This window comes from Flavobacterium album (assembly GCF_003096035.1).
In the GTDB taxonomy this organism is placed as follows: domain Bacteria; phylum Bacteroidota; class Bacteroidia; order Flavobacteriales; family Flavobacteriaceae; genus Flavobacterium; species Flavobacterium album.
Window position 1 is genome coordinate 173015 of record NZ_CP029186.1, and the last position, 115343, is coordinate 288357.

A 115343-nucleotide genomic window follows, 5' to 3' on the forward strand; every position below is an offset into this window, starting at 1 on the left:
CTTCAGGTAGGCAAAAAGGTTCCTGCGCAGTGCGTTCTTCCTGAAATTATCAATATGGCTGAAAGGCTCATCCAAAAGCAGCACCTCGGGTTCGAGAGCCAGTACTTTCGCCAGGGCTATGCGTTGCTGCTGCCCTCCGCTCAGGTACTTGGCATTTACATTGGCAAACTCGCCCATCTCTACAATATCAAGGAGCTCGGCAATGCGCTTTTGCTTTTCACCCAGATAAAAGTTGGAAAGAAAACTGCCCACATTTTCGGCAGCGGTAACAAAAGGCATCAGGTCGAAATCCTGTGCCAGGTATTTCATGTACGGCATTCCGGGAATAAGGTTGTGCTTTGGCCCTGTAACAACTTCCCCTTTATAAGTGATCTCCCCCTCATTGAGGTCGTACAGCCCGTAAATAACTTTAAGCAATGTACTTTTTCCACAGCCACTCTCGCCTATTACGGCGATATTCTGCCCTTTTTTGACTGTAAAACTGAGGTTGTGCAATATGGTTTTGTCGGTATAACCAAAGGAGATGTTCTTAACTGCAAGCATTTGCCGGTGACTGTGTTTATTTTTTTTATGCAAAAATATTCAATTCATTTCATAAGATTGCCGGGTTAACAAAATAATAAGGGCGCATAATAGTATGCGCCCTCACCAATCTAACCAATAAAAATAAACAAACTCTATATCAGCGACTTATCTTTTTCATAACAATTAATCCCTTATCGCTGTATTCTTTATAATATATTTACGCAAAATTTACAATTAGGGTTTTTGTTCCCGACCGTGTTTTACAACTATATTATATACGAACGCATGAAAAAGCTACTTTCTTTATCAGCACTTTTACTATCTTTATCCGCCTGGTGCCAAAAACCGCATGACCAATATTCCCTGGAAGCGGGTTACGGCATGGGCATTTCCGGACATCCAACTACTGTTGGCTTTGCACATTATGAAGTGGGTTTCCGTTATATGGTCGATGAATTCTGGGGGATAAAATTCGATTTTGGGTCAGACAGTTTCCGTATGGACGATAACCCGGAGCTTGGATCCGACTATAAAAGATATTCCTTCCAGGGGGTGCATAACCTGGGACGTACGCTAAATATCGCAAATACTGCAGGCAGTAACATTAACCTGCTGGCGCACGGAGGACTGGGTTATTCTTCGTTGACATCGGTTACGCGCGGGGGAACTGACAATATCGGGAACGTGATCATCGGGCTTACGCCGCAGCTCCGTCTGGGCAAATCGCTGGCTCTTACCCTCGATACTTCTTACATCCTGAATTTTACCCAGCACTATAATTTTGACGGCCAACACCCGGCCAGGCCTGAGCATACCAGCCTCAAATCATTTACCGGCCACCTCTTCACAGCATCCGTGGGGTTTACTTTTTATTTTGGAAAGAACGGGTCCGATGCGGACTGGAGATAAAAAAAGCCATCCAGGAGGACGGCTTCTTTAGAATATATTTCGACTGCTTATTTTGCAAGCAGCAGGTTTGTAAGCTTGATATTACCTGTATTTACAAGGTCTACTATATAAACGCCAAGGCCAAAACGCGATCCATCAACACTGGTACAGAACTTTGCCGGTGTTTCTTTCGGCTGCTTTACATTTACCTTTACCTTCTCTGTCCTTGCAACGGGTATTTTTTTTGAGGCCACAGTTACATTCGATGCCTTCTCGATATTAGGCGGCGCTATGTGGTCTGCAGTATTAGCCAATGCCGTCGCTCCGCAGGCCAGGATAAAAAAGGTAAATAAAAGCTTTTTCATAGTTCAGTTGTTTTGGTTGGTAATAGTAATCGGTTTGTTTTCAGCCCTAAAGATAATAAAAACATATTATCCTTTTAGCCATGCTTCCCTTATTTTTGCTTTAGAGGCATCGGTTGCGTGGTAGCCTTCCATCTCTTCCATAGGCATTTTCACAGCCCCTTTGAGTACCTGCTCCTTGCCATCGCGCTTAATTTTAACGTTTATCGGGTCGCCATCTTTCCAACCCATGCTGATCTCGATCATGTCGTAGATATTGTCAAGATTGTAAGGCTTATCGTTAACGGCCAGGATCACATCGCCACCTTTTATTCCCAGCGTATTCATAAAGTCGTTAAGCTCTATATTCGGGATAACCACAATCTCCTTAGCGGCATTTACTGTGATGTAAGGCGTTTCCATATTCTTAAGGAACGGTATGCCCGGCTTTTTCACCATGGTTTTGGTAACGCCCACCTTGGCAAAATAATCGTCATAGTTGATAGGTGTAGTACCTGCCACATAGGTTTGAAGAAACTTACCTACTTCAGGATAAGTCAGTTCTGTGATCTTTGCAAACAGGTCGGCATCGTTAAACGGCTTACTGCTTCCGTACACTTTAGAAAGGTCCCTCATCAGGCTCAGGATACCCCTTTCGCCATTGCTGCTCTCCCGCATTTGGATATCGATGCACATTGCGATAAGCGCACCTTTAAGGTATACATTGTAATAGGCATCTTTGTACGGCTTCTGCAATATGTTCTTACTCATATTGGTGAAGTTCATCGTATCGTCAAAATTTTTCGACTGGGCTATTTTTTCGGCAATTCTTGTAAAAAAGTCGTCTTCGGTGATAAGCCCCTGGTTTACCTGGAACAGGTTCGCAAAATATTCGGTAACACCTTCATACATCCAAAGGTGCTCGCTCATTTTTGGCGTGTTATAATTGAAGAAGTGTATCTCTTTGGAGTGTACGCTCAATGGCGTAACGATGTGGAAGAACTCGTGCGAAACCACATCCTTCAATGTAGATTCCAGCTGCTCCATTGGCATAGCTTCGGGCATTACCACAGTGGTTGAAGTCGTGTGCTCCAATGCGCCATAGCCATGGGCATCGGTTCCCGAGCCATCAGTAAGATATAAGAGCACGCTGTATTTTTTAGTACTGTTTATCGGGCCGAGGAATTTCTTTTGGGCACGCATCATCTTTTCCATTTCCGGGGTGATGGCTTTTGCAGTTACTGCACCGGTTGGCGAATATACCGCGATAAGTATCTCCATACCATCAACGGTAAACGTAGTATAATCCGGTTTCGAGTACATGATCGGGTGGTCAACCAGGTCAGGGTAGCGTGGCGAGTTGAACACATCAACTTCATTGCTTGCATTGGTATCTACCAAAGACGTTGCTCCCCACAATGTCGCAGGGTGCGTCACGGTAAGCTGGTAAGGGAGTTCGCCTTTATCGGCAAAGTAGCCTATGAACCCGTGTATGTTCAGTACAAAATTTTCATTGGCTTTGATATTGGTACCTGCCGGCGAAAAGATCTCGTGTGTGCCTTCAATGTCGTAGGTATCGTTTACAAGGTAGGTCACCTTTGCCAGTTTTTTCGCGCCTTGTATCGTCCAGGAATTATCGTCGGCTTTAGCTACGGTAAGCTCTTTTCCTTTGCTGTCGTAGGCCTTAAAATTTTCTATGTACTTGCCATAATTGTCTTCCGAATAGGTTCCCGGAACGATCTTAGGGATAAAGAAAGTAGTGGTTTCGGTGTCAAAGGCAGGCGGGGTCACGGTCACCATAACCTTGTCGTCTTTTACATCTTTAAGGTCTATAGCAACCTTTATATCCTTGGCTTTCTGGGCAAAAGCAGCAGTGCTTAGCGTTAGTGCCAAAGCAAGCATACCTGTGAATTTTCTCATTTTTTAGATTTTGATATACCAGTAAGTCGATAAAACCTGTGTTTTGTTACAGTATAATGTGGATTTTAATAAAAACTTTTTTGACAATTATAATTCTGTACACATTTTGAAGATGTCATTTATGAATAATTCCTCACCCCCGACCCCTCTCCCAAGGAGAGGGGAGCGAGACGTGCCGATAGTACGTTTAAAATAATGCCTGCTCGCTCGTGGAGTCTATGGCTTTGCGGAGCAGAAAAGTAATTATTTCACCTGCTTCAATATCCATGTGGCTATTTCATTCAGTGCCAGAGGTGAGAACGTTTGTTCTATCTCGCCATATTCTGATGGCGATCCGGTTTTACTTTCCTGGAACAGGTGGTTGAGGCCGGGCAGCAGTTTGGTAGTCACTTTCTTGTTGCCGCTTTTCTGCGCAGCCCTTTTTATGGCATCAAGGTTGGCTGTAGGGGCCACCTGAAGGTCTTTTTCGCCATTAATCGCTAATATAGGGCATTGCACTTTTTCGAGTGCAGGCCCCGGATTGTAGCGCACAAAATTACTGTACCACGCCGATGCCAGCTCGTTTACCTGCACATCGATGTATTGAGCCACCTGGTCTTTTGGTACGCCCTTCGATATAAAAAGCGGTTTCAGTTCTTTATCAAAAATGGTCTGCAGCCTCGCTTTTAAGGTATTGGTATCGGCTTCTTCCTTAATGGCATTATACAGCTGCTTGTTGATTGCGCCCAGTTTTGTAAGTTCTTCCTCGGGCATGCCATTGGCTTTGCCCATCATGTAATTTTGCAGCAGCATAAGCTCATCGCCCGGAATCGCCGTACCGGCCATTAGCACTATAAACGCCACATCGGGATTTTTGGAAGCTACCATTGGAGCTATCGTTCCGCCTTCACTATGCCCGGCCAGCCCAATTTTATTTTTATTTATCTCTTTTCTCGTTTTCATGTATCGGAATGCGGCTTCGGCATCAGTGGCAAAATCTTCGGAAGTCGCCCTGGCAAAAGTACCCTGCGAACTTCCGGTGCCTCTGTCGTCATAACGCAAAACAGCAATGCCATGTTTGGTGAGGTAATCTGCCAGCACCAGAAACGGTTTGTGGCCCAGTAGTTCCTCATCGCGGTTTTGCTGTCCGCTTCCGGTTATGAGCACAACCACCGGATAGGTTCCCTCTTTTTTCGGAAGTGTCAGTGTGCCGGCCAGTGTGATGCCTGCTTTTTCATTTTTAAAAACCACATCTTCAGTATAATACGGATATGGTTTTGCAGGCTCCTGCGGGCGCACTTTTGCCTTTACCTTTACTTCCTCACGGCCCAAGTCGAGCGGGATCGGGTAGCTGTTTTGTGTAAACGTGCCTTTAAAAACATTGTTTTCCAGTGTACCCTTATAATCTATTCCTGCGGCGGGAATGCCAAATGCCAGGATATTACTTTCAAAGAAAATGTCTGTTACCGGTATGGGCTTTGGGCTTTGCTCGGGCACAAGCATGGTAGCCGTATAGGTACCTGTTTCAGTTTTACTTATATCGATAGTTACGCGAAGCTCCCCACCGGGAAAGGTAAGCAGTCCATGCCACGGACCGGTGATATCCTGTGCAAAAAGAGTTACAGAAAGGAATAACAGCAGTAGAGCTAATGCTTTTTTCATTGAGGTAAATTTTGATAAAGGTAACAATATGAATGTAGAAGTTTTGCCATGAACCGTACAAATTTCACGATTGATTTATGATCCACCGGTATTGCCTATAATAAAAAACTCCCATTACGGGAGCTATATATCAAAATTTATTCCTGATGTAGTATTTGGAATCCAGGTCATCGTCTTCAATAACATTGATCTGCGGCATCGGTTTTGGTTTTTTGGCTGCGGTCTTTTTTTTCCACAATTCAAAATTATCATTCGATAACTGCTTTCGCATTATCTCGGTCACTTCTTTTTCAGCCAGCCCGAAAATTTTCTTTATTTCCTCGAAAGGCTTTCTTTCTTCCTGGGCAAGCGTTACTATCCTTGCTATCGCTTCCCTGTCCAGATCCGGACGGTTACTCTTTTTCATCAGATGAAAACATTAAATCAGGTAATTAAGTAAATGTTTAAGATTCGTTACTCAATATTACTAAAAAAACTGATTGAATCGTAAAACTCAATGTTATTTTTAAATTTTTTGAAAAGTAGAAAATTTACAATAGCTTAAAGAGCATTATTTTGAAAAACATTCAATAATGAATATAGTTTATACCGAAAGTACAAGGTTTTTGGATTTTCAGATTTAGCAAAATCAAGGTGATTCTTTGGTAACAACCCAGACAGATTTTAAAAACACAATTGTTCGGAAGACTATCTGTGAGCGAAAAGCAACAGGTTCTTCCATTTCGAACGGAGCTTGCGGAGAGAGAAATCTCAGGAATTACCGTAAATACGTTGAGATTTCTCCTTCGTCGAAATGGAAGATCACACCTTAATGCCATCCTATTTAAACTCTTCCGAACAATTGTATTTTAAAAACCTGACAAGCCTGGAAAGCTGGGGCTTCGGATCGGATTACGTATACAGCCACGCCCAGTAAATAAGCGCTAATTGCAGCGGAAGCCTTAACAACAGCAACCATTTCGGCAGGCCCATACCGGCCTTGTCATTAGTATACATATAAATATTCGCCGGAAAAACGGCAACTAACAGCAGTATCAGCCCCCATGCAGCAATGTGTGAAAGTTGGGGGAAACAAAGCAATATTCCCAAAATAACCTCAGCCGCTCCGCTTATTATGTTCAACAGTTTCGGTGCAGGCAGTGTTGGAGGTATCATTCGTACATAGAGGCGCGGCACCCTGAAGTGGTTCAGGCCGGCGAGAATATACAGGGATGCCATCAGGTAAAGGTGCCAGGCTAAAGCCATACGTGTTGTTTACCCAAAGTTAGGGATTATACCGTCTTGGGTTGGAATTTACTGCAATAAAATGTTCTTTTTTCCTTTCTTCTTCAAAATAAAAATAAACCGTAGCCCAGCTATGCTTGATTTTTCTTTTTTGAAGAAAGAAAAAAATTTTAATTTTCTTTTACAGCGAATTCCAATCCAAAACGGTATTATTTCTGTCCCGGCATTTTTATGTTCATCAGTACGATAGCGCCGAGTATAAGCGCTATGCCCAGCCATTGCAGGAGGTTTACCTGTTCGTGCAATATTACATAGGCCATAGTTACCGAAACAGGAAGCTCGAGCGACGAAACGATGCTGCCAAGCCCAAGCCCCGTACGCGGGAAACCCGCATTCAGGAGTATCGGTGGGATGATGGTACCAAAAAGTGCCAGCACCAGCCCCCAGGTGAGGAATATTTCAAAATTGAATGTGCCCGGCCAGGTAAAAGCGGTAAAGCCCAGCACGATCACCGCCCCGCCCATCAGCATAAACAGGCTTCGCTGTGCCGATGATACATGAGTAGCTATAGTATTGCTCGTAAACATGGTCGCCGTAAACGATGCCGCCGCCAAAAGTCCGAAAAATATTCCTGTTATATTCAGCGCTTTTGTGTTATAAATGAGGTTAGCTGCTAAAACTGTACCAACGAGAACTATGCCGACTGACGCTAATTTTATTGCCGAAGGGAATTTCTTAGCTATGATAGCTTCCAGTAACACACTCATCCAAACGGTCTGCATTAGCAATACGATACAGATCGAAACAGGGATTTTAAAAAAAACAGCCAAATAATAAAATACGCTGGTAAAGCCCATAGAGGTTCCCGCCACAATAAGCTGGAGCCTGTTTTTAGGGGATGCCTTAACGACCGTATCGCCTTTTTTGGCCTTTTGGAATATATTGATAAGCAGCATTCCCGCTATCCCGAGCAATATCTGCGATGCCGTAACTTCGGCAGTAGTATAGCCTGCAATATAAGCCTTCTTTACAAACGTGGCCAGCATCCCATAGCTGGATGCACCCATGCCTACCAGTACAACTCCCTTTAAAACATTATTTTTTACCATTTTGCGAAAATTAAAAAGCGGGCAAAGATATTACTTAGGATTTAATCGCCGGTTAAAATCGGGTATTCTTTTTATTTATATTTGGCAGGAATACTATTATCACTAAATGAAAAATATAATTGCTTTACTCGTTCTGGCTCTCAGCTTATCTGCAAATGCCCAGCAAAAAAAATATTTTGATAAAGACTGGAAGGAAACAACCCAGGCTTCGGCATCTTATTACCGGATTTCAAAAAAAGAGAACGGGCTTTACCTTATAAAAGATTATTTCATAGACGGCCACCCGCAGTTTTCAGGGTATTCATCTATTGAGAACGACCCGCTGAATTTGCAGGGCAAAGCCACATGGTATTACGATAATGGTGCTGTTGAGCGTGAAGGCTTTTATAAAGAGAACAATCCGGACGGTAAGGTTACCTCCTACTACCCTAACGGCAGCAAGATGGACGAAACGGAATATGCCAACGGAAAGCGCAACGGCTATTTCAAATCTTATTTCCCTACCGGCGAAATTTATTTTGAGGCATTTTTTGCTGACGATAAATATGAAGGAAAGTATGTAATATATGAATCGCCGTCGGTAAAAAAGGAAGAGTATCATTTTAAGAACAATGTACCCGATGGCCCGTATGAAGAATACAATAACGGAAAGCTGTTTGCAAAAGGAAACGCTTCCCGGGGCTTTCAGGATGGCGTGTGCATTGAGAACTTTTACCGGAATGAAGACAAGTTGCGCAGGAAATATACCGTGGTAAATAAATTGCTTGACGGTACTTATACTGAATACAATCTGGACGGAACCGTAGCTTCGACAGGTGAATTCAAAAATGGCAGGGCAGTGTCTTTTGAAGGCAAGTCGCTTGGCGTTGTGAACGGCAGCCTGGTCAGCTCTAAAATGGAACTGAAAAAAGGAATAGAGAACTGGAAAATTTACCGGGACGGGAAACTTATACTGGAAGCCTTTTATGACGAAGGCTTTAAGACCGGCCTGTGGAAAGTATACACTTTTGACGGAAGCCGACTATACCAGACACGCGACTATACCAACGCCAATTGTTTTGTACAATACCTACAGGGCGCAAAGGAAAATCATACCACATCCCTTCCGCTGGAAAAGAGGTTTATGGGAGATGCCGACATGATAAGGGATCATGAATGTGATAGCATAATAATAAAAGATATGGTGAAAAGATCGGAAGATGAAAACGACGACCTCCACCCGTTTTACCACCAAAAACCCTATGAGCGCCCTGCTAAAAAAGGCACTGCAGACGAATCGACTTACCTGCGTCCCGGCAGGCTAAAAGACAACATTGATTATAAAGAGCCTGCGCGGGCAAAAGATTTCCTTTCAAAAAATAACTGTACCGATAATTTTGATGAAAAATTTCCGGATGTCACCAAATGCGAAAGGAAATTTGACGGCACGACTTTTAAAGTTTTCACTTCCAATGATAAAGACACCCTTACCAAACTGAAAGGACAACTGAAGCCTGCGGAAAACGAGGTGCTGTTCTTTTACCAGACCTTTGAGGAAAGGTTATATAAAAAAGGGGAAACTGCAGAACGAAGGTATATGGGCTTTAGTACTACCGAAACGATAAAAGTGGCTGTCAGGAACCAGATAATCAAACCCTGGTACATCATAAAAATATTGGAGCATGAATTTTTCACTATCGAAGACTTTTCAGGTTCCGATGCCCATAGTGTTCTTGTTAAAGAAATAGGTGAATAAGCATACTAAGACTTTCTCTTTAGAGTTATCAGGTAATACAACCTTACCTATATGACCCGATTTATTTCCATCCTGTTCTTCGGGCTGATCAGCTGCATCAACGCCACAGAGACCGAGCCCGCAAAAGACTATACTTCAAAGCATACCGAAGCGCTGGCTTACTGCAAGAAGCAAAAATTCAATGAAGATTATTACTTCCTGATCGACATGAGCGTGCACTCGGGCAGGAACCGCTTTTATGTGTACGACTTTAAGCAGAAAAAGATAACCGACAGCAACCTCGTGACCCACGGTAGCTGCGACATGCTTGCCGATAATGACGAGAAATACGACAAAGTGAAATTCAGCAATGTTGACGGAAGCCATTGCACTTCATCCGGCAAGTATAAAATAGGCAAGCGCGACTATAGCTCGTGGGGCATCAAGATAAAATACTGGCTCAAGGGGCTGGAAAAAACAAACAGCAATGCCGAGGCGCGGGTTGTGGTGCTACACTCGTGGACAGCAGTTCCCGACACGGAAGTCTATCCGCACTATGCGCCTTTAAGCTGGGGTTGCCCCGCAGTGTCGGATAACTTCATGAAAAAACTTGACGCAAAGCTCCAGAAAACAGAAAAGCCTGTTTTACTTTGGATTATTGACTGACACTATCTGTCTGCACTCCTTCCATTTCGAACGGAGCCTGCGTAGAGAGAAATCTCAGGGATAATTTGAGATTTCTCCCCGCGGTCGAAATGGAAAACCGTACAATATGAGATATGCACATTCCATTTCGAACGAAGCTAGCGGAGAGAGAAATCTCAATTTAAATACTTAAAACAACCCTTTCAGTGCCGGGTTCTTTATACCTATCTGCGAAGGGTCAAAACTGAATTTATCTTTTAAAAGGCTGGCATACACACTACGGAAATCGGTTTCATACCTCAAGTCGCCGTTGTCAAGGTCTTTAAGGTTGGGGTTGCTGCCGAGTATCTTGCCTTTGTTCTTCCCGCCAATGACGAACATTGGGGCGGCTGTACCGTGGTCGGTGCCTTTACCGTTGTCTGCCACGCGCCTGCCGAATTCTGAAAATATGACCAATGTTACCTCATCGAGCTTTTTAGCATGCTTAAGGTCGTTATAGAAGGCAAAAACCGCATCGTTCACTACCGCGAGTTTAGAGGCCTGCCCTTCCAGCTGGGCATGGTGGGTATCAAAGCCATTCAGTGATGTATAGTATACTTTGGAATTGAGCCCGCCTTTTACCAGCTTGGCTATCCATTCCATATTTCTTGCAAGTTCTGTTTTCGGATAGGCCACATCGGATGGTGCGGCTTTTTTCAAAGCGGTCTGTATCGCATCCGACCCTCCGGCAATAGACCCTGCGATCTTCCGGACAAAATCAAGCTGTGGGTTATCAGACAGCTTAATGCTTTTCTCCTCGCTTTTCGACTTCAGGTCGTTGCGGTAGGTAACTGTAAGCGTGTTTGGCTCAATTCCCCTTAATGCAAGATTGTCTATGCTGTCTGCATTTATGGCTGCTGTAGGATGGTGTTCTTTATAGTGGGCATCGAGAAACCGCCCCAGCCAGCCTTCGGTAAGGTGCTTGTTAGCATCCGAAGCGGTCTGCCATATTTCCTGGCTCCTGAAGTGGGAATGGTCGGGCTCGGGGTAGCCCACATTTTGGATTACCGACAAATGTCCCTGCTGCTGTATGGCCGCAAAGCTTTTCAGTGACGGGTGAAACGCCATACCGCCACCGACATTCAGCACCTCGTTTTTGGAAAGTGCAATATTGGGCCTGTAGTGGTAATACAGGTCGTCCTGGTAGGGAACAAATGTGTTAAGCCCGTCATTGCCGCCGTTAAGCTGGATAAACACCAGGCAGCTGTCACCAGCGCTAAGGTTTTCCTGCGTGGCGAATGAATACAGGAAATCGGGAAGCAAAAGTACGCCTCCGCTAAATGTCCCTGTCAGTTTGAAAAAATTCCTCCTGTTCATAACCTTCAATTTATATTAATTGGAATTCCGGTGTCTTTACCATAAAGTTGAACAAACGAAGCACCCCGTTCTCGGCGCCTTCCGCATTGGGATTAAAATCGTACCTCAGCATGGTTTCAAAATCATCCTGGAGGCTTGGATCCACCTGGAAAAGCAGCCTGTTCTTCAGTCCGGCTATTATTTGCTTATTATCGCCCTTTTTGTCCCAGTCCAGCTTTATATTGAATTTTTTAGGCGCTGCACCTGCGTCCAGCCCAAAAACGCTAAGCAGCCTTTTGTCTATAATAGTATTTTTGCAAAGCAGGTCGGCAACATTCTGGCGCTGAAGGTAGATCTGGGTGGCAAGCCAGTAGGTCCCGCCATTCCAGCCTTTTACATTAGGCTGGTTAAAAAGGTCCATCCCCTGCCCTTTAGCAAACTGTGCGACCATTTTGCTGTCTATTTCTTTAATATCCAGCTCATCGAGAAGTTGTAAAACGAATACCAAGGGGTCTTTTATTTTTGAGCCGGCTGTTGGCTTATCAAATTCCTCTGTGAATATCTTCAGCAGGAAAGGCTTTATCTCATAATCCTGTTCCCTGAGGTAATCGCCATAATATTTTACAAGGTTTTGGGGCGGATTATCGTAAATGAACCACTTCAGTACTTTTTCCGTGATATGGTACGGGGCATTTTTTTGTTGGAAGATAATGTCAACCATTTCATCTGCCTTAAAGTTCCCTTTTTTTCCAAAATATTCAAAGGGCTCATTATTTTCAGACGCAGGACGGTAAGCTGCCTTCGTGTCCCCTATCGTGAGGCCGGCAAGTCCCATTGCCCCGTTCTTAATATCCTGTTCGGTGTAATTACCTATCCCGATGGTAAACAACTCCAGCAGCTCGCGGCTAAGGTTCTCATTGTATTTACCTTTAATGTTGCTGCTGTTGTCAAGGTACTTGATCATCATGTTGGTATATAGCACTTTTTTAGTAAGTTCCCGGAAGTTCCCGAAAGCATTTTCCCGTAATACCATATTGTGTGTGTACACCCAGTAATTCACCCGTATCTTGCCAAAAGTGGCTACAAAATGATTGTGCCAGAAAAGCACCATTTTTTCAAGCAACGGAAATTCATCCTTCCGCATTTTATCTATCCACCAGGCTTTGAGTTCCAGATTGACCCGCGTTTCCTCCAGGCGGGCTTTTTTTCCTGCCTCAGCATTCCCCTTCAATTTCTTTCCGGCGGTCTTGATCTCGTCCGGGGTTTTAGGCAGATTTGCAATGAAAGCAGGGACTGTCTTATCCGGCTTTTGGGCAAAGGACTGCTCCACAAAATGCTTTATACCGTCGTTCTTTATTTTGGCAGCATGCCTGCCGTTGAATCCGAGGCGTAGTGACCAGAGTGTCTGAGTATCCATAGTATTTCGTTTTATGGCTAACCGTTTGGGATTAGACTGTCAAAAAGTAAAAAAGTTTACAGCAGTTATTTATTTTTTTCTGCTTCGTCCAAAAGGTCGCTTAAATGTACCCGGAGCGCTTTCACCGAAATGCTGATTTCCCAGAAAGAAACCGCCAGCGAAGTGAGGAGCAGCAAAAGGCTTAGCCCGAATATGTAGGCGCCCCAGTCCATGATCCCTCCAAAGAGCAACGCCATGGCAAAAACCGAGAAGAACAGGCTCAGCACACCATACATCTGCATGTGGCGGATAAGCGTAAGGCGCAGATTTAGGTTTTTTATCTCCACCAAAATACTTTTATTACGGTTTTGCTCATAGCTTGATTTAAGTCCGCGAACGATAGTCGCAATGGTCAGGAACCGGTTAGTGTAAGCAAGCAATATGAGTGATGTAGCTGAGAATAACAGTGCTGGGGTTTCTATGGGGAGGGTCATATAGCATTAATTCTTTTTTGTTATTAGGAGCTCGATAATTATTCGTTCAAAGATTTCTATTATTTTTAGCAGCGAATTTTCTTTTTGAATTAAAATTCTATAATTATGGGTAATTAAATTTCTCAAGGCGTATATCTTATCAGAAAAATTATTTTTTTTAGTACAATTTTTAAGTCATTAAGCAAAAAATCGCATTCTTCACTAAATTCTTGTTTCAATTTATTATCAATATCACAATTAGTAAAAATTGAATTTATTAATTCTCTTTCTGTGGATATAGTTGACATACTTTCCTTTAAATCATTTTTAGATATTTCTTTTTTCGTATAATTATCGAGAAGTTGATCAAACTGTTTATTAAACTCTTCTTCTATAAATCCTTCAATAATTTGATAAAGCAAAATAAATCTTACAACCACATTATCTGTCTGTAAAAGGTGGTCTCTAAATAATGAATATATAAAACTATTAGATTCAATCTTAAAATTAGAAGGCCTTAAGGTTAACCTACTTTGCTTAATACGCATTTTTTTTACTAAATGTGCTTTGTCATATACCGGTTTAGATTGATTTTCTCTCAAGATATATCCAAAATTATAAAGTGATAATATTGAGCTAGAAATATCAAAACCAGATTGTTCTACAGTAGGATTGTGGAGGATACAAATTGAATTACAGTTAAAAATTTCTGACAATCTAAATATATTTTCACCATTATTTGAATATAAAATCTCCTTATCTAATTCTAACAATTTATAATAAGCCATCGTTTTATATTCTCTTAGATGTCTATAACTTTCTTCATCGTAATTAATATCAGAAGTTTCTAAAATTGAAAGAGGTATCATATATCCTAATCGCTCATCAAAGTCTTTCTTGTAGATTGGGAATATATCTAGTTCTGCATTTAAGTAGGGGTTTTCAAAAAGATAAATAGAAAACTTCGTTTGATCCCATTGCGAAAAATAATCAGGATAATATGGAACAGAAATTTTAAAATCACTTTTTGTTTTTAATAAAAAATGATTTTGTTCCTGAATATAATGTAAACTCTCGATTATTTCTTTTATTCCTATTTCATTTCTTAAAGTTATTGGCATCGTAATAACTATTGAGTTTTTCTTTCATACTGTTTATATGCCTCATTTATTGAAACTTCAATATTAGTATAGCCATCTGATTTTCTATCAAATAATTCTCTAAAGAAAAAATGGAAAAACATTCTTTGATCATTACCAATTTTTTTTGCAATTACCCTTATATTATCTAGTTTGGACATAAAATTATAAAAATCATCATAAATGTTCGGACTTGATAAATTTTCAATTAGGTCGTTAACATCACTAACTTTTTCTATTGATTTAAAATCAAGCAATTTGCCTAATGCTGACCCAAAGCCAGTCATCACTTGTGATTTATTAAAAATTTTCACAGCATTTTTTGCGAAAGGTTGTCCTGATAATTTTGTCTCTATATCCTCTTCATTAAAATTCCAATCTTTTGATATTTCAACCATCTTCTTCACAAATAAATGATATGTATTTAAAAACTCCAAGAATAAATCAGTACCTTGATTTTCTACGGCTAACTTTTCTAAACTTTTTATATTATCTAATATATCCACTCTGTCAATTGTCAAATAATCTCTTTCAAGATAGGACGTAAAGCCATCGATTACGTCTTTAAACTTATATTCTCCTAATTTATTCGGAGTGTCTCCATCAACTTCTTTTAATAACTTAATATCTTCCAGCCCTCCCTTGATGTAATCGGAATATATAATTTCAATCTGATGCCTACTTGACATTGGAGTTTGGCCTGTATTAAGTGTAAGCATTCTGTATAGAATGCCTAGTTTGTTAATACCCATATATATTTCAATTCTAAGTTTATTATTTAGAATTGTTTCTTTATCAGGATCACCTTTATCATTAAGCTCGTTCACCAAGTCTCTAATTGTGTATGTTCTTTGCAGACCATCTAATATTATGAGACTCTCCTTATTTTCATTAATTTTATTTAGAAGCTCTTCATCTTTATCATCATTAGTTGATTTAGCATCTACTGCTAATGCTAATACTAATGGTGGAATTACACATCCATGGCGCAAATCAGTTTTTAAAAGTTCATAAATTGATGACGATGATTTTACGCGTCTTCTCTGAAATTCATTTTTATCAAGAATATCTTTTGCTAAATTATAATATTCCGATATTGTAGTTTCAATTAAAATATTTAGAGAATCTATTCTCTTATCTAAAATTCTACCTAGGACTTTCATAATTATTATTTTTAACAATACTACAACTTTTCTTTCAATTCTTAATAAAAAAAACCTGTAGCTCTCACTACAGGTTCAATCTAATAATCTAACGATCTAAAAATCTAATAGTCTTACTTTATCAGTTCAAAGCTTCTTTTTACAAAAGCTGTAAGCTCTTCTCCCTTCAATAGGTTTTGGCTTAACCTGGCCAAGTCGAGCGCCTGTTTTACCAACGCTTCCTGGTGGGTTTTATCTTCAGTGTTGAGGATGTTGGACGACAATTCGCTATTGGTGTTCACTACAAGGTTGTACATGTCCGGGAATTTGCCCATCCCGAACATACCGCCACCGCCGCTCTGGCTCATTTCCTTCATACGGCGCATGAATTCCGGCTGTGTGATCATGAACGGTGCATCACTGCTGTCCATCGCCTCAAGCTGTACGGAGTAGCCCGATTTCGGCACAAATTCCTCGATCGTGGTTTTCAGCTTTTCTTTTTCCTCATCACTAAGCTTCGATATCTGCTCTTCGTCTTTTTTGATAAGCTTATCGATATGGTCGGCATCCACACGGGCGAACGTAAGGTTCTCGTTATCGGCTTCAAGCTTCTGGATAAGGTGCGATACGATAGGCGAATCCAATAGCATTACCTCATAGCCTTTGGCCTGTGCTGCCTCGATATAGCTGTGCTGCGCATCTTTGTTGGATGCATAAAGCACTACCAGCTTGCCGTCTTTGTCGGTTTGCGTTGCTGCCAGTTTTTCTTTCAATTCCTCAAGCGTGAAGAATTTGCCATCAACCGTTGGGTACAATACGAATGCGCCTGCTTTTTCGTAGAATTTCGGCTCGCTCAGCATACCGTATTCCAGCACGATCTTGATGTCGTTCCATTTTTGCTCGAAATCCTCACGGTTTTCTGTAAACAATGATTTCAATTTATCGGCAACCTTACGGGTAATGTAGTTGGATATTTTCTTCACTGCGCCATCGGCCTGTAAGTACGAACGCGATACGTTCAGCGGGATATCCGGGCTGTCGATCACACCGCGAAGCATGGTAAGGAATTCCGGCACGATACCCTCTACATTATCGGTAACAAATACCTGGTTCTGGTACAGCTGTATCTTATCTTTCTGCACCTGAAGGTCAGATGACAGTTTAGGGAAATACAGGATACCGGTCAGGTTGAACGGATAATCCACATTCAGGTGGATGTTGAACAGCGGCTCCTCGAACTGCATCGGGTACAGCTCGTGGTAAAACTCTTTATAATCTTCTTCCTTAAGGTCGGCAGGCTGTTTTGTCCAGGCCGGGTTAGGATTATTGATGATGTTATCTACCTCAACCTCTTCGGCTTTATAATCTTCAGGAGCATCTTCCGGGGTTGGAAGCGTTTCTGTTTTGGTGCCGAATTTAATAGGCACCGGCATAAACTTATTGTATTTTTTCAGCAATTCGCGGATACGGCCTTCTTCAAGGAACTCCAGCGAATCTTCGGCTATGTGCAGGATAATTTCAGATCCCCTCTCAATCTTGTCTGATGGCTCAAGTGTAAATTCAGGGCTGCCATCGCACGTCCAGTGTACTGCTGGCTCATCTTTGTAAGACTTAGTGATGATCTCTACTTTTTCGGCTACCATAAAAGCGGAATAGAACCCAAGCCCGAAATGCCCGATGATACCTGAATCTTTGGCAGAGTCCTTATATTTTTCAAGGAACTCTTCAGCTCCCGAAAAGGCAACCTGGTTGATGTATTTCTCAACTTCTTCGCCTGTCATACCAATACCCTGGTCGGTAATATGGATCTTTTTGCCTTCCTTATCGATCCTTACCTCAATGATCGGGTTACCGTACTCTACTTTGGCCTCGCCGATGCCGGTAAGGTGCTTTAGCTTAAGGGTTGCATCGGTTGCATTGGATACCAGCTCACGCAAAAATATCTCGTGGTCGCTGTATAGGAATTTTTTGATTAAGGGAAATATGTTCTCTACCGAAACATTGATTTTTCCTGTTGTCATAAATTAATTGTTTTAAATGTTTGCAAACAATACCGTTCAAATAAGATACCAATACTTTTTTGGCGACAAATTGTCATTTTGAAGCTTGTATTATGACATGTAATATGCCTTCAGGAACTGTTAAAGAAAATAATTTTAAGAAAAGATTAATACCGCGGGCATCCTGACATGAAAATTACATAATGCCTTTAATTTAAACAATTTTACTACAGGGCTGCCATTAAAAAAATATCTGATAAAAAAATTCCTGTTAAAAAAGCGGCACAACTTTTGTAAAGTAGCCAATAATCTCATTAACTTTATTGATCAAAACAAGAAAATCTAAACTTAAAACCTGATTAACGATTATGAAAAAATTTCTTTTTTTAAGCATGTTTGTGCTGGCACTGGCATCATGCGGCTCGCTTGATACCAAATCCCAATCGGGCCTTAAAGGCAACTGGACCATTACCAGTGTTACCTATCCAAGCTCGGATTATATTAAGGTGACGTCGTTTGACATTGCCGACTCAAAATGCTTTGAGGGCAGCACATGGAACTTTGTGTCCATGAGCAACAAAGGTACTATGAGCCTTACAAAAGCAGGATGCCCGGCCTTTAGCAGCCCTATTGTATGGACAATAACTAAAGACGGTACATTTACCCTTAAGATTACCGAAGGCGAAAAAGCCAAAAGGGTTACCGAGGGCTATTTCCTTAAAGTAAGGAATCAAACCGAGAGTTCGTTCGAGCTTGTGGACAATGTGAGCGTAGGCGGTAAGAATACAGAAGTGGTGTACCAGTTCTCTAAAATGTAATCAGTAAAACAGTAAATAAGACCATTATGAAAACAATGAAAATCTATGCTTTGGCAGCTGCTTTTATGCTAAGCATTGGCTTTACTTCGTGTGAGGCAGTTAAAAACACAAACAATACACAAAAAGGTGTAGCAATAGGCGCAGCATCGGGCGCGGTTATAGGCGGTGTGCTTGGTAATAACGTAGGCAAAGGCGGAAATACTGCCCTAGGCGCCATCATTGGTGGTGTAGTAGGCGGTGCAGCCGGTGGCCTTATAGGAAACAGGATGGACAAGCAAGCCCAGAAAATAGACCAGGCGCTTCCTGGTGCTGAGGTTGAAAGGGTGGGCGAAGGTATTAAGATCACACTTGGTGAAAACTCTGTGAATTTTGACCTGAACAAATCTACACTTACACCTACAGCCAAAGCCAACCTTGACAGGCTGGTACCTGTATTCAATGAATATCCGGATACCAATATCCAGATATTCGGGTATACCGACAGTACCGGTGCAGACGATTATAACCTGAAACTTTCTGAACAAAGGGCGCTTTCCGTAAAACAATATTTGTCAACCAAAGGCATCAGCTCTTCAAGGATAACAACTATCGGACGCGGTGAAGCCGACCCTATTGCCGACAATGCTACCAAAGACGGACAGGGAAAAAACAGGCGCGTTGAATTTGCCATTACAGCAAACGAAAAAATGGTTAATGATGCCAAAAAAGAGGCAGGCCAGTAAGCCATATAAAATCGATATTGAAAAGGCTGCCGTTTGGCGGCCTTTTTATTTGCCTAATACCTGCCTGCAACTATAATTTTTTCTTACTTTGCATAAAAATTAACGTTTGTCCTTTTATGAAAAGATTTGCCCTTATACTTTCTGCCTTTGTTTTGCTTACTGCCTGTAAAAAAGAAGCCCATGGAGATGCCAACCTCCACATTACCGGCAACATAAAAGGATTAAGCCAGGGTAAATTATACATCCAAAAAATAGTAGATACTTCCCTCGTTGCCATAGATACCATTGTAATTGACGGCAAAAAAGGCTTTGAAAGCCACCTGAAAATCGATTCTCCACAGATGCTTTACCTTTTTCTTGACAGGGGGCAAACGAACTCTGTAGATAATAACCTTCCTTTCTTTGCCGAGCCCGGCAACATGACGATAGAAAGCAGCAACGAAGAATTCTTTGCAAGGGCAAAGATCACCGGGTCTAAGAACCAAAAGATCTATGAAGATTATGTTACTATTAAAAACCGTTTCAACAATGATAACCTCGACCTGGTTAAGAAGAACCTTGAGGCTACAAGAAGCGGCAATGTAAAGCAGCTTGACAGCGTAATGGCAAAATCCGACCAGCTCCTGAAGCGCAGGTACCTTTACACCGTAAACTTTGCACTTAAGAATGCCGACCATGAAGTAGGCCCTTACATCGCGCTTTCCGAAATATATGATGCCAACATAAAATACCTTGATACCATCCGCAAAAGCATGTCGCCAAAGGTAGCCCAATCGCATTACGGGAAAATGCTGACCAAATTTGTGGCCGACAGGAAGAAGGCGGAGACTACAGAGTAAGCACCTTAACCAATACAATAAGCAATGAGAAAAAGAAGCAAAACATACCTCTACTTTTTTGTTGCAGCGCTGCTCCTGCAGCTTATCGCCGTATTAAAGTTAGTATTCGTGCCGGAAACGATTGACACATCGTTTGACATGAATATATATGACACGTACTATGTAATCGACGAATTTACCCTAATTGAGAGTGTTACCGGTATCTATTTTTTACTGGGCCTGGGATATTGGATACTTTACAGGCTTAAAAGGAGGCCAAGCATTATGCTTTCTAACATTCATGCCCTCGTTACAGTTGGCGGGCTTGCCTTCTACCTCATAGCCTCCACGGTTGCAAGTTTTATCGAAGATAATTCTTACGGCAGCTATTACCGCAATAACGATACACTATTGATACTGCTCCTTCCGCTTGTTGCCCTTGCACAGCTGTTGTACGTTATCAATATCGTTATCGGGATACAAACGCCCTACCACAGGCACAGGCGCAGAAAAACAGAATACTGATATGAAAAAGCTATTGCCCATATGCTTCCTGTTTGTTGCGATCTGTTGCCGCGCACAGGATGTGCAAAGGCAAAATGCCACCTACACGCCGCTTGAGACCATTATTACCGACCTGAATGCCGACACTGTAAACGATACCATAAGGCTTTATGAGACTCCCGTTGCAGGCGACCCGGGAAAATTCAGGAAGATGAATGTATCCGTAAACGGCCGGCGGATGACATTCTTTGCCAAAGATGCCTGGGATGTTATAGACGATTCTTTTGCCAAAGAAAACAATAACGCTGTAAAATCAAAATTCGCTTTCGTATATAAAGAGGCAGGACAATCGTTTATAACGTTGTTCGGTTATCCGTATCCCGCATCACGGGAGGAAGTTTTTATCTTACGGATAAAAGACCGGAATATGGAGGTTATTTTCCACAACAAGATTGAGGAACCTCTAAAGATGGCCGACATCAACAATGACGGCAGTGCCGAGCTTATCACACAAGCCACACCGGTATTCTCAAACACTACTGCAAATGGCCTTACAGGCAGCTACAGCCCATATCTTGTTTATTCCCTCTCACCTGTTTTTGGCATTGATAAAACGCTTACTGAAAAATACAACCGCGAATACTATGTATGGGCAGGTATGCGTTATAGTGATGCCATCAGGGTGTTTTACCCTAACGATGGGAGCAAACCTAAATTAATCAAAACCAACTAATATGAAAAAAGCACTGTTACTACTATTATTGTTTCCCGCCTTTACATTCGCGCAAAGCCTTACCGGCAAATGGGCCAGCAAAGAAGACAAAGCAAGGATGGTACAGTTTAACGCCGATGGCACTATGATGTTCATCGATCCTGAAACTCCCGAAGACTTGGAGGGTGTTGTGATAAAGTATATCCTGACTACAGAGGCCGGCGTTAAATACATGACCTGCGAAATTTTTATGGCCGGAGAGAAAATGGATAGCCAGAAAAACGTTTACAAGCTGGAAGGTGACACACTGACGATCATCGAGAATGCCGAGGATATAGAGCCCGGAAAAAGCCCGGATAATGTGTTTTACAGGATGAAGTGATAATGAAAAGGGTATTACTACTGCTGGTATTCCTGCCTGTGATCTCTTTTTCGCAAGAACTGGCAGGAAAATGGTCGGAAGCCCGATCACCAAATAAAACAATTGAATTCAGGGGTGATGGGGTCTTGGAACTTGGCGAAATTGGGCAGCCAAGGCGAACCACAGGCAGATCATTTACAAAATACAGTACAACCACAGTGAATGGTATCTCATATATACTATTTGAATATCACTTAGAAGGCCATTCACCAGATTCCGAAAGATGCAGATATATCATCAATGGCGATAAGCTTACTATCTTTTGTAGCGTATTGAATTATCAGAACATAAGAACAAGCCCATACCGCTACAAGATCGTAGAATGTACTTATACAAGGATCAAATGACAATACCAGGTATAATAAAAACCAAAAAACCGCCTCATTCCTGAAGCGGTTTTTTTTATTGAGCCGATAGAGGGACTCGAACCCACGACCTGCTGATTACAAATCAGCTGCTCTAGCCAGCTGAGCTACACCGGCATCTCAATACGGGTGCAAATATAATAGTGGAAATCAAATTTCCAAAATAAAATCCACACTTTTTTATTGATTTTTTTGCTTACAGCGCGTTGATCTTCGCAACAAGCTGACCGGCAGTTTCTTCCAATTCTTTGTTGATTTGCTTAAAGTATGATTTTTTATTTTCCACCTTTTTAGCATTTACTTTCTTGATCAGGCTGTCAAAAGCAACAATTGCCTCATCTATAATAGCTTCCGATTTTTCAGTCGGCCTTCCACCTGCTGAAAGCTCGGTAAGGTATACTGCCTCAATAATGTCTCCCAATACGTAATTGATATCTTTCTTTAAATTTCTAACGTTTGCCATTTCTATTTTTCTTTATTGTTCTGCTGCAAAATTACATTATTCTGTTCTAAATCCTGTTAAGAAATACTTATTTCCAAAAGAGTGGCCTTCCCATTTAAGAGATAGGATTGCATTGCTGCAGGAATAAGCACGGTATCGCCTTTTTTGAAGTCGTATTTTTTCCCATCGAGTTCTACCGAAAATGCCCCATCGGTACAGATATATACCGTAAAGCTCTCACCGTTGCCGCTCTTGCCGGCACTGCCATCCAGCGGAAGGTAGCTTGTGGTAAAATAAGGGCAGTCTACCATCACATTGCTTTGGTTCGGCTCCTGTGTGTAGTTCTTTTGGGTGTCGGTTGTATTATAATTCATGGCATCCAGCGCGAGGTCAACGTGGAGCTCGCGTCCTTTGCCATTGGCATCTACCCTGTCCCAATCGTAAATACGGTAGGTAATGTCGCTTGTCTGCTGTATCTCTGCGATTACGATCCCTGCTCCTATGGCATGTATCGTCCCTGTTTCCAGAAAGAAGGTTTGCCCTTTTTCGGCGGGCACCTCATTCAGTATTTCGATAAGGTTCTTATCTTCTAAATGCTTCAGGTATTCCTCCGGATTGGATTTGTGCTTAAAGCCAACAATGATGCGCGAACCCTCATCGGCCTGCATCACATACCACATTTCGGTTTTCCCGAAGGAGTTGTGGCGTTTTTTGGCCAGCTCATCATTTGGGTGTACCTGGATGGAAAGGTCTTCCCTCGCATCGAGGAATTTGAAGAGCAGCGGAAACTGTGTACCAAATTGCTCATGCACTTTAGTCCCTAATATTTCCGCGGGGTACTTCTCCAATAATTCTGTAAGCGGCTTTCCGGCATAAGCGCCATCTTTCACAACGCTAACGTCGCCATTAACCGCAGAAAGCTCCCAGCTTTCGCCGGTGGTTTTTGTAGGCAGGTTGGTTTTTCCAAGGTCGGTTTCCAGCTTGGTACCGCCCCAAATCCTGTCTTTCAGTATCGGTTCAAAAATCAATGGATACATTTCCATGCTCATATTATTCTCCTTTATAGGTTACAAAATTTCTTGGGGTTTCATACAGCACCACTTCCAGTGCCATAGCAGGTTCGATGCGCTTCCTTATCCTGTTCCATATCACCACTGCAATGTTCTCGGCGGTGGGATTCAGGTCGGCAAACTCTGGCACATCAAGGTTGAGGTTCTTATGGTCGAAAGGCGTTTCCACCTCATCAGCAATAATATCCTTCAGTATTTTCATATCCATCACATAACCGGTCTGCGGGTCGATCTCGCCTGTAACGCTCACGGTAAGCTCATAGTTGTGCCCGTGGAAGTTGTGGTTGTTGCATTTCCCGAAAACAGCCTCGTTCTGCGCATCGTCCCAATCCTTTCGGTACAGGCGGTGTGCGGCATTGAAATGGGCATTTCGGCTAACGGTGACTTTCATTGGTTGTCAGTTGTTGGTAGTTGGAAGTGCCGGCAACCGGCAACTATATTAATAATAATCTTATGCATGTCAGTACTGTAGAGCTACCGACAACCGGCAACCAACAACTGACAACTATATCTTGTGTTCTTCCAGATAATGATAAAACTCATCAAAAATGATCCTGAACCATACGGTATACTGCTCCGGATGGACCTGCATGTCTTCCTTTACGGCATCAATGCCCATCCATTTCCAGCTTTCGGCTTCCTCCCTGTTGATTTGCGGGGCATCGTTATAGTAGCCAATCATCACATGGTCGAGTTCGTGCTCGGTAAGGCCGTTATCAAATGGCGCTTTGTAAATGAAAGAGAAAAGTTCCTTTAGCTCAGTGGTAAAACCCATCTCCTCGCGCAGCCTGCGGGTACCGGCCCCGATGTTGCTCTCGCCTTCGCGCTGGTGGCTGCAGGTGGTATTGGTCCATAACAATGGCGAATGGTATTTTTGCGCCGCACGTTGCTGGAGCATGATCTCATTCTTGTCGTTGAGCACAAAAACAGAGAACGCCCGGTGCAGTACCGCTTTTTCATGAGCCTCCATTTTCGGCATCAGGCCTATCTGCTCGTCGTTCTCGTTTACCAGTATTACTTTTTCTTCTTCCATAAGTATTATAGCTTTCAAAAATAAGAAAAACTTTGCAGAAAGAGCGGGGTTTAACTAATGTTTAAAAGCCCCCTGACCCCCAAAGGGGGGAACTGGCGGTCGAATGAAAACGGAGACCGGGCACTGTCATTCTGAACGGAGCCTGCGGAGTGAAGAATCTCCTATGAATTACGAAGAGATTCTTCCTTCGTCAGAATGGCAAATACGACAAAAAAGACCCCAAAGATTTTGAAAATCTTTGGGGTCTGGTAACGTAATTACATCTGATTAAACATAACTCTCAAAATCATTGATCCGAATTTTGACTTTCAGGTCAGACAACAAATTATACAGGCCGAAGAAGGTGCGGTTGATGTAAATAAAGTGCCTTGAGCCACGGTTACCGTTCATTTTTCGGAGTGCTTTATCATTAGCAAGCTGCTGGCTGAGGCGGGCAACATCGTCCATGAAGGCGGGATCGGAAAAATCGAACTCCTTATGCTGCAGCGGGCGGGTGAATACCAACAGCAATTCGTGGAACAGTTCTGAGAAAAAGGCAACATCCGCAGGCGAATCGGTTAGCCTGAGCATTTCGAGCTCATACATTTTTTCAATATAAATACTCTCATTGGCAAGGCTCTCGGGTTTTACAAGTTCAAAATACGGCTCGTAAAAACTGTCGGGTATTTTTTTCATGCAGCCGAAGTCGATCGCAATAAGGCTGCCGGCTTCGTCCACAAGGAAATTTCCGGGGTGCGGGTCGGCATGGAAATACCGCAGCTTGTGGATCTGGAACATGTAAAAATCGAACAGTGTCTGCCCTATCTTATTCCTTTGCTCCTGTGACGGATTGGATTTTATGAATTCAGAAAGGTGTATACCCTCCATCCAGTCCATGGTTATGATCTTCTCGCACGAATATTCATGGTAGTATTGCGGGAATTTAAGGTTGGGGATGCCGCTGCATGCCTGCCTTACAAATTCACTCTGCTCCATTTCAAGAGCATAATCGGTCTCCTCCATCAGCTTGCCTTCGATTTCATCGAAGTATTCGTCTGAAGTGCCCTGAAGGTTGAACATGCGGATGGCTATGGGCTTAACGATAGCAATATCGGTGCCGATGCTTTCCCTGACACCCGGATACTGTATTTTCACAGCGAGTTCCTTACCGTCCTTCTTTGCCCTGTGTACCTGCCCGATGCTTGCGGCATTTACAGAGTCGGCAGAAAATTCATCAAACATCTCTTCAGGGTATACCCCAAAGTATTTTTTAAATGTTTTCCTTACCAATGGTGCTGAAAGCGGCGGTACCGAAAACTGACTCAGCGAAAATTTATCCGTATACGATTGCGGCAGCAGGTTCTTTTCCATACTCAGCATCTGCGCCACTTTGAGCGCGCTGCCTTTCAGTTCTTTAAGGCCGTCATAAATATCAGAGGCATTATCCAGGTGCAGTTCTTCTTTGGTTAGGTCGGGGTTCACCATTTTCTTACCGTAATATTTCAGGTAATTTCCCCCTACCTTCACTCCGGTGCTAACCAGCTTGGTAACCCTCTCAATTTTATTGGTGGGGATAGAATCCAGTCGTTTCATTATGCAGTGAATTTTTCTTTCCAGATGAATTTGCCGAGGTCAAAAAGGCTTTGCAATGGCGAATTGTACACCAGGTCGGCCGAGGCCTTAACCGACTTCTCGATAAATATATCGGTCTTCTCAAACCCCGGTGAACTATCCTGCATCCAGAATTTAAATATCGACAGCAATTGCAGCCACGCAGCTTCGCGCAAAGCGGTATCCTGTATTTTACCTGCGCGCTGATGATTCATCGTATCAAAAGGCTTTTCAAGTACCGTTTCAGCATAGGCAGTAAATGCCTTGCGGAGCTCTTTCAGCTTTACAAGGTTGCGAAGGCGGCGGCCTCCTTCTTCAAGTATGAAAATGATAAAGCTCCTGTTGGCGGTTGCAAGCTCGAAAAACGTAAAGTAAAATGCAGAGATCTTTTCGGTCCCTGAGTATTCTTCATAAGCAGGAGATTTTTGAAGGATCTCCAGGGTATGGGTAAACATCTCTAAAAAATAGTGGTGCTCTAATATCTCAAATGAGGTAAAATATTGGTAAAAGTGCGACTCATCAAAGCCGTTTTCTTTGGCAAATTTGTAAACCGAATCAGGGCGCTTGCCGTGCATCAGGCAATAATCAGAATATTTACTAATAATTCCTGACTTTCCGATAATTATATTTTTTTTCGTAGCCATAAAAATAGTTTTATACTATCAAAATTACGCATTACAGCCCAACAATAACATGAACAACTGTTAATTGTCTTTCAAATATTTTGAAAGTTCTGAAAGTTGAATTATTTCAGATTTCAGAGGGTAGATTTCAGATTGCCCGCCGCCTGAAAAATTATAGAATTGAGATTCCTGCTACATTTGATTCACGCAAAGGAGATCGTAATATTTTTTGGACAATAAAAAAGAGCGATATATTGCAATCGCCCTTTCTATAATAATTAAAACCTGTTATCGCCATCCAGCAGGTTGCCGAGACCGCCCAAAATGCTGCCCTCACCTCTTTGCTGCCCGCCGCCCTGTGGCGCCGAGGCATATATCCTGCCTGCGAGCCTGCTGAACGGAAGCGACTGGATGAATACGGTACCCGGACCTGTGAGCGTTGCATAGAACAGCCCTTCGCCGCCAAAAAAAGTATTCTTTATACCACCGATGAATTCGATATCATAATTAACGGTCTGAGAAAAGCCCACGATGCATCCCGTATCTACCCTGAGCACTTCTCCGGGGCCAAGCTCTTTTTGTGCCAGTGTACCGCCCGCATGCACAAAAGCCAGGCCGTCGCCTTCGAGCTTCTGCATAATAAAGCCTTCACCGCCAAACAATCCCCTGCCCAGCTTTTTCGAAAATTCGATGCCTACCGTAACCCCTTTAGCCGCGCACAAAAAGCATCCTTCTGGCAAATGAATCGCCCTTTGTACTGCGTCAGGTCGATAGGGATAATCTTGCCCGGGTAGGGCGATGCAAAGCTTACCTTACGCTTGCCATTATTCTGGTTAAGGAATACGGTCATGAACAGGCTCTCTCCTGTAAGGAGCCTTTTCCCTGCGGAGAAAAGCTTGCCCATGATACCTTCATTCTGGTTGGAGCCATCGCCAAAGATGGTTTCCATCTGTATACCGCTATCCATCATCATAAAGCTGCCTGCTTCGGCCACTACGGCTTCCTGCGGATCGAGCTCAATCTCTACATATTGCATTTCTTCACCATATATGCGGTAGTCAATTTCGTGTGCTGTCATCGGATTGTTTAATTTAATTGATTATTATGTATTAGATGAAGGTAACAGAATTTTGTTACACGCTAAAGGGCATCCGCAACTATTTTTATACTTTTGATCCAGTTATCAATTTATGGAAAATAAACTCTTTACAGTACTGGCCTTTCTTTTTGTATTTGCAGCGAATGCCCAAAAGATTACCGAAAAAGACCTTTTGGGTAAATGGAATATTATTTCGTTGACTATCTCAGGCGATAAGATGGATTTCAAAACAGGGACAATAACCGTTTCTGAAGACTGGCAGAAGGACGGCCTGCAAATCGCAAAAAGTGAACGTGAGGTGCTTCTTAAAGAAAGTTTACCTTATTTCAGGACTACAAATGTTACATTTTTTGAAAACCGGTTTCTTTCTTTCAGATTAGGGCCGGAAGACTATTCAGGAAATTATGCAATTGTAGAGGAAGGCGGAATAACTTACATACAGGCCGAAAATAGTGCTGTTGACAGAGTCCCTGTTATGCTAAAAGAGGGATTGCTTTATTGGGAATTAGCCATAGAAGAAGATATTTTTTATTTTGTGTTTGAAAAAGCTGTAAAATAAAAAACATGATCATGATACCAACTTTCTTGACAGAACACTAAACACTAGGATTCGGCCTTACAAAGGTTGATTTGTCACTTCAGCTGATTGTTCCAAATCAAAACCAAGCATAAAAGATGACTTGTAAAATAACTGAACGACAACCGAAAGCTAATATTCGCCGTCAAAATAATACCATCGCCCTCCATCATTTACAAAAGCCGACATTTCATGGTGTACCTGCGCCTGCAGCCTTTCATCCAGATAATATGCTTTAAATTCGACTGTGCTGCCTGATGCGCTGATGACTTCCAGCTTTACCCAGTGATTGGCTTTCGCCCATTGCAGGATGGCACTTTTGCTATGGTATTTCCTTATTTTTGGCGCTGTAGTTTCCCATAAGTAGTCCGCGTTATGAAGCGCATACGCAGAGTACCGCGACCGCATAAGTGCCTCTGCTGTAGGAGCATTATTTTTGCCTGAAATATACGTTTCGCAGCAGTCGGAAAATTCAAGGCCTGAGCCGCAGTAGCAATTGGTACCTGCCATAATAGATCTTTATTGTGTAGTAAATATACAAAACAGGTACATCCTGAAACAAAAAAAGAGCCTTACGGCTCTCTTTTGGTATTGTATTCAGCAATTATTTGTTTGCTGTAATCACTGTAGATGTTTTGGTATCGTTCTTGGTCTTGATTTTCATCTGCATTCCCTGTGCTTCAAATGCCATATCCATATTTACGGTTGCATCGTTGCTGGTAGGATAATTCTGATCCATGTCGTATATCATAACGCCTGAGCCTGTTCCTGAGCCTTTCATGTCCTGGCCTTCGATATTGGCTTCCATTGTCATTACGTGGTTTACATCAAAAAAGGCTTTGCGTCCTTCAACTTTCTTAAGTTTAAAAGTAGCGATATCTTTCATCTTCATCGTTACAGGCCCAAGAGGGATATCCATTGGCGTTTCCTGTACAAAGCTCTCGCCTACTTTTACCTTTCTCTCCGGCATAAATATTTGCGAAAGGCCTTTTTGCATCATGCCCATAATCATATCTTTTAACTGGTCCTGCATGCCCGGAGCCTCGATCTTATCAAATGTTGGCATTGCTCCCGGTTTGGCCTTGCCATATATTTTTGCACCGTTCATCTGGTCGGCACCTTGCTGGCCTGCCTCCATAGAAATCTCCATAACGATAGGCATTTCGTTATTAGCCAGCTTGCCTACTGTTGTTTTGGTTATAATGGTATTTCCCGATTCCTGCTCCATAGGCTCATCAGCCCCTTCATAGGTTATGCCAACCTGCGTTTTTTGGGTTACCGTCTGTGTGTACGTACTGTTTGGCTTGTAACCTACTTTAAAGTTTACTTCCTGTGCCTGGATGCCCATCGTAAATAGAAGCGCTACTACCAGAGTTGTGATTTTTTTCATGTAAATTTGGTTTAATGGCTCAAATATACTTATTCCGCAATAAATAAGAACGTTCCCCGTCTATTTACTTGATCTTTTTATTGTATTTCTTTACCATATCCAGTGTTGATGCATCAGTACTGAATACCGAGTTGAGCCCCTGGGGTTCCTGCGGAGGGTCGGCCGTAAAGTCGTCGCCCTTTGCCCATTTACCGTTAGCGGGGTTGTTTTTTCCGCTTCCGCCAAAGCCCCAGAAGTTGAGCGCCGCAAAGGCTTCCTTGTTTTTTATGCTAAGAACAAGCCTTTCGAAAATAGCTTTGTAAAATGTATCCCGTGCCGAAACTGATGATGTTCTGTCAAGGCTCTCTCCTTCCCTTGGCAGGCCGAACTCTTCCAGAACAATGGGCTTGTTAAGCCTTTTTGCTACCGCAATATGCTCATCAATGTAAGCAATGGTTTTGGTAATGGCTGGCTGTAGTGTTTCGGCAGATCTCGTATGGTCGTACCAGCTCCAATTCTTAGGCCAGATGTGCATGGTCAGGTAGTCGATCTTCGGGTTGTTATGGGTACGCTCATATATGGCTATATCATCTGCCGAGCCCGCCTTGCCCTCGCTCCCTGTACAGATCAGGTGGTTTTTGTCCAGGCTGTCGATAAGGTCCACCACACCATTGAGCCATTGGGTGAACGCGGCTTCATTATCTGCGGTAAATACGCGCGGCTCATTAGCCACCTGCCACGCCATGATGGTAGTATCGTCGATATATTTTTTATTTGAATAGGCATTTGTGCGCCCCAGTATGAACTTTATGTGATCGTTGAATGCCTTTATGCACGGTTCGCACTTGTGGAACTGCTTGGTGTATTCCATGAACTGCGGCCAGGTGTTGGGCTTAATATTCGGGTTTGGGAGCTTGCCGTAGCCATTCCACTCCAGGTACTGCGCCATACCGCCGCTCCATTCCCAGTTGTTGTTCAGGTACAGCACTGCGTACATACCGCGTTTGTTCATTTCATTGATAAGATAATCCAGCCCGTCGAGCAGGTTGTCGTCATATACACCCTGATGCGGCTGTAAGGCAGGGGTTACGGTAAAGTCCTGCGTACCGGCTTCGGCACCCACGAGTATACGCAGGTTGTCAATGCCTTTGGACTTCAGCAAGTCGAGTTCTTCGCCAAGTCGCCTGCGGTCCCCGCCCTCTTTCGCGGCAAGCAGGGCGCCATACCAGTAATTAGTACCGATGTAATGATAGGTTTTATCGCCTTTGTAGAACTGCGTGCCTTTTACTGTAATGCGGGGCTGTTGGGCGGCGCAGGAAAATGTAAATGGCAGGATAAAAAATAGGAATATTTTCGAAATTTTGTTCATGTTATTAATTTTAAATGTTCTCACCTCCTCCCGATAGCTATCTGGACTCTCCCAAGGAGAGAGGATCCAGGATGCACCGCTCAAGTGGTAATTTGCGCCGGTATGAGTGCAGTTCAATCCGAAATAATTAAGGGAGCGTATACATATCCGGCACCGTATTCTGCAGTACCGATTCCGCTTTGTTGGCAAATTGTACAAAGTCCTGCGTATTGCTTTGCCCAGCCGGGGGAACATAGTAGCCGGACTGGTCGTTGTTCCAGAACATCACGAAAGCCAACTCCACATTGTTGGAGGTCATAGCTGTATAAATATTATTTGTAAAGAACCCTGTGATCGGGCTCGTGCCCGATGTTACCCTGAAACCTGTTTCGGTCAGGGCAGCGATCTTTACCTTCTCTCTTGCAAGGTCGGATAACATTTTGAGCTTGTTGTTGGCAGTAGTTACGCCGGTGCTGCTTCCGTTAGCGAAGTCGCCATAATTGTCCATACCCAGTATATCAATATAATCATCGCCAGGGTAGCGGCTCAGGTAATTGTTAGATGTTGTGTAGCTGTTATCGGGTGCAAAGGCATAAAGCACATTATGCACGTTTTTTGTATCACGAAGGTATTCCACGGTGAACTGCCAGGCCTGTTGGTACTGTGCAGGCGTACAATAGGCCGTACCCCACCAGAACCAGTTGCCGTCAAATTCGTGGAACGGACGGAAGATCACCGGGATCAGTTTGTTGTTGTTATCCTTTAGGTTATTCAGCACACTGGCTACTTTATCGAGCTTTGCTTTGTAATAGTCATGGTTTACACCGCCGGGCAATATGCTTGCAAAAGCTTCCTGCTTCTGCTGGTCGGTCATATCGCTTGTATAAAAGGTTTCACCTTCAAAAGGTTCGCGAAGGTGCCAGCTAAAAATGTTAACCATACCTTTGTTATAGGCCTCTTTTACGTTGTTGATGATCATTTGCTCCTGCTGGTAAAACCAGTTGGCTGGTGTACCGTCATTCTGGTCATCGGTAATGAACATGAAGTCGGAGCCCAACAGTGCCGGATCGCTGCCGGTCGCCTTCTTTATATCTGAATCGCCGCCTGCATTGTTATAGAACGATGCAAAGGCATCCTGCTGCCCTATCAGGTATTTTGTTTTCGAAAGCTTCTTCAGGTTATAGAACAAAGCTACGGTCTCGGCGGTAGCACTGGCATCCACCATGTAAGAGCGGGCATTTTCAGGAGTAAGAACATCCGGTTGTTCGTTTATTGGGCCGTCATCGCTCATGCCTGAATAGCGGTCGTCTTTAGAGCAGGATGTGATGGCGAATACTATAAGTGCTAATGCTGCGGTGAGAATATTTTTTTTCATGATTCTATATATTTAATATGCCGCTCCTCCGGAGCTTATATGTGGGTAGGTAATGATTTGCTATAAATATGCCGTCCCTCCGGGACTCACACTCAAACCCCGGAGGGGTGATATGTTTATAGAAATTAATAACGAGAACAATAATGAGCTCCGGAGGAGCGGCATGTGAATTATCTTTAAACTTTACCGTAAGGTAATCACAACCTGCCTATCAACTCCATGCATGCCCTCGAGTTGTGGTACGGGCATTTCCAAAAACCGGCTTTATCCTTTTCAATTTTGGAATAATCGGCGTTGATGCCCCATATCCATTCGCCGTTCTTTTTATCTAAAATGTATTGCTGTACAAATTGCCAGTTCTTTTCAACAGCTTTCAGGTATTTCACATCACCGGTTATCTGCCATGCGTTTACCATGCCTATCCACAGTTCGCTTTGCGGCCACCAGTGCTTTTCAGCGATAAGCCTTTCTTCCTGCGGGTCGTATTCGTACCAAAGCCCGCCATCTTTATCCAGCCCTTCAAAGGTGGCATCAGCCATTTGCACCGCGTGTGTTTTATATGCATTGATAAGGCTTTCGTCCTGGATCACTTCGGCGCACCATTGCAGCAGCCAGGCCGCCTCAATATCGTGACCATAGGAAATGACATCCGGTTTCTCTATCCAGTCTTCACTGAAGAACAGGCGTAGATGCCCAGTTGTTTCATTGATGAAATGCTTATTGATGGTATGCAGTAATTCTGCGATCTTATTCTTTAATTCCTTATCGGGCCACACTTTGTAAAGATTTGCATATCCCTCTACAATGTGCAGATGAGTGTTCATGGTCTTCTTTTCATTGGCATCCTTATCGCTAAGTCGAAGGTCGTCAATGGGGTGCCAGTCGCGGGTAAAGGCTTCCAAATAGCCTTTGTAAACCGGGTCATAGCTATGTTTTTCTATTTGTTCGTAAAGTTTTTTGGCCAAGGCCAATGCTTCCTCATTTTGACTGACAGCATAATATTCCGATAGCCCGTAAACGGTAAATGCCAGTGCATAGATTTGGTTCTTCGTATCTTTATGGTTGCCCTGATGATCGACACTCCAAAAAATACCGCCGTGCTCCTTGTCATAAAAATGTCTGGCGATATAATCGTAGGCACGTTGGGCTAATTGCAGGTGCTTTTCATTTTTAGTTACTGGGTAGGCTGCCGAGAACGCCCACAATATCCGCGCGTTCAGTACGGAGCCTTTGTCGGCAGTGTAATCTTTATTTTCAGAAAAATCGATGGTGCCGATGAACCCGCCGTTGGTTTCGTCAACGGTGTTCTCTGTCCAGTAATTGAGTATGGACAGCAGCTCATCTTGCATTTCCTGCTTCAGTTTTTCCATTACAGGAATTTGCTATTGTTATCTACCATTTTGATGATGGTGGCTACCGAACCTGCCGAGGTAAAGGTATCTTCCGGGGTGTTCATCGCATAGTCCACCAGCTTATCGATGGTAGAAACCGCTACATGCATACGGGTATCTGACGATGCGTAGTAAATGTACACCGTACCATCTTCATCAGCGATCCAGCCATTGCAGAACAACACATTCGATACATCGCCTACCCTTTCCTCATTTTCAGGCGCCATGAAGTAGCCTGCCGGTACGTGGGTCACCTTTCCAATATCATTTAAGTCGGTCATGAAAACATAAGAGGTATAACGAAGCCCTGCCGCGGTATTGCGAACGCCATGCGCCATATGCAGCCAGCCTTTATCCGTTTTTATCGGCGCCGGGCCAAGGCCGTTCTTCAACTCATATATAGTATGGTACACTTTGCCAAAAATGATCTTCTCGTCCTGCACCACAGGGTTGGCCATATCGTCTATAAAGCCAAGGCCGATGCCGCCACCGCTTCCCACATCGATAAAACCATCCTGCGGACGGGTGTATAAAGCGTATTTTCCATCTACAAATTCAGGGTGCAGCACCACATTACGCTGCTGCCCGGTATTCGACACCAGGTCGGGAAGGCGCTCCCAGTTAATTAGGTCTTTGGTACGCACGATGCCCGCATTCGCAACCGCCGCACTGGTATCGCCTGCAGGGGCATTCGGGTCTTTTCTTTCGGTACAGAAGATGCCGTATATCCAGCCGTCCTCGTGGGCTATCAGGCGCATGTCATACACATTGGTATCCGCATCATCCAACTGCGGTATCACACATGGCTTATCCCAAAAACGGAAATTATCTATACCATTAGGGCTTTCGGCAATGGCAAAGAACGATTTCCTGTCCACGCCTTCTACCCTTACCGCCATCACATACTTATCGTCCCACTTCATTGCGCCCGCATTGAACGCCGCGTTGATGCCGATACGCTCCATACCGTGCGGGTTGGTTGCCGCATTCAGGTCATACCGCCATTCTATCGGGGTATGGGCAGCCGTTATCACGGGGTTTTTATAGCGTGTATAGATGCCGTTGGTTTCAGCCACCGGGGTGTTTTTTTGTTCAATAAGCTGTTGGTGGGCTTTTGCAAGCGCATCATAGTTAGGTATTTTTACCAGCCTGTCAGTAACCATGTCATTACCCATTTCAATATATTCTTTAATTTGTATTATATTTTTTTACCACAAGGGCACAAAGATTTTTCACAAAGGGCACTAATGCCTGGCTCATCTTTAAAGTACACAAGGCTTTGACCATATAGCTTGTATCCCTTCGTATAATTTCTTCATTAAAAATCTTTCAGCCTGTTCCACCACGTGCTCTTCATCGTTATGAATATCACTGCCAAAAGTGCCAGTACGATGCCAAAGCCTGTCCACTTCGACAGGATAAAGTACATTGGCAGCAGCGTGAGCAATATCTGGCCCGCGATGCCCATAGCGACATTAGCCATGTTGATGCCGAAATTCCTGTTCTTTTGTATGCCCGGGTCTTCCGATGCTTGTATCTTCATGCGTACCGGTTTCCAGAAGCCCCACGGCCTTACGGTCTTGTAGAATTCTTTAAGCGTTTCTTCGTTTGTTGGCGGCGCGGCATAGGAGCCGATGATGCAGGCAATGAGCTGTATTACGATGAAAACCGGGAAATAGTACAGCATGCGGGTGCCGTCAAAGTAGGTTGTAATGCCGCTTACCGATAGTGCCGGTGGAATAGCGCTGGCAATGATACCGGCAAACATCCCCCAGAAGTAGCCATTGGCATTGAAGCGCCACCAATACCATTTTAGTACATTGGCACAAACAAACCCGCCATACAACCCCGCTGTAATTATATTGAATATCATATTCACATCCCTGATGAGCAGCCCAAGGCCAACCCCCAGCACTACCATTACCGTTCCCGAAAGGTAACTCATGGTGATTACCTGCTTCCTTTCGGCTTCCGGCTTTATATATTTTAAGTAAATGTCGTTCACTATATAGGCCTGGCCTGCGTTGAGCGTACCCGAGAAGTTGCTCATAAAAGCACCTAGGAACCCGGCAAGCACCAGCCCTACCAACCCAACCGGGAGGTATTTGCTGATAACCGCGGGCATGATGCTTTCAAAATTTACTCCGTCTGCCGTCTGGCTAAGTGCAAGGTCTTTAAAGTACAGCACGCCTAGGATGCACAATCCCATGGTCATAAAGTAGCGTATCGGCAATAAAATGATGGAGATGAAACCGCTCATCTTGCTGGCTTCTTCCGGCGATTTAGTACTTAATATCTTCTGACAATCGTAATTAGGCGCAGGCCCGGCAAGGCTTTTCAACACGCCCGAAAAGAACATCATGCCTACCACAGCCGAGAATAGTTTATAACCGTCCTTTTCCAGCTTCACCTGGGCATCCGCCAAAATGTTTTGCCAGTCAAGGCCAAGCTCTGCCCCGAATAGCGGACTGTCCCAGCCTATCGGCATTTTGTCTGTAAATACGATTCCGGAGTCCGCAAGGTGGATCATAGCTATCGTTCCCACGAAAATGGAGCATACGATCATGATCATGTATTTAATAAAATCGGCCAGTACAATTCCGTGCATACCGCCCACGATACTGTAGAAAGTCGCCACAAGGCAAATGCTCACGCCATAAAACTGTGCGGTGATATTTTTGGCTTCGTATAATTCGGTGGCATAATCCGGTGCGCCTGCAATAAGGTGCTGGTCAAGGAATGGCACTACTTCCTTAATGGTTTCATACGGGATGAATATTTCAAGGAACTCTCCCACACCCACAAAGGCATAGGCCATATAGCCAATGCACAGCATGAGTGCGAAAACCACCACTATGGCATGGCTTTGCCGAACGCCTTTATCCGTAAGGCCAAAGCGTGTACCCAGCCACTCGGCCCCTGTTGTTGCGTTGCTGCGCCTGAGCCATTTACTCAGGAACACCATGAGGAATACCTGGTTGAAGACCGGCCACATCCAGGGGATCCATACGCTCTTGAAGCCATACAGGAAGGCCATGCTCACGAGCAGCATCGTACCGCTAATATCGAACATATCGCTGGCATCGCTTAGGCCCAGCATATACCAAGGGAGCTTTTTGCCTCCCATCAGGTAGCTGTCTTTGCTGCGCTTGGCGCGGTTTTTCATGACGATCCCTATAATGATCATCATTATAAAATACAGGGCGATTATTGTGAGGTCAATGGCTGTTAATGTCATCTGTTTATTGGCTTATACACCTATCGGTATAATTTTTCTTTAGTTACATCGCTTTGGAACAATGTATTATCTTTTTTATAAAAATCTGTAAAATCCTTTGCGGAAACCTGCCCTTTGTAAGGCGCATAGTAGTGCATGCGCGGTGGCTTCATCCACTCGTTCCAACCGTGGTTGCGCCACACCAGCACATAGGATATTTTGTAATCCCCTATAGCTTCTGCCAGTGTGCCTGTCCACCATTTGGCATCCGGTATGGCTTCGTAGCCTGTCTCGGCAATGGCACACAGCTTGTTGTGTTCGCGGGCTACTTTATCCATTATGCCCACAATATTTTTTGTCTCTTTCAGGAATTTTTCGCGCTTTTCGCCCTCACCGCCCTGGTATACATCGAAGCTCACCATATCAACCCACTCGTCACCTGGATAATATGCCATAAAGTCGGCTTCGGTAGCCACATTTTCATTCGAAGTATTGTACACATAAATGAGGTTGTGCACACCTTTGCTCTGGAAATACGTCACGGTAAATTTCCACAATTCCTTAAACTGCTCTGGTGTAGTCGTATTTTTGCACCACCAAAACCAGTCGCCCGTAAACTCGTGGTAGGGACGGTACAATATCGGGATCGCTTTGCCATCGCTGCCTTTTAAAGACAGCAGGAATTCGGCGGCGTTGTCCATCCAGCTTTTATATTTTTCGTGTTGGGAACCTCCGGGAAGTATCGAAGCCACGGTGCCGGGAGCATTGTCCCAGGCATCCTTGCCGCTCAACGGGTTGTTCACATGCCAGCTAACGGTATTCACGCCGCCCCGGTCGTACACCTGCTTCATGAATTCGCGCATCCTGTTAAAAGGGACACCATCGAGGTCTTTGTCTGACTTATCCTCAATGCGGCCTAAGTCCCAACCGTATACCGCAGGGTAGTCGCCCGTTACATCTTTGATATCACTCCTGCCTTCTTCGTATTTCCACTCCACACCATAAGCCAATGCATCCTGGTGGCCGAACATATACCCTTTTTCTTTCAGGCTGAAAAGGTTTTTGTATAATGCAATAGTTTCTTTTGTTGCCTTTTTATCGACAGGAACAGGGAGCAAAGCTGCCGTCTGGGAAACACTTTTGCAGGAAATTGCCAGTAAAAAGGTTGGTAAAAGGATAAATATGTTTCGCATCGGGTTTTGCATCTGCTTCAGGGTTAGCCGGATAGTATTATGAAATTCTCAAATAATTAATTCTATAATTCAGAACCGTGTAATTTTCAGGACAGTTTTTTGATAATGCCAAAGATAATTTGAGTCATAAATTTAAGTTAATATTATTTTATCAAATTTATATCATATAATTGCATCAAAATTTCCAAATATGGACAACCGCAAATTCCACCGCGAGATCCCGCCGCTGACCAAAGGCGACAGTTTCCTTGTTTTTGACCGCACTAAAGACACTTTCGACTTCCCTATCCATTACCATGAGGAGTTCGAGATCAACTTTATACTGAATGGCAAAGGGGTGAAACGCATTGTGGGCGACCATATCGAGGAAATCGACGATGTGGAATTAGTATTGGTAGGCCCCAACCTGTATCACGGTTGGGAACTGCACAAATGCAAAAACAAAAAAATACACGAGATCACCATACAATTCCACAACGACCTCTTTTCCGACTCGCTGCTGCAACGCAGGATCATGATGCCGATAAAGGATATGTTCAACCGCGCCAACCACGGCATCCTCTTTTCTAAAAAAACGGGGAAAGAGCTTGCCGACCGGCTGATACAGATATCGAAACTGGATGGCATGGATTATTTCCTGGAGATCATTTCGATACTGCACGACATGGCCAACTCCCGCAACCAGCGATTGCTTTCTACCTTCACTGTTGATTATGACACTTTTGAAGACGACGACAAGATGAAGCTGGTGTATGAATATGTTCAGAAAAACTTTTCGAACAAGATCACGCTCGATGATGTTTCCGATACGGCCAACATGAGCGCGGTATCGTTCAACCGCTTTATAAAGAAGCGCACAGGGAAAACTTTCGTTAACTACCTCAACGACATCCGTGTGGGTTATGCGGCACGCTGGCTGGTGGAAAAAGACCTGAGCATTTCGGAGATAGCATTCAAGTCGGGCTTTAATAACATTGCCAATTTCAACCGCATTTTCAAAAGCATAAAAAATACTACACCAAGCCAGTACCGCGAAGAATTCTACGGTATGAAACGCTTTTTATAGCCACCAACTGACTAAAAAATACAGGTGGCATTTCCCATATAAGTACAGAACACTAAAAACATTAATTATTGATTATCAATGTTTTAAATTAAATTCTGTTTTTAACTATACCTTATACTATTACATTTACGCAATCGTTAGAGAAAATATTATCATTAAATGATAAAATAATATTAACAAACGCTTAACAAGTCCCATAAATTTGTTTTTATCAATAATCCATCCTTAAAATTATTGATAGCAAAAAGAATTTGTTATTTATTTTAAGATTTAGTAACTAACCAAACACAAATTACTATGGGTAATACTCTACTACATGATCTTATTAAATGGTGCACCGGGGGCAGGAACCTGGCCTACCTCATCCTGTTATGCTGTGCGGGCACCCTCCAGGCCCAAAACACAGTAACAGGCGTGGTGTCAGACGGCAACGGCATGACCATACCGGGGGTAAATGTAACCGTTAAAGGCACCGGCGCCGGGGTGGCTACAAATGTTGACGGGCAATATTCTATCGATGTCCCTGCTGATGGTGTACTTGTGTATAGCTTTATAGGCTTTGCAACACAGGAAATCAAGGTGAACGGCAGGAAGGAAATCAACATTACCCTTGCTGAGAACACACAGCAACTGGACGAAGTAGTAGTAATAGGCTACGGTACGCAGAAAAAAGACGACGTAAACAGCGCTGTTTCGTCTATCCGCTCCAAGGACATCGAGAACCTGAAGCAAACCACTGTAGACCAGATGATACAGGGAAAAGCAGCGGGTGTATCGGTAACCAACAACTCAGGACAGCCGGGCAGCGCGGTATCCATCCGTGTGCGCGGTACCACTTCTATATCAGGAACTAACGAACCGCTTTATGTTATCGACGGTGTGCCTGTTTCGGGCGATGCTACAGGTAAGTCCATGAGCGGAAGGCCTATATCGGGCAACGATTTCTCATCGAGCGGCGGCTCAGGCAACAACGCCGTTAGCCCGCTATCAATGCTAAATCCTAACGACATCCAGTCGATAGACATCCTTAAGGATGCATCGGCAACAGCTATTTACGGGTCCAGGGGCGCCAATGGCGTTATCATCATCACGACCAAATCGGGAAGGAAAGGCACCGGAAAACTGACGTATGAAGGTTATACTTCCAGTGCAAGCATCTATAAAAAGCTTGATGTAATGAACCTGCGCCAGTATGCTACACACCAAAACGCTCTGTCGCTGCTTTTCGGCACTGCACCGGACCAGCTTCGCCCGGAATTTGCACACCCTGAGCTATTGGGCAGCGGTACCGACTGGCAGGATGCCGTGTACCAGACAGCTGTTTCTCAAAGCCACCAGCTCGCCTTCTCGGGCGGAAGTGAATCTACCTCCTACTATCTTTCCGGCGGTTTCCTTGACCAGCAGGGAACACTTTTGGGCTCCGGCTACAAAAGGTACACCATGAGGCTGAACATTGACTCTAAAGTAAAGGACTGGCTACGGGTTGGCGCTAATATGAATACAGGTATTACCAACGAGATACTTACAATTAACCAGAGTTACGGCGGTATCATCAGCAACACCTTATTACAGGCACCGGACATACCGGTACGCAATCCGGACGGGTCGTTCGCCGGGCCTTTGGACAACGCACTGAACTCAACCTACTTTAACCCTGTAGCTGAGGCGCTTTCTAAAGACAACAAGCTCATCAGGAAAAACTTTTTAGGCAACTTTTATGCCGAAGCTGAAATTATCAAAGGGCTTAAGTACAGGGTAGAACTGGGCGCGAACACCGAGTTCTCCGAAAATACTGAGTTCACTCCCTCTTACAACTGGGGCGTACAGGTGAACCAAAGCGCCGACCTTTTTGACAGGAGGCAAAACTGGTACTCTGTCAACCTTAAGAACTTGCTTACGTATGATAAAGCCATCGGAAAACATAAGTTTACCGTACTGGCAGGACAGGAAGCGAATGACAGCCACTGGTCGGGCATTTCAGCTTATGGAACAGGTTTCCAGAGCAACTCGCCTTACGGGCTAAACCTTGCCGACCCGGCACAAAACACAGTAACGAGCTATAAAGGCAGTGCGGCGCTTTATTCGTTCTTTGGCCGTGTTATCTATGATTTCGACAATAAATACGGCATTTCTGCTTCCTACAGGGCTGATAAATCGTCTAAATTCGACCCTACTACCAACAACCAGTGGGGATATTTCCCAGCGGTATCGGGTTCATGGAAATTGTCGAATGAAAGCTTTATGGAAAGCACCCGCAAGTATATTGACAATATCAAATTCAGGCTGGGCTATGGCGAGACCGGTAACCAACAGATAGCCAACAACCGCTATACCGCTTTGCTTAACCAGCAAAACTCAGGGCTTGGCTCAGGGTTCCTTGTGGCCAACATACCCAACCCGAACCTTACCTGGGAATCGATGCAGCAGACCAACTTTGGTATCGACTTTACCCTGCTTGATTCGAGGATAGGCGCAAGCGTTGACTTTTACAAAAAGACCTCGGACGGGTTCCTGTTCCAGGTTCCGCTGCCGGACTACCTGACAGGTGGCGGTGCGCAGTATGGCGGTATCGACTCTCCAATATCCAACCTTGGCGAGATGCAGAACAAAGGTATCGACATAACGCTTACCTATACTACTAAGGGCAATACCGACTTCGGCTGGAACTCTACCTTAGTGTTTTCCCGCTACAGGAACAAGCTTACTTCTATACAGGACGGGCTTCCGCTTACGCAGGAAGTAAACACAAACGGGTATATCCCTGTGGTGGCGACCAATACAGAAGTGAATCATCCAATAGGAATGTTCTACGGCTATGTGGCAGAAGGACTTTTCACTACACAGGAACAACTTGACAACGCTCCCCTGCAATTTGGGCAAAGCGTTGGTACGGGGGCCGGGCAAACTTCGCTGGGAGACGTGAAATATAAGGACGTTGACGGCAACGGTGTAATCGATGCTAATGACAAAACCTTCATTGGTAACCCACACCCAGATTTCACCTTTGGTTTTACCAATAACTTTACTTACAAGAATTTCGACCTTTCGGTATTCGTGCAGGGGTCTGTGGGCAATGATATCATGAACCTTACGTACAGGAACGGCACATCGAACGCGCAGCTTTACCAGAATGCGCTTGTGGATGCCGCCAACTACTGGACACCGACCAACACTAACACCAGTATCCCGAGGCCTATTGGCTCTACGAGCAACCCTAACAACCAGATATCCAGCCGCTATATAGAGGACGGGTCGTATGCAAGGATACAGAACGTAACTCTGGGCTACAACCTGCCAAGCGACCTCATCGGCAAAATAAAGCTGACAAGGCTGAGGATATACGGCACGGTACAAAACCTTCACACCTTTACGAAATACAGTGGCTATGACCCTGAGATAGGTTCCTTTAACCAAAACCAGCTCCTTACCGGAATTGACAATGGAAGGTACCCGACACCGAGAACGTGGTCTTTGGGAGTAAATGTAGAATTTTAAAAAACAGAAAAAGAAAATGAATAGATTCCGCAACACATACAAATTGTTCCGTTTAGCAATTGTATTTACACTATTGTCTTCCTGTGCCGAGGATTTTACCAACAGGCCGCCGGAAGATGCCATAAGCCTCGACACTTATTACAGCACCAATGCACAGGTTGAGTCAGCCACCAACGGTATGTACTCCAGGACCTGGTTCCAGTTCCATAACAAATTCTTCTTTGCTGTGGCCGAAGTAGGATCGGGCAATATGTACTCGGGTTCAAGCGACGTAAGCGCAATGCGCAACTTCTCGCTTAACGGAAGCGACCCTGAGCTTAACCAGGGCTGGAGGTCGCTTTGGGCCAATATCGCACAGGCCAACGCCATCATTAATTTTCTTGCCGACCGTGTGGGCCCGGGGGTAGATGATGCAGTGCTTCAAAACACTATCGGCGAGGCCTATTTTATGAGGGCTACCGCTTACTTTTATTTAGTAAGGCTTTGGGGTCCGGTGCCTATTATCGAGAACAACCTTGACTATGTTAGCAGGCCGGCTATAAATACCAACAGGATCGAGGATGTATATACCCTTATTGAAAGTGATTACAACACAGCTATAGAAAAACTGTATGAAAAAGTGAGGACCTCGAACTATGCCAACAACGGCCACGTATCGAAAGGTTCTGCGAAAGCGATGCTTGCAAAAGTGCACCTCTACCAGGGCGAATATGCCGAAGCAAGGCAGCTTGCCGAAGAGGTGATCAACAGCAATGAGTTCAAGCTCCTTGGCGGGCCGCAGGTTCCGAACAAATCTTTTGGCGACCTGTTCACCTACCCGAACAACAATAATGAAGAGTCGATATTTGCATTGCAGTGGGTAACTGACGGTAACTACGGTTCTGCAAGCAACTGCAACACGCAGTTCGGCATCAGCACCGCTGCGCTTACCACTTCAAACGCTTCGTATGGCGGTGTATTCGCACCTTCGCAGGATGTGCTTGACCTGTATGAGGACGGTGACATCAGGAAACATGAAACGATAATGTTCCCCGGCGACAGCTACCCTAATATGAAAGTTATTGTGAACGGTACCACGGAACAGGTAGGCTTTACCGTACCAGCTGCCGACCAAATAGGCGGACAGGGCGCGGGCGCTGCCATCAAAAAATACTGCCAGGGTATTGTGAACGGCAATGCCACAGGGCCAGTAGACAACTGGGCAATGATGGAGAACAACACCTACATCATGCGCTATGCCGAACTGTTGCTGATACATGCCGAGGCAGTGCTTGCCGGTGGCAGCAGCACATCGGATGCCGGGGCGCTTGCTTCGTTCAATGCTGTTAGGGTAAGATCCAACCAGCCTGCGCTTGCCAGCATTACCTTTAATGATATCTTCCTGGAAAGAAGGCGCGAGCTTTGCTTTGAAGGCGATTTCTGGTTTGACCTGGGCAGGATACCAAGGGCACAGGCGACCGCTATTATAGCCGCACAAAACAGGGGCAATATGTTCCTGGAAGAGCACTTTACACCAGACGAGTCTGACTTTTACCTGGACTACCCGGATAATGATGTGGCCAAGAACCCATTATTGCTGGCCGACCCGGTACCTTATGAATTCAATTAAAAAAATACGATATGAAAAATTTAAATTTTAAACATCTGTTGGGTTTGCTTGCCGTATTTACGATCGCTTTATTTTCGGCATGCAGCAATGATGACAGCGCAGGAGGCGGACAGCCGGTGATCGAGAGCGTTAGCCTTGCCAAAAACGATTCGCTGGTAGACAAAGGCTATGCCGATAATATGTACATCATCAGGGGTAAAGGGTTTACCGGCACACAGAAGATCTATTTCAATGAAACGGATACCTATTTCAACTCCACTTTCGTGACGGATGATGTGATACTCGTGACCATTGACAGGAACACGCCGTATGAGAATGCTCCGGACGAGCTGAAAGTAGTTACCCGTGACGGCACCGCTGTTTACCATTTTGTGGTAGCGCCGCCTGCACCTAACGTAAGGAGTTTCCAGCCGGTAAATGCTGCCGATGGCGAGCAGATCACGATCTACGGTTCGTTCTTCCTTAATCCTGTAGTAACCGTTGGCGGTGTGCAGGCAGAGGTGGTTTCTAATACACTGACCGAAATCGTGGCAATACTGCCTCCCGGTTCGCAGCTTAAAAAAGTGATGGTAACTACCATTTCGGGTGAGTCGGAATGGGGAACTGCCGTGGGCACTGCGATCTACGATGATGCATTTTATGCTCCGTGGGATATCGAGCCATGGAACAACCACACCTATGTAACTGATGCGGCAAAGGCATACCAAGGGGTAAAATTCATCAAGAAAACCATTGCCGGCTGGGACAACATCCAAGGCAACTGGGCATGGAACGACCAGCTTTCGCAATATACCGGCATCCATTTCTGGGTACGTTCTGATGATGCTGGCAAGCTTGTACCGATTATCAACGGCAACGGCTGGGGCGATGCGTCCAAAGCAGTGAATACAGGTACCGAATGGAAAGAATACCGCTATACATGGGAACAGCTTGGCAATCCTGCTGCACTACAGAACATAACATTCCAGGAATTTACCGGTGCATCGCATAACTATTACTTTGATAATTTCGGGTTTACTGTTGATTAACATCATATATAAGTTGTTTTTGTGTACATTCCCTGATTGAAAAGTCGGGGAATGTTTTTAAGCACAAAATCCAGACATTGTAAGACGTTGCAGTAAACCCTGTCCAAGATCATTAAACAATGAAAAAAATACTCTGTTCAATTTTTACACTGGCAAGCCTTTACGCAACAGCGCAGGGCAATAATTATGTGCAGGACTACACCAAGTACCAAGACCTTGCCATGACACCGCCGATGGGCTGGAACAGCTGGAACAAATTTGCCTGCAATGTAGATGAGGACATGATAAAGCAAATGGCCGATGCCATGGTGAGCAGCGGCATGAAGGATGCGGGGTATACCTACATCAATATTGATGACTGCTGGCATGGCGACCGGGATGCGCAGGGATTCATCCATCCCGACCCAAAACGTTTTCCGAACGGGATGAAAGCCCTTGCCGACTATGTGCACAGTAAAGGACTGAAGCTGGGTATTTACAGCGATGCCGGAAGCCAGACCTGTGGCGGAAGGCCGGGCAGCCGCGGGTATGAATTTCAGGATGCGATGACCTATGCTTCGTGGGGTATTGACTACCTGAAATACGACTGGTGCAACTCTGAAGGGCTGAAAGCAGAAGGCGCTTATAAAACCATTACCGCTGCGCTGAAGCATGCCGGCCGGCCAATAGTATTGAGCATTTGCGAATGGGGCACCGATGAGCCCTGGATCTGGGGCCAGAATGTAGGGCACCTGTGGAGGACTACAGGCGACATCTATAATTGCTTCGACTGTATTAAAGACCACGGCTCCTGGAAGGCATTCGGCGTAATGCAGATATTAGATAAGCAGGATGGCCTTCGCCGTTTCGCAGGGCCCGGCCACTGGAACGACCCGGACATGCTGGAGATTGGCAACGGGGCGCTTACTGCAGGCGAAGACAGGGCACATTTTACCATGTGGGCTATGCTTGCAGCTCCGCTTATTGCCGGCAACGACCTGAGAACAATGAATAAGGAAACTGCAGAAGTGTTGACTAACAAAGAAGTCATCGCAGTCAACCAGGACAAGCTGGGCATACAGGGATTTAAGGCGATTGCGGAGGACGGGCTGGAGATATGGGCAAAACCATTGCAGGGCGGCGACTGGGCTATTGTGTTCCTGAACCGTACGACTTCTGCAAAAAAGATTGACTACGACTGGTCTATACAAAGTATTTATGACGATATCAACAAGCTGGCTGCTTCGTTTAAAGCTACTACCTATAAAATTAAAAACCTTTGGGATAAAAAAGACAAGGGAACGGCAACAACCAAAAAGGCTTTTAAAGCCGACCTGCCTGCCCACGATGTTATCGCCTTAAGGCTGACTAAAACAAAATAGTATGAGGAATATAATAAAAGCCATGCCTGTAGTATTGTTTACGGCATTGTCTTTCGGGCAGGGCGTGAAAGAATATGGACAGCTTAGCGTGAAAGGCACACAGCTTACAGATAAGGACGGAAAGCACGTGATGCTGCGCGGTATGAGCTTTGGGTGGCACAGCTTTTGGCCAAGATTTTATAATGCCGGCGCCGTAAAGTGGCTGAAAGACGACTGGCATGCGAATGTAGTACGTGCCGCCATGGGTATCGAGATTGGCAGCAAGGGACTGACCTATAAAGAAAACCCAGCTGACAGCAAGGCAAAGATAAAAGCCGTGGTTGATGCCGCCATTCAGGAGGATATCTATGTGATCATCGACTGGCACAGCCACAACATCAACCTGAAGGAGGCAAAGGCTTTTTTTGATGAAATGTCTAAAACTTACGGGAAGCACCCGAACGTTATTTATGAGATATTTAATGAGCCGGACGAGGAAAGCTGGGCCGATGTGAAAGCCTACAGTGAAGCGGTGATAAAAGTGATCCGGAAAAACGATCCGGACAATATTATCCTCGTTGGATGCCCGCATTGGGACCAGGACATTAACCTGCCTGCCGCCGACCCCATTAAAGGCTATGGTAACCTGATGTACACCGTACATTTTTATGCCGCGACGCACAAACAGGAATTGCGCGACCGCACCGATGAAGCAATTAATAAAGGCTTACCGGTATTCATATCCGAATGTGCCGGGATGGAAGCCACCGGCGACGGGCCGTTGAATGTGGAAGAATGGGAGCGCTGGATCCAGTGGATGGAAGCGCGCGGCCTGAGCTGGATTACGTGGTCGGTGTCGGATAAGGATGAGACCTGCAGTGTACTTAAAACATCAGCGGCATCTGACGGGAACTGGGCAGCATCCGACCTGAAGGAGAGCGGGGTTAAAACAAGGGAATACCTGAGGAAATTAAATCCTGCTCCCATTAGCATTAAAAAATAATCTGTAAAAATAAGTTGGGTTAGTTTAAATTTGGGTTAAGAGCCTCTGCGAAAGCGGGGGCTTTTTGTTTAAGGGCAAAAAAAAAGGCAGTGGGCTACCACCCCCACTGCCGACATCTATAAAAATCAAAACTTTTCAACACTTTGAAAATTACTTTCATAAAAACTTAAAAAGCAGGCAGGATTATGTAAGACATAATTCAGTTAGGGAGGGGCGGTATTTAAGAGGGGCTTTAATACCCGAATCATTAACCCCGCCATGCTTTTCTTTCAGGATGTGTATCTAATTTGTCCTTGCAACTACAAACATTATGATGTTTTATCCTGAGTCAAAATTCAGCAAAAAGAATGATCCGGCATAGGTAGGAATTACCTGTTTTTGTAAAACAGGTAATTCCCGCAAAAAACGAAACTACATTACAGGAAGCTCATCAACCCGTATAAAGCCATGCTGTATGGCATAGATTACAAGGCCGGCAATGTTCTTTGCTCCGGTCTTGGCAAACAGCGTAGTTTTATGCCCCTCTACGGTGCGTGGTGTTAAGAACAGCACCTCCCCTATTTCTTTGGCGGTCATCTGCTGGCAAATAAGGCGCAGCACCTCTATTTCCCTTTCGGATAACGAGTCATCCTCATCAAGGGCCGGCTTTGGTGTTTTAGAAGATATCTGACCCCTTACGGCTGCAAGCTGGTCTTCCTTAAAATAATAACCCTGCCTGTCTACAATGCGAATGACATCAACCAGCTCTATTGGCGAGATGCCCTTTGGTAAAAATGCCGAAACACCTGTTTTGAGCATAAAGCCCATGAAGCTGAGCTGGTAATGGGAGGAAACCACGATTACTTTAATATCCGGGTAATCGGCCTTAAGGTGATTCGTTACCTCTATACCGTCCATACCCTGCATTTTAAGGTCCAGCAATAATATATCCGGCAATACCGCATCCGACGCCAGCCGCGAAAGCAGGTCGGTACCGTTATTGGTGGTAAAAAGAACTTCCATACCATCGCAGCTGTGCAGGTAGCCCTGCAGCAGGCTTACAATAAGGGAATCATCATCGGTGATTGCTATCCTGATATTTTTCATAGTTGTTTGTTTATATCGTTGCCGCTATAATGGTGGTCGTGCCCTTCCCGATTACGGACTTCACCCTGTATTTTGCGTTAAGGTACTGCATCCTTAGTTCGAGGCTGTTGAGCCCGAGCCCTTTTTTAAGCTGGCCTGTATCGAATCCGCGCCCGTTATCAGTAACCGACAGGGCTATGCATCTTTCCGTATGGCGAAAGGTTACCTTCACCTCTGTGGCGCCTGCATGTTTTATGATGTTGGTAAGCAGTTCCTGCACCACACGCAGCAACTGTATCTTAATATCCGGCGAAAGGTCGGCTGTAACCCGTATATCGCTATAAAAATCAAGCGTGAATTTTTCCTTCCAGGGATGGAGCACCTGCCCTATAAGCTCCTCGGCCCTTGAGAATTCAAGCAGTGGCGGCGTAAGGTCGTGCGATATCCTCCTGGCCTCGGTAATGCTCTCGCCTAACAGGCTTTCGATCTCTGGCAGCGCTGCGCCTATCTGGCTTTTCATCCTGATGAGTGTAAGCTTGCCAATAAGGCTGTCGTGAAGGTCGGCCGCAATGCGCCCGCGCTCTTTTTCCTGCACCTGAAGGCTGGTTTCCATCAGCATTTTCTGGTGTTCCAGCTGCGTTTGGGCTTCACGGAGGTTGGCCTCAGTCATGCGTTTATAACCTGCATGCATGATCTTCACCACAAAAAGTATAATGGTAAATATCAGCACAACAATAATTGTGATCCATATAGCAATTACCTTGGGGTCCTGCCACTTTTCCATAGAGAATACTCAAGCGTTGTTAGTGATTCAAAAATAGGAACTTTATTGTAGTAATTATGGAATAAAATATTTAATTAAATCGTGGTTTTCCTTTGCAGAGTCGGCTTCTTTAACCTGCCGTTTTTCCATACAGAATAAGTCAGATACATATAAAGCGCTATTATCATCACAATATTGATATGGAAAAAATAGAATTTGAGCCCTGTTTTTTCATTAACAAGAAAATTGAACGGTAAAAATACTATAAGTGTAATAGTAAAAAAGACAAGCAAAACGGTATTCAATACGAAATTATTCCAGTGTGACTCTTTGAAACTACTAATCCGTTCCAGATAAAATGCCAAAGCCATTAAAACAACTATAAAGTTATCTACAACTTTTGAATAAGGCTGAAATTGCTTTGCATCGAGTTTATTCAATATGAAAAAATAAAATATTTCTCCAATTATATAAGCCATGCCAATGATGCCTATTATCAAAAATATCCTATTGTATTTTTTCAGTAAAAGTTTATTGTATAAATATAAAAAAAAGCCCAGATCAATAAGACTGTATATAAGAAGTATTATAAAATTATTGCCCAGTTTTCCCAAAATCCTTGCGGAAAGGTCAAGACAGAGCATCAATAAAAGGTAAACCGTAAGGCTTTTGTGGATTTTATCCAAAGATTTATTATATACCAATCCTATAATAACCCCCGTGGTAAGTACCACGGGGGATAAAAAACTAAAGAAGGTGCTAAAGTCTGAAAACTTCATTAATTAAACTAATTTGCTTGCCTCTAATAAGTAAAAGCTTTCTTCGGTTGCAATAGAAGTATATGGTGGTACCGGTGTTGCATAATCATCAAATTGAATTAATGTCTTGTCGTTTTGGTTGGCAATGATCATATCCGCGGTCATAATTCCTTCGTCTCCACCAACCTGCAATCCCAGTGTTCCCATGCACTCACTGGACTCAAAGTCATCTGCATGGATATTAAATGCCTTGAACATACCTACGGGATCGGAAGCCTGTTTTGGTGTCCAGGTCTTATAATTATCAACCCATCGGTCCATACGCGCCTTAGCTTCCAAATCGGGAATGGTATGCGAGCCGGAAAGGGTCCAGTACACTTTGCACGGCTGTGTGTAAGCCGAGATTTGCGACTTGAATTCCTTTTTATCATATGCCTGCGGAATCAGGAAAAAAAAGAGGTCGTTTTTATAAATGCCCGGATAAGCGTGAATGTATTCTGAGGTTACGGGATACGAGGTGTTCGTATAGGAAAAGCGGTTTCCACACCCGAGGGCTGTAACTAAGGCCGGGCCATCTTTAATGATAGCATTCCAGTTGGCAATACTCTGTAAGATATTACGGTTGGTCATAGGGTATATATTTAATTGGTTACTATTGGGGTTTGTTAAATTCCGTGAGTCAATTTTAACAAATTTAGCTTTTCCGATCTTATGATAAAAGAATAAAGCGATTATTTTATTGCTATATTATTGTATTTGCTTATCCTCATATCTCTCAATATCTTATATCCTTGTTAAAAATAATCCGTAATATACAACCCAACGTTAATTTTAATACTTTAGCAGGCATATAATACTAAAACAATGAAAAAACTAATGTATCTGTTCGTAGCACTCTGCCTTACGACAGTAGCTTCGGCACAAAAATTAACTGAAAAAGACATTCAGGGCACATGGAAGCTTGCCTCCCTTGAAGCAGGCGGAATGAAAATTGATGTTGTAGCGGAAAAGATCAACCTTTCTCCGGAACAGGAAGCAAAAATGACTCCGGAGATGAAACAGCAGATGGAAGCCGGTATGGCACAGGCTATGGAAATGTTCAAAGAGTCGTATGCCTATATAGATGGTAAAAACCTTAGGCAGACTATGGGGCCTGAAGAGCAAAAAGGAACATTTGTACTTGCTAACAAAGATGGCAAAAACATAATAACGCTGACTAAAGATGATGGAACTACCGAAGAAATTACGGTTTCTATAGTAGACAAAAAGCTTCACCTGGTGCAATCCGGCGAAGGTGCGAGCGCTGATTTTACCTACACCAAGCAGTAAAATTTCAAATGCCATATATAAAAAATCCCACGCAGTGCGTGGGATTTTTTTTGTAAACCCTATACCATAAGCGGAATACAAGCGTTACCCTATTTTACTATATTCGCCTAAACTTACGGCCCGTTATGACAAAAACGATCTTACTCTTTGTTGCCTGCCTAACCACTGCACTGGCTGCGGCACAAGAGATCACCGAAAAAGACCTTATAGGCAGCTGGAAAATGTGTGCCTTTGATATCAATGGCATCCACTGGGACTTTAAATCAGATACTGTAAAACTGCCTCCTGAACTTTTAAGCTCTTTGGGCGAGAGCCAGAAAGCAGCTATGATTGCCGACGTAAGGGAAGGATTGGCTGATTACAAAGAAGGCACGATGGCGTTTAAAAAAGGCTATTACATGGAACAATCTATGGCAGGCCAGGAAGCAAGCGGTACCTATACCATCGAAAAAAAGGACAATTTTTACCTGATAAAAGTTACCAACCATGATGCCGGAAATACCGTTGAGACGCTTGGAGTGGCACTGGTAAATGGCCAGCTGCACATCAGCATGCCGGATGATATTGGCGGCACCACGATATTGATCTACTGCAAATAATCCTGAAACGTGAAGGAATCGCCCCGTCTGTTTCTCATCGTGACAACTAATCTTCTCTTTCCACGCTTATTCCAACTGCCAGTGCATTGGCGAGGTATTCGTAGGCAAATTTGTTTTGCAGGGTTATCTTGTAGTCTCCTTTTTTTAGCGGGACATTTTCTTTTATAAAAGTATGCAGGTCGCAGATATCACCGGAGCATTCTGAAAGGTCGTTGCCATCTGCGTCTTTGAGCTGCAGGTTGAGCAGTATATTTTCTTTTTCGCCGGAAGGCCCTTCTATGGTTACCGCCACCGGCACGGTAAGGTATTGCGGATCATAAACATGAGAGAATTTTAATTTAATATCGCCCGCATCTATATCCTCTTTAAGCTTGAAGCTGAATGTTTTTACATCTTTCGCCATCCAGCGATTGTCTTCAAAGTCATCGCTTGTCTCCGTATACACAACAGACTTTTGGCAGGAAAATAAAATAAATACTAACAATAATGGCAGTAGCTTTTTCATCATGATGAATTTATTAATTTTATCAGGCATTTTTACACATCAATCTATATAACAGAGTATTCATCACTAAATTACAAAAAAATAAACATATACTTTAAATGTAACATGCACCATTTGAGATAGGCCGGTGATGAATGAAACCATTATTAATGTTAATGAAATTACAAACCGGTAGAGACTCTATAATCGTTTATTATAACTCCGGATGGCTATAAAAATACGTCTGCCCTGCCTTTCCGCAATAATATTTGACTAACTTTACCTTACAAACAAACACGGTATGGAGTTATTCATTTACATTTTTGCATCGCTTTTCTCTGTTATTAACCCTCTTGGGGCAGTCCCTATCTTCGTGGGGCTCACCCAGGATGACACCAAAAAAGAGCGCCAGCGCATTTCGCTGTGGACTGCCATAAATGTATTTCTCATCATGGTTATCTCGTTCTACGTAGGCCAGTATGTACTTGCCTTCTTTGGCATCAGCATCGATGCGTTGCGTATCGCGGGCGGGTTTATAATCGTGAATTCCGGTTTCTCGCTACTCAATAGGAAATTCAGCAAAAGCCGCGGCGTGAACAAGGAAGTGGAGACCGATGCCCAAAAACGAAACGATATAGCCCTTACCCCACTGGCCATCCCGATGCTTGCCGGCCCGGGTTCCATATCGCTGCTCATAGCCATGTACCAGGATTATAAGGACGAAATTCAAAACCAGGTCATTGCCTGCCTTGCGATGTTGGCTGTAGCGCTGGTTATCTTCCTTATTATGCGAAGCTCCCATTACCTTGACAGGATATTAGGAGCCTCGGGAATTGTTGCCATATCAAGGATAATCGGGTTTATAGTCATCGCAATCGGTATCCAGTATATTGCAAGTTCTGTAGTGAATATCGTGGAGTCCATCAATTTCGGGTAGCTTTTTCACACTCATATTCTCTACAAACTTTGCGTTTTGGAATTTCTACTTCTTGATGTGATACACGATCTTCATTTCTACTACATACTGCAGGCAAACCTCAGGGTCGGACGGATTAATGACCTTATCGAATGATGAGGTATCGATTCCCTGGTAGTAGAAAGTTTTTGCCTTTCTTGCTTCTTTTCGCACATACTGCTGGTCGTTAGTCACATAGTTTACCTCAGAAGATTCGAATGCGCTGTATTTCTGGTATTGTGTGCGGGGCTGGACGCTGTAGTAGCTGTCCTGTATGATATTGAAATCATCCGACAACGTTGCCTTAAATGCCTTTACATACTTTTGCTTTTTATTATCAATGGATTTTACTGCCTCGTCAAATAATTTGGCATACAGCGCGTCGACATTCTCATTGATATATTCCGCCTTTACAATATCATATATAGCAAATTCGGAAGCTATATCGGTAAGCTGGTTAAATGCTTTTACGTTAGTAAGCCGCACGATAATATTCTTCTTTACCTCAAAGCCGGTCTCCTTTTGCACGGCCCTGGTTTCGCCCACCTCATAATCGTATATCCTGGTCTGCGATATAAAGTCGATATAAATATCCGATTCTTTTACACCTAAGGACCTGGCTTCCTTTACAAAGCCATCAATACGTTTTTTGATGCCTTCGTTGCATCCCTTAACTGTTTTGGATTCATGGTTGATGCCCAGTGTTACCACCAGCACATCGGGCCGCACATTCATAAGCACGCGGGTAGATATGGTAAACTGGTCGCCGCTTGCAGAGATGGAATTTTGGGGCGTTTGGTTTTGCCGGCCGCCGCCATAGTAGTTATTGTTTTCATTGTAGGCCTGGTTGCCGCTTATCTGGGCGGTGGCATTGATACATCCGAGAATGAAAACTGAAAGAAGGAATTTTTTCATGATTGTTTATTTTTTATATTGATTTATTTACAGGCCCTGGATAACTTGTACCTGTTAGTTTTAAACTCGTGACAAACCTAATTCCCGTGCCAAAAAAAAGCACAGTAAACCCATGGCAAACAGCCTGTAAAGTATTTTTCAGTAGTTTTACAGTGGTTTTACAGTAGGCCACATAGCCTATTTTCATACTTTTACTACCGGATGAACGACATTGCCCTCTTTTACCTGCTCAAGCAAAAAATACTTGTAAAGTACAGGGAGCACTTCCCGTATTACAGCGGCGACATCCATAAGTTTGGCAATAAGGAGATCGCGCAACTTATCGATTTAATAGAGAAAGAATGCAATGAGAGGGTAAGCGAGAAATGGGTATATACGCACCTGAAGCCTATAGCCAACGACAAGCTGCCCCGTAAGGACATGCTGAATATCCTGTGCCGGTGGACAGGATTTACCGACTGGGATGAGTTTGCCTTCAACAATAAAAACATTCCGGAAGCGCCAAAAGAAGTTCTCCCGAAAAATAAAAATAACAACAAGAATATAGTATACGCCGGTATGGGAATAGCAGCCGTTTTATTAGCAGCGATTATAGGCCTCACATCGGTTAAGGGCGATACCTTCATCTGTTTTAAGGACAAGTACACCAAAAAGGAAATTGAAGGCGACAAGGTGATCGTGAACATCCTTAAAAAGAGCGGAAAGGAAAAGCTGCCGCGGAAAGGCAATTGCTTTTTGCTAAAGGACATGGATACCGAAACCGTACTGATTGTGGAAAGCGCCTACTATAAACCCGATACGCTACATATTGCTGCCGGAAGCAGCAGGGGGAATTATGAGTTCGACCTGCAGCCGGATGATTATGCCATGATGATGCGCGCTTACCTGAACAACAATGCCGAGGATTGGAAAAAAAGGAAAAGCCAGCTGAATGACATTATTTCAGATGATGCGGTGATCGAAGAGATCATGTTCGATGACATTGGGGTTGAGTTTTTAGACAAGGCCGAATTTATCAGCAAGATGACAACGCCTTCGAAGATCTCGAAGGCAATGGAAATAGTTGAAATTGAATATAAAGAGAATAAGATTGTTTCACTAAAATATATGCAAAAAGAAAAATGAGAATAGTTTTAGCCATTACCACCCTCATGCTTGCTAACATAGTGGGCGCACAACAGGCCCAAACAAGGGCCAACCCGGCAACGGCACTGTCGCCAAAAGCGATGGAAGCCTATGAACTGAAAGCGGAATCGAAAGCCGGGGAGTTTTTCAATTATGTAGAACTGCTTACCGACCCCACCGCTAATGCCGAGATGAAAACACAAACTACAGCCGAAGCCGCAAAGCTTTACGAAAACGACGGCATTACTATCGAAAATATATTCGATGCGAAAGGCAACGTGGTAACCGTAAAGAAATTACTGGAACTGGCTGCATCGCAAAAGCAAAAAGCAAGCCTTTCGATGACAACGTTCAACATCATGAAAAGGGGCGAAAACAGCAGGCGCAAGGACTGGCTAATGACCTACGAACTTATAATAGGTAAAAGGGTACTGACCGTCAGCCAGGGATTCTATATCGTTTTGGAAGACAAGAAATTCGGCACCACCATCAAACAGGTCTGGAATTCGTATCTGGGCGAAATGAGGATCATTAAAAAATAATGACTGCTTTATCATAAAAAAATCCTCAGGAACTCCTGAGGATTTTTTTATGACTGTAATAGGCATCCCGACTGCGCTCGATGTGACAACGTCTATCGACATGTTATACGTAAATATTCCTGTATACCGTTGTCAGTTCGAGCGCAGTCGAGAACATTATTGTGCCTTATGCTTTTCCATTTCCAGGAAATCCCTGCTCAGTAATGCCGTAAATATCGTTGAGCCTTTTTTGTTCATGTGCGACTTGTCAAAGGCATTCTTCACCTCCCACAGCTCTTTATGTTTGTTCGGGTCGGCAACATCAATTACATAGTCAGGCAGCTGTTTCTTTATAGCGTGTATTTCCCGATAGCTGGCCAGCCTTGGCTGAATGATAAACCGCACCTCTATGCCATATGCTTTGGATTTTTCTATGATGTCTTTCATCATTTTCAAATGTTCCGCATTGTATTTTTTTGCAGAGGGTTCAGCATATTCCTTTTCAGCGTTGATCCTTGCCTTTATTAGCTTGGTAGTATCTTCCTCAAATCTTGCCCTGAACTCCTGAAGCTTCTTTTTTGGTTCTGGTCGGTAACCAACTTGATCTCATCGTCATAATCTACATACCCATCATGGTGTTCACCCAGCCATACATTAGCATCCTTGCTGGTTTCCTGCAGCGGGTTATTTAGGTAATTGAAACCGAAATAATGTATCAGGAAAGCGTAAACGTAATTGAAGTAACTTCTTTTCACCGGAGCGCCATCCCTGAGGTAGCTTACCAAATGGCCTGCATAGTTGGCATCCATCCAATAAGAGGCTTTCCTTGACGATATATTCTGGAACTCCAGCCCGTCCATAGGGTTCAGCTCAAGGAAAACATATTTTACCGGCCTTTCCTTCATTTTTGAATAATCCCTCAGAAAAGCATCGTATTGATAGTATGTTTCGAACAGCTTGTTTGCCGGCGTACCGAGGTTAAAGCCTTTGGTACTTAATCCGTTGGCATTATTTATTGAGTCAAACACCGATGGTACGATATGCCTTATGGTACGGCTCGTGCCAAAAAACAGCGTGTTATACTTGTTTATATTTTCCTTTAGGTAATCATAGCGCACTTCAAAGCGGTCGTCCTGCACCGGGTAAAAAGTACAGATATTAATAACCAGGTTAATCGCTGACACGCAGAGTACAAACAGGGTGGCTCTCTTTAAAAATTTTTTCATCTGTCGCCGGGATTAAAATTGAAAATATATGAATTCCTGCTCACTGCCGAAGAATATAAATATCAGGCCTATAAGTACAAAATAAAAGGCCCATCGCACTACTGCCGGCAGCTTTATTCCAAACCGTTCGAGGGCATAGTTGTTTTCGCGGCCCAGCCATTCGATCACCATAAAGAACGCGATCAGGGCAAACAACAGGTACGGCTTTATCGTCGGCACTGTGAACAGCGACGATGAGAATATCCCGCCGATATAATCGAATGCATGGCTAAGGCTTTCGGCACGGAAGAAAATCCACGCGAAAACCGCGAGTGCAAATGTGGTGGTCAGCTGGAAGACTTCCCTAATGTTGGGGAACAGCCTGCCCTGTGCAACGATATCAATATTGTTACGGTTGGTCTTCATGATGATGGAAGGCATAATGAACAAAGCATTCAGTCCGCCCCAGAAAAGGAAGGTCCAGTTGGCCCCGTGCCAAAAACCGCTCACCAGGAATATGATGAAGGTGTTCCGTATGCGCATCCAGTTGCCGCCCTTGCTTCCGCCAAGGGGAATGTAGAGGTAATCCTTGAACCATGTGGATAACGAGATGTGCCACCGTCTCCAAAATTCGGCAATATCACGGGAGAAATATGGGAAGTTGAAGTTCTTCAACAACTCGAAGCCTAACAGCCGGGCACTGCCCAATGCGATATCCGAGTAGCCTGAGAAGTCGCCGTAGATCTGGAACGTGAAAAAGATAGCGCCTAAAACCAGTGTGCTCCCCGACTGCTCTGCCGAATTATTGAATATTTCATTGGCAAAGTAGGCACAATTGTCGGCGATAACGATCTTTTTGAAAAGACCCCACAGCATCTGCCTAAGGCCATCAACTGCCTTTTCATAACGGAAAACCCTTGGCTTTTCTATCTGTGGCAAAAGGTGCGTTGCCCTTTCGATAGGGCCGGCCACCAATAGGGGGAAGAAGCTAACGAACAGCGTGTAATTTACCAGGTTATACGTAGGCTGTATCCTTCTGTTGTAGATATCAAAAACGTAAGACAAACCGTGGAAGGTATAGAAAGATATCCCTATCGGGAGGATGATATTCAACGTAGAGTAATGCGGCGACATACCCATCGAGCGCAAAAGGTCTGCAAAAGATTCTATAAAGAAATTGTAGTATTTAAAGAAGCCGAGAAAGCTGAGGTTAAGGCCTACGCTTATGATGAGCCACGCTTTCCGGACCGCATTAGACTCCGACCTTTGGATCATGATACCCGACCCGTAATCAAGCGCGGTAGAGAACGCTAACAGGAATACAAAGCGCCAGTCCCAGCATCCGTAAAAGAAATAACTCGCCAGCAAAAGCATTATATTCTGAACCTTCAAGGATCTTTTGGTAACGAACCAATACAGAAAAAAGATGAGGGGAAAAAATAGCGCGTAGCTGAAAGAATTAAATAACATATAGTTTATTTTGCCTTTGGGTTTCTGTCAATTACATCACAACCGCCAACCTAATCATCAGTCACACAGCACTAACGGGTCATAACCTGCGGTTCAGGCGGCAATATTAACATTATTAAATGATACAGGCAAACAATCCCCATCAATATTTCGACAAATTTAGTCGAATTAGTTATTTTTCGCCGCATGTATGTGCAGGCCACATTCTTTTTTCCCATTTTCCCACCACCAGCGCCCAGCCCTGAAATCCTCATCTTTGGTGATTGCACGGGTACACGGCGCGCAGCCAATGCTCAGGTAACCTCTTGCATAAAGGCTATTGATGGGTATGCCATATTTATTGACTACACTCTCCACCTCATCAAGCGTATAGTCCAGCAGGGGATTGTATTTTACGAGTTGGTTGGCTTCGTCCCATTCCAGATAGTCCATGGTTTCCCTGTTGGCCGATTGCTGGGCACGCAGGCCAGTGATCCATAACGAAGCGCCTTTGATCGCTTTTTGAAGCGGCACCACTTTGCGTATGCGGCAGCACTCTTTGCGGCTTTCGATGCTGTTGTAAAATCCGTTGATGCCGTCTTTATGTACATACTCCCTAATGTCTTTCTCATCCGGGAAAAACGTTTCGATCTTTAGTGACGGATATTTATCAAGCGTTCGCTGGAACACTTCGTACGTTTCGTTGAACTGCCTGCCGGTATCGAGCGTAAAGGCAGATATTTCGTCCGAATAAGGCGCTATATAATGCTTGAGCACTTGGTCTTCTATTCCAAAGGAAGTAGAAAATACTTTTTTGCCCTGAATGTTTTGTAGTATAAAAGGTATCGCATCTTCAATCGGCATTCCTTTTAGTTGTGCATTAAGCTGCTGCAGCCTGTATGTGTCCATGCTTGTATTCATTATCCCTTCGCAAATGAAAGGGTGGTTAATTATTGTTCAAATATAACTATTAGCCTATAGATTTAATAGAGTATTTGAATAAAAAAAATCTTACGCGCCTGTTAAATCGTGTAAAGTCTTGTGCTGCAGCAACTCCAGGGTATTATCGCGCACCTCGGCAAGGAATTTATTAAGCGAGCAGACATCCTCATGCGGGCAGTCGTCACACTTTTCGTAGTAGTTAAGGCTCACGCAGGGCAGCATGGCGATAGGCCCGTCGAGGACCCTGATGAGGGTTGCCGCCGTGATAGTCTTAGGGTCTTTTAAAAGGTAGTAGCCCCCACCCTTGCCTTTTTTAGAGCCAAGGATACCAAATTTCTTGAGGTCAAGCAGTATGGCCTCAAGAAATTTTTTAGGTATCTGCTCATTTGCGGAAATATCAGATATCAGCACAGGCACGGTACTATCCTGCCTGGCAATATAGATGAGCGCCTTAAGCCCGTATTTCGTCTTTTTTGAAAGCATTTATTTTTTCAGTAAAAATACCTCAGCCATCATACAGCGTGCGCTTCCGCCACCGCAGGCCTCAATAGTATCAAGGCTGGAACTAAGGATTTCAGTGTGTTTTTCTATTTTTGCAACCTGATCTTTGGTAAGCACCTGCCTTGCGGAATCGCTCATTACAAGATAGCTTTTGCCATTGGCGCCCTGCACCTGCAGCATGTTGCCAGCAAAATGGTTCAGCTGCTCTTCGGTAAGGAGAATAATCTCCTTGCCATCGCCACGAAGGTTTTCAAGCACCATCTTACGTTCTTTTTTATCATCAATACAATCGGCGCATATTACTGCGAATGTATCGCCAATACACATCATAACGTTGGTATGGTAAATATTCTTGCGTTCGCCGTTAACGGTCTGGAAGGCTTCGAATATCACAGGCGTAAATTCAAAATCCTCGCAGTATTCTATCAGCAGCTCTTCATCGGCACGCGGCGACAATGCACAATAGGCCTTGTGGTTCACCCTGTCGAGCACAATGCTCCCGGTGCCTTCGAGAAATATATTATCTTCCTCGGCCGATGTATAATCCACTATATTTTCGATATTGAAGCCTTTATCCTCCAACATGTCCAGGATATCCTCCCGGCGCTCGCTGCGGCGGTTCTCGGCAAACATCGGGTAGAGCGCCACATCGCCATTGTCATGGAACGATACCCAGTTGTTTGGGAATATCGAATCGGGCGTATCCGGGTCAACCGTATCATCCACTACAACCACGTTAATCCCTGCCGCACGAAGCTTTTCTACAAAAGCATCAAATTCCTGCTGCGCCTTGGCATTCACCGTTTCCGGAAGCAGGTTGTCCATTACCTTTTGGTAGTAATTATTTACGGCTGTCTGTTCATTCATCCGGAATGCCACCGGGCGTATCATCAATAATGTATCTGTAATCTGTCTCATTTTCTATATTTCCTTAATCCCTTATCAAAGGTAATGTCGAGCATCGTAAAAGCCCTTCCTGTTTGGCAATTTCTGCATACGGCACTTCCTCCACCGTAAAGCCTCTTTCGAGCAGCCAGTTTTTCAGTCTGCCAAATCCTTTCTCTATCACCACCACATCAGTATCGATAGAAAAAAAGTTCGATGTCATGTGGTACATTTCTTCCCTCTCAATATGGAAGAGGTTTTCCATCCCAAACAGGTTAACAAGATACAAATAATCTGCCTCTTCCCTAAACCCGCTCTTATAAATTACACCTTTATCTTTCCCCACCGGCTGGAAGCAGCAATCCAGGTGCAGTGCATTGTCGCGCGGCTCGAGCCTCGATTTTACAAGGTCGAATTCCTTTACGGTCTTATGCGGGAATAATTGCTTAATATATTTCACACCGTGCATGTTGGTGCGCGCCGTGATAAAATCTTTATAATCACTGCCTTTGTAGGTACCAATGAAAATATGGTCGTCCCACAATATCACGTCGCCGCCTTCAATATGTACTTCTTCCGGCGGGCGTACCACCTTATTGGGGTCCATCCTGTCGATGACATATTGTATCGCATCGAGTTCCCTTTCGCGGTCGGGCAGTATGTTCGCTTTGATAAAAATATCGTCGATAACAAAACCGATATCCCTGCTGAATATCTGGTTATAGTCTTTAATGATCTCGGGGCGGAATACCTCAACATCATATTTTTGGAAAACCTGGTTCAGCGCTTCCATTTCGGCACACATATCTTCTTCAACCGGATAGGTGCCTGCTTTTATATGTTCCAGCGATTTGGGGTCATAAGCCTCCTCAATAGTGGGCGTCGGGCCATTGCATTCTGCAGTGCCCAGCACTACCGCCCTGAGTCTTGATGTCTCGTTCTTTACGTTAAGTTTCAACATTGCTTGTTTGTTTGGCTTTTCGCAAATATAAAAAAAAGCCCCCGTAAGGAAGCTTTTTTCTGTACTATTCTCAGTAAGTGCTTAAAATTTAAAAAAATCAATATTTAACCACATAGGAACATAGGCTTACGAGAGAAATCATAAAGCTCAACTAAGTAACACAAAGGATGAAGCCTCGCTTCACTATGTGTCAATATGTTCCCTTCAATAATAATGAATAGCTATGAAACCTATGTATCTATGTGGTTAAATGGATTTCTAAGTTTATTTACCGTATAACAAATTTAACCGTGCTTTTCGAATTGCCGCTCACCATCGTAAGCATGTAAATACCTGACGCATAGCGCGAAGTATCTATCATATAGTTATCGCCTGAAACAGAGGGTGAAACATAAATAAGCTTTCCGGTAATGTCGCGTACTTCAAAAGTGGCATTCGCCGAAGCATCCGTCATTTTTATGCTGATGTGGTCTTTCGCAGGGTTTGGATAAAGCATCACAGAATTTACGCTTAACTCTTCTCTACCTAAGACAGCCAATGCTATGGTACCCTGGTAAGGGATAAAGTTTTGCTGTGTGATCGTCACCGAAAGCGGCACAAGTTCACCGGACAGGCCATTCAGTGTGATGATAGCCTGCCCACCGGAAACAATACCGGTCCCAACAACCACCCCGTTTTGTGTGATGACTACCGTTGCACCTTCAACAGCACATTGGACTGTAACAGTAGGTTCAGTCTCATTTATTGTGTCTTGGTGGGACGCTGTTATCTGCGCAGCCTCATTTGTCCTGAATATTACCGAAGGATCGCCGAACAATACCCATGTCTGCATTATTTCGATTGCAGTGCCGCTGTCGCCATAATTTTCCATCATGCTCATCTGCCCGTTATAGAACAGCCCTCCAAGTGTACATTTTTCGTTGCCCGGCTCGCTGTTAGTAATAAGCTCAGCCATCTCATCCTGTGTCTGCATCGGCTCGGCCCACGCCATAAGTATGGATGATCCTGCCGCAGCTATAGCGCCTGCCGGCATATCGTTGTGCGCTACCCTGAGCATAGCTTCGCAGAATGAAGTACCATTTGCAAAAGTCCCGTTATTGCAAGCTACTGAAACCACAAAAGGATACTTGCCGTTATTTTCCAGCGCATAGGCATCATTAATAGTGTACCAGCCGGTAACCATTACGTCCTGCCCGCCATGGCCCGTGTAGTTCAAAAGGCCCACACCGCCGTTAAGGGCATCCGCTACCATATACGGTTGCACATCACCATCTTCGTCATTTTCTCCATGGCTGCCATCATATAATTCGTGTACATAGCTATAACCATTGTCCAGCAGTTTTGTAGCGATATTCCGCATGTGCTGCCAATCGGGCTCGCCATCATCGCCAATGCCGTCGCCTTCGTTAGAGCCTATCCCTGCGGCACGGGTTATCCAGTTGCCCTCGCGTGGGTTAATTTCATATTCCAATGTGCGGTTTACCATCAGGGCTACTTCTTCAACAGTACCAGAGAACCTGCCAATCAGCGCTTCGGGATAATAGTCATCGCCTTCCAGCTGGGCATAATAGGTATCGCTCCACAGTTCTTCACCGCCACCGCTAATGCCGTAGCTGTAGGTTGGCAGTTCTTCATGGTCTCCCGCCAGGAGAATATAAATAAGCCCGGGATTATCATTATAAAAATCCTGAATATACGCTTTGATATCTTCGGGCGCATTACCTGTTTGAGATAAAGGCGCAACCGTGGTGCGGATGCCTTTTTTCCGTTTCCAATCGGCCAAAGGCGTAAGGGTTTCGATATAATCATCCGGTGCGATAATAAGCATTTCGCCGCTTTCGGCTACCGGCACATACATTTCGGAATTGATATAATGGTTTTGGTAAATTTGATTAAAAAGGTCTGTCGGGGTTGGATTATTATTGGCCAATTCATTTATTCCCTGTTCATCTTTGTTCGTAACGACAGTAGCCGTAATATTCCGGTACAGGCGCAGCTTTTTGGTGACAGGGTTGTATTGGTACGGATAAAATGAAACGGTCACACCACGGGTATCCCTGAGTATATAGGGTTTGGATATCGCGGCGAGACTGCCCGGATAAAATGCATCCTGCGTGTAGGCTACACCAGGCTCGTAAGCTATAGCTGCAGGGTTTATATTTCTTTTCAGGCTTCCTTTGGAGGGCAGCACTTGAATGTTATCGAATTCCTCAAAGCTGTCGTAAGAAATTACAAGGGATACATTCCCTGAATTGGGTACGATAACTGACTCTGAATGTACCGGAAGCGCCGGTGCTCCTTTTTCCATGGTCAGCACTTTCGAAGCGCTGCTGAAATCCTGGTAAACTGTACCATCCACATTTTTGGGATGCGACACAAAAGCGGGAGAAGAGTTTTTAAGCGTTATGCCATTGCCTGATCCCGGAACCAGTTTTATTTCCTGTGCTACTGCCACTGAAAACGAAAGCGAGGCCAACAGTACGAGAGTAAAGTTTTTTGTCATAATTTTATATGTTTTTGAAGGAAAGCGCGTTAAAGGTATTGATTTTTTCGCAACTAATTCATTACCGCACAAACAATTATAAACAAAAAAAACCGCTCCTGGTGAGAGCGGTTTACTATATAAAGCAGGTTATTACCTGTCTTCTGTTTTTACAAATGGCCTTAACGGAGCCCCGGTATAGATCTGCCTTGGACGGCCTATCGGCTCTTTGTTGATGCGCATTTCTTTCCATTGTGCGATCCAGCCCGGTAGACGGCCGATAGCGAACAATACGGTAAACATTTCAGTTGGGATACCCAACGCCCTGTAGATGATCCCTGAATAGAAGTCAACGTTAGGATAAAGGTTCCTTGATTTGAAGTACTCGTCCTGCAATGCTGATTCTTCCAGTTTTTTGGCAATTGTAAGCACCGGATCGTCAACACCTAAGGTTGCCAATACTTCATCGGCTGCTTTTTTGATGATCTTCGCACGCGGGTCGAAATTTTTGTATACCCTGTGTCCAAAGCCCATAAGGCGGAACGGATCTTCTTTATCTTTTGCTTTTGCAAGGTATTTGTCAGCATCGCCGCCATTAGCCTGTATTTCTTCAAGCATTTCAAGCACTGCCTGGTTAGCGCCACCGTGAAGCGGACCCCAAAGCGCCGAAACACCGGCAGAGATGGAAGCAAAAAGGCCTGCATGTGATGAGCCTACCATCCTTACCGTAGATGTAGAGCAGTTTTGCTCGTGGTCGGCATGAAGGATGAACAGCTTATCCAATGCGTTGATGACAACCGGGTTGCTTTTGTAAGGCCCCGTAGGAAGCTCGAACATCAGCCTCATGAAGTTCTCAACATACCCTTTTGTATTGTCGTAATAGTTCAATGGGAAGCCCATATTCTTCCTGTAGGTCCATGTGGCGATAACAAGGAATTTACCCATTGTCTTGCATACGGCCTCATACATATCTTTTTCGTTGGTAACGTTAACCGACTTAGGGTTGAACGCTGTCAGTGCGCTTGTAAGCGATGCCAGTACGCCCATCGGGTGGGCATTTTTAGGAAAACCATCAATGATGTTTTTCATTTCCTCATTAACGAGGGTGTATTTCCTGATGTCGTTCTCAAATTTTTCAAGCTCGGCTGCTTTCGGAAGTTCACCAAAGATCAAAAGATAAGATACTTCAAGAAAATTGGATTTTTCGGCAAGGTCTTCAATAGAATAACCCCTGTAGCGCAGTATCCCTTCTTCCCCGTCAAGGAAAGTTATTTCGCTTGTGCAGGAACCTGAATTCTTATAACCCGGGTCCATGGTAATCGCGCCGGTCTCACTGCGTAATTTATCGATATCAATCGCTACTTCATTTTCAGAGCCCACTATTATCGGGAACTCATATTTTTTGCCATCGATCTCTAATACTGCAATATTTGACATGATTTGTATTGTGATTTATAGTTCGGAAAAATTAATCCTGCGAATTTACTAAATTGTAATTTATTTATAAAGAAATTTACGTAAGAAAAAGGTTAAATGTAATAAAACAACAAAAGTTTGTATCAAGTTTTACCGACTGTTGAAAATTCCGTAAAAAAACGCACAGAGTATCATTACCTCACACAAAAAAAACCGGCACTTTCGTACCGGCTTTCCTCCGTTTAGTAGTTTTAAGGACTATTCCCTTATCACCTTTTCTACTTTCATTCCTTTTTCAGTAATAACTTTTACAAAATACATTCCCGCAGCCCTGGAAGACAGGTCTATCGAAGTGCTTGTATCGTTTATTATCGCGGTTTGCAAAAGCCTGCCGTTTATATCAAACAGTTCTGCCGACCTGATGGTTTCCTGCGCCATGATATTGATTGTATTTCGGGCAGGGTTTGGGTACACCGTTACTGAAACAGTGCCTTCTGGCTTCTCAACACCCATTACGGCTTCGAATAATGTCACCGCCTCGTTGGTCGCTATGCCAAAATTATAATCGAATACAATATTGGCCCGGCTCATCACTTCGTCACCTTCATGCAATGACTGGAGGGTTTTCATTTTGAACAAAACCTGCCCCTGCTCCTGAGGGCCAAGGTTTATGTTCTCAAACTTCAGTTCCAGCATGTTGCCGGTCAGCGATGCCGTAAAAGGATGGGTGCTGCTCATCAGCTCCAAAGATGCCGGATCAAACATTGCCTCATCAATCTGTTGTGTAACTACTACAAAGGTTGCAGCGGCATTGCCGGTATTTTCAAAATTTACCGCATAATGCAAATAGTCACCTATTGCGTTAATGCTCTCGGTTTCCCCCTCAAGGCAAACAATGTTATTCGGGTCATACGAGCCTGTTACAATTTGGTGCAGTTCAAAATTATTATCATTCGGATTTTCATCGGTATCGAAAGGCGTTACCGAGGCAGAGAAATCGAGTGCATCGTCAATATTCAGTGCAGGCGTATCTGTCGGACCATTGGCATGAAGCCTGATCGTCATCAGCCGTGTTTCAAAAGGCATCAAATCGCTGTAGTTCCAGCTCATCGATCCGTTGGCATAACTGTCGGCTGCTGGAATTTCCATATCCTGGTGCAGGACAGTACCGTTGTAGATAAAGGTAACGGTCCCGGAAAGCGTTTGGTTGCCATTGTTCCTTATAACTACATTATACCATGCATCGAAACCGGGGTTTACGCCACCTATTGGCATGATTACTACTTCGGCATCGTTGTGCGTACCATTGGCAACCATACAAAAATCCTGGGTTTCTGCCTGGCCGTCGAAGCCTGCAAATGTAAAGCTTGCTGTAGCCGGGGTTGGCACAAACAATGCCGTATCGGGATCGGCGGTAACGGTATAGGCACCTTCGCCGGCATAAAAAGAGTAATGTCCATTACCACCCGTATACCGTATGCTTTGCTCGGTGCCGTTGCTCACCAGGAGCTTTGTGTATGAGGCAGGGGTATCATTTGTATCGCATCCGTTATTATTAAAGTCGAAAGTAATATCGCCACTAATGGTATTATACACCTGATTTGGCACAAAAGTACAATCCGAGCTCATATATACAGGGATTTGCTGGTGCCATTCAAAATATTGCAGCATCAGATCTTCCTCACCTTCATCAACACAAATATATTGAAGAACCGGATTATTCTCTAAGGATACCTCGCCGGGATACAAAATAGCTGTGCCATTATGCATATTTATAGAGGTAAGCAAAGGATTGTTGTTTGCACTGAAATAAGGGAGGTTTGGCGAATGGCTAAGGTCAAGCTCTGTAAGCAGTGTATTATTTATACTCAGTTGTTCAAGCGAACCTAAATCCTGCGTATTCAGCGAAGTAATGGGATTGCCGGAACAGGAGAGCCATTTAAGGGCTGTAAAACCTGCAAGGCTTAACTGGTTTATGCCCGTATTATTACACTCAAGGCCTATAAGCCCTGTAAATTCAGAGACATCCAGGCCGGGCAATGGGTTATTGCCACAGCTTAGCGATTCCAGCGAGAGACCTGTCAATGTGAGGCTCGAGATCTGGTTATTACCGCACTGCAGCGAGGTTAGCAGTGGCACCGCTGTAGCATCAAGAGCAGTAAGCTGGTTGTTGCCGCACTCAAGGAATTCCAAAGCGGGAAATAAGCTAAGATCAAGCGATGCCAGTGAGCAAAAACGTCCTTTTAACTGCTTTAGGCCTGTAAGCCCTGTAGGGGCGAAAGACGCAATTGCAGGATTGAATTCAAATTCTATATTTTCCAGATTGGCAAGGCCGTTTACATTTAAGGATTGTAATCCGTTATAGCGGCAATTAAGATTCCTGAGATTCGTTAAAGCCGTTACATCGAGTGATGTTATTGCGTTGCTCCCGCAATCGAGCACTTCAAGGTTTGTGAAATATTCAATACCCTGCATGGACTGTATCTGTCCGCCCCATCCGCCGAAATAAAAATTAAGCTCATGCACCTGCAGCGCTTCGCTCATTTGTATCTCGCCGTCGCCATTGGCATCAACGGCAAGGTTATTTCCGTTGGCATCGCGGGCCAGCCAGGTATTACTGCTTGTTGAAAGCAGCCTGTTTTTGAAGTTAACATCCGGAATTGTTATTGTCTGTGCGGTCATGCTTCCGGCAAGCAAAAGAGCGAGGCATAGTAAGGAATTTTTCATATGCGATTTTATTATTGTTAATTTCAACTATAACAATTGATAAGCTTAATTCCCTAATCATTATAAAGATATAGATGATCACCCACAAAAAAAACCGGCACTTTCGTACCGGCTTTCCTCCGTTTAGTAGTTTAAGAATTTATTCACGGATTACATTTTCTACTTTCACACCTTTGTCGGTGGTCACTTTTACAAAGTAAATACCCGAAGCCCTTGCAGCCATGTCTATCGTGGTACTTACATCATTTATTATTCCTGTTTCCAGCAGCCTGCCCTGCATATCGTACAGCTCTATCGACCTTACCGTATTGTCCGCTGTTATGTTCAGGATGGTTTTGGCAGGATTAGGATATACTTTTATACTATTGTCTTTTTCAAAATCGCCCCTGCCCAGGTCTTCAAACACGGTATTGGCGTCATTGGTCTCCACTGGTGTATCATAGTCAAAGAAGATCCTTGCCTTTGTCGTTACGGACGAACCAACCATCAGGCTTGGTTTTGTTTTTACCTTAAACAGGATATTGCCATGGCCCGCCGCCGCCATGCTGACATTCTGCATGATAAATTCGGCCTGGTTGCCTGTTATCCTCGTCCTCATGGCATGGGAGCTGTTGAGCACCTGAAGCGATGCTACATCAAACTGCGCCGGATCGAAATCATGTTTCACTACGATGGATGTAGCGGTTTGTGTACCGGTATTCTTAAGGTTAACCACATAGTGCAGGTAATCGCCTATCGCCGCAGCCGATTCAGTATCACCTTCAATACACGTGATGCTGTTCGGATTGAACGACCCAACGGCCACCTGGTTAAAGTCGAAGGTATTGTCCTGCGGGATATCATCTCCGGAAAATGAAGTTGCGGTAGATGTAAAAAATAATGTATTGCCCACATTCACAGCCGGGATATCCGTAGGGCTGTTGATGTAAAGCTCAATTTTTATTTCCCTGTTTTCAAACGGCTTCAACCCTGTGAAATTCCAGGTATAGGTACCGGGCACAATAGCATCCGGCGCTGGGTCAACCGCTGCGTAATCAATAAAGCTTTCGTCGCAGCTAAAAGTTACACTGCCCGACAGCACCTTGTTGCCTTTATTTTTATACACTACTTTATAGGTAGCAAGGCCTCCCGGCACGGCAGGCATCAGCGGCTCAATTACCGCTTCCACATCAGGGTGAATGCCATTGGCAGCAATGCAGAAATTATTTGTCACAACTGAATTATCCACTATTGGAAAAACGACATTGCCCGATGCCGGCGTAACCGTAAAAAAGCTGTCGTTTTCCAGTTGCGGCGTTACTGTAAGAGTACCCACACCTGTATAGAAAGCATAGTTGCCGTTATCATCTGAGAAGGCTGCTCCCGTTTGGGTGCCGTTATCAATGCCTATCCTTATAAAAGGCTGGGGAGTATCTGCCGTGTCGCAGCCATCGTTGTCACCGTCAAAGAGTAACGCACCGGTGATTGTGTTATAATCGCCGCCCGGAACGAATGTACAATAGGTGTTATAATTCACCATGATACCATTGGCCGCCACTATAGTATCTACAATGGCCGTTTCGCTTTCATCAATACAAATGAAAGCCAGTCCTGGGTTGCCAGCCCAGTTGTTAGGCGCTGTAGTAGCATCATACACCTGGGTATTGCCATTTTTAATATTGATATAGGTAAGGTTGTTTTGAAAGCAATCCAGTTCATTAAACGCCGGGTTACCCGAAAAGTCAAGGCTTGCGAGTTGGTTTTCAGAACAATTTACGCTTATGAGGTAGCCCAGGCCGGTAAAATCAAGAGCCGTAAGGGAGTTTTGGTAGCACACTAATGATTCCAAATGATCCAGTCCCGAAAGATCCAGAGAAGTGAGGTTGTTAACAGCGCACTCGATCAGCCTCAGGTCACCAAGATTCACCACATTCAATGCTGTCATTGAATTCCCGTTGCATTTCAGTTCACGAAGGTTAGCCAGCGAAGATACGTTTAGTGTAGCAAACTGATTGTTGTTGCATTCCAGCCAGCGAAGGTCGGTCACGCCGGTAAAGTTTATTGCCGAAAGATAATTGTCGGAGCAATACAGGCCCCTCAGGTTAGAAAGCCCCGTTATGGTTAGTGTCGAAATGTAGTTCGATCCGCAGTAAACGGTTTCAAGATTGGCAATTCCGGTAAGGATAAGTGACGAAAGCGCATTGCCCTGGCAATTTAAAACCCTTAAGTTATTAAATGCCTGGATACCTGTCAGATTGGATATGGATGATGACGAAACATCCAGCTCATATACCGCATCTGCCTCCGATTGCTGTATATAGGTATCGTTGTTTGTATCGACTTTTATCGGGGCGCCGCCGCTGTTTTTGGCTATGTTATTTGTTGTATTGGCAGCCAGCAGCTTATTCCTGAAATTATTATCAGGGATAGATACTATCTGTGCACTGGCCATGCCGGTACAAAACAACAGCAGGTATAGTAATAGTTTTTTCATAACAAAGCTTTGTTATTTGTCAGTTTTTCAAATATATAGTATAGCACCCGGTATTCCGGATACCGTTTAGAATTCGCCCATTCCTATTTAGAATTTGCGTTACAAAGATTTCAACAGCTCCTGCAGCCGCTCTTTCTTTCGCTGCGAGATCGGGAGGTTGCTGTTATCTGCCATCACCGCGTAGCCGCCATCTTTCTTGATGTACGATTTCAGGTAGGCAAGATTAATGAGGTGCGACTGGTGTATGCGCTCAAACCCCTGCTCCGAAAGCAGGTCTTCATATTCCTTAAGCGTTTTTGCAATCAGCACCGGCTTGTGGTCCTTTATATGGAACCTTGTGTAATTGTCCTGCGATTCGAGCCTTATGATGTCGCTCACCTCAAACAGGTGTATGCCATCTGATGTTGACAGCGCAATCCGCTTGAACTTGTCTACCTTCTTCCTGATATTTTCCAGTAGTAAGTCAATGTGCGCATAGCTATCATTGTTGGCAAGCACTTTTTTTATTTTTTCGGTTACTTTACGCAGCTCTTCGGGGTCGACAGGCTTCAGCAGATAATCCAGCGCACTGAAGCGAAATGCCTTAACCGCAAACTGCTCGTGGGCGGTGATGAACACCACATGCGACGACAGCTTGCCTATTTTTTTCGCCAGCTGCTCCAGTATATCAAAACCTGTCCCGTCGCCCAACTGGATGTCGAGAAAGATGACATCCGGCTGGTGTTGCTCTATGGCCTGGATGCCCGATTTTACACTATCGGCTTCCCCAACAATATGGATATCGGGCGCGTACATCCCCAACAGCCCTTTCATGCCATTTCTCAGGTTACTATCGTCGTCTATAAGTAAAGCTTTGATCATGAGTTAGTTTGTTGCGTATTGTATAGGCAAATTTAAGACAATTCGTGTTCCCGAAGGCTCTCCTGCCGCATTTGTGAGCTCTTTTATTTCCACCTGCGAGGTTTTGGAGGTAAATGCCTGTATTACCTCAAGCCTTTTGCGGGTTATTTCCATGGCCATCGACTTGTGTACTGTTATTGTATTCTCCTTCAGCTGCTTCGACCTGTTGATCCCGATACCGTCATCCGTCACCGTGCATACCAGCTTTTCATCGACAAGCGCAAAATCAATACTGATGGACCCATGCACTTTTTTAGGTACGATGCCGTGTATGATGGCATTCTCTACAAAGGGCTGCAGTAATAATGGCGGTATGGCCATATCGTCTTCTATCGAAGGGTCTTTGGTGATGGTAAAATCGAACATCTTATTGAAACGTAGCTGCTCCAGTTCCAGGTAATTCTGCAGTCCCTCTATCTCTTTGTCAATAGGAATAAGCGATTCTTTGGAATACTCCAATGTGAGGCGCATCAGTTTAGAGAATTTCGAAAGGTATTTTATCGCCTGGTCGGTACCGTTCTGGACAATGAAACTGGAAATTGACCCAAGGCAGTTGAATACAAAATGCGGGTTCATCTGGAGATGGAGCGCTTTTTGCTCGTATTCGGCAAGGTCGCGCTGCAATGTGAGCCTCTTTTTCAATTGCAGCCTGCTGTATATCAAGAATGCGATACCGAAAACCAGGAGTGCCGATAAGCCCGTGAACAGCATTTGCTGCATGTGCCTTTTGGCCTGCTCGTCAAAAAGCACCTGCCGCTTTTCATTCTCGGCTTTTTGTAGTTCTGCTTTGCGCTCAAATTCGTAGTTCATCTCTTCGCGCACCATGTTCTTTATGTTCTCGCTGTTGATGATCTTGTCTTTGGCGGCAGTATATTTTTTGTAATGCTCCAAAGCCTCGGCTGCATTGCCCCGTTTTTCATAAATATCGCTCAGCCCTTTTTCAGATTCCTTCACCTGTTCCAGCACACCTATCTCGGCTGCATGCGCAGAGGATTTTTTAAAATACTCAATAGCTTCTTCGTTTTTACCCTGAAGCGCATTGATGTCACCCAAAAAACCCAAGGATGCTGATGCCCCGTATTTTTCGCCCGATTGCTCAAAAAGCGCCAGGGCTTTATTATAATAGCTTACCGCTCCTGTAAAATTATTTTTCTTTTTGTAGTAATTGCCAAAGTTATTGTACAACTCGGCCAGCCCCCTGTTATTCCCGAACTTACCGAATTGCTTTTCTGCTTCATTAAAGGACTCAAGCGCCTTTTCATCTTCGCCTTTCGCTAAGTATATCTTTCCTATGTTGGACGTTGTTATGGCCGACGAAGGGTCGCCGGTTTTTTTCTGGATCCAAAGCGCCTTATTGAAGTATTCGAGCGCCTTGTTGTATTCTTTTAGCGTCGCGTAAATGTCGCCGATGTTGTTGTACACCACCGCAACGATCTCCTCCTGCCCCGTTTCGCGAAAAAGCTTTAGGGCCTTAAAATAATATTCCAGTCCTTTGGGATAGTTATTTTGCTCCGAACAGACGATACCGATGCTGCCGTAGACATTCGCCAACCCATCCTTATAATCGTTATTCTCACTTGCCGATTTTACCAATGCCTCATATAAGGCCTGCGCATTGCTGAAGCTTTTAAGGGCCTGGGTATATTTACTCTGTATGATGTTGGCATTGCCAATGTTACGCCACGAGTCGGCTTCCTGCTGTTTTAATCCTGCTTTGTGCGCCACTTCCATCGCTTCTTTGGCGTACTTCAGCATCATTTCCGGCTCATTCTCATACTCGGCTGCTATCGCATTAAGTACTGTTGCTTTTTTGGAAGCATTGGCGGGATGTTTCAGCACCGTAAAGAGGCTGTCAAGCACTTTGGTTTGCGAAAATGACGGCATGCAGCAAAGAACCGCAAAAAAGAGAACCAGAAATTTCGAAATTTTCATACGCCGCGTGTATTACGAAGCAAAAGTATAATTTCATTCCGATTAAACATCAGCCGTTTAGAATTTAAGGGATACGATTTAGAATTTGCAATAAAAAAGGTAGTCGCCGTATGTGGGAGATGGTACTGATTATTCCTTACTTATATTACTTAATAACCTTATCAGGGAAATATTTAACCATTAGCTCTTCAACTGTCGAACGATGGCGATTGATGACGAATAGCTTAGTCCTGTCAGGCAAAGTAAAGACGGCTATAAATTCCTTCTTAAAATCCATTCTATAGTTCTTTAGCACATCAAAGCTGCCTTTTAATAAGTTTAGCGTTCTTTCATGGTCTTTAGAAACTATAAAGACTTTAGTAATCGGTAATTCATTTGCTTTTTCTATTTCGGTGACATTGATTGGAGCCGCCATCCTGCTATTGGAATAATAGCGGAAAGTCCTCCTGATATACTTCCAGTCATCACTGGTATCGGCTACAATGTACCTGTAAGTCAGTATATGTTCCAGCTCTTTGTTCCATTGCGGGAATTTTTCATCATAAAGGCCCACATATCTTTTTACAAATGCCTCGTCCATTGGCTTCTTATCCCTTATATATTCCTTTACTACAGGATATATCTCCTTTGCCATACCGGTTATGTAGCGGTTGGCATACCAGTCATCTTCCTCAATTTTGCCCTTAAGTTGTTCCGTAACGTAGGCATTTCCTAAAGCTGTCGCTAAAACTTCGTTCATCAACAACAAGGCATACTGGCTGTTGGGCGAGTTGGTATCATTGAACCATTTTTGGATATTGCCCTTCATTTTCAGGGACTGGTTATCATAAATTATATGATATATCTCGTGCATTGTCACACTGAATAACGTCTGATGGTCTTTTGAACCAAGCGGCGTTTCGCAGACGGCCACATTAAAAAATGCCCTTGCGCCCAGATTATCTTTGTCGAGCGACGGAAGCAGGTTGACCTGAAAAGGTATGTGGGAATCCCAGGTGGTGCCGTAAAAAGCCAGGCCTGCCCGGAAATAGTCCGCAAACCTCCCTGTGTCTAAATAGTCCCGAAGATTACGCTCCTGGATAGCTATAGCATCTTTATTGGGAAGACAGACCAGCTCATGGTATATCGGCAGGAAGTTTTCCAATATCCCCGAGAAGGAGAATAATATATCGCCGGGAATCAATCCAACCGACCTGTCCCTGAACTCATCTAACGTTTGACTTACTGCGAGATTCTTCTCCAACAGGTCCCTTGTCATCACCCCAGATTTGAGAGGCTGTGGATATTGCCGGTAGAAATAACTGTAATCGATCGCCAGTTGTTCAAATTCAGCGATTTTCCTAATATTGCTTTCTGTATTATATTTTGATTGTTGAAAAATGCTTTTCAGTTCATTATCAGGATAGCTATCAGAAATTTTCCCCAGAAAGTCGTATACCGCATAAGGTTCTGAAAATTGCAGCCTGAATTGCACATCAGACTGCCCAAAAAGGGAAAATGTACCAATAAATAAAAGTAGCGTAAGTATATTTTGTTTCATTTATAAAGTCGGTTAAATAAGCATTTAGAATAAAGAAGCCGCATTGATCGAACCGCCTTATGTCATCTGACAGGCTTTCCTATCATCATATTATATTCTGCTATCAAGCTCTTTACTAATTATCTGCTTCTCCTTCTTCCTTGCCATTTTCCTGTTTTCAGATTTTTCTTTGGCAAGATACCTGTTTTTATCGCCGTCAAAATGCATATTGCTCCATGCCAGTCGCGAATCCGGCCTGATCATGACACCATTCCATGGACAATCATAAGGACATTTATGTTTTGAGTAGACACCAAAACTCCTATGTTTTATTTTTTTATCAGTAAGTATCTTTTGCTGGTTTATTCTAATACTACCCCATATCATACCTTCATCGCCCTTAGTAAGCTCCTGCCCAAGATATTCAACTTCAACAAATGTCATAGGGTCTTTTAGCTGGAGAAAATCAAAGGCTTTCCTAAAAGTTTTATGTGCATAGTCTCTTAACAATAACTTGTCATCAAGGCTGAGTTTTTCATTCTCTACGATTGAACGATACAGGCCAAGCGTATTAAAATCAGTATACTTCTTATAATTATCAATGTAGAAATAATATTCCTTAAGCGTTAGTTTGTTGAATCTTTGCCCGATCTCCATTGTTGATTTGATTTATTGCTAATACAAATAAAACAAAAAATTCGGGATAAGAAATTACTTACCCCGAATTCATACTATAATTATTTTAATTATTTCTTCACTTTGAAGGCTTTCTCACCCGGGAAGTAAGCTACTTCGCCAAGTTCTTCTTCAATGCGGAGCAACTGGTTGTATTTTGCCATACGGTCAGAGCGTGAAGCCGAACCGGTCTTGATCTGGCCGCAGTTAAGGGCAACGGCAAGGTCAGCGATCGTGTTGTCTTCCGTCTCTCCCGAGCGGTGCGACATAACCGATGTGTATCCTGCATTGTGTGCCATGTTCACGGCAGCAATAGTCTCTGTAAGCGTACCTATCTGGTTTACCTTGATAAGGATCGAATTGGCAATGCCTTCGTTGATGCCTTTTTCAAGACGCTCTACGTTGGTCACAAACAAATCATCACCTACAAGCTGTACCTTATCGCCTATTTTTTCGGTAAGCAGTTTCCAGCCTTCCCAGTCGTTTTCCTGCATACCGTCCTCAATAGAGATGATCGGGTATTTCGCAGCAAGCTCGGCAAGGTATTCCACCTGCTCGGCAGATGTCCTTATTTTTCCGGTTTCGCCTTCAAATTTAGAGTAGTCGTATTTTCCGTTCACGTAAAATTCAGAAGCGGCACAGTCAAGGGCGATTTTGATATCACCGCCAAAAGTATACCCTGCTTTCTCAACAGCAAGCTTTATAGTGTCAAGGGCATCCTCGGTACCGCCTGCAAAGTTTGGCGCAAAGCCACCCTCATCGCCAACAGCAGTGCTAAGTCCGCGATCGTGAAGCACTTTTTTAAGGTGGTGGAAAACCTCAGTACCCATCTGCATGGCGTGTGTAAAGTTTTTTGCTTTTACAGGGAAGATCATGAATTCCTGGAATGCGATAGGCGCATCAGAGTGCGAACCGCCATTCACGATGTTCATCATAGGCACAGGTAGTGTATTACCGGAAACACCTCCTACGTAGCGGTATAGCGGCAGGCCAAGCTCATTCGCAGCTGCTTTCGCTACAGCCAAAGAAACACCCAGTATAGCATTCGCGCCAAGGTTCGATTTGTTGGCAGTGCCATCAAGTTCGATCATCGCTTTGTCGATAGCGTTCTGCTCAAAAACCGACATGCCAACGATTTCGGCAGCCAGCTTTACATTTACATTCTCAACGGCTTTCAAAACGCCTTTGCCCATATAATCTTTTCCGCCATCGCGAAGCTCTACAGCCTCATGCTCCCCGGTAGAAGCCCCTGAAGGTACAGCTGCCCTTCCAAGAACGCCATTTTCTGTAATAACATCTACTTCTACAGTCGGATTGCCACGGGAATCCAATATCTGCCTTGCGTGAACTTTAATAATAATGCTCATTAAATTTTTGTTTTATCGTTATTGTTTTGTCGTTTAATTTGAATAAAAACCAAATTTAATCAAATTAAAAAATGAAATTCCTTAATTTTTAAAAACTTATAAACGCAATCGTTTTAGCTTCAGTAATTTAATTCCAATATAAAAAGCGACAACTTTTATTTTTTCGCGCTCTCGATATTTGCGATAAACTGGTCGAAAAGGTAAGTTGCATCGTGCGGGCCCGGGCTTGCCTCCGGGTGGTACTGCACCGAGAAGCAGTTTTTGCTCTTCATTCGCATACCTGCCACGGTACCGTCGTTCACATGCTCGTGAGTGATCTCAAAGTCAGGATGCTTTTCAAGTTCTTCACGGACTACTGCAAATCCGTGGTTTTGCGAGGTGATTTCGCCTTCGCCGGTAAGCAGGTTGCGCACAGGATGGTTAATGCCCCTGTGTCCATTGAACATCTTATAGGTTGAAATGCCGTTGGCTAAAGCCAAAACCTGATGCCCAAGGCAGATACCGAATACCGGCTCGTTCTTATCTAATATATTACGTGCTGTTTCCTGAGCTGCAAAAAGCGGGTCAGGATCGCCGGGGCCGTTCGAAAGGAAGTAGCCATCCGGATTGAAGCTTTTCATATCCTCGTAAGTAGCATCATACGGGAAAACTTTAATGTAGCAATCCCTTTTTGCCATGTTCCTTAATATGTTTTTCTTAATGCCGAGATCCAATGCCGAAACCTTATATTTCGCATCCGGGCTGCCTATGAAGTAAGGCTCCTTGGTGGAAACTTTTGAAGACAGTTCGAGTCCCTTCATGTCCGGAACATCGGCAAGGCGCTTTTTCAGGTCTTCTATGTCGCATTTCTCGGTACAGATGGCCGCGTTCATAGCGCCATTGTCACGGATGTAGCTCACCAACGCACGGGTATCCACATCGGATATTGCTACAAGGTTTTGCTTTTCAAAGTATTCCTTCAAACCTTCAGTCGAGTTTGGCCTAGAATGGTTAAAGCTAAAGTTTTTGCAAACCAGCCCGGAGATCATTATCTTTTCGGCTTCAATTTCCTCTTCATTGGTGCCGTAGTTGCCGATATGGGCATTGGATGCTACCATGATCTGACCAAAATAGGATGGGTCTGTAAAGATCTCCTGGTATCCGGTCATCCCGGTGTTAAAGCAAACTTCGCCAAAAACGGTACCTTCAATGCCTATCGATTTACCATAAAAGATCGTACCGTCTGCCAGGAGGAGGATCGCGCGGTCCCTGTTAGAATATTTCATTATGTTGTGTGTTGTTGTGTTGCGTGCAAATTTACTTTAAAAAATCGTGAAAGCGAAACGTAATTTCAGGTCAAAAAAAAAGGACAAACCGTTAAGTTCATCCTTTTTTGATATTTGAAAATCATTGTTTCATGATTATTCAGTAGCTTCTTTGTTTTCGTCTGTATCAACAGCAGGAGCTTCTTTAGCTGCAGGAGCTTCGGCCACCGGTGCAGCAGCGTCTGCTTTCTTGGCAGTACGGCTACGGCGTGTAGTTTTCTTAGCTTCTTTAGCTGTAGCATTGTACAGTTCGTTAAAGTCTACCAGTTCGATCATTGCCATATCAGCGTTGTCACCAAGACGGTTACCAAGCTTAATGATACGGGTATATCCACCCGGACGATCGCCTACTTTAGCAGCAACTTCCCTGAAAAGTTCAGTAACCGCATATTTGTTGCGAAGGTAAGCAAATACAATACGCCTGTTGTGCGTAGTATCTTCTTTAGATTTAGTAACCAAAGGCTCAACAAACTGCTTAAGCGCTTTAGCTTTGGCAACAGTCGTATTGATACGCTTGTGCTCTATAAGTGAACAGGCCATGTTCGCAAGCATAGATTTCCTATGCCCGGTCTGCCTGCTTAAGTGATTATTCTTTTTTCCGTGTCTCATCTCTGTAGTAATGTAAACCTAAAAAGGTCCGGATTATTCTTTATCTAATTTGTATTTCGTCAAATCCATCCCGAAGTGAAGGTTTTTAGACGCTACAAGCTCATCAAGCTCTGTTAGCGACTTCTTACCAAAGTTACGGAACTTCATTAAGTCATTTTTGTTGAACGATACAAGGTCACCCAAAGTATCAACTTCAGCCGCTTTCAAACAATTCAGCGCCCTTACAGAAAGGTCCATGTCAACCAGCTTGGTCTTAAGAAGCTGCCTCATGTGCAATGACTCTTCGTCATACGATTCTGTTTGTGCTATTTCATCGGCCTCAAGTGTAATTCTTTCATCAGAGAACAGCATAAAATGGTGAATCAGTGTTTTTGCTGCCTCAGTAAGCGCTTCTTTAGGATGTATAGATCCGTCAGTGATGATCTCGAATACCAGCTTTTCGTAGTCGGTCTTCTGCTCAACACGGAAGTTCTCTATAGTATATTTTACATTCTTTACCGGAGTAAAGATAGAGTCTGTAAAAATAGTACCTATAGCTGCGTTTTGCTTCTTATTCTCTTCAGCCGGAACATATCCCCTGCCTTTCTCGATGGTAAGCTCAAGGTTTATGTTTATTTTGCTGTCCATGTTAAAGATAACAAGATCCGGGTTCAACACCTGGAAACCTGAAATGTACTTTTGGAAATCGCCGGCAGTAAGCTGGTCTTTTCCTGTAAAAGATACAGATACAGATTCGTTGTCAATATCCTCGATCTGGCGTTTAAAACGAACCTGCTTAAGGTTCAGGATTATTTCTGTAACATCTTCAACAACCCCAGGTATTGTGGAAAATTCATGGTCAACTCCTTCAATGCGAACTGAAGTAATTGCGTAACCTTCCAGTGAAGAAAGCAAAACTCTTCTAAGTGCGTTACCAACAGTCAATCCGTATCCCGGTTCCAAAGGTCTGAATTCAAATTTCCCCTGGAAATCGGTCGAATCGATCATTATAACTTTATCGGGCTTCTGAAAATTAAATATTGCCATATTTCGACTAATGTCAATTATTATTTGTTATACAACTCAACGATTAGTTGTTCTTTGATGTTTTCCGGAATCTGCAGCCTTGCAGGTACAGAAACGAAAGTACCTTCTTTGGTATCGTTGTTCCATGTGATCCACTCATAAACATGAGCAGAGTTTGATAAAGAACGCTCTATTGTATCAAGAGATTTCGATTTTTCGCGAACTGCTACTTTATCGCCGGCTTTAAGGTGGTAAGAAGGAATGTTTACCAATTCGCCGTTTACAGTAATATGCCTGTGAGAAACGATTTGCCTTGCTGCCCTTCTTGAAGGTGCAATGCCCATCCTGAATACTACGTTGTCAAGCCTTGCTTCACAAAGCTGTAAAAGGATCTCACCTGTTACACCTTTTGATGCTGCTGCTTTTTCATACAGGTTCCTGAATTGTTTTTCAAGGATACCGTAAGTGTACTTCGCTTTTTGCTTTTCCATCAACTGTACAGCGTATTCCGATTTTTTACCTCTCTTTTTTGCAAGGCCGTGCTGCCCTGGAGGGTAATTTCTTTTTTCGAAGGCTTTGTCGTCTCCGAAGATCGCCTCGCCGAATTTACGGGCGATTTTTGTTTGTGGACCAGTATATCTTGCCATTTCTAAAAATTAGTGAACAGGGGATCATGAATTCAGGTCACATCCTTCGATGATCCGTTGCCCTATTCGAATTATACTATAAAATAAATTAAACTCTTCTTCTCTTCGGAGGGCGGCAGCCGTTGTGCGGCATAGGTGTTACGTCGATGATCTCGGTAACTTCGATTCCTCCATTATGTAGAGACCTGATAGCAGACTCACGTCCGTTACCCGGGCCTTTAACGTAAACTTTCACCTTCTTAAGGCCAGCCTCAAGAGCAACTTTACTGCAATCTTCTGCTGCCATCTGGGCTGCATACGGAGTGTTCTTTTTAGAACCCCTGAAGCCCATCTTACCTGCAGATGACCAAGAGATAACTTCACCTTTCTTGTTTGTCAAAGAAATGATGATGTTATTAAAAGTTGCGCTAATATGTGCTTCGCCTGTAGACTCTACAATTACTTTACGTTTTTTTGTACTCGCTTTAGCCATACTACTTATTATTTAGTTGCTTTTTTCTTGTTAGCAACAGTTTTTCTCTTACCTTTTCTAGTCCTGGAGTTGTTCTTGGTGCGTTGTCCCCTAAGCGGAAGACCTGCCCTGTGGCGGATGCCCCTGTAACAACCTATGTCCATTAAACGTTTAATGTTCAAAGATATTTCTGAGCGAAGCTCACCTTCGATCTTGAAATAAGAAACAGCCTCACGGATGGCGCTGATCTCATCATCATTCCAGTCCTGTACTTTAGTATCTTCGCTAACTTTAGCTTTCTCTAAAATCTCTGCAGCCCTGCTTCTACCAATACCGAAGATATAAGTTAAAGCAATAACCCCTCTTTTGTTTTTAGGTATGTCTACCCCTGCAATTCTTGCCATAATTATCCTTGTCTTTGTTTAAATCTAGGATTCTTTTTGTTAATAACATATAACCTGCCTTTTCTACGCACAATGATGCACTCGGCACTTCTTTTCTTAACTGACGCTCTTACTTTCATTTTAATAGCTTTAGTATCTATAAGTAATTCTTGCTTTGGATAAATCGTAAGGACTCATTTCCAGCTTCACCTTGTCGCCCGGAAGCAACTTGATGTAATGCATACGCATCTTTCCTGAGATATGAGCAATTACAATATGCCCGTTTTCTAATTCAACACGGAACATGGCATTTGACAATGCCTCTATTATCGATCCGTCCTGTTCTATTGCTGATTGTTTTGCCATAAAAATTTTTAAGCCACTGCTTTTCTATTCTTACCACTCTTCATCAATCCGTCGTAATGCCTGTTCAACAGATAAGAATTTATTTGCTGAATGGTATCGATCGCAACCCCGACCATAATTAACAGTGATGTACCACCATAGAACAATGCCCACTGCTGCTGAACCCCAAAGTTACTTACCACTGCCGGGAACACGGCAAGGAAAGCTAAGAATAATGCTCCGGGTAAAGTAATCAATGACATGATCCTGTCGAGGTAGTCTCCGGTCTCAACACCCGGCCTTACGCCCGGTATAAAGCCCCCACTCCTCTTAAGGTCGTCTGCCATTTTGTTGGTAGGCACCGTAATTGCGGTGTAAAAGTACGTAAAAATTATAATTAATAAAGCAAAAACCACATTATAGGCCAAACCAAACACATTCTGGAATTGAGAAGTGATGGTTGCGGCAGTATCAGACTTGGATAATCCTGCCAATGCAGCAGGTATAAACATGATAGCCTGGGCAAAGATAATCGGCATAACTCCCGAAGCGTTAAGCTTTAAAGGAATCCACTGCCTGTTGCCGCCCATCATATCCTGTTCAAAATCGCCCGAAGTTGTACGCCTTGCATATTGCACCGGAATTTTCCTTACTGCCATGATCATCATGATACATGCAATAATTACAAGAAGCCATGCAACAATTTCAAGAAGCAACTGCAAAGGACCACCGTTGTTTTTGGTTACCACAGAAGTAAACTCCTGGATAAACGCCTGCGGCATCCTGGCGATGATACCTACAAGGATCAATAGCGATATACCGTTACCAATACCTTTGTCGGTGATCTTCTCTCCAAGCCACATTGCGAAAATGGTACCTGTTGCCAGTATTACTACTGATGAGAAAAGGAATGCAAAAGAGCTGGAAGGCAACAGGAATGCTCCCGGAGGCAGTGTCCTGTAAAGGTTATAGATATAGCCCGGACCCTGAACCAGTGTGATAAGAATGGTAAGCCACCTTGTTATCTGGTTTAGCTTTTTCCTGCCGCTTTCGCCTTCTTTCTGCAGTTTTTGCAGGTAAGGCACCGCGATGCCCATTAGCTGGACAACGATCGATGCAGAGATGTAGGGCATGATACCCAATGCAAATACAGATGCCTGCGAAAACGCACCACCTGTAAATACATCGATAAGCCAGCCAATACCTCCCTGGGTCTGATTAGTCAAACTGTTTAGTTGTGTAGCATCAATACCCGGTAATGTTACGTGGGCACCAAAACGGTACACAAGCAACAAACCCAGAGTAACTAAAATTCTGTTTTTTAGCTCCTCGATCTTCCAGACATTGGCAAACGCTTCGAAAAATTTCTTCATAAGAAAATAGGATTATAAAGTTACCGCTTCGCCGCCGGCAGCCTCGATAGCCGCTTTTGCAGTTGCAGTAAATTTGTGAGCAGTTACTTTTAGTTTTGCTTTAAGCTCTCCTCTTCCTAATATCTTTACCATTTCATTTTTAGTAGCCAGGCGGTTCTCTACCATTACTGCAAAGTCTACAGTATCGGTAACGATTCCGTTGTCTACAAGAGCCTGAAGCGTATCAAGGTTTACACCTTCATATTCCTTACGGTTGATGTTTTTGAAACCAAACTTAGGAACACGACGCTGTAAAGGCATCTGACCACCTTCAAAACCAATCTTCTTAGAGTAGCCTGAACGTGATTTAGCTCCTTTGTGGCCACGTGCGGATGTACCGCCTTTGCCGGAACCTTCACCACGGCCTACCCTTTTGTTTTTATTGTGAACTGAACCTTCTGCAGGTTGTAAGTTACTTAAATCCATTAGTGTATTTTGTTAGTTGATTTCTTCAACAGAAACCAGGTGTTTAACTTTGTTTACCATTCCAAGGATAGCAGGAGTTGCATCGTGCTCAACAACCTGTCCAAGTTTACGAAGGCCTAATGACTCCAGCGTAAGCTTTTGTGTTTGCGGACAGTTGATTTTACTCTTAACTTGTTTTACTTTTATTTTTCCCATGATTTCCTCAGAATTAACCTTTGAATACTTTTTCTAATGAAACGCCCCTTTGTTTTGCAACAGTCGCAGCGCTCCTCATTTGAAGTAAAGCATCAAAAGTAGCTTTAACAACATTGTGAGGGTTTGATGAACCCTGTGATTTTGAAAGTACGTCGTGAATACCTACAGACTCAAGAACCGAACGTACAGCACCACCGGCAATTACACCGGTACCGTGAGAAGCAGGCATCAATAGTACACGTGCACCACCGAATTTACCTTTTTGCTCATGAGGAACTGATTGTCCTGAAAGTGGAATCTTAACAAGGTTCTTTTTAGCATCTTCCACTGCTTTTGCAATAGCTTCAGATACGTCTTTAGATTTACCAAGACCGTGGCCCACAACACCATTCTCGTCGCCTACAACTACAATTGCAGAAAAGCCGAAAGCCCTACCACCTTTTGTAACTTTAGTAACACGATTTACAGCAACCAAACGATCCTTAAGCTCAAGGCCGCTTGGTTTTACTAGTTCTACGTTTTTATAATTATGATACATAGTTTCTCTTAGAATTTAAGTCCGGCTTCCCTTGCGCCTTCCGCTAATGATTTTACACGTCCGTGGTAAAGGTACCCACCCCTGTCGAAAGCGATGGTATCGATACCGGCTTTAAGAGCCGCTTCTGCAATTGCTTTTCCAACAGCTGCAGCCGTTTCTATGTTAGTTCCCTTTGTAATGCCTTTGTCTCTTGAAGAGGCAGCAGCCAAAGTTACACCGTTTACATCATCTATGATTTGCGCATAGATCTCTTTATTGCTCCTGAATACAGAAAGTCTTGGCATAGCAGCAGTTCCGCTTACAATCTTTCTGATCCTGAACTTAATTCTTTGTCTTCTTTCAGATTTGTTTAATGACATGTCTTAGATTTTTAAGCTGATTTACCTGCTTTTCTTCTTAATACCTCACCTACAAATTTAACTCCTTTTCCTTTGTAAGGCTCAGGCTTGCGGAAAGAACGGATCTTGGCCGCTACCTGCCCTAAAAGTTGTTTGTCGTGCGAAGCTAATTTAATGATAGGGTTCTTACCTTTTTCTGATACAGTTTCAACAGTAACTTCAGGCACAACTTCAAGAACGATGTTGTGAGAGAAACCAAGTGCAATATCTAATTTCTGTCCCTGGTTTGAAGCCCTGTAACCAACGCCTACCAGTTCAAGCTCTTTAGTGAAGCCTTCAGACACACCAACAATCATGTTATTGATAAGTGCCCTGTATAAACCGTGCTTAGACCTTTCGTCCTTGTGGTCCGAAGATCTTTCTACTATAACCTGGCCTTCTTCAAGTTTTACAGTAACATCTGCAAAGTCTTGTGTAAGCTGGCCTTTTTTACCTTTTACCGTAACAACATTACCGTTAACATCAACTGTTACGCCGGCTGGTATTGTTATTGGATTTTTACCTATTCTTGACATAGTACTCAGTCTTTATTATTAGTATACGTAACAGATTACTTCGCCACCTACATTTTGCTGTTTTGCCTGTTTTCCTGTCATCAGTCCTTTTGATGTAGAAACGATAGCAATACCTAATCCGTTAAGGATCCTTGGAAGGTTAGAAGCGCCTGCATATTTACGTAAACCCGGTTTACTAATTCTCTGGATATCTTTGATTACAGACTCTTTAGTGTCTTTGTCATACTTAAGAGCGATTTTGATGGTGCCTTGTACAGCGTTGTCATCAAATTTGTAACTAAGGATGTATCCCTGGTCAAATAAAATCTTTGTGATTTCTTTTTTCATGTTAGAAGCAGGAATCTCAACCACTTTGTGGTTTGCCCTTACTGCATTTCTAATCCTTGTCAAAAAATCGGCAATTGGATCTGTATACATATTTATTAATTTGCGGTTACGGTTTTCGGCCTGTTAAGGCCGAACCTGAAACCAATTTATAATTCTCTTTTTACCAGCTGGCTTTTCTAACTCCCGGTATAAGTCCGTTGTTAGCCATTTCACGGAAAGTTACACGTGAAATACCGAACTGGCGCATATAACCCCTTGGCCTTCCTGTAAGTTTGCAACGGTTGTGCATACGTACCGGTGAAGCGTTTTTAGGAAGCTTTTGCAGGCCTTCATAATCTCCGGCTTCAAGAAGAGCCTTCCTTTTTTCAGCATACTTTGCAACCATTGCCGCCCTTTTTACCTCGCGGGCTTTCATTGATTCTTTAGCCATAACTTAATTCTTTTTAAAAGGTAAACCTAGTTCTGTCAATAGCGACTTAGCTTCTTTATCGGTTTGGGCCGAAGTTACAAAGGTAATATCTAATCCTGATATTTTGTTCACTTTGTCAATATCAATTTCAGGGAAAATGATTTGTTCTGTAACACCCAGGTTATAATTACCCCTTCCGTCAAAACCTGTAGCCTTGATACCGTTGAAATCCCTTACGCGCGGCAGTGAAGATGTCACCAGCCTGTCAAGGAATTCATACATCCTTTCGCCACGAAGGGTTACTTTAGCACCAATCGGCATACCTTTCCTAAGTTTGAACGATGCAACGTCTTTCTTAGATATGGTAGAAACAGCTTTCTGGCCGGTAATTTTAGTAAGCTCATCAACTGCATAGTCGATAAGTTTCTTATCAGACACAGCGGCGCCTACACCACGGCTAAGAACGATCTTTTCCAGTTTTGGAACCATCATTACGTTCTTGTAACCGTATTCTTCTTTAAGAGCAGGGATCACCCTGTCCTTATATTCTTGTTTTAATCTTGGTATATAAGCCATCACTATAGTACTTGATTAGATTTTTTTGAAAACCTTACTTTCTTATCTCCTTCTGTCCTTACACCAGTCCTTGTAGTTTCCTTAGTTTTAGGATCTACAAGCGCGATGTTGGAAATATGGATAGGAGCTTCTTTCTTAACGATACCACCCTGAGGGTTTTTAGCGCTTGGCTTAGTGTGTTTAGACACCATGTTCACGCCTTCAACGATCGCTTTGTTCTTATCTACAAGGACACGCAGTACTTTACCTTCAGAACCTTTGTGGTCACCGGCAATTACCCTTACGGTGTCTCCTGATTTTATTTTAAGCTTTATCATTTCTTATAACAATTAAAGCACTTCAGGTGCCAATGATACAATTTTCATGAATTGTTTTTCACGAAGTTCCCTTGCTACAGGACCAAAAACGCGAGTTCCCCTCATTTCACCGGCAGCATTCAACAATACGCAAGCGTTATCGTCAAACCTGATGTATGAACCGTCGGCTCTTCTCACTTCTTTTTTGGTACGTACAACAACTGCAGTTGAAACAGCACCTTTCTTAACGTTACCGTTAGGTGTTGCATCTTTAATAGACACTACAATTTTATCTCCAACAGAGGCATAACGACGTTTCGTTCCCCCTAATACACGGATGGTCAAAACTTCTTTTGCTCCCGTGTTGTCTGCTACTTTTAGTCTGGATTCCTGTTGTACCATAATTACTTCGCTCTTTCAATGATTTCTACTAACCTCCAACATTTAGTCTTACTCAAAGGACGTGTTTCCATGATCCTTACTGTATCACCAATGTTACAGTCGTTCTTTTCGTCGTGTGCAACAAATTTCTTTGTTTTCAATACGAACTTACCGTATAGCGGGTGTTTTACCCTTGTAGTTTGAGATACAACAATGGATTTTGCCATTTTGTTGCTGGTTACTACACCAATTCTCTCTTTTCTTAAGTTTCTTTTTTCTTCCATCTTTTGGCAGAATACAATTATTGTAACTCTCTTTTTGTAAGCTCAGTGGCTACCCTTGCGATAGACCTTCTTACGGTCCTTATCTGTAGCGGGTTCTCTATAGGAGAAATAGCGTGAGCTGATTTTAGGTCGGCATATGTTTTCTGTAACTCACCAAGTTTGCTTTGAAGCTCGGCTGCAGATAGATCTTTTATCTCTGATTGTTTCATAATAATATCGGATTATGCTTCGAAATCTCTGGCGATGATAAATTTGGTTTTCACAGGCAGCTTTTGGGCAGCAAGGCGAAGTGCCTCTTTAGCAACGGCCAATGGCACGCCTCCTACTTCAAACATTATCTTACCTGGTTTAACAACGGCAACCCAGTACTCAACAGCACCTTTACCTTTACCCATACGTACCTCAAGAGGTTTTTTAGTGATAGGCTTATCCGGGAATATTTTGATCCACAACTGGCCTTCCCTTTTCATGAAACGGGTTGCAGCGATACGTGCAGCCTCGATCTGGCGGGAAGTGATAAAAACTGAATCTAAAGATTTGATACCAAACATACCATTAGAAAGTTCATGACCCCTTTGGGAAATGCCCTTCATCTTACCTTTCTGTACCTTGCGGTATTTTGTTCTTTTAGGCTGTAACATTTTTCTTTAGTTTTTTTAATTACTTTCTTTTGCGTTGGCCTGATTTATCGCCACCCGGACGACCACCCGGCCTTCCGCCTTGTGACCTGTTGTCCCTGTCCTGAGATCCTGCAGATTTAGACTGTTTTTTGTCCATACCTACTAACGGAGAAAGATCTCTTTTGCCATAAACCTCACCTTTCATGATCCACACTTTGATACCCATCCTACCATAAGTAGTGTGAGCTTCTGCAAGTGAGTAATCGATGTCAGCCCTGAAAGTTGATAGAGGAATCCTACCTTCTTTGAACATTTCCGAACGTGCCATCTCAGCACCGTTAAGACGGCCTGAAATCATCACTTTTACACCTTCTGCGTTCATACGCATAGCGGCAGCGATAGCCATTTTGATAGCCCTCCTGTAAGAGATACGGCTTTCGATCTGGCGGGCAATGCTTGTACCTACAAGGTAAGCGTCAAGTTCCGGCCTTTTGATTTCAAAGATGTTGATCTGAACCTCTTTGTCGGTAATTTTCTTAAGTTCTTCTTTCAGCTTGTCTACTTCCTGGCCGCCTTTCCCGATGATGATACCAGGACGTGCAGTAGTAATAGTAACGGTTACAAGCTTAAGGGTCCTCTCGATGATTACCTTAGACACACTAGCTTTAGATAAACGGGCATGGATATATTTCCTGATTTTGTGATCTTCGGCAAGCTTGTCACCGTAGTCATTTCCACCATACCAGTTAGAATCCCAACCCCTGATGATACCAAGGCGATTTCCTATTGGATTTGTTTTTTGTCCCATTTCTCTTAGTTGCTTTGTGTGTTATTATTCTTAGCTCCAAGCACGATAGTTACGTGGTTAGAACGTTTCCTTATCCTGTGAGCGCGGCCCTGCGGTGCAGGACGAAGCCTTTTCAGCATCATTCCGCCGTCAACCCTGATTTCTTTTACGAAAAGGCCGGCGTCTTCAAGACTTTCTTCAGCGTTCTTTTGCTGCCAGTTGTTGATGGCTGATAGCAACAGTTTTTCAAGCTTGCGTGAAGCCTCTTTTGAACTGAACCTTAATATATTTAGCGCTAATTCTACCTTCTGGCCCCTTACAAGATCCGCAACAAGGCGCATTTTGCGTGGCGAAGTAGGGCAGTTATTTAGCTTAGCGAAAGCAATAGACTTATTAGCCTCTTTTCTTGCTTCTGCGGTTTCTCTTTTACGAACTCCCATTGCTATTATTTTTTACCTTTATTTTTAGCACCAGCGTGGCCCCTGAAAGAGCGCGTTGGCGAAAATTCTCCTAATTTATGACCTACCATATTCTCTGTAACGTAAACCGGTACGAATTGACGACCGTTGTGTACTGCGATAGTCTGCCCAACAAAATCCGGGGTGATCATCGAAGCGCGAGACCATGTCTTAACAACTCCTTTGTTTCCCTTCTCGATATTTTCCTGAACTTTCTTATCTAATTTATAGTGAACGAAAGGTCCTTTCTTTAATGAACGTGCCATATCTTACTTATTATTTCTTTCTACGTTCTACGATATACTTATTACTTGGGTTAACTTTAGAACGAGTCCTGTAACCTTTAGCCGGAAGACCTTTCCTTGAGCGTGGGTGACCTCCTGAAGAGCGTCCTTCACCACCACCCATCGGGTGATCTACAGGGTTCATCGCTACCGGCCTTGTCCTTGGCCTCCTGCCTAACCAGCGTGACCTACCGGCTTTACCGGAAACGATCAACTGGTGGTCAGAGTTGGAAACTGCTCCAATAGTAGCCATACATGTAAGAAGGATCAACCTTGTCTCACCTGAAGGCATTTTGATGGTAGCATATTTTCCGTCCCTTGCCATAAGCTGTGCAAAAGTACCTGCACTACGAGCGATAACCGCTCCCTGCCCAGGACGTAGCTCAATACAAGATATAACAGTTCCAAGAGGAATTTTGCTTAGAGGTAAAGCGTTACCAATTTCCGGCTGAGCATCAGCTCCCGAAGTAACAACCTGGCCTACCTGAAGCCCGTTTTGCGCAATGATGTATGCTTTCTCACCATCAGCATAGAACAATAGAGATATGAATGCTGAACGGTTTGGATCGTATTCGATTGTCTTAACCGTAGCAGGGATACCCGCTTTAGTCCTTTTGAAATCGATCATACGATACCTTTGCTTGTGACCACCGCCTGTATAACGCATGGTCATTTTTCCTTGACTATTTCTACCGCCTGAGTTTTTTTTCGGTGCGATCAATGAACGCTCCGGCTTATCAGTTGTAATAGTGTCAAAGCTATTTACAACTCTAAAACGCTGACCCGGGGTAATAGGTTTTAATTTTCTAACTGACATTTTCTATTAGATATTATTATAAAAATCTATTGTTTCACCTTCCTGTACTTGTACGATAGCTTTTTTGTAAGCATTCGTCTTTCCTGAGATCAAGCCACTCTTAGTGTACTTAACCGATCTATCAGCCCTGTAGTTCATTGTGTTTACATCAACAACAGCAACACCATAAGCAGCCTCAACCGCATTTTTGATCTGGATTTTGTTTGCTTTCTTGTCAACCACAAAACCAAAACGGTTGAAAACTTCTCCGTCTTTAGTAATTTTTTCAGTTACGATAGGTTTAATTATGATACTCATGGCGTATTATTTGCTTAAATTTTCCTCAATTCCTTCTAACGCGCCTTCCAAAAGAACTAAATTATTCGCGTTTAAAATCGAATAAGTGTTTAATTCTGAGATAGTTACAACATTAGAAGCCTTTAAATTGCGTGACGACAAATATACATTTTTATTTGTATCACCCAACACAATTAAAGATTTTTTGTTCTCTAACCCTAAAGCTTTCAAAACGTTAAGGAAATTTTTAGTGCTTGGAGCGTCGAAATCGAAGTTCTCTACTACTGTAAGATTTGACTCCTGAGCTTTCATTGTGAAAGCTGATTTCCTTGCCAAACGCTTAAGGTTTTTGTTCAGCTTGAAGGAGTAGCTTCTTGGCCTTGGGCCGAAAATTGTACCTCCACCTTTAAACAAAGGGTTCTTGATACTACCAGCACGGGCTGTACCGGTTCCTTTTTGCTTTTTAATCTTGCGTGTACTTCCGGTTACCTCAGCTCTTTCTTTAGCCTTGTGGGTTCCCTGCCTCTGGTTAGCAAGATATTGCTTAACATCAAGGTATACAGCATGCTTATTAGGCTCAATTGCGAATACTGAATCAGAAAGAGTGATCGTCCTGCCAGTTTCTTTTCCGTTGATATCTAATACTTTTACTTCCATTACTTCTGAATGATTACATAAGAGTTTTTGTGTCCTGGTATAGCACCTTTAACAACAAGCAGGTTCTTATCAGCCACTACTTTTAAAACTCTAAGGTTTTGAACTGTTACATTATCTCCTCCTGTTCTTCCTGCCATGCGCATTCCTTTGAATACACGTGAAGGATACGATGATGCTCCAACAGAACCCGGCGCCCTAAGACGGTTGTGCTGACCGTGAGTAGCTTGTCCTACACCGCCAAAACCGTGGCGTTTTACAACACCCTGGAAACCTTTACCTTTAGATACACCCTGTACATCTACGAATTCGCCTTCAGCGAACACGTCCACAGTTAGTACATCGCCTAACTTGTGCTCATTCTCAAATTGGAATTCAACGACTTTTTTCTTCGCAACAGTACCTGCTTTCTTAAAGTGGCCAAGAGCCGCTTTAGTAGCATGCCTTTCTGCTTTGTCATCGAAACCAAGTTGCAACGCTTCATACCCGTCAACCTCGTTGGTTCTGACTTGGGTAACAACGCATGGGCCAGCTTCGATCACGGTACAAGGGATGTTTTTCCCATTCTCGTCAAAAATACTGGTCATGCCGATCTTTCTACCAATTAACCCAGACATATTAAACTTTTATAAATTAATAAATTGAGAACAGCGCATACTGCTCCCTTAAGAGGGCGCAAAGTTAATTATCTTTTTTGCATATGCAACACTTTACAAATAGTTTTTTCTAACTTTTTTGCACGTAACTAAAAGAAATTAAATTTATTACGCACTATTTAGCGTTTGTCCGCCGGCACGTGGTAAAAAAACCAGAATATTATACCGTTTCCCGCAATAAAGCTTGCGCACCCAAACGCAACTTTTTCAGGGTGTGCCCATCCCATGCAATGGCCGGCGCAGGGCCGGGCTCTCGCCTTTATCTGTCTTCGTTCCTACGGCAGGATATCGGCTCCATCCCTCATGCGGAGCTGCACTCGTACTCAATAGTTACGCCCTTTCAGGGCCTGAATACGCCTTGCATTCCCATACCCCGGGCGATGCCCGGAGCTAAGAGGTATAACCCCGTTAGGGTGCTCAAATGCTGACTGTCTCGTCCTAAAAAAGTTTATAGATTTTTAATTAGCCCTGCCAAACATTTACAGCAATAATTAAAATCCTGTACTGTGATGTTACGATTTCTACAATAATAGTTCCCCATACATCACATCTGAATTCTGAAAAATTTTATTAAATATAATTTACACACTTTCCCAACCCCAACGGGGTTACACATTTTAGCCATAGGCAACGCCTATGGAAAATAAACGCCACCTACCTCCCAGCCCTAAAAGGGTGCGACATTAATCACATTTAAACCTACAAGGCTCTAAAAACCTGCAGAAAATAAAAACAAAAAGCCCCGGTATTACACCAGGGCTAATTTATCTGTCGTATGAATTATCACACTTTGATCTCTACTTCAACACCGCTCGGAAGCTCTAATTTCATAAGAGCGTCGATAGTTTTTGAAGATGAACTGTAAATATCAAGAAGCCTTTTGTAAGAGCTAACTTCAAACTGCTCCCTTGATTTTTTATTCACGTGCGGTGAACGTAGTACAGTAAAGATTTTCTTGTGCGTAGGAAGCGGAATAGGACCCGTTACCACAGCGCCTGTACTTTTTACAGTCTTAACGATCTTCTCGGCAGATTTGTCTACCAGGCTATGATCGTATGATTTTAGTTTTATTCTGATTTTTTGACTCATTTTCTTTCTAATTAAGCGTTACCTTTTGCTTTTTTAATTACATCATCTGCAATGTTGGAAGGTGTCTCAGCATAGTGAGAGAATTCCATTGTAGAAGTAGCACGTCCTGAAGATAGTGTCCTTAGGGTAGTCACGTAACCGAACATCTCAGAAAGAGGCACGCTTGCTTTAACTACTTTAGAACCCGCCCTGTCATCCATGTTGTTGATCTGTCCGCGGCGACGGTTAAGGTCACCTACGATATCACCCATGTTCTCTTCCGGCGTAAGCACTTCAAGTTTCATGATCGGCTCAAGGATAACAGCACCTGCGCTCCTTGCAGCTTCTTTATAACCCATTTTGGCTGCAAGTTCGAATGAAAGCGCATCCGAGTCAACAGGGTGGAATGAACCGTCAAGAAGTACAACCTTCATGCTGTCCATTTCGTAACCTGCAAGAGGGCCTTGTTTCATAGCCTCTTTAAAGCCTTTCTCGATAGCAGGGATGAATTCCCTTGGGATGTTACCACCTTTAACTTCGTTAACGAATTGAAGTCCCATTGGTACTTTTCCGTCAACTTCGTCTGCAGGCCCGAGACGGAATACGATATCACCGAATTTACCACGACCACCGGATTGCTTTTTGTAAGTTTCCCTGTGCTGTGCTTCACGTGTGATAGCTTCTTTGTACTCTACCTGCGGCTCGCCCTGGTTAACCTCTACCTTAAACTCACGCTTAAGACGGTCTACAAGGATATCAAGGTGAAGCTCACCCATACCGGAGATGATCGTTTGTCCTGAAGCATGGTCAGTCCTAACGGTAAACGTTGGATCTTCTTCAGCAAGTTTAGCCAAAGCCATACCCATTTTATCAACGTCGGCCTTAGTTTTAGGCTCAACAGCGATACCGATTACCGGATCAGGGAAGTTCATACTTTCAAGAACGATAGGGTTTTTCTCATCAGAAAGGGTATCACCAGTCTTGATGTCTTTAAAGCCTACAGCTGCACCAATATCACCTGCCTCGATGTACTCGATTGGGTTTTGCTTGTTAGCGTGCATCTGGTAGATACGGGAGATACGCTCTTTGTTACCTGAACGGTTGTTAAGAACATACGAACCTGCATCAAGACGGCCTGAATAAGCCCTGAAGAACGCAAGACGACCTACATAAGGATCGGTTGCGATCTTGAACGCAAGCGCCGCGAACGGCTCAGTAACTGATGGCTTACGCGTGATAGGCTCGTCAGTATCAGGGTTTGTACCTTCGATAGCTTCTTTATCAAGTGGCGAAGGAAGGAATTTACAAACTGCATCAAGCATGAACTGAACACCCTTATTTTTGAATGAAGAACCGCAAAGCATAGGGATGATAGCCATATCTATGGTAGCTTTCCTTAGCGCTTCGTTGATCTCATCCTCAGTAATTGAGCTTTCATCTTCCATGAATTTCTCAAGAAGGCTCTCATCATAACCGGCAACCTCTTCAATAAGCTGTGCCCTGTACTGGTGTGCTTCTTCTTTCATATCGTCCGGGATAGGCACGATATCGAATGTAGCACCCTGTGTTTCATCATGCCATATGATAGCCTGGTTCTTGATAAGATCTACCACGCCTTTGAAATCAGCCTCGTCACCGATCGGAAGTACGATAGGCACCGCGTTCGACTTAAGCATGTCTTTCACCTGCTGGCAAACAGCAAGGAAGTTAGATCCCTGGCGGTCCATTTTGTTCACAAAGCCCATACGCGGCACTTTGTAGTTATCAGCAAGCCTCCAGTTAGTTTCAGACTGTGGCTCAACACCGTCAACGGCGCTGAAAAGGAACACAAGTCCGTCAAGCACCCTTAGGGAACGGTTTACCTCAACGGTAAAGTCAACGTGTCCCGGGGTATCGATGATGTTGAAGTGGTAATCTTTAGAATCGCCGGTAGTCTTACCTTGGTCTGTAGGGAAGTTCCATGTACATGTTGTCGCGGCCGAAGTAATGGTAATACCCCTCTCCTGCTCCTGCGCCATCCAGTCCATGGTTGCTGCACCGTCATGCACCTCGCCTATCTTGTGGGATTTACCCGTATAGAAAAGGATACGCTCGGTAGTTGTAGTCTTACCCGCGTCAATATGGGCAGCAATACCTATGTTTCTCGTATATTTTAAATCTCTTGCCATTATTTATTAGATGTGATGTTTCTTTATGAATTAAAACCTGAAATGTGAGAATGCTTTGTTAGCTTCTGCCATCTTGTGAGTATCCATCCTCTTTTTAACAGCAGCACCTTCTTCTTTAGCAGCAGCTAATATTTCAGAAGCCAGCCTTTGAGCCATAGATTTCTCGTTTCTTCTTCTTGCATAAAGGATCATCCATTTCATTGCCATAGAGATCTTCCTGTCCGGACGGATCTGCATTGGTATCTGGAATGTTGCACCACCAACCCTGCGGCTGCGTACTTCTACGTGCGGCATTACGTTGTTGATAGCATCTTTCCATGTTTCAAGCGCTGATTTCTCAGCGTCCTGCTTTTTAGTCTCAACGATGTCGATAGCATCATAGAACACTTTGAAAGCAGTTGATTTTTTACCGTCCCACATTAAGTTATTCACAAAACGTGTAACCAATTGGTCATTAAACCTTGGATCTGGCAAAAGAGGTCTTTTTTTGGCCTGTCTTTTTCTCATGTCTTTTCTTTAAAGTGTCCTTAAATTACTTTTTCTTTCCTGTTGCTGCTGGCGCTTGTCCTGGTTTTGGACGTTTTGCACCATACTTAGACCTGCGCTGTGTCCTTCCGGCTACACCGGCGGTATCCAAAGCACCGCGAACGATGTGGTACCTTACACCCGGTAGGTCTTTTACTCTTCCGCCTCTAACTAATACTATCGAGTGCTCTTGAAGATTGTGTCCTTCTCCAGGGATGTACGCGTTCACCTCGTTACCATTTGTCAAACGAACCCTTGCAACTTTACGCATTGCAGAGTTTGGTTTTTTTGGTGTTGTGGTGTACACACGTGTACATACGCCCCTTCTTTGAGGACAGGAATCTAAAGCAGCCGATTTACTCTTCTTAGTTATCTGGGCTCTCCCTGTTCTTACTAATTGTTGAATTGTTGGCATAATTAAATACTAAAAATTTCTTTTGATTAAAAAATCCCGCTTTTTACGGGGTTGCAAATGTAGGGATTAAAATTTATAAAACAAATTGTAAATCATTAATTTTCAAACACGTTCTGCTAGGCAAATACAGTAAAAGAATTTCCAGCCACGAATTACACTAATTCCCACAAATTTCTTTCCTACAAGCCCCATATAACATTCAAAAATTTAAACATTCCTTCAATTTGTGGAAATTCGTGTAATTCGTGGCAAAAAAACACCATCTTCATCGTTGATATTATTTCGGTTATTTTTGCGTTATTTTACAGCTAACAAACTCCGGGTTGAAAAATCTACTCCTTATATATATAGTATCCTTCGCTTTTTTTTCGGCAAAAGCACAAAACCTTTACCTGAAGGCGGAAGGCAGCACTATGCTGGAGAACAAGGTTATCGACTCCGTTCCTTACAACAAAATTCACGGGAACGCAAAATCGGTTGCCGACGAGGCCGCAGCGCTTTCCAACACCTTATTAAAGAATGGTTATCTTGAGAACCGGGAACTGGCGCACATTAAGACAAATGATTCCACTTTTGTATATTCTTTTTCCGTTGGCCAAAAAACAAACACTGTACATATATATACCGGCCACATACCGCAAGAAGAAAAAGACCTTCTTGACATCTCAAAAGACACCATCATACTGGCCATGTCCGATGTAGAGCCTTTTATGAACAGCAGCATTGCACTGTTGGAACGAAAAGGATATTCACTAAGCTCCCTTCAGCTCACCGACTACAGCAAAACCAACAACACCCTGACAGCCCGGCTGAATATAAAAACCGAAAAGAAGCGGACACTTGATAATATTGTAATAGAAGGCTACCCGAAATTTCCCGAAGGCATCCGCAGGAATATCGCAAAGCAATATAGAGGCAAAACATTCAACCAGGAAACCCTGCAACGGGTATACAATGACTTCAACTCCCTGCGGTTCGTAAGCCAGGTGCGATATCCGGAAATACTTTTTAAAAAGGACACCACCAAAGTGTATGTGTACCTCCAGAAAGCCAGGCCCAATACTTTCGACGGCTTCATTGGCTTTTCGAACGACGAGCAGAGCAATGTCATTTTCAACGGCTATCTCGACCTGAATCTTAGCAACGTGCTCAATTCGGGCGAAAAATTCAACCTCTTCTGGAAAAGCGACGGCCAGAAGCAGACCACCTTTAACCTCGCTACAGAACTGCCTTATTTATTCAGGAGCCCTGTCGGCCTCAAGGCAAGCCTGAGGATATTCAAGCAGGACAGTACGTTCCAGAACACGGTAACCGATGTTAACGTTGGCTATTACTTCAGCTATAACTCAAAGTTATACATAGGGCACCAAAAAACACAATCGGTAGACATTCAAAACAGCAATACCGCCACATTGAGCGATTATAGCAATACCTTCTGGACATCCAGCTATGAGTTTACCGACTTTAATGTAGACGATTTCCTTTTTCCCGAAAGAACATCACTTACAGTAAAAGGCGGTTTAGGCAAACGAAATGCAAAGACCGGTAACAGCGACCAATATTTTGCACAGATCAATGCATCACACAACCTGTACCTCAATAAAAAGAATGTGATCAACGTGAAGAACCATACCTACTACCTGAAAAGCAATACCTATATAATCAATGAGCTTTATCGTTTCGGAGGCATCAACTCCATACGGGGGTTTAACGAAAATAGCCTGCAGGCCAGCCTCTACACCGCACTAATGGCAGAATACCGGTATATCCTCTCCCCTACTATGTATGTGCATTCAATTACAGACTACGGATATTTCCAGGACAAGGCATCCGGTACTGAAAATAAGCTACTTGGCTTGGGCTTTGGATTTGGGTTATTTACCAAAACCGGCCTTTTCAACATCATTTATGCCAACGGAAGCACTGAAAGCCAACAAATTAAGCTATCTAACTCGATAGTACACATTAGCTTTAAAACATCATTTTAACACTTTCACTTACACAAAAGCCTAAAATCTTACTAAAATTCTAAATTATTTCCTAAAATTTTTGGTTTTGTAAATAGTTCGTCAGATATTTGAGATACTAACTCAAATTTTATTAAATGAAAACAAGGCTACACGTTTTATTAACGCTGCTCTTTGCGTTAATGATGCAAATTTCGTTTGCACAGGAGAGGACAGTATCAGGTACTGTTTCTGATGAGGCGGGATTCCCGATTCCGGGAGTCAATGTGGTAGTAAAAGGCACTACCATTAGCACCCAAACCGATTTTGACGGTAAGTACCAAATACAGGCGTCTCCGCAACAGACACTTGTATTTAGCTACATTGGCATGGGTACTCTTGAAATGTCTGCTGCCTCAACCACTATCAACCCAACCCTTAAAGATTCGGCCACAGAGCTTGAAGGTGTTGTGGTAACGGCAGTAGGTATCCGAAGGGAAAAATCGTCGATCGGTGCCTCAACCACGACGCTAAAATCTGAAGAAATCCTCAGGGGCCAGCAGGCAAACATTGCCGACGCTGTTAAAGGTAAAGTGGCAGGTGTTATTATTTCCAACAGCTCGACTGACCCGGGCGCATCATCAAGCGTCATTATCCGTGGCTTTAAAACCCTTTCGGGTAAAAACCAGCCGCTCTATGTTGTTGACGGCGTTCCGCTTTATGAGCAGACCAATTCGTCTTCCAGCCTTACCAATGGCTACGACTTTGGTAATGCTGCAGCCGACATCAACCCGCAGGATATTGAGACCATGACGATACTTAAAGGCGCCTCTGCAACCGTACTTTACGGATCGAGGGCTGCCGGCGGTGTGATACTCATCACAACCAAAAAAGGAAAAGAAGGAAGGATGGCTGTAGAATACACCAACTCTACTTCCTTTACCCAGATTAACAGGACACCAAAATACCAGTCTAAATTCGGACAGGGTTGGGATGGTGTACACTACCTTATTGAAAACGGTTCATGGGGCGCGCCATTTGACGGGAAACCACACGTATGGGGCCACGTCGTAAATAACAGCCAGTTGCTGAAACCTTATTCATTCCAGCCGGACCAGCTTGAAAACTTCTTTACAACCGGTACTTCAAGGATAAACTCCGTGAACGTTTCAGGTGGCCATGGCGACACTACTGCCCGCCTGTCGTATACCAATACGCAGCAGGATGGTATATACCCTACCGATGCAGACTCTTTTGAAAGGAATGTACTCAGCGTGTCGGCAACTTCCAAAGTAAAAAACATCAGCATCAGCGGTACCATGAATTATGTAAGCAATTCAGGAAAGAACGTAGCTACCGGGCAGAGCGCAACGGTTTATAACAACCTGATGCAGATACCGAACGATTTCCCGATTACAGAAATGGCAGATTACAACGGCCAGTTCTTTAACAACGACAACTATTATACCCCTTACGGAATCGTTAACCCTTATTTTACACTGAACTCTAATGGCGCGACAAACAAGAAGGAACGCGTTTACGGGTCGTTCGATTTCAACTACAAAATAAACGACTGGTTTAATGCCACCTACCGTTTTGGTATGGACGTTTCCTCTGAGCGCAGCAAAGTATGGACAGCCCGTATTGATGCGGCACCGGGAAGCCCTAATGACGGATCATCAAACGAGACACCGGGAAGCTATGCTGAAAGCTATGTCAACACCAAACTCGTGAACCATGATATCCAGGCTAACTTTGACTTTGGCATAACGGAAAAATTAAGGTTCCAATCTACAGCAGGTTTCAACATTTGGGATGAGCGTTATAACAGCCTTGGCGCATCGGTAGCCAGCCAGGATATCCCGGGCTTTTACAACCTGGCCAACAGCTCGCAAATTCCGGCTGTTGCCACATTAATGACAAGCAACAAGCTTTACGGGCTTTATGATACTGCTACCCTTTCTTATGACGAACAGCTTTTCCTTACAGGAAACATCAGGAATGACTGGTTCTCAAGCCTTCCTGTAGCTAACAGGTCTAAACTGTATGCGGGTGGAAATGCCAGCTGGGTTTTCACAAGGACTTTCTCCGGTATAGACAAAGTGCTTAATTACGGAAAATTAAGGGTTGGTTATGCATCAGTAGGTGTTGGAACAGACCCTTACCAGGTTTTTGCAGTAAATACGCAAACCAATGTAAACATGGGCTTCGGTAGCGTTATATTCCCTATTAATGGTATTAATGCCTACGGTATTGGCAACAGGATGGCAAACCTCAACCTGAAGCCGGAAGTTAAAACAGAGCTGGAATTTGGTACCGAACTATCTTTCTTCAATAATTTTTTAACTATTGACGCTACCTACTTTGATGCTAAGACCAAAAACCAGATCCTTGCGCTTCCGCTAGCGCCAAGTACGGGATATACTTCGCAACAGGCTAACATTGGTACACTCCGTACCAAAGGTTTTGAAGGGCTCGTTACTATCAACTGGCTAAAAAGCAACGAAGGCTTCAACTGGAGCTCGAGCGTGAATTACGCTAAATACAACACCGTATTGGAAGAGCTTGACCCAAGGATCGATCAGGTGAACCTTGGCGGCCTCAGCACGTATGAGTACATTGCTAAACAAGGGCAGCCGGTGGGACTTATCAGGGGTTATGTGCCTGAAACCGATACTAACGGAAATGTGGTAGTGGATGCAAATGGTGTACCTGTTGCCGCTTCTACAAAACAGGTATATGGCGATTCGCAATATGATTACACTATGGGTATCACCAACAACTTTAGCTGGAAAGGCATTTCGCTTGATTTCACCTTTGATATCCGCCAGGGTGGTTTGATGTACTCAAGGACTGCAGATATTACAAGGTTTACCGGTAACTCAATTACAACAGTTTACAACGACAGGCAGCCTTTTGTAGTGCCAAACTCTGTAGTGAAAAACGTAGCTGATGACGGTACAGTAACCTACTCGCCAAACACGACCCCAATCGATTCTGAGCACATGGATGACTACTACCGTGCCGATGCCAATGCGCGGGCAAATGTTATCAGCAAATCATTTGTAAAGCTTCGTGAAGTTGTGCTTAGCTACAGGTTCCCTTCGAAACTTTTGGAGAAAACACAGATCCAGTCGCTATCGTTCTCTGTAATCGGCCGTAACCTGTTCCTTTGGACACCAAAAGAAAACCAGTTCATTGACCCTGAGGTTTCTACTTTTGGAAATGACCTTGCCGGGCAGTTTGGCGAGTTTAGCGCCAACCCTTCTACCAGAAGTATTGGTTTTAGTTTAAAAGCATCATTCTAATAATAAATCTATGAAAAATATAAATAAGTTTTTAATCCTTTTTCTCACAGGGCTCTTTATAGCATCATGTGACGAAAAACTGGACATAAACGTTGACCCCAACGCCCCGGCCGAGATCAACGCAGGCCTTGCGCTAACGTCGGCTGAAGGTACGCTGGCATCAGTAGTGGGCGGCGAATTCATGAACCTTGGCGGCTTTTATGCCGAATACCATACACAGGCCCCGAGTGCCAGCCAGTTTGAGAACATCGATTCTTACAACCTCAACACGGCTTATGCAAATACACCCTGGACACAACTGTATGCAGGCGTGCTTACCGACCTGAAATATGTAACCGAGAAGTCCAATGATGCCGGCGATACGGCAACAGCCCTTATGGCTGAAGTGCTTCGCGGGTATACCTACCAGTTACTGGTGGACCTTTTTGGCGATGTGCCTTATACCGAAGCTTTGCAGGATGGCAACATTACGCCGCATGTTACGCCAGGTGAAGAGATCTATGCCGATGTGATCAGCAAGATCGATGCTGCACTGGCCGCTTATGAAGCTGATCCGACGGAGTCATCAGCAGCATTGCAGGATGTTATCTTTAACAGCAATATGGACAAGTGGGTTCAGTTCGCAAACACACTTAAGCTAAAGATGTACATCAGGATGGCTTATACACCGCAGGCCAACCCGGCAGCAGTTACCGCTTTGCTGAATGAGGGAAATTTCCTGACGGAAGATGCTAAATTTAACCTGTTTGCAGAATCTACCAATAAGACGAACCCGTTTTATGCAACTTTCCTTACCAATGCAGGATCAGGGCTTGGCGACGTGAACCATGTGGCCAGCGATGCGCTGCATGATTTTTACACTGAAAATAATGATGCCCGCCTGCGAGCTGCATTTCGGCCTGGAACCGGCGGGACATACAATTCAATTTCCCAGGGTACCGGTAACGATTTTAATAACACAGCAGTTGCCTATGCCCGCCCAAATGTTCGTCCTAAAACCCCTGTATTCTTTTTATCTGCTTCAGAAAGCTATTTTCTCCAGGCAGAGGCATTGATTCGTTATGCAGCCGGAGCAGGGGCGAAAGAAGCGTATGACGCAGGGGTGCTGGCATCCTTCATGACGTATCAGGAAAATTTCTTTAAAGACGCTGATGCTACTAAATCAACAGAATCGGTGTGGTCGGCCGCTGAGGCTGCTTCCGAGGCTGCAGATTTAACCGGTCCCGGCGGCGCTTATGAATACCAACCGGGTGCAGATGCGGAAACTACTGTGAGGCAGGTGATCATCCAGAAATGGGCAGCACTTCCTTATATAAATAATATTGAAGCTTACATTGAAGCAACCAGGACCAAGTACCCTGAAATTGTAGAAGAAGGTACAGAGGATTATACTATAGGCAACCGCATCCCTTCTTCGATATCTATACTGCCGGGCACCACGATACCTAGTATCCTGTTCTATCCTGACAGTGAAACCCAAAGAAACCCTAACATTACGCAAAGGGCATCGATAACCGAAAATGTTTGGTGGGACCAGAAACCAGAATAAATAAAAAACTATGAGAAATATATATAAAAAAGGATTGGGGTTACTGGCGATAGTTCTCGCTTTTACCTCTTGCAGCCCGGATGAACCGATTCATTCTTCCATAACTAATTATCCGGTGATAACTGTTGCGGGGGATGATGTGATATTTGTTCATCAGGGAGAACCATTTACCGACCCGGGAGCTACTGCAACAATCGACGGGAATGAGGTTCCGGTTACTACTACCTACATAGGAAGGTATCGTGGCAACGTTTTTACAGGTACCCTTGACACGAATATTGCCGACGTATATACTGTACAGTATTCGGCTATGAATGAGGATGGTTTTTCAGGAGTATCAACGAGACAGGTAATAGTTGCCAATACGGGAGACCTGGTAAACAGTATCGAGGGTGTATATACTTCAACAGTATTCAGAAATGGGTCACAGGGAAATCCTTCTTCTGCGTATACTGATATAGAATATATCCTTATATGGAAAAACGCAAATGGGACTTATCAGGTATCTGATTCATTTGGCGGATGGTACCTGTTTGCCCGCGCAATAGCTAATTCTGAAACGCCGGGTGGTGTCATTGTAGCGAATGATATTACTACGAATGATTTTAGCTTTCCGGGAACGCAAACCAATCTCTATTTTGGAGGATCATCGGAAATAGAAAGCCTTGAAGTTGATCCTGCAACGAAGACACTTGTACTTACAACATCATGGGATACTACCCCACCAGTTACTCATTACACCTTTGTATCAACATTAGAACAGGTTCAATTTTAAAAGCAAACTCTCATGAAGAATATAAAATTCAATATAAAGCTTATACTTTTCGGCGTATTCTCTCTGGCAGCCTTTACTGCATGCGAGGAGGACGGGTATGCCGATTATAATGCAGGTGGTACAACTACCCAACAGATGAATGGCGAATTCTGGATCGACATAGCTGATCCGGATGGGAATGTGGTTGTAGAGCATGCACTGCACAAGTTGTATGATATGGACGGTAATCTGTATATCACTGACAGGGTTGGATCAGACGATACTTTTACCGGATGGTATACCGAAGCTGAGCTTGATTACAACCTTGACAACCTTACTTTCAGCGCTACGGAGGCTGATAACACTTCCGATGGCTCCGTTGTAACCATTACCGAAGGGAAGATCCTTAAAGGCGCAGGCCATTCCAAATCAGGTGGGGTTACTGACAGCATTTATTTTAAAGCTGTTTACGACTACGATCCCGGAACGGTACTCACTTTTGCCGGTACCAGAAGGACGGGCTTTGAGGAAGACGAATATTAGCCTTTATAATATTGCCATTAAACCATCCCAAAACGGGATGGTTTTTTTATACCTTTGCCTTATGGAAAAAGAACACCAGATATTCGGTATACGGGCTATTATCGAAGCCCTGAACTCCCGCAAGGAAATAGACAAAGTATTTATACAGAAGGATGCCGACGGCGACCTGATGCGCGACCTCATGAAAACCATGAAGCGCTTAAATGTAAATTTCTCCTATGTACCGGTAGAAAAGCTGAACCGACTTACACCCAATAACCACCAGGGAGCCGTAGCTACTATTGCCCCTATTGCTTTCCATAACCTGGAAACATTGGTGGAAACAGTTATGGAAAGCGGAAAAACGCCGCTATTCCTTATCCTTGACCAATTATCGGATGCCCGCAATTTTGGGGCTATCATCCGTACAGCAGAGTGTACAGGTGTTGACGGTATCATCGTTCAAAAACAGGGTTCGGCCCCGGTAAACGGCGATACGGTAAAGACATCGGCCGGCGCGGTATTCAATGTGCCTATCTGTAAAGTAGAGCATATTAAGGATGCTATTTTCCACCTTCAGGGGTCGGGCATTAAAACTGTAGCTGCCACCGAGAAAACTGATAACAACATCTATGATATTTCGCTGAACGAACCTGTAGCTATCATCATGGGATCGGAAGACAGGGGCATTAACCCATCGGTATTGAAGATCGTGGATGAAAAAGCCAAACTGCCAATGTTCGGTACCATAGGCTCACTAAATGTATCGGTAGCATGCGGGGCTTTTTTGTATGAAGCGGTGAGGCAGAGGGGGTAATTTCAGATTTCAGATTGAGCTTCACTCCTGCCTGAATCAAATAATTTAAAAATTAGACATAACAAATCAGGGCGGCCAATGGCCGCCCTGATTGTATTAATATATAATGTATATTAGTTAACTATAAGCTTCACCGTATATACTTTATTAGAATGTATCTTCAGTATGTACGTACCTGTGGGCAGGCTCTGGTTGATGAGTGAGAAATTATAATCCTCAACATTTTTAGATGTATAGAACAGGTTGCCTGTCATATCGAACATATCAATTTGATCGACGCGGTATTTCGATTTTATAAAGGTGCGCTCACCTGCTTTCGCCGGGTTAGGATATACCATAAGCGATTGCTGGCCCTGCCACTCTTCTGTACCATTCGTATCTCCAAGTACCTCAAAGTTTATCCTGTTAGAAACCTCGTTGTATGAGTCATCGGTAAAGATCACGATAAAGTAATCGCCCGGTTCCGTAGGAAGCTTATCGTCCGGTAAAGACATTGTGCCTTCCGGCTGGCCGTCAAAGTACGTATAGCTTACCAACGGGTCAACATTCGGCTCGTCGCCTCCATGATAAATACCGATCCAGTCTTTGATGATTCCCGGAGCATCCGTCCATGTAGCGATGATGTTTTCATTAAGGTTGTAAACAGTCTTATTGATGGCAAGCTGCGTGATCATCGATCCGATCTGGAAGAATACCTTTTCGCCTACTTTATTGTACCCGTCCTGCAGCATGTATTGTGCGTAGTAATATCCGTCAGCAAGGCCATTGAAGGTAAAGCTGCCTCCTGGTGCCGTCACGTAGCTCCATGCCGTTGAATTCACCTGGCCGGGCACCTGCCCTACCTTGTAGACGCCAATCCAGTCGAGCGCGAGATTCGGCGCATCTGTAAAATTTACGGTAACGGCCTCGCCCGACTGGTAGGCCGGCTGGCTGGTAGTAAGGATAACATTTGGCCCCACATAAAAATATACCCTGTCGGCAATTTCGGTGTAGCCATCATTTTCAAACAATGCTATATAGTACCAACCCGTTTGGGAAAGTCCTGATGTGAACGTGTGCGTACCGCTTACCTGGCCTCCTGTATAGGCCCATTGTATAGATGGCGTGGAACTGCCCGGTGTCTGGCCGTCTTTATAGAGCCCGAACCAATCGGTGCTGTTGCCCGGTGTATCGGCAAACGAAACGATTATTGGCGTATTCGGAAGGTATGCAAGTGTGTCGAGCTGTATCTGCGTATCGGCAAATGTACTGTTGATAATGTTGAACGACTTTACTTCGCTCCACTGGCTCCAGTTCAGGTTGCGGTCGCGGTGGCGTGCCTTTACAAAGTACTGGCCATTGGGCAGGTCGCCCGGGGCAAGTGTCAGTTTGGTAATGTCCACATTCAGGTTTACGTTAGCGGTGCTGTCCACCTGCGTACCTACAGGCCCGAAAAGATCTTCAAAGTCCCTGTATACATCTTTTTCGACGATGCTGAAATCCTGCGTCTTGCCGATCATGAATTGTGTAGAGTTCAATTCCTGGTTGGTTGTAGTGCTGTAGGCAGATGTTTCAAGCGTTAGCGGAAGCTCGACATCATTACCTGTAAGCTCGTTGGTAATTGTTGGCTGTGCCGGTACATCCAGCCCCAAATAGCGGTGGAACTCGTCCATCAGCTGGTTATTCTTCCATTGGTAAACGCTGCCTATTGAATACGCGTCAACATCGAAAGTACCATTGTTCACGTCGATATCAATAATCTGGTACAGCCAGTTGGAGATGGTTTTCTGAACATCTTCAAAGTTTTGCTCTACAGCCATTCCCCAGTACTGGTCCCATGCCACACCACCTGAGATGATCTGGTAGGTTGGCGTGTTCTTAAGCTGCCCCCTGTGGTACAGGTGGTGGTGCGCGCCAATGTGCAGAATGTGCTTTGATGAAGCTGTAAGCAGCGGCATGGCATTGTTGCGTACCCACGGCGAAATATCCCCTACATATTGTTCTGCCTGGTAGGGCCTGTGCCCGAGAGATATGATCCAGTCAACTGTGTTGTCATTATCGGCCGCCTCTACCACCTGCGCTACCCATGCAAGCTGCTGTGCGCTGGTATGCTCGGTATCCATAGCTATGAACAGCGTGTTCCCAACCTGGTTAGCATAGTAATTTTCGGTACCTGATGATATTCCCTGATAACTCATGCCGTCAAGGATATAATGATCGTAGTACGCCTGCATGGCAAGCGTTCCGTAGGTCTCGTGGTTACCTACAAGGGTCTGAATAGGGAGGTAGCCCGAAAGGCCTTTGTTTTTCCTGAAGTGTACGTTCTCGTAGTGGTCGAGCGTACCAACGTCTACCTGGTCACCCACCATTACGGTAAGTGCAATGTTATCCGCAGGATCGTTCTCAATGCCCCATTTTTCGGCGATCTTCCTTTTTGCAGAAGCAACCAGTGAGTCAAACCTTGGCTCGTTCCTCATCTGGTTATCCCCCATTATAAGGAAACGAAGGTGTCCGTCGGCAGTAGCGGCCTGCCCCGGCAGTGGAAGGGTCTTAAAGTTGTAAACGGCAGAAACCTCAGAACCGGTCTTAATACGATAGTAGTACTTAGTATTGGCCGTAAGACCGGTTACATGTACGGTGTGGTAAAAATAGTTGGCGGGGTAGCCTGTGTCAGACATTACCTGGTTGGTACCGGTAACTGTGTTGGTAAGCGCGGTTGGCGTAGTTCCGTATTCTACAATGGATTCGGGGTTGGCCGACGTTTTCCAATTCACGTAAATTGATGTCGGTGACGGCGCCTGAAGGTATGGGAATAAGGTTTGTGCCTCTGCCCCTATACCACAAAGCACCATGAGAAGTAAGTAGATCTTTTTCATTGGGTGTTGTGTTTTATTATGAAGCCACAAAACTACCCTGTATAAAAAAGAGGCATATTAAGCGTGATTTAACTTCGCAACGGAAAATGCTATTAAATTTTTAAGCGCATTAAATCTTGTTTACTTAACATTTCTTTAAGAGATATGAATTCGTTGTAAAAATTTAATAACCTACAGTCCAAAATCTATTTTGAAATTGCTAAAAGCGTAAGCTATCAGGAAAAATTTATTAAAATCACGAATCCGGATTGTTTCGGCACAGATACACTACCTTTATTTCGGGGGTTGGCGGGCTGAGTATTTCGTAGTCTACCACTTCTATATCTTCAGGCTTCGGCGGGTTGACGAAATTGCCATGCTCGTCAAAGCGTTTCATGAACGGATCGTTTTTCGGGTCGAAATCCGGGCGTTGCCAATCGTATACGATTTCCTTTTTATATTCAGGGGTCTTATAAAGCCGTGAGAAAAGGAAGCCTGAAAGAAACCCTCCAAGATGCCCTTCCCAGGAAATGCCCTGTTCAATATCCGGAAAAATATACCATATCATCCCTCCATACAGCACAACAACCATCAGCGAAAGCGCTACCAGCCGGTAATAGCCTGTCTGTATCCCTTTAAAGAAAATAAAGCTAACCAGCACATAAATGAGGCCGCTTGCCCCGATATGGTAGGACTCCCGGCCAATCAGCCACGTGAACGCCCCCGAAAGCAGGATTCCATAAACCATTACCTGCAACGCCTGCTTCCTGTAGAAATACCTCAGGGCAGCGATAAGTACCAGCAGGGCAACGGAATTGTTGTACAGATGCTCCAATCCGCCGTGAAGGAAGGGGCTGAAAACGATACCGCGGAGGCCGGTAAAGGTACGCGGCAGGATACCATAGTCGTTAAGATAAATATTGAACCGCACCTCTACCCAGTACACGATCCAGAGCGTAAGCACAAAATAGAGCGGCCAAGCTACTACCGAAGGCGAAAATACTAAATGGTCGTCCCTGTTGTCTTTCATGCCTGAAGCACGTCAAAAACATAACCAAAAAAATTTTCCTGTTAAATTGTCAGCTATAATTTTAACCCGGTTTAGGAATACTGCTATTCAAAATACAAACTAATAATGCGTAATTTTACATTATGGAAGCACCTTTAGCCGAACGCATACGCCCGCAGCATTTATCTGAATACATCAGCCAGCAGCACCTGGTGGGGCCTAACGGCTCGTTAACCCACCAGATAGCGAGGGGCATTATTCCGTCACTGATCCTGTGGGGTCCACCCGGCACCGGAAAAACAACGTTGGCACAGATCATGGCACAGGAAAGCAACCGCCCTTTTTATGTATTGAGCGCCATTAATGCCGGGGTGAAAGACGTTCGCGAAGTGATTGACAAAGCAAAGCAGAGCGGCGGCCTTTTCACTGCAAAAAATCCGATATTATTCATCGATGAGATCCACCGCTTTAGCAAATCACAGCAGGATTCGCTATTGGCAGCGGTAGAAAAAGGCTGGGTGACACTGATTGGCGCTACGACCGAAAACCCAAGCTTTGAGGTAATACCCGCTCTATTGTCAAGATGTCAGGTATATGTGCTGAATCCATTCACCAGGGAAGACCTTGAGGCATTGCTGCACCGCGCTATGGAAGCCGATACTTACCTGAAACAGAAAAACATCAACCTGAAAGAAACCGAGGCACTGCTGCGGCTTTCGGGTGGAGATGGCAGGAAGCTGCTGAATATTTTTGAGCTTGTGGTAAATGCCAGCGAAGGCGACGATATAACAATCACTAACGACAGGGTAATGCAGTTGGCACAAAAGAATACGGTGCTTTATGACAAGACCGGCGAACAGCATTACGACATTATCTCTGCCTTTATAAAATCAATGCGGGGCAGCGACCCTAATGGGGCTGTTTACTGGCTGGCCCGGATGATAGAAGGAGGCGAAGACCTGAAGTTCATTGCCCGCAGGATGCTCATACTGGCTTCGGAAGATATTGGCAATGCCAACCCTACCGCGCTCATTATGGCGAACAATACCTTCCAGGCGGTGGGCACCATTGGCTATCCGGAATCGCGCATTATATTAAGCCAGTGTGCTGTTTACCTTGCTACTTCTCCAAAGGGTAATGCTACCTATATGGCGATAGGCAAAGCACAACAGGTAGTAAAGCAAACCGGTGACCTGCCCGTGCCGCTTCACCTGCGCAATGCCCCTACGAAACTAATGAAGGAACTGGGCTACGGCGACGATTATAAGTATGCCCATGACTATGAGAATAACTTTGCCGAACAGGAATTCCTGCCCGATGAAATAAGGAATACCGTTTTTTATGAACCGGGCAACAGCAGCCGCGAAAACGCCGACCGGGAGTTTTTAAGGAGAAGATGGAAAGGGAAGTATGGATATTGAGAAGGTTCTGAGGTTCTAAGTTGCTAAGGTTCTAAGCTCCTCAGAACCTTAGCAACTTAGAATCAAAACTTAATATTCAGTTTTTCGGAAACCAGCTTTTCATTTTGGTAGTATTCAAAAAACCATTCGTTGCCTTTTTTGAATACAACGCCGTTTTTGCCTTCGCCCTGTGCGGTAAAATTATCCGGTTGGGAAGTCTTGTACATTTTGAGCACCACTTTAGGTGTCATGTCAACCAGTTGGTAGCCGTTAGCAATCGGCTGTGCAAAAAGTTGGTTCTCATTACTTACCTGGATCGGTTTTTCAGGTGCAATGGTTTCAGGTGAAGAAATACTTGTCGCAGGGGCCGTTTGCTTTGGAGCCGTCCTTACCTCGTTGGCTATTGCCGCAGCATCTTTGCCCGAATACTGGTAATTCAGAGATTCAAGGGATACGGCAGCTTCTCTTAAGGCCTCATAATAAGCCTGTTTAAAATCTTTTATCTTGCTTACACCTTTGGTGGACCTGAAGAGCTCCTTTCCGTCACAATCCTTTATCGTTATATAAAGGGCAGTCGTCAGCACACCTGAATCGGATTCTAAAGTACCATATAGCGCTTTACATTTATCAAGCGCCACCTCATCCGGCATTTTCTGGCCCGCCTGGTATACTGTAAACCCATACTTTTCAAACATCATCTTGGTCAGCATGTTCAGGTTATACTTATTCTCCTCTTTAAAGAAGTCAAATTTTACCGGAACAACAAGGTATTTATAGTCATTTACAGTTTGTGAGGAGCAAAGTCCCGAAATTAGCAAGGTAAGCAGTAATAGTATCTTTTTCATAATTTAAAGTAAGTCCTTAAGCTCCAGCAAATGGTGCACCTGCTTTACAGAAGGGTGCGCCTCTTTCCTGAATTCATTAAAATAAATAGCGTCGAGCCCAAAGTCAATGGCTCCCTGCACATCGGCTTCAATGCAGTCGCCTATCATGATGCTGTGGCCCTTTTCGGCATTGGCAGCCTTCAATGCATATTCGAATATCCCGGCATGGGGCTTTTTGCAGCCCGCCATATCCGAATTGGTTATCGTCTCAAAATAATGCTCGATATTGGAGTTCTTCAGCTTTCCGGCCTGCACTTCGTGAAAACCGTTGGTTATAATATGAAGGCTGTATTTTGGCTTCAGGTAGTCGAGTATTTCGATAGCCCCCTCAAACAGGTGATTGCTGTCGGGAAGTAGCCTAATATAGTCTGCGGCAAGCGCATGTACCAATTCGTCATCGGCTTCAAACCCAACCTGGCTGAAGCCTTCCTTCAGGCGGCCATAGCGCAATTCCTCCTGCGTAATGAGGCCGTCACGGAACAGCTTCCAGTACCTGTCGTTTATGGGCACATACAGTTCGATGAACTTTTCGGCATCGATATTAAGGCCGTGCTTTGCAAATATAGTCCTGAAGGTGATAGCCGAATTTTTCTCGAAGTCCCATAATGTATGGTCGAGGTCAAAAAAAACAGCTTTTTTCCCGGCTATCCTCATTAGTTGCCTTTTGTAATAACAGCGTTATCCACGTGGTAGATCCAGTCGTCTACATCCGAATCATTGTAGCGAAACGTGCCGGTAATCGTAACATACTGGTCAGTTTTCAGCTTCGTTGCAGTATTTTTGAAATGAAGCCCCATAATGGTTTCCGGACCAGCCTGTCCGCAAAAGAAGCACGATGCAAAAACATTTTTGCTCAATGCATAGTTCTTATTATCAATGGGGATGATAAAGCCGCTCATTACGACCTGCTTTTTATTCTTCGCCTTGAGCGCAGTGTTCACCACCGGGTACATTACCCCTTCGGGATAATCGGCGCTTGGCTTTTTGATGTATTTTATCTGGCCCAGCAATTTCCAGGTAAGCGTGTCGGATACCGGGGCCGTAGTGTTTTTTTGTGTAGCAATGCTGCCTGAAGGCGAACCAACAGAAGCAAGGAAAAATCCTGAAAGGAGAAGGGCTGCAATGAAAAGTGTCTTACGCATTTGCAAGTGTTTTTGAAATATTTAGTCCGTATGCTTTTATAGCCGGTATGACCGCCGCTAAAATCCCCACAAAGATAGTGAGCAGAAATAAATATCCTTCTTTTTCCCATACAAACTCGAAGGGATTGAAGGACATTTTAAATTCATCTTCAGACGAGCCGGATATCAGGCTTAATGCTATCCTACCAACAATCGTTCCAAATATAAATCCGGTAACGCACAGCAGCAGGCTTTCTATAAGCACGAGCGACAGCAATTGCAGGCGGCTTGCACCATTAACGCGAAGCAGCGCGAATTCGTATTTCCTTTCTTTTAATGTATTGTACAATGCAATGAAAATGCTGATGCCACTGATGAGCATGATGCCGTATGCCAGGTATTGCAGCGCGTCCAGTCCGATACCGAACAGCGTGAACAGCCTGTTAATCTCTATAGCCGGCGAAGCAGCCTGCATTTTGGTGTTTTGCGGGATGAGGCGGGGCCAGGTAACGATCCCCATCTTGCTGCGGAATTTTATCAGTACTGCCGTAATCTCTTTGCCTTCTTCGCTTATCTGCGCGTCTTCGTGGCCGTGGTCATGTTCAGCTTCTGTTGCTGCGTCATGATCATGCGCGTCTTCATGTTCCGGTGCTGCCGCTTCTACCGCATGGTCATGGTTATCGTGATCGTGTGCTTCTTCGGCAATACCTTCGTGTTCGTGGTCATGACCTTCCTCACCTTCTGCATGCTCGTGGTCGTGCATGGCCCATACGCTTTGGATATTGGAAAGTATCAGGTTGTCGACCACTTTGCCTGTAGGCGAAGCAATGCCGGTTACAATGTAGGCGTGGTCCTTGTGCAGTTCTCCTTCTTCGGAGTCGCCATGGGAGCCGAAGAACTTATCCCCTACTTTTAGCTTCATCTTTTCGGCAACGGCGCTTCCTGCCACTACTTCAAAATTCTTTTCAAAGGATTTTCCATCGGTTATTTTAGCGCCATATTTCGTAAGGTAATCGTGGGTAGTGCCTACGATGCGGAATCCCCTGTAATTATCGCCAAAAGCTAATGGTATCGCTGTCTTCACCATTCGGCTCTTCATCCATTTCTTTGCTTCGGTGTAGTCGATGTTGCCTGTTGGGGCATCCACCTGGTACACTGATGAAAGTATCAATTGCAACGGACTTCCCTGCGCGCCAAGCACGAGGTCGATACCGTCGATATTATCGCTGAATTTCTTTTCGAACTGCTCTTCCAGCAATATGAGCAATGTGATAATGGCAACACTGGCTGTCAGCAAAATGATGCTCAATGCAGTATTAAGCGGCTTGAACCAAATATTTTTCCAGGCTATTTTTGTGATCATGACAGGGAGATTTGGTTAGGGAAACGGTCTTTCAGCCTTTGGTCGTGGGTAACGATAACCAGTGCGGTACCGTATTGCTTTGCCAGCAAATCGAGCATATCGGCAACTTTGAAAGCATTCTCGTCATCAAGGCTTGAGGTAGGCTCATCGGCAAGCAAAAGTTTTGGCTCATTGATAAGCGCACGTGCGATGGAAACCCGTTGCTGCTGCCCGATACTCAGTTGCGAAGGCAGCTTATGCAAATGTTCTGTAAGGCCAAGCTGTGCCAAAAGGTCTTTTGCCTTTTGCATGGCCTGTTTTCCGCTGGCGAGCCAAGAAGCAAGCACTACATTCTCGAGTACGTTTAGTGATGCCACGAAGTAAGCCTGCTGTAATACAAGCCCGATATTCTTACCGCGAAAATAATCGAGTTTTTTCTCTGAAAGCTCTGCAATATTGGTATTCTCAATAATAACCTCCCCCTGCTGTGGCCGCAGGAGCCCTCCAAGGAGGTGCAGAAGCGTAGTTTTCCCTTTACCCGATCCACCTGTTATCAGGAGGCTCGTACCACCTGATGCGGTGATATCGGGAAAATTGAAATCGGTGCCTTTCCCATAGGAAAAGCGTATGTTTTTTGTGCTGATCATGCAAATCGTTATATGTCCTGCAAGTTAGGGAATATAACAGCAAAATCAAAAGGGAATAATGTTAACGGGAAGGCATAGTTATCCTGCAAAAGCAGTGTGGCTTGTAATACTATGCCGTTGCGCTATAACTGTCTTTCTTCTCAAAAACAATAAGGCTTTGCAGCAGCCCCTGCTCAGGGTCGTCGTTCTCGTGAGCACGGCTCAGCGTAAGGCCGCCGTCGCGCATGGCCTGAAGGCAGCGTGCATGAATAGCCTCGCGTGTTTTCATATCAGAACGGCTCATATCCAGACGGATCTCAAGGACGGAACGGTG

General features: G+C 44.0%; 119 protein-coding genes, 1 tRNA gene and 1 pseudogene (2 of these 121 running past the window's edge). 29 read left to right on the top strand and 92 right to left on the bottom strand.

Features of this window, described 5'->3' with window-relative positions; translation table 11 throughout:
* A protein-coding gene (locus HYN59_RS00705) for an ABC transporter ATP-binding protein (RefSeq protein WP_108776439.1) crosses the window boundary here: on the bottom strand, positions 1 to 543 show its 5' portion. Its footprint begins 417 nt before the window's first position; only the first 543 of its 960 coding nucleotides appear in the window; its start codon is at positions 541 to 543; the stop codon falls past the left edge of the window.
* 267 nt (positions 544 to 810) lie between these two features.
* On the opposite strand from HYN59_RS00705, the gene HYN59_RS00710 reads away from it, so the two are divergent.
* Positions 811 to 1434 (top strand): outer membrane beta-barrel protein, encoded by a 624-nt coding sequence (locus tag HYN59_RS00710; RefSeq protein WP_146185839.1) that lies wholly within the window; start codon positions 811 to 813, stop codon positions 1432 to 1434.
* A gap of 47 nt (positions 1435 to 1481) precedes the next feature.
* On the opposite strand, the gene HYN59_RS00715 is transcribed toward HYN59_RS00710, so the two are convergent.
* The 6 genes from HYN59_RS00715 to HYN59_RS00740 all read right to left on the bottom strand — a co-directional run bounded on the left by HYN59_RS00715 (position 1482) and on the right by HYN59_RS00740 (position 7648).
* Positions 1482 to 1778, bottom strand: a complete 297-nt coding sequence (locus tag HYN59_RS00715) for a hypothetical protein (RefSeq protein ID WP_108776441.1) — start codon at positions 1776 to 1778, stop codon at positions 1482 to 1484.
* A 66-nt stretch (positions 1779 to 1844) separates the two neighbouring features.
* The gene (locus HYN59_RS00720) at positions 1845 to 3674 is read right to left on the bottom strand and encodes a M61 family metallopeptidase (RefSeq protein ID WP_108776442.1); all 1830 of its coding nucleotides are present in this window, start codon (positions 3672 to 3674) and stop codon (positions 1845 to 1847) included.
* Positions 3675 to 3917: 243 nt separating this feature from the next.
* Positions 3918 to 5315 carry an alpha/beta hydrolase family protein gene (locus HYN59_RS00725; protein WP_108776443.1) on the bottom strand — a complete coding sequence of 466 codons (1398 nt, stop codon included), beginning with the start codon at positions 5313 to 5315 and terminating at the stop codon, positions 3918 to 3920.
* 130 nt (positions 5316 to 5445) lie between these two features.
* Positions 5446 to 5721, bottom strand: a complete 276-nt coding sequence (locus HYN59_RS00730; RefSeq protein ID WP_108776444.1) for a DUF2805 domain-containing protein — start codon at positions 5719 to 5721, stop codon at positions 5446 to 5448.
* A gap of 485 nt (positions 5722 to 6206) precedes the next feature.
* Complete coding sequence (locus HYN59_RS00735; protein WP_108776445.1) at positions 6207 to 6560, bottom strand: DoxX family protein; 354 nt, start codon at positions 6558 to 6560, stop codon at positions 6207 to 6209.
* 188 nt (positions 6561 to 6748) lie between these two features.
* Entirely contained in the window at positions 6749 to 7648 is a 900-nt protein-coding gene (locus HYN59_RS00740) for an EamA family transporter (protein ID WP_108776446.1), read from the bottom strand.
* 106 nt (positions 7649 to 7754) lie between these two features.
* Here HYN59_RS00740 and HYN59_RS00745 point away from each other — a divergent pair, with 106 nt between their 5' ends.
* Positions 7755 to 9383: a toxin-antitoxin system YwqK family antitoxin gene (locus HYN59_RS00745; protein ID WP_108776447.1), complete on the top strand. Its 1629-nt coding sequence runs from the start codon at positions 7755 to 7757 to the stop codon at positions 9381 to 9383.
* 51 nt (positions 9384 to 9434) lie between these two features.
* Positions 9435 to 10028 carry a murein L,D-transpeptidase catalytic domain-containing protein gene (locus HYN59_RS00750; protein WP_108776448.1) on the top strand — a complete coding sequence of 198 codons (594 nt, stop codon included), beginning with the start codon at positions 9435 to 9437 and terminating at the stop codon, positions 10026 to 10028.
* A gap of 168 nt (positions 10029 to 10196) precedes the next feature.
* Here the strand turns inward: HYN59_RS00750 and HYN59_RS00755 are convergent, their stop codons facing one another.
* The 6 genes from HYN59_RS00755 to htpG all read right to left on the bottom strand — a co-directional run bounded on the left by HYN59_RS00755 (position 10197) and on the right by htpG (position 17513).
* Entirely contained in the window at positions 10197 to 11363 is a 1167-nt protein-coding gene (locus tag HYN59_RS00755) for a DUF1501 domain-containing protein (RefSeq protein ID WP_108779601.1), read from the bottom strand.
* Positions 11364 to 11373: 10 nt separating this feature from the next.
* A complete protein-coding gene (locus tag HYN59_RS00760; protein ID WP_108776449.1) occupies positions 11374 to 12759 on the bottom strand; it encodes a DUF1800 family protein in 1386 nt (461 codons plus the stop codon).
* Between the two features lie 65 nt (positions 12760 to 12824).
* Positions 12825 to 13232, bottom strand: a complete 408-nt coding sequence (locus HYN59_RS00765) for a DUF2721 domain-containing protein (protein WP_108776450.1) — start codon at positions 13230 to 13232, stop codon at positions 12825 to 12827.
* Between the two features lie 122 nt (positions 13233 to 13354).
* Positions 13355 to 14332 (bottom strand): hypothetical protein, encoded by a 978-nt coding sequence (locus tag HYN59_RS00770; RefSeq protein ID WP_108776451.1) that lies wholly within the window; start codon positions 14330 to 14332, stop codon positions 13355 to 13357.
* 8 nt (positions 14333 to 14340) lie between these two features.
* A complete protein-coding gene (locus tag HYN59_RS00775; protein WP_108776452.1) occupies positions 14341 to 15513 on the bottom strand; it encodes a hypothetical protein in 1173 nt (390 codons plus the stop codon).
* A 113-nt stretch (positions 15514 to 15626) separates the two neighbouring features.
* On the bottom strand, positions 15627 to 17513 hold the full coding sequence (gene htpG, locus HYN59_RS00780) for a molecular chaperone HtpG (RefSeq protein ID WP_108776453.1): 1887 nt from the start codon (positions 17511 to 17513) through the stop codon (positions 15627 to 15629).
* Between the two features lie 347 nt (positions 17514 to 17860).
* Here htpG and HYN59_RS00785 point away from each other — a divergent pair, with 347 nt between their 5' ends.
* The 7 genes from HYN59_RS00785 to HYN59_RS00815 all read left to right on the top strand — a co-directional run bounded on the left by HYN59_RS00785 (position 17861) and on the right by HYN59_RS00815 (position 21834).
* A complete protein-coding gene (locus HYN59_RS00785; protein ID WP_108776454.1) occupies positions 17861 to 18310 on the top strand; it encodes a lipocalin family protein in 450 nt (149 codons plus the stop codon).
* Between the two features lie 26 nt (positions 18311 to 18336).
* The gene (locus tag HYN59_RS00790) at positions 18337 to 19032 is read left to right on the top strand and encodes a YiaD family glycine zipper/OmpA-like lipoprotein (protein WP_108776455.1); all 696 of its coding nucleotides are present in this window, start codon (positions 18337 to 18339) and stop codon (positions 19030 to 19032) included.
* Positions 19033 to 19148: 116 nt separating this feature from the next.
* Positions 19149 to 19871 carry a DUF4369 domain-containing protein gene (locus tag HYN59_RS00795; RefSeq protein ID WP_108776456.1) on the top strand — a complete coding sequence of 241 codons (723 nt, stop codon included), beginning with the start codon at positions 19149 to 19151 and terminating at the stop codon, positions 19869 to 19871.
* A 24-nt stretch (positions 19872 to 19895) separates the two neighbouring features.
* Positions 19896 to 20375: a hypothetical protein gene (locus tag HYN59_RS00800; protein ID WP_108776457.1), complete on the top strand. Its 480-nt coding sequence runs from the start codon at positions 19896 to 19898 to the stop codon at positions 20373 to 20375.
* 1 nt (position 20376) lies between these two features.
* Complete coding sequence (locus HYN59_RS00805) at positions 20377 to 21087, top strand: hypothetical protein (RefSeq protein ID WP_108776458.1); 711 nt, start codon at positions 20377 to 20379, stop codon at positions 21085 to 21087.
* Between the two features lies 1 nt (position 21088).
* Positions 21089 to 21448: a hypothetical protein gene (locus HYN59_RS00810; RefSeq protein WP_108776459.1), complete on the top strand. Its 360-nt coding sequence runs from the start codon at positions 21089 to 21091 to the stop codon at positions 21446 to 21448.
* 2 nt (positions 21449 to 21450) lie between these two features.
* Entirely contained in the window at positions 21451 to 21834 is a 384-nt protein-coding gene (locus HYN59_RS00815; RefSeq protein WP_108776460.1) for a hypothetical protein, read from the top strand.
* Positions 21835 to 21895: 61 nt separating this feature from the next.
* Here the strand turns inward: HYN59_RS00815 and HYN59_RS00820 are convergent.
* From HYN59_RS00820 to HYN59_RS00855, 8 genes and pseudogenes are all read right to left on the bottom strand, one after another.
* Positions 21896 to 21969, bottom strand: a tRNA-Thr gene (locus tag HYN59_RS00820).
* 79 nt (positions 21970 to 22048) lie between these two features.
* Positions 22049 to 22315: a hypothetical protein gene (locus HYN59_RS00825; protein WP_108776461.1), complete on the bottom strand. Its 267-nt coding sequence runs from the start codon at positions 22313 to 22315 to the stop codon at positions 22049 to 22051.
* Positions 22316 to 22371: 56 nt separating this feature from the next.
* A complete protein-coding gene (locus HYN59_RS00830; RefSeq protein WP_108776462.1) occupies positions 22372 to 23343 on the bottom strand; it encodes a type I phosphomannose isomerase catalytic subunit in 972 nt (323 codons plus the stop codon).
* Position 23344: 1 nt separating this feature from the next.
* Positions 23345 to 23755, bottom strand: coding sequence for a 6-pyruvoyl trahydropterin synthase family protein (locus tag HYN59_RS00835; protein WP_108776463.1), 411 nt, complete (start codon positions 23753 to 23755; stop codon positions 23345 to 23347).
* Positions 23756 to 23869: 114 nt separating this feature from the next.
* A complete protein-coding gene (gene idi, locus HYN59_RS00840; protein WP_108776464.1) occupies positions 23870 to 24397 on the bottom strand; it encodes an isopentenyl-diphosphate Delta-isomerase in 528 nt (175 codons plus the stop codon).
* Between the two features lie 267 nt (positions 24398 to 24664).
* The gene (locus HYN59_RS00845; protein ID WP_108776465.1) at positions 24665 to 25969 is read right to left on the bottom strand and encodes an ABC1 kinase family protein; all 1305 of its coding nucleotides are present in this window, start codon (positions 25967 to 25969) and stop codon (positions 24665 to 24667) included.
* Positions 25969 to 26631, bottom strand: a complete 663-nt coding sequence (locus HYN59_RS00850) for a TetR family transcriptional regulator C-terminal domain-containing protein (protein ID WP_108776466.1) — start codon at positions 26629 to 26631, stop codon at positions 25969 to 25971. The genes HYN59_RS00845 and HYN59_RS00850 overlap by 1 nt, the downstream gene beginning before the upstream one ends.
* Positions 26632 to 27071: 440 nt before the next feature.
* A pseudogene (locus HYN59_RS00855) lies at positions 27072 to 27688 on the bottom strand (AIM24 family protein); the annotation flags it as partial.
* A gap of 112 nt (positions 27689 to 27800) precedes the next feature.
* On the opposite strand from HYN59_RS00855, the gene HYN59_RS00860 reads away from it, so the two are divergent.
* Positions 27801 to 28268: a hypothetical protein gene (locus tag HYN59_RS00860; RefSeq protein WP_108776467.1), complete on the top strand. Its 468-nt coding sequence runs from the start codon at positions 27801 to 27803 to the stop codon at positions 28266 to 28268.
* A 150-nt stretch (positions 28269 to 28418) separates the two neighbouring features.
* On the opposite strand, the gene HYN59_RS00865 is transcribed toward HYN59_RS00860, so the two are convergent.
* The 8 genes from HYN59_RS00865 to HYN59_RS00900 form a co-directional block, all read right to left on the bottom strand.
* Entirely contained in the window at positions 28419 to 28796 is a 378-nt protein-coding gene (locus HYN59_RS00865; protein ID WP_108776468.1) for a YchJ family protein, read from the bottom strand.
* A 94-nt stretch (positions 28797 to 28890) separates the two neighbouring features.
* Positions 28891 to 29676 (bottom strand): hypothetical protein, encoded by a 786-nt coding sequence (locus HYN59_RS00870; protein WP_108776469.1) that lies wholly within the window; start codon positions 29674 to 29676, stop codon positions 28891 to 28893.
* Between the two features lie 64 nt (positions 29677 to 29740).
* Complete coding sequence (locus HYN59_RS00875; RefSeq protein ID WP_108776470.1) at positions 29741 to 31024, bottom strand: glycoside hydrolase 5 family protein; 1284 nt, start codon at positions 31022 to 31024, stop codon at positions 29741 to 29743.
* Between the two features lie 127 nt (positions 31025 to 31151).
* Positions 31152 to 32378: a glycoside hydrolase family 26 protein gene (locus HYN59_RS00880; protein WP_108776471.1), complete on the bottom strand. Its 1227-nt coding sequence runs from the start codon at positions 32376 to 32378 to the stop codon at positions 31152 to 31154.
* Positions 32379 to 32575: 197 nt separating this feature from the next.
* Positions 32576 to 33748: an AGE family epimerase/isomerase gene (locus HYN59_RS00885; protein WP_108776472.1), complete on the bottom strand. Its 1173-nt coding sequence runs from the start codon at positions 33746 to 33748 to the stop codon at positions 32576 to 32578.
* The gene (locus tag HYN59_RS00890) at positions 33748 to 34944 is read right to left on the bottom strand and encodes a glycoside hydrolase family 130 protein (protein WP_181369484.1); all 1197 of its coding nucleotides are present in this window, start codon (positions 34942 to 34944) and stop codon (positions 33748 to 33750) included. Before HYN59_RS00890 ends, HYN59_RS00885 begins: the two co-directional genes overlap by 1 nt.
* Before the next feature lie 143 nt (positions 34945 to 35087).
* On the bottom strand, positions 35088 to 37007 hold the full coding sequence (locus tag HYN59_RS00895; RefSeq protein WP_108776473.1) for a sodium:solute symporter family protein: 1920 nt from the start codon (positions 37005 to 37007) through the stop codon (positions 35088 to 35090).
* 20 nt (positions 37008 to 37027) lie between these two features.
* A complete protein-coding gene (locus HYN59_RS00900; RefSeq protein ID WP_108779603.1) occupies positions 37028 to 38179 on the bottom strand; it encodes a glycoside hydrolase family 26 protein in 1152 nt (383 codons plus the stop codon).
* A 190-nt stretch (positions 38180 to 38369) separates the two neighbouring features.
* Here HYN59_RS00900 and HYN59_RS00905 point away from each other — a divergent pair, with 190 nt between their 5' ends.
* The 6 genes from HYN59_RS00905 to HYN59_RS00930 all read left to right on the top strand — a co-directional run bounded on the left by HYN59_RS00905 (position 38370) and on the right by HYN59_RS00930 (position 47720).
* Positions 38370 to 39245: a helix-turn-helix domain-containing protein gene (locus HYN59_RS00905; protein ID WP_108776474.1), complete on the top strand. Its 876-nt coding sequence runs from the start codon at positions 38370 to 38372 to the stop codon at positions 39243 to 39245.
* Between the two features lie 297 nt (positions 39246 to 39542).
* Positions 39543 to 42740 (top strand): SusC/RagA family TonB-linked outer membrane protein, encoded by a 3198-nt coding sequence (locus tag HYN59_RS00910; protein WP_108776475.1) that lies wholly within the window; start codon positions 39543 to 39545, stop codon positions 42738 to 42740.
* Between the two features lie 16 nt (positions 42741 to 42756).
* Positions 42757 to 44349, top strand: a complete 1593-nt coding sequence (locus tag HYN59_RS00915; protein WP_108776476.1) for a RagB/SusD family nutrient uptake outer membrane protein — start codon at positions 42757 to 42759, stop codon at positions 44347 to 44349.
* An 11-nt stretch (positions 44350 to 44360) separates the two neighbouring features.
* On the top strand, positions 44361 to 45377 hold the full coding sequence (locus HYN59_RS00920; RefSeq protein WP_108776477.1) for an IPT/TIG domain-containing protein: 1017 nt from the start codon (positions 44361 to 44363) through the stop codon (positions 45375 to 45377).
* A 119-nt stretch (positions 45378 to 45496) separates the two neighbouring features.
* Complete coding sequence (locus HYN59_RS00925; protein ID WP_108776478.1) at positions 45497 to 46738, top strand: glycoside hydrolase family 27 protein; 1242 nt, start codon at positions 45497 to 45499, stop codon at positions 46736 to 46738.
* Position 46739: 1 nt separating this feature from the next.
* Positions 46740 to 47720, top strand: a complete 981-nt coding sequence (locus HYN59_RS00930; protein WP_108776479.1) for a glycoside hydrolase family 5 protein — start codon at positions 46740 to 46742, stop codon at positions 47718 to 47720.
* 411 nt (positions 47721 to 48131) lie between these two features.
* On the opposite strand, the gene HYN59_RS00935 is transcribed toward HYN59_RS00930, so the two are convergent.
* The 4 genes from HYN59_RS00935 to HYN59_RS00950 form a co-directional block, all read right to left on the bottom strand.
* Complete coding sequence (locus HYN59_RS00935) at positions 48132 to 48806, bottom strand: response regulator transcription factor (protein WP_108776480.1); 675 nt, start codon at positions 48804 to 48806, stop codon at positions 48132 to 48134.
* A gap of 10 nt (positions 48807 to 48816) precedes the next feature.
* Entirely contained in the window at positions 48817 to 49569 is a 753-nt protein-coding gene (locus HYN59_RS00940) for a sensor histidine kinase (protein WP_108776481.1), read from the bottom strand.
* A 74-nt stretch (positions 49570 to 49643) separates the two neighbouring features.
* Positions 49644 to 50327, bottom strand: coding sequence for a hypothetical protein (locus HYN59_RS00945; RefSeq protein WP_245895626.1), 684 nt, complete (start codon positions 50325 to 50327; stop codon positions 49644 to 49646).
* Between the two features lie 3 nt (positions 50328 to 50330).
* Positions 50331 to 50936 carry a hypothetical protein gene (locus tag HYN59_RS00950; RefSeq protein ID WP_108776482.1) on the bottom strand — a complete coding sequence of 202 codons (606 nt, stop codon included), beginning with the start codon at positions 50934 to 50936 and terminating at the stop codon, positions 50331 to 50333.
* Positions 50937 to 51170: 234 nt separating this feature from the next.
* Here HYN59_RS00950 and HYN59_RS00955 point away from each other — a divergent pair, with 234 nt between their 5' ends.
* Both HYN59_RS00955 and HYN59_RS00960 read left to right on the top strand, forming a co-directional pair.
* Complete coding sequence (locus HYN59_RS00955; protein ID WP_108776483.1) at positions 51171 to 51635, top strand: hypothetical protein; 465 nt, start codon at positions 51171 to 51173, stop codon at positions 51633 to 51635.
* A gap of 125 nt (positions 51636 to 51760) precedes the next feature.
* A complete protein-coding gene (locus HYN59_RS00960) occupies positions 51761 to 52234 on the top strand; it encodes a hypothetical protein (RefSeq protein WP_108776484.1) in 474 nt (157 codons plus the stop codon).
* A 46-nt stretch (positions 52235 to 52280) separates the two neighbouring features.
* Here the strand turns inward: HYN59_RS00960 and HYN59_RS00965 are convergent, their stop codons facing one another.
* Positions 52281 to 52742, bottom strand: coding sequence for a gliding motility lipoprotein GldH family protein (locus HYN59_RS00965; protein ID WP_181369485.1), 462 nt, complete (start codon positions 52740 to 52742; stop codon positions 52281 to 52283).
* A 277-nt stretch (positions 52743 to 53019) separates the two neighbouring features.
* Here HYN59_RS00965 and HYN59_RS00970 point away from each other — a divergent pair, with 277 nt between their 5' ends.
* Positions 53020 to 53655, top strand: a complete 636-nt coding sequence (locus HYN59_RS00970) for a MarC family NAAT transporter (RefSeq protein WP_108776486.1) — start codon at positions 53020 to 53022, stop codon at positions 53653 to 53655.
* A gap of 45 nt (positions 53656 to 53700) precedes the next feature.
* Here the strand turns inward: HYN59_RS00970 and HYN59_RS00975 are convergent, their stop codons facing one another.
* Positions 53701 to 54588: an SIMPL domain-containing protein gene (locus tag HYN59_RS00975; RefSeq protein ID WP_108776487.1), complete on the bottom strand. Its 888-nt coding sequence runs from the start codon at positions 54586 to 54588 to the stop codon at positions 53701 to 53703.
* Positions 54589 to 54789: 201 nt separating this feature from the next.
* Between HYN59_RS00975 and HYN59_RS00980 the strand changes: the two genes are divergently transcribed.
* Positions 54790 to 55713, top strand: a complete 924-nt coding sequence (locus HYN59_RS00980) for a type 2 periplasmic-binding domain-containing protein (protein ID WP_108776488.1) — start codon at positions 54790 to 54792, stop codon at positions 55711 to 55713.
* Complete coding sequence (locus HYN59_RS00985; RefSeq protein WP_146185840.1) at positions 55710 to 56255, top strand: hypothetical protein; 546 nt, start codon at positions 55710 to 55712, stop codon at positions 56253 to 56255. The genes HYN59_RS00980 and HYN59_RS00985 overlap by 4 nt, the downstream gene beginning before the upstream one ends.
* A 156-nt stretch (positions 56256 to 56411) precedes the next feature.
* Here the strand turns inward: HYN59_RS00985 and HYN59_RS00990 are convergent, their stop codons facing one another.
* The 49 genes from HYN59_RS00990 to rpsL all read right to left on the bottom strand — a co-directional run bounded on the left by HYN59_RS00990 (position 56412) and on the right by rpsL (position 96897).
* Complete coding sequence (locus HYN59_RS00990) at positions 56412 to 56684, bottom strand: hypothetical protein (RefSeq protein ID WP_108776490.1); 273 nt, start codon at positions 56682 to 56684, stop codon at positions 56412 to 56414.
* A 74-nt stretch (positions 56685 to 56758) separates the two neighbouring features.
* Complete coding sequence (locus HYN59_RS00995) at positions 56759 to 57460, bottom strand: hypothetical protein (RefSeq protein WP_108776491.1); 702 nt, start codon at positions 57458 to 57460, stop codon at positions 56759 to 56761.
* Between the two features lie 12 nt (positions 57461 to 57472).
* Positions 57473 to 58909 carry an MBOAT family O-acyltransferase gene (locus tag HYN59_RS01000; RefSeq protein WP_108776492.1) on the bottom strand — a complete coding sequence of 479 codons (1437 nt, stop codon included), beginning with the start codon at positions 58907 to 58909 and terminating at the stop codon, positions 57473 to 57475.
* Between the two features lie 168 nt (positions 58910 to 59077).
* Positions 59078 to 59797 (bottom strand): phosphoadenylyl-sulfate reductase, encoded by a 720-nt coding sequence (locus tag HYN59_RS01005; RefSeq protein ID WP_108779605.1) that lies wholly within the window; start codon positions 59795 to 59797, stop codon positions 59078 to 59080.
* A gap of 102 nt (positions 59798 to 59899) precedes the next feature.
* Positions 59900 to 60313 (bottom strand): RrF2 family transcriptional regulator, encoded by a 414-nt coding sequence (locus tag HYN59_RS01010; protein WP_108776493.1) that lies wholly within the window; start codon positions 60311 to 60313, stop codon positions 59900 to 59902.
* Positions 60314 to 61249 (bottom strand): citrulline utilization hydrolase CtlX, encoded by a 936-nt coding sequence (ctlX, locus tag HYN59_RS01015; RefSeq protein WP_108776494.1) that lies wholly within the window; start codon positions 61247 to 61249, stop codon positions 60314 to 60316.
* A gap of 13 nt (positions 61250 to 61262) precedes the next feature.
* The gene (locus tag HYN59_RS01020) at positions 61263 to 62177 is read right to left on the bottom strand and encodes a dimethylarginine dimethylaminohydrolase family protein (protein WP_108776495.1); all 915 of its coding nucleotides are present in this window, start codon (positions 62175 to 62177) and stop codon (positions 61263 to 61265) included.
* A gap of 268 nt (positions 62178 to 62445) precedes the next feature.
* Entirely contained in the window at positions 62446 to 64680 is a 2235-nt protein-coding gene (locus HYN59_RS01025) for a C25 family cysteine peptidase (RefSeq protein WP_108776496.1), read from the bottom strand.
* 132 nt (positions 64681 to 64812) lie between these two features.
* On the bottom strand, positions 64813 to 66096 hold the full coding sequence (locus HYN59_RS01030) for a citrate synthase (protein ID WP_108776497.1): 1284 nt from the start codon (positions 66094 to 66096) through the stop codon (positions 64813 to 64815).
* 237 nt (positions 66097 to 66333) lie between these two features.
* Complete coding sequence (locus HYN59_RS01035) at positions 66334 to 68802, bottom strand: DUF7619 domain-containing protein (RefSeq protein WP_108776498.1); 2469 nt, start codon at positions 68800 to 68802, stop codon at positions 66334 to 66336.
* Between the two features lie 139 nt (positions 68803 to 68941).
* Complete coding sequence (locus HYN59_RS01040; protein WP_108776499.1) at positions 68942 to 71275, bottom strand: DUF7619 domain-containing protein; 2334 nt, start codon at positions 71273 to 71275, stop codon at positions 68942 to 68944.
* A 99-nt stretch (positions 71276 to 71374) separates the two neighbouring features.
* Positions 71375 to 72136, bottom strand: coding sequence for a LytR/AlgR family response regulator transcription factor (locus tag HYN59_RS01045; protein WP_108776500.1), 762 nt, complete (start codon positions 72134 to 72136; stop codon positions 71375 to 71377).
* 3 nt (positions 72137 to 72139) lie between these two features.
* Positions 72140 to 74107 carry a tetratricopeptide repeat-containing sensor histidine kinase gene (locus HYN59_RS01050; protein WP_108776501.1) on the bottom strand — a complete coding sequence of 656 codons (1968 nt, stop codon included), beginning with the start codon at positions 74105 to 74107 and terminating at the stop codon, positions 72140 to 72142.
* A 145-nt stretch (positions 74108 to 74252) separates the two neighbouring features.
* Entirely contained in the window at positions 74253 to 75647 is a 1395-nt protein-coding gene (locus HYN59_RS01055; RefSeq protein WP_108776502.1) for a hypothetical protein, read from the bottom strand.
* A 90-nt stretch (positions 75648 to 75737) separates the two neighbouring features.
* Positions 75738 to 76283: a hypothetical protein gene (locus HYN59_RS01060; RefSeq protein WP_108776503.1), complete on the bottom strand. Its 546-nt coding sequence runs from the start codon at positions 76281 to 76283 to the stop codon at positions 75738 to 75740.
* An 89-nt stretch (positions 76284 to 76372) separates the two neighbouring features.
* On the bottom strand, positions 76373 to 77668 hold the full coding sequence (gene eno, locus HYN59_RS01065) for a phosphopyruvate hydratase (RefSeq protein ID WP_108776504.1): 1296 nt from the start codon (positions 77666 to 77668) through the stop codon (positions 76373 to 76375).
* Between the two features lie 155 nt (positions 77669 to 77823).
* Complete coding sequence (gene carA, locus HYN59_RS01070; RefSeq protein ID WP_108776505.1) at positions 77824 to 78933, bottom strand: glutamine-hydrolyzing carbamoyl-phosphate synthase small subunit; 1110 nt, start codon at positions 78931 to 78933, stop codon at positions 77824 to 77826.
* 135 nt (positions 78934 to 79068) lie between these two features.
* On the bottom strand, positions 79069 to 79581 hold the full coding sequence (gene rplQ, locus HYN59_RS01075) for a 50S ribosomal protein L17 (RefSeq protein ID WP_108776506.1): 513 nt from the start codon (positions 79579 to 79581) through the stop codon (positions 79069 to 79071).
* A 33-nt stretch (positions 79582 to 79614) separates the two neighbouring features.
* Positions 79615 to 80607 carry a DNA-directed RNA polymerase subunit alpha gene (locus HYN59_RS01080; RefSeq protein WP_108776507.1) on the bottom strand — a complete coding sequence of 331 codons (993 nt, stop codon included), beginning with the start codon at positions 80605 to 80607 and terminating at the stop codon, positions 79615 to 79617.
* A gap of 20 nt (positions 80608 to 80627) precedes the next feature.
* A complete protein-coding gene (gene rpsD, locus HYN59_RS01085) occupies positions 80628 to 81233 on the bottom strand; it encodes a 30S ribosomal protein S4 (protein WP_108776508.1) in 606 nt (201 codons plus the stop codon).
* A gap of 88 nt (positions 81234 to 81321) precedes the next feature.
* Positions 81322 to 81705, bottom strand: coding sequence for a 30S ribosomal protein S11 (rpsK, locus tag HYN59_RS01090; RefSeq protein ID WP_108776509.1), 384 nt, complete (start codon positions 81703 to 81705; stop codon positions 81322 to 81324).
* 8 nt (positions 81706 to 81713) lie between these two features.
* The gene (gene rpsM, locus HYN59_RS01095; protein ID WP_108776510.1) at positions 81714 to 82088 is read right to left on the bottom strand and encodes a 30S ribosomal protein S13; all 375 of its coding nucleotides are present in this window, start codon (positions 82086 to 82088) and stop codon (positions 81714 to 81716) included.
* Positions 82089 to 82090: 2 nt separating this feature from the next.
* Entirely contained in the window at positions 82091 to 82207 is a 117-nt protein-coding gene (gene ykgO, locus HYN59_RS01100) for a type B 50S ribosomal protein L36 (RefSeq protein WP_002987490.1), read from the bottom strand.
* A gap of 10 nt (positions 82208 to 82217) precedes the next feature.
* Positions 82218 to 82433, bottom strand: coding sequence for a translation initiation factor IF-1 (gene infA / locus HYN59_RS01105; protein WP_007136545.1), 216 nt, complete (start codon positions 82431 to 82433; stop codon positions 82218 to 82220).
* A gap of 8 nt (positions 82434 to 82441) precedes the next feature.
* Complete coding sequence (secY, locus tag HYN59_RS01110) at positions 82442 to 83785, bottom strand: preprotein translocase subunit SecY (protein WP_108776511.1); 1344 nt, start codon at positions 83783 to 83785, stop codon at positions 82442 to 82444.
* A gap of 12 nt (positions 83786 to 83797) precedes the next feature.
* Complete coding sequence (gene rplO, locus HYN59_RS01115) at positions 83798 to 84250, bottom strand: 50S ribosomal protein L15 (RefSeq protein ID WP_108776512.1); 453 nt, start codon at positions 84248 to 84250, stop codon at positions 83798 to 83800.
* Positions 84251 to 84262: 12 nt separating this feature from the next.
* Positions 84263 to 84445 (bottom strand): 50S ribosomal protein L30, encoded by a 183-nt coding sequence (rpmD, locus tag HYN59_RS01120; protein WP_099084894.1) that lies wholly within the window; start codon positions 84443 to 84445, stop codon positions 84263 to 84265.
* 13 nt (positions 84446 to 84458) lie between these two features.
* Positions 84459 to 84983: a 30S ribosomal protein S5 gene (rpsE, locus tag HYN59_RS01125; protein ID WP_108776513.1), complete on the bottom strand. Its 525-nt coding sequence runs from the start codon at positions 84981 to 84983 to the stop codon at positions 84459 to 84461.
* 8 nt (positions 84984 to 84991) lie between these two features.
* Positions 84992 to 85342 carry a 50S ribosomal protein L18 gene (rplR, locus tag HYN59_RS01130; protein ID WP_108776514.1) on the bottom strand — a complete coding sequence of 117 codons (351 nt, stop codon included), beginning with the start codon at positions 85340 to 85342 and terminating at the stop codon, positions 84992 to 84994.
* 11 nt (positions 85343 to 85353) lie between these two features.
* Entirely contained in the window at positions 85354 to 85896 is a 543-nt protein-coding gene (rplF, locus tag HYN59_RS01135) for a 50S ribosomal protein L6 (protein ID WP_108776515.1), read from the bottom strand.
* Between the two features lie 18 nt (positions 85897 to 85914).
* Positions 85915 to 86313, bottom strand: coding sequence for a 30S ribosomal protein S8 (gene rpsH, locus HYN59_RS01140; protein WP_108776516.1), 399 nt, complete (start codon positions 86311 to 86313; stop codon positions 85915 to 85917).
* Between the two features lie 70 nt (positions 86314 to 86383).
* On the bottom strand, positions 86384 to 86653 hold the full coding sequence (gene rpsN, locus HYN59_RS01145; RefSeq protein WP_108776517.1) for a 30S ribosomal protein S14: 270 nt from the start codon (positions 86651 to 86653) through the stop codon (positions 86384 to 86386).
* A 3-nt stretch (positions 86654 to 86656) separates the two neighbouring features.
* Positions 86657 to 87208: a 50S ribosomal protein L5 gene (gene rplE / locus HYN59_RS01150; RefSeq protein ID WP_108776518.1), complete on the bottom strand. Its 552-nt coding sequence runs from the start codon at positions 87206 to 87208 to the stop codon at positions 86657 to 86659.
* Positions 87209 to 87210: 2 nt separating this feature from the next.
* A complete protein-coding gene (gene rplX / locus HYN59_RS01155) occupies positions 87211 to 87525 on the bottom strand; it encodes a 50S ribosomal protein L24 (RefSeq protein ID WP_108776519.1) in 315 nt (104 codons plus the stop codon).
* Positions 87526 to 87537: 12 nt separating this feature from the next.
* On the bottom strand, positions 87538 to 87906 hold the full coding sequence (rplN, locus tag HYN59_RS01160) for a 50S ribosomal protein L14 (protein ID WP_007803649.1): 369 nt from the start codon (positions 87904 to 87906) through the stop codon (positions 87538 to 87540).
* A gap of 2 nt (positions 87907 to 87908) precedes the next feature.
* Positions 87909 to 88169, bottom strand: a complete 261-nt coding sequence (rpsQ, locus tag HYN59_RS01165; RefSeq protein WP_108776520.1) for a 30S ribosomal protein S17 — start codon at positions 88167 to 88169, stop codon at positions 87909 to 87911.
* 17 nt (positions 88170 to 88186) lie between these two features.
* Entirely contained in the window at positions 88187 to 88378 is a 192-nt protein-coding gene (rpmC, locus tag HYN59_RS01170) for a 50S ribosomal protein L29 (protein ID WP_108776521.1), read from the bottom strand.
* Between the two features lie 12 nt (positions 88379 to 88390).
* Entirely contained in the window at positions 88391 to 88810 is a 420-nt protein-coding gene (gene rplP, locus HYN59_RS01175) for a 50S ribosomal protein L16 (protein WP_108776522.1), read from the bottom strand.
* 19 nt (positions 88811 to 88829) lie between these two features.
* A complete protein-coding gene (rpsC, locus tag HYN59_RS01180; RefSeq protein ID WP_108776523.1) occupies positions 88830 to 89597 on the bottom strand; it encodes a 30S ribosomal protein S3 in 768 nt (255 codons plus the stop codon).
* 5 nt (positions 89598 to 89602) lie between these two features.
* On the bottom strand, positions 89603 to 90016 hold the full coding sequence (gene rplV / locus HYN59_RS01185; RefSeq protein WP_108776524.1) for a 50S ribosomal protein L22: 414 nt from the start codon (positions 90014 to 90016) through the stop codon (positions 89603 to 89605).
* Positions 90017 to 90021: 5 nt separating this feature from the next.
* On the bottom strand, positions 90022 to 90300 hold the full coding sequence (rpsS, locus tag HYN59_RS01190) for a 30S ribosomal protein S19 (RefSeq protein WP_014085019.1): 279 nt from the start codon (positions 90298 to 90300) through the stop codon (positions 90022 to 90024).
* Between the two features lie 10 nt (positions 90301 to 90310).
* On the bottom strand, positions 90311 to 91135 hold the full coding sequence (gene rplB, locus HYN59_RS01195) for a 50S ribosomal protein L2 (protein WP_108776525.1): 825 nt from the start codon (positions 91133 to 91135) through the stop codon (positions 90311 to 90313).
* A gap of 6 nt (positions 91136 to 91141) precedes the next feature.
* Entirely contained in the window at positions 91142 to 91432 is a 291-nt protein-coding gene (gene rplW, locus HYN59_RS01200; RefSeq protein ID WP_108776526.1) for a 50S ribosomal protein L23, read from the bottom strand.
* 6 nt (positions 91433 to 91438) lie between these two features.
* Positions 91439 to 92068: a 50S ribosomal protein L4 gene (rplD, locus tag HYN59_RS01205; protein ID WP_108776527.1), complete on the bottom strand. Its 630-nt coding sequence runs from the start codon at positions 92066 to 92068 to the stop codon at positions 91439 to 91441.
* Positions 92068 to 92682, bottom strand: a complete 615-nt coding sequence (rplC, locus tag HYN59_RS01210) for a 50S ribosomal protein L3 (protein ID WP_108776528.1) — start codon at positions 92680 to 92682, stop codon at positions 92068 to 92070. The genes rplD and rplC overlap by 1 nt, the downstream gene beginning before the upstream one ends.
* Positions 92683 to 93504: 822 nt before the next feature.
* Positions 93505 to 93810: a 30S ribosomal protein S10 gene (gene rpsJ / locus HYN59_RS01215; protein WP_020213633.1), complete on the bottom strand. Its 306-nt coding sequence runs from the start codon at positions 93808 to 93810 to the stop codon at positions 93505 to 93507.
* Positions 93811 to 93821: 11 nt separating this feature from the next.
* Positions 93822 to 95957, bottom strand: a complete 2136-nt coding sequence (fusA, locus tag HYN59_RS01220) for an elongation factor G (RefSeq protein WP_108776529.1) — start codon at positions 95955 to 95957, stop codon at positions 93822 to 93824.
* Between the two features lie 30 nt (positions 95958 to 95987).
* On the bottom strand, positions 95988 to 96464 hold the full coding sequence (gene rpsG / locus HYN59_RS01225; RefSeq protein ID WP_108776530.1) for a 30S ribosomal protein S7: 477 nt from the start codon (positions 96462 to 96464) through the stop codon (positions 95988 to 95990).
* Positions 96465 to 96489: 25 nt separating this feature from the next.
* The gene (gene rpsL / locus HYN59_RS01230) at positions 96490 to 96897 is read right to left on the bottom strand and encodes a 30S ribosomal protein S12 (protein WP_108776531.1); all 408 of its coding nucleotides are present in this window, start codon (positions 96895 to 96897) and stop codon (positions 96490 to 96492) included.
* A gap of 323 nt (positions 96898 to 97220) precedes the next feature.
* Here rpsL and HYN59_RS01235 point away from each other — a divergent pair, with 323 nt between their 5' ends.
* The 6 genes from HYN59_RS01235 (at position 97221) to rlmB (ending at position 105793) form a co-directional block, all read left to right on the top strand.
* Positions 97221 to 98885: a BamA/TamA family outer membrane protein gene (locus HYN59_RS01235; protein ID WP_108776532.1), complete on the top strand. Its 1665-nt coding sequence runs from the start codon at positions 97221 to 97223 to the stop codon at positions 98883 to 98885.
* A gap of 116 nt (positions 98886 to 99001) precedes the next feature.
* A complete protein-coding gene (locus HYN59_RS01240; RefSeq protein WP_245895628.1) occupies positions 99002 to 102151 on the top strand; it encodes a SusC/RagA family TonB-linked outer membrane protein in 3150 nt (1049 codons plus the stop codon).
* A gap of 10 nt (positions 102152 to 102161) precedes the next feature.
* Positions 102162 to 103700, top strand: coding sequence for a SusD/RagB family nutrient-binding outer membrane lipoprotein (locus HYN59_RS01245; protein ID WP_108776533.1), 1539 nt, complete (start codon positions 102162 to 102164; stop codon positions 103698 to 103700).
* Positions 103701 to 103710: 10 nt separating this feature from the next.
* Positions 103711 to 104475: an immunoglobulin-like domain-containing protein gene (locus HYN59_RS01250; protein WP_108776534.1), complete on the top strand. Its 765-nt coding sequence runs from the start codon at positions 103711 to 103713 to the stop codon at positions 104473 to 104475.
* A gap of 12 nt (positions 104476 to 104487) precedes the next feature.
* Positions 104488 to 104997 carry a lipid-binding protein gene (locus tag HYN59_RS01255; RefSeq protein ID WP_108776535.1) on the top strand — a complete coding sequence of 170 codons (510 nt, stop codon included), beginning with the start codon at positions 104488 to 104490 and terminating at the stop codon, positions 104995 to 104997.
* A gap of 61 nt (positions 104998 to 105058) precedes the next feature.
* The gene (gene rlmB, locus HYN59_RS01260; protein ID WP_108776536.1) at positions 105059 to 105793 is read left to right on the top strand and encodes a 23S rRNA (guanosine(2251)-2'-O)-methyltransferase RlmB; all 735 of its coding nucleotides are present in this window, start codon (positions 105059 to 105061) and stop codon (positions 105791 to 105793) included.
* Between the two features lie 113 nt (positions 105794 to 105906).
* On the opposite strand, the gene HYN59_RS01265 is transcribed toward rlmB, so the two are convergent.
* Together HYN59_RS01265 and HYN59_RS01270 are read right to left on the bottom strand one after the other, a co-directional pair.
* Complete coding sequence (locus tag HYN59_RS01265; RefSeq protein WP_108776537.1) at positions 105907 to 108648, bottom strand: fibronectin type III domain-containing protein; 2742 nt, start codon at positions 108646 to 108648, stop codon at positions 105907 to 105909.
* Between the two features lie 235 nt (positions 108649 to 108883).
* A complete protein-coding gene (locus HYN59_RS01270) occupies positions 108884 to 109657 on the bottom strand; it encodes a rhomboid family intramembrane serine protease (RefSeq protein ID WP_108776538.1) in 774 nt (257 codons plus the stop codon).
* A 122-nt stretch (positions 109658 to 109779) separates the two neighbouring features.
* Here HYN59_RS01270 and HYN59_RS01275 point away from each other — a divergent pair, with 122 nt between their 5' ends.
* Positions 109780 to 111057 carry a replication-associated recombination protein A gene (locus HYN59_RS01275; RefSeq protein ID WP_108776539.1) on the top strand — a complete coding sequence of 426 codons (1278 nt, stop codon included), beginning with the start codon at positions 109780 to 109782 and terminating at the stop codon, positions 111055 to 111057.
* 62 nt (positions 111058 to 111119) lie between these two features.
* Here the strand turns inward: HYN59_RS01275 and HYN59_RS01280 are convergent, their stop codons facing one another.
* The 6 genes from HYN59_RS01280 to HYN59_RS01305 form a co-directional block, all read right to left on the bottom strand.
* Positions 111120 to 111881: a hypothetical protein gene (locus HYN59_RS01280; protein WP_108776540.1), complete on the bottom strand. Its 762-nt coding sequence runs from the start codon at positions 111879 to 111881 to the stop codon at positions 111120 to 111122.
* 3 nt (positions 111882 to 111884) lie between these two features.
* A complete protein-coding gene (locus HYN59_RS01285) occupies positions 111885 to 112574 on the bottom strand; it encodes a YjjG family noncanonical pyrimidine nucleotidase (protein WP_108776541.1) in 690 nt (229 codons plus the stop codon).
* Positions 112574 to 113062 (bottom strand): hypothetical protein, encoded by a 489-nt coding sequence (locus HYN59_RS01290; protein WP_108776542.1) that lies wholly within the window; start codon positions 113060 to 113062, stop codon positions 112574 to 112576. The genes HYN59_RS01285 and HYN59_RS01290 overlap by 1 nt, the downstream gene beginning before the upstream one ends.
* On the bottom strand, positions 113055 to 114404 hold the full coding sequence (locus HYN59_RS01295; protein WP_108776543.1) for an ABC transporter permease: 1350 nt from the start codon (positions 114402 to 114404) through the stop codon (positions 113055 to 113057). The genes HYN59_RS01290 and HYN59_RS01295 overlap by 8 nt, the downstream gene beginning before the upstream one ends.
* On the bottom strand, positions 114401 to 115030 hold the full coding sequence (locus tag HYN59_RS01300; protein ID WP_108776544.1) for an ABC transporter ATP-binding protein: 630 nt from the start codon (positions 115028 to 115030) through the stop codon (positions 114401 to 114403). Before HYN59_RS01300 ends, HYN59_RS01295 begins: the two co-directional genes overlap by 4 nt.
* Before the next feature lie 109 nt (positions 115031 to 115139).
* Positions 115140 to 115343: the 3' portion of a hypothetical protein gene (locus HYN59_RS01305; protein ID WP_108776545.1), read on the bottom strand. 195 nt of this gene lie beyond the right edge of the window; the window shows 204 of its 399 coding nt (coding positions 196-399); the start codon falls outside the window, past its right edge; it ends in the stop codon at positions 115140 to 115142.

Excerpts from the sequence above, each read along its gene's own strand:
- HYN59_RS00710 (WP_146185839.1), top strand. The coding sequence starts at position 811 with ATGAAAAAGCTACTTTCTTTATCAGCACTTTTACTATCTTTATCCGCC.
- HYN59_RS00715 (WP_108776441.1), bottom strand. The coding sequence starts at position 1,778 with ATGAAAAAGCTTTTATTTACCTTTTTTATCCTGGCCTGCGGAGCGACG.
- HYN59_RS00720 (WP_108776442.1), bottom strand. The coding sequence starts at position 3,674 with ATGAGAAAATTCACAGGTATGCTTGCTTTGGCACTAACGCTAAGCACT.
- HYN59_RS00725 (WP_108776443.1), bottom strand. The coding sequence starts at position 5,315 with ATGAAAAAAGCATTAGCTCTACTGCTGTTATTCCTTTCTGTAACTCTT.
- HYN59_RS00730 (WP_108776444.1), bottom strand. The coding sequence starts at position 5,721 with ATGAAAAAGAGTAACCGTCCGGATCTGGACAGGGAAGCGATAGCAAGG.
- HYN59_RS00735 (WP_108776445.1), bottom strand. The coding sequence starts at position 6,560 with ATGGCTTTAGCCTGGCACCTTTACCTGATGGCATCCCTGTATATTCTC.
- HYN59_RS00740 (WP_108776446.1), bottom strand. The coding sequence starts at position 7,648 with ATGGTAAAAAATAATGTTTTAAAGGGAGTTGTACTGGTAGGCATGGGT.
- HYN59_RS00745 (WP_108776447.1), top strand. The coding sequence starts at position 7,755 with ATGAAAAATATAATTGCTTTACTCGTTCTGGCTCTCAGCTTATCTGCA.
- HYN59_RS00750 (WP_108776448.1), top strand. The coding sequence starts at position 9,435 with ATGACCCGATTTATTTCCATCCTGTTCTTCGGGCTGATCAGCTGCATC.
- HYN59_RS00755 (WP_108779601.1), bottom strand. The coding sequence starts at position 11,363 with ATGAACAGGAGGAATTTTTTCAAACTGACAGGGACATTTAGCGGAGGC.
- HYN59_RS00760 (WP_108776449.1), bottom strand. The coding sequence starts at position 12,759 with ATGGATACTCAGACACTCTGGTCACTACGCCTCGGATTCAACGGCAGG.
- HYN59_RS00765 (WP_108776450.1), bottom strand. The coding sequence starts at position 13,232 with ATGACCCTCCCCATAGAAACCCCAGCACTGTTATTCTCAGCTACATCA.
- HYN59_RS00770 (WP_108776451.1), bottom strand. The coding sequence starts at position 14,332 with ATGCCAATAACTTTAAGAAATGAAATAGGAATAAAAGAAATAATCGAG.
- HYN59_RS00775 (WP_108776452.1), bottom strand. The coding sequence starts at position 15,513 with ATGAAAGTCCTAGGTAGAATTTTAGATAAGAGAATAGATTCTCTAAAT.
- htpG (WP_108776453.1), bottom strand. The coding sequence starts at position 17,513 with ATGACAACAGGAAAAATCAATGTTTCGGTAGAGAACATATTTCCCTTA.
- HYN59_RS00785 (WP_108776454.1), top strand. The coding sequence starts at position 17,861 with ATGAAAAAATTTCTTTTTTTAAGCATGTTTGTGCTGGCACTGGCATCA.
- HYN59_RS00790 (WP_108776455.1), top strand. The coding sequence starts at position 18,337 with ATGAAAACAATGAAAATCTATGCTTTGGCAGCTGCTTTTATGCTAAGC.
- HYN59_RS00795 (WP_108776456.1), top strand. The coding sequence starts at position 19,149 with ATGAAAAGATTTGCCCTTATACTTTCTGCCTTTGTTTTGCTTACTGCC.
- HYN59_RS00800 (WP_108776457.1), top strand. The coding sequence starts at position 19,896 with ATGAGAAAAAGAAGCAAAACATACCTCTACTTTTTTGTTGCAGCGCTG.
- HYN59_RS00805 (WP_108776458.1), top strand. The coding sequence starts at position 20,377 with ATGAAAAAGCTATTGCCCATATGCTTCCTGTTTGTTGCGATCTGTTGC.
- HYN59_RS00810 (WP_108776459.1), top strand. The coding sequence starts at position 21,089 with ATGAAAAAAGCACTGTTACTACTATTATTGTTTCCCGCCTTTACATTC.
- HYN59_RS00815 (WP_108776460.1), top strand. The coding sequence starts at position 21,451 with ATGAAAAGGGTATTACTACTGCTGGTATTCCTGCCTGTGATCTCTTTT.
- HYN59_RS00825 (WP_108776461.1), bottom strand. The coding sequence starts at position 22,315 with ATGGCAAACGTTAGAAATTTAAAGAAAGATATCAATTACGTATTGGGA.
- HYN59_RS00830 (WP_108776462.1), bottom strand. The coding sequence starts at position 23,343 with ATGAGCATGGAAATGTATCCATTGATTTTTGAACCGATACTGAAAGAC.
- HYN59_RS00835 (WP_108776463.1), bottom strand. The coding sequence starts at position 23,755 with ATGAAAGTCACCGTTAGCCGAAATGCCCATTTCAATGCCGCACACCGC.
- idi (WP_108776464.1), bottom strand. The coding sequence starts at position 24,397 with ATGGAAGAAGAAAAAGTAATACTGGTAAACGAGAACGACGAGCAGATA.
- HYN59_RS00845 (WP_108776465.1), bottom strand. The coding sequence starts at position 25,969 with ATGAAACGACTGGATTCTATCCCCACCAATAAAATTGAGAGGGTTACC.
- HYN59_RS00850 (WP_108776466.1), bottom strand. The coding sequence starts at position 26,631 with ATGGCTACGAAAAAAAATATAATTATCGGAAAGTCAGGAATTATTAGT.
- HYN59_RS00860 (WP_108776467.1), top strand. The coding sequence starts at position 27,801 with ATGGAAAATAAACTCTTTACAGTACTGGCCTTTCTTTTTGTATTTGCA.
- HYN59_RS00865 (WP_108776468.1), bottom strand. The coding sequence starts at position 28,796 with ATGGCAGGTACCAATTGCTACTGCGGCTCAGGCCTTGAATTTTCCGAC.
- HYN59_RS00870 (WP_108776469.1), bottom strand. The coding sequence starts at position 29,676 with ATGAAAAAAATCACAACTCTGGTAGTAGCGCTTCTATTTACGATGGGC.
- HYN59_RS00875 (WP_108776470.1), bottom strand. The coding sequence starts at position 31,024 with ATGAACAAAATTTCGAAAATATTCCTATTTTTTATCCTGCCATTTACA.
- HYN59_RS00880 (WP_108776471.1), bottom strand. The coding sequence starts at position 32,378 with ATGAAAAAAAATATTCTCACCGCAGCATTAGCACTTATAGTATTCGCC.
- HYN59_RS00885 (WP_108776472.1), bottom strand. The coding sequence starts at position 33,748 with ATGGAAAAACTGAAGCAGGAAATGCAAGATGAGCTGCTGTCCATACTC.
- HYN59_RS00890 (WP_181369484.1), bottom strand. The coding sequence starts at position 34,944 with ATGGGTAATGACATGGTTACTGACAGGCTGGTAAAAATACCTAACTAT.
- HYN59_RS00895 (WP_108776473.1), bottom strand. The coding sequence starts at position 37,007 with ATGACATTAACAGCCATTGACCTCACAATAATCGCCCTGTATTTTATA.
- HYN59_RS00900 (WP_108779603.1), bottom strand. The coding sequence starts at position 38,179 with ATGCGAAACATATTTATCCTTTTACCAACCTTTTTACTGGCAATTTCC.
- HYN59_RS00905 (WP_108776474.1), top strand. The coding sequence starts at position 38,370 with ATGGACAACCGCAAATTCCACCGCGAGATCCCGCCGCTGACCAAAGGC.
- HYN59_RS00910 (WP_108776475.1), top strand. The coding sequence starts at position 39,543 with ATGGGTAATACTCTACTACATGATCTTATTAAATGGTGCACCGGGGGC.
- HYN59_RS00915 (WP_108776476.1), top strand. The coding sequence starts at position 42,757 with ATGAATAGATTCCGCAACACATACAAATTGTTCCGTTTAGCAATTGTA.
- HYN59_RS00920 (WP_108776477.1), top strand. The coding sequence starts at position 44,361 with ATGAAAAATTTAAATTTTAAACATCTGTTGGGTTTGCTTGCCGTATTT.
- HYN59_RS00925 (WP_108776478.1), top strand. The coding sequence starts at position 45,497 with ATGAAAAAAATACTCTGTTCAATTTTTACACTGGCAAGCCTTTACGCA.
- HYN59_RS00930 (WP_108776479.1), top strand. The coding sequence starts at position 46,740 with ATGAGGAATATAATAAAAGCCATGCCTGTAGTATTGTTTACGGCATTG.
- HYN59_RS00935 (WP_108776480.1), bottom strand. The coding sequence starts at position 48,806 with ATGAAAAATATCAGGATAGCAATCACCGATGATGATTCCCTTATTGTA.
- HYN59_RS00940 (WP_108776481.1), bottom strand. The coding sequence starts at position 49,569 with ATGGAAAAGTGGCAGGACCCCAAGGTAATTGCTATATGGATCACAATT.
- HYN59_RS00945 (WP_245895626.1), bottom strand. The coding sequence starts at position 50,327 with ATGAAGTTTTCAGACTTTAGCACCTTCTTTAGTTTTTTATCCCCCGTG.
- HYN59_RS00950 (WP_108776482.1), bottom strand. The coding sequence starts at position 50,936 with ATGACCAACCGTAATATCTTACAGAGTATTGCCAACTGGAATGCTATC.
- HYN59_RS00955 (WP_108776483.1), top strand. The coding sequence starts at position 51,171 with ATGAAAAAACTAATGTATCTGTTCGTAGCACTCTGCCTTACGACAGTA.
- HYN59_RS00960 (WP_108776484.1), top strand. The coding sequence starts at position 51,761 with ATGACAAAAACGATCTTACTCTTTGTTGCCTGCCTAACCACTGCACTG.
- HYN59_RS00965 (WP_181369485.1), bottom strand. The coding sequence starts at position 52,742 with ATGATGAAAAAGCTACTGCCATTATTGTTAGTATTTATTTTATTTTCC.
- HYN59_RS00970 (WP_108776486.1), top strand. The coding sequence starts at position 53,020 with ATGGAGTTATTCATTTACATTTTTGCATCGCTTTTCTCTGTTATTAAC.
- HYN59_RS00975 (WP_108776487.1), bottom strand. The coding sequence starts at position 54,588 with ATGAAAAAATTCCTTCTTTCAGTTTTCATTCTCGGATGTATCAATGCC.
- HYN59_RS00980 (WP_108776488.1), top strand. The coding sequence starts at position 54,790 with ATGAACGACATTGCCCTCTTTTACCTGCTCAAGCAAAAAATACTTGTA.
- HYN59_RS00985 (WP_146185840.1), top strand. The coding sequence starts at position 55,710 with ATGAGAATAGTTTTAGCCATTACCACCCTCATGCTTGCTAACATAGTG.
- HYN59_RS00990 (WP_108776490.1), bottom strand. The coding sequence starts at position 56,684 with ATGATGAAAGACATCATAGAAAAATCCAAAGCATATGGCATAGAGGTG.
- HYN59_RS00995 (WP_108776491.1), bottom strand. The coding sequence starts at position 57,460 with ATGAAAAAATTTTTAAAGAGAGCCACCCTGTTTGTACTCTGCGTGTCA.
- HYN59_RS01000 (WP_108776492.1), bottom strand. The coding sequence starts at position 58,909 with ATGTTATTTAATTCTTTCAGCTACGCGCTATTTTTTCCCCTCATCTTT.
- HYN59_RS01005 (WP_108779605.1), bottom strand. The coding sequence starts at position 59,797 with ATGGACACATACAGGCTGCAGCAGCTTAATGCACAACTAAAAGGAATG.
- HYN59_RS01010 (WP_108776493.1), bottom strand. The coding sequence starts at position 60,313 with ATGCTTTCAAAAAAGACGAAATACGGGCTTAAGGCGCTCATCTATATT.
- ctlX (WP_108776494.1), bottom strand. The coding sequence starts at position 61,249 with ATGAGACAGATTACAGATACATTATTGATGATACGCCCGGTGGCATTC.
- HYN59_RS01020 (WP_108776495.1), bottom strand. The coding sequence starts at position 62,177 with ATGTTGAAACTTAACGTAAAGAACGAGACATCAAGACTCAGGGCGGTA.
- HYN59_RS01025 (WP_108776496.1), bottom strand. The coding sequence starts at position 64,680 with ATGACAAAAAACTTTACTCTCGTACTGTTGGCCTCGCTTTCGTTTTCA.
- HYN59_RS01030 (WP_108776497.1), bottom strand. The coding sequence starts at position 66,096 with ATGTCAAATATTGCAGTATTAGAGATCGATGGCAAAAAATATGAGTTC.
- HYN59_RS01035 (WP_108776498.1), bottom strand. The coding sequence starts at position 68,802 with ATGAAAAATTCCTTACTATGCCTCGCTCTTTTGCTTGCCGGAAGCATG.
- HYN59_RS01040 (WP_108776499.1), bottom strand. The coding sequence starts at position 71,275 with ATGAAAAAACTATTACTATACCTGCTGTTGTTTTGTACCGGCATGGCC.
- HYN59_RS01045 (WP_108776500.1), bottom strand. The coding sequence starts at position 72,136 with ATGATCAAAGCTTTACTTATAGACGACGATAGTAACCTGAGAAATGGC.
- HYN59_RS01050 (WP_108776501.1), bottom strand. The coding sequence starts at position 74,107 with ATGAAAATTTCGAAATTTCTGGTTCTCTTTTTTGCGGTTCTTTGCTGC.
- HYN59_RS01055 (WP_108776502.1), bottom strand. The coding sequence starts at position 75,647 with ATGAAACAAAATATACTTACGCTACTTTTATTTATTGGTACATTTTCC.
- HYN59_RS01060 (WP_108776503.1), bottom strand. The coding sequence starts at position 76,283 with ATGGAGATCGGGCAAAGATTCAACAAACTAACGCTTAAGGAATATTAT.
- eno (WP_108776504.1), bottom strand. The coding sequence starts at position 77,668 with ATGAGCATTATTATTAAAGTTCACGCAAGGCAGATATTGGATTCCCGT.
- carA (WP_108776505.1), bottom strand. The coding sequence starts at position 78,933 with ATGAAATATTCTAACAGGGACCGCGCGATCCTCCTCCTGGCAGACGGT.
- rplQ (WP_108776506.1), bottom strand. The coding sequence starts at position 79,581 with ATGAGACACGGAAAAAAGAATAATCACTTAAGCAGGCAGACCGGGCAT.
- HYN59_RS01080 (WP_108776507.1), bottom strand. The coding sequence starts at position 80,607 with ATGGCAATATTTAATTTTCAGAAGCCCGATAAAGTTATAATGATCGAT.
- rpsD (WP_108776508.1), bottom strand. The coding sequence starts at position 81,233 with ATGGCAAGATATACTGGTCCACAAACAAAAATCGCCCGTAAATTCGGC.
- rpsK (WP_108776509.1), bottom strand. The coding sequence starts at position 81,705 with ATGGCTAAAGCGAGTACAAAAAAACGTAAAGTAATTGTAGAGTCTACA.
- rpsM (WP_108776510.1), bottom strand. The coding sequence starts at position 82,088 with ATGGCAAGAATTGCAGGGGTAGACATACCTAAAAACAAAAGAGGGGTT.
- ykgO (WP_002987490.1), bottom strand. The coding sequence starts at position 82,207 with ATGAAAGTAAGAGCGTCAGTTAAGAAAAGAAGTGCCGAGTGCATCATT.
- infA (WP_007136545.1), bottom strand. The coding sequence starts at position 82,433 with ATGGCAAAACAATCAGCAATAGAACAGGACGGATCGATAATAGAGGCA.
- secY (WP_108776511.1), bottom strand. The coding sequence starts at position 83,785 with ATGAAGAAATTTTTCGAAGCGTTTGCCAATGTCTGGAAGATCGAGGAG.
- rplO (WP_108776512.1), bottom strand. The coding sequence starts at position 84,250 with ATGGATTTAAGTAACTTACAACCTGCAGAAGGTTCAGTTCACAATAAA.
- rpmD (WP_099084894.1), bottom strand. The coding sequence starts at position 84,445 with ATGGGAAAAATAAAAGTAAAACAAGTTAAGAGTAAAATCAACTGTCCG.
- rpsE (WP_108776513.1), bottom strand. The coding sequence starts at position 84,983 with ATGTATCATAATTATAAAAACGTAGAACTAGTAAAACCAAGCGGCCTT.
- rplR (WP_108776514.1), bottom strand. The coding sequence starts at position 85,342 with ATGTCATTAAACAAATCTGAAAGAAGACAAAGAATTAAGTTCAGGATC.
- rplF (WP_108776515.1), bottom strand. The coding sequence starts at position 85,896 with ATGTCAAGAATAGGTAAAAATCCAATAACAATACCAGCCGGCGTAACA.
- rpsH (WP_108776516.1), bottom strand. The coding sequence starts at position 86,313 with ATGTATACAGATCCAATTGCCGATTTTTTGACAAGGATTAGAAATGCA.
- rpsN (WP_108776517.1), bottom strand. The coding sequence starts at position 86,653 with ATGGCTAAAGAATCAATGAAAGCCCGCGAGGTAAAAAGGGCGGCAATG.
- rplE (WP_108776518.1), bottom strand. The coding sequence starts at position 87,208 with ATGGCTTATATACCAAGATTAAAACAAGAATATAAGGACAGGGTGATC.
- rplX (WP_108776519.1), bottom strand. The coding sequence starts at position 87,525 with ATGATAAAGCTTAAAATAAAATCAGGAGACACCGTAAGGGTAATTGCC.
- rplN (WP_007803649.1), bottom strand. The coding sequence starts at position 87,906 with ATGGTACAACAGGAATCCAGACTAAAAGTAGCAGACAACACGGGAGCA.
- rpsQ (WP_108776520.1), bottom strand. The coding sequence starts at position 88,169 with ATGGAAGAAAAAAGAAACTTAAGAAAAGAGAGAATTGGTGTAGTAACC.
- rpmC (WP_108776521.1), bottom strand. The coding sequence starts at position 88,378 with ATGAAACAATCAGAGATAAAAGATCTATCTGCAGCCGAGCTTCAAAGC.
- rplP (WP_108776522.1), bottom strand. The coding sequence starts at position 88,810 with ATGTTACAGCCTAAAAGAACAAAATACCGCAAGGTACAGAAAGGTAAG.
- rpsC (WP_108776523.1), bottom strand. The coding sequence starts at position 89,597 with ATGGGACAAAAAACAAATCCAATAGGAAATCGCCTTGGTATCATCAGG.
- rplV (WP_108776524.1), bottom strand. The coding sequence starts at position 90,016 with ATGGGAGTTCGTAAAAGAGAAACCGCAGAAGCAAGAAAAGAGGCTAAT.
- rpsS (WP_014085019.1), bottom strand. The coding sequence starts at position 90,300 with ATGGCACGTTCATTAAAGAAAGGACCTTTCGTTCACTATAAATTAGAT.
- rplB (WP_108776525.1), bottom strand. The coding sequence starts at position 91,135 with ATGTCAGTTAGAAAATTAAAACCTATTACCCCGGGTCAGCGTTTTAGA.
- rplW (WP_108776526.1), bottom strand. The coding sequence starts at position 91,432 with ATGAGTATCATAATTAAACCTATCGTAACTGAAAAAATTACTAAAGAC.
- rplD (WP_108776527.1), bottom strand. The coding sequence starts at position 92,068 with ATGGAAGTAAAAGTATTAGATATCAACGGAAAAGAAACTGGCAGGACG.
- rplC (WP_108776528.1), bottom strand. The coding sequence starts at position 92,682 with ATGTCTGGGTTAATTGGTAGAAAGATCGGCATGACCAGTATTTTTGAC.
- rpsJ (WP_020213633.1), bottom strand. The coding sequence starts at position 93,810 with ATGAGTCAAAAAATCAGAATAAAACTAAAATCATACGATCATAGCCTG.
- fusA (WP_108776529.1), bottom strand. The coding sequence starts at position 95,957 with ATGGCAAGAGATTTAAAATATACGAGAAACATAGGTATTGCTGCCCAT.
- rpsG (WP_108776530.1), bottom strand. The coding sequence starts at position 96,464 with ATGAGAAAAAGACAGGCCAAAAAAAGACCTCTTTTGCCAGATCCAAGG.
- rpsL (WP_108776531.1), bottom strand. The coding sequence starts at position 96,897 with ATGCCAACAATTCAACAATTAGTAAGAACAGGGAGAGCCCAGATAACT.
- HYN59_RS01240 (WP_245895628.1), top strand. The coding sequence starts at position 99,002 with ATGAAAACAAGGCTACACGTTTTATTAACGCTGCTCTTTGCGTTAATG.
- HYN59_RS01245 (WP_108776533.1), top strand. The coding sequence starts at position 102,162 with ATGAAAAATATAAATAAGTTTTTAATCCTTTTTCTCACAGGGCTCTTT.
- HYN59_RS01250 (WP_108776534.1), top strand. The coding sequence starts at position 103,711 with ATGAGAAATATATATAAAAAAGGATTGGGGTTACTGGCGATAGTTCTC.
- HYN59_RS01255 (WP_108776535.1), top strand. The coding sequence starts at position 104,488 with ATGAAGAATATAAAATTCAATATAAAGCTTATACTTTTCGGCGTATTC.
- rlmB (WP_108776536.1), top strand. The coding sequence starts at position 105,059 with ATGGAAAAAGAACACCAGATATTCGGTATACGGGCTATTATCGAAGCC.
- HYN59_RS01265 (WP_108776537.1), bottom strand. The coding sequence starts at position 108,648 with ATGAAAAAGATCTACTTACTTCTCATGGTGCTTTGTGGTATAGGGGCA.
- HYN59_RS01270 (WP_108776538.1), bottom strand. The coding sequence starts at position 109,657 with ATGAAAGACAACAGGGACGACCATTTAGTATTTTCGCCTTCGGTAGTA.
- HYN59_RS01275 (WP_108776539.1), top strand. The coding sequence starts at position 109,780 with ATGGAAGCACCTTTAGCCGAACGCATACGCCCGCAGCATTTATCTGAA.
- HYN59_RS01280 (WP_108776540.1), bottom strand. The coding sequence starts at position 111,881 with ATGAAAAAGATACTATTACTGCTTACCTTGCTAATTTCGGGACTTTGC.
- HYN59_RS01285 (WP_108776541.1), bottom strand. The coding sequence starts at position 112,574 with ATGAGGATAGCCGGGAAAAAAGCTGTTTTTTTTGACCTCGACCATACA.
- HYN59_RS01290 (WP_108776542.1), bottom strand. The coding sequence starts at position 113,062 with ATGCGTAAGACACTTTTCATTGCAGCCCTTCTCCTTTCAGGATTTTTC.
- HYN59_RS01295 (WP_108776543.1), bottom strand. The coding sequence starts at position 114,404 with ATGATCACAAAAATAGCCTGGAAAAATATTTGGTTCAAGCCGCTTAAT.
- HYN59_RS01300 (WP_108776544.1), bottom strand. The coding sequence starts at position 115,030 with ATGATCAGCACAAAAAACATACGCTTTTCCTATGGGAAAGGCACCGAT.